Raw genomic sequence first — 115,343 nt, 5'->3', positions numbered from 1 at the left:
GGTCGGTCTGCAAATCGGCATCTATTAGGGCAACAAGCTCCCCAGTAGAGCCTTTCAAGCCTGCATAAATGGCAGCGGTTTGACCGCAGTTTTTCTCGAAATGAATCACTCTCAAGTTAGGATCCTGCTCTGCCAATTCGTCCAGCAGAAGCGCGCTGCGATCCTTGCTGCCATCGTTAATCAGCACAATTTCATAGCTTTCAACTTTATCCTTCACTGCATTCGTAATGGCCTCATGCAGCAGCTTAATATTCTCTTCTTCGTTATAAATTGGCGCAACGACCGATAATTTAACCATTTGAATTCCCCCTATACCATCTAACAAACTTGTGTAATCCTTCGGCAAAATCGGTCTGTGGTTGATAGTTGAACAACTGATTCGCCTTGGATACGTCTGCGTAGGTTTGCTCCACATCTCCCGGCTGGTTAGGCAATGTACGAATAAGAGCTTTTTTGCCAAACTCCTGTTCCAAGCTTGTAATTAAATCTCGGAGCGTAATGGTTCGGTTCGTGCCCAAATTCACAACTTCATAGACGCTGGTGTTCTGTTCAACATACGATAATGCGCCAAGAATACCGGCAATAATATCACCGACATACGTGTAGTCCCGTCTCGAGGAACCATCCCCGTACATCGTAAGTTCTTCACCACGATCAAGCAATTTGGCGAATTTGTGGATCGCTAGATCCGGCCGCTGCCGCTCTCCATAGACAGTGAAGAAACGAAGCATAATCGTATCGACTTGATGCAGATGGTGGTAAGTATGTCCCAGCACCTCACAAGACTTCTTCGTTGCTGCATAAGGTGAAATACTGTAATCTACCACGTCTTCCTCGGAAAAAGGCACCTTCTTGTTATTCCCATACACCGAAGAAGAAGAAGCGCACAGCCATTTGCGAACGCCATGCTTACGCATCGCCTCCATCACATGCAGAGTGCCCTTCACATTCACTTCCTCATATAACAGTGGATCCTCAATAGAAGGCCGAACCCCAGCCATTGCTGCAAGATGAATGACCGCATCAATCTTCTCGCTTGCAAATACCGCATCCAGCTCGTCCATATGACGTATATCCGTGATCACCAGACTGTAATGATCCGATTCCACCATGGCTTGAAGCTTGGCCAAATCCTCCGCTTTATCTCCCGAATATGAATATGGAAAACTTGATCCTGTACTACTCAGGATATTCCTGATTTTCGTTTTATAGTCGTATACGTCATGGAAATTATCGATATTAATGATACGATGGCCTTGGCTGAGCAATTGCTCGCAAAGATGAGAGCCGATAAAACCCGCTCCCCCGGTTACGCAGTAGGTTTTCATTGTGCCTCCTGCAATGGATACCCGTATTCGCTTGAACCAACTGGGTAGTATTGAAACCATTGACGCACAACTGAATCCTCAGTGAACATATTCCGCATATCAAAAAAGACATTGCCGCGCATCGTTCTTACAATCTTCTCCCAGCTGCTCGTACGGAACTGCTCCCATTCCGTCATGAGCACAATAGCATCTGCTTTCTGTGCGCATTCCGCTTCACTATCGCAATATTGAATGCGGCTGCTGAGCTCCGTCCATTGCTGCTTCGCTAATCTCATCCCCTGCGGGCAATAGACCTTAACGGAAGCTCCTCTGCTGAGCAGTTCTTGGATAATCTCATAGCTTGGCGCATAACGGATATCATCCGTATCCGGCTTAAAGGCAAGCCCCCATATCGCAATGGTTCTTCCTTTCAAGGTTCCATCAAATGAGAGTACCTCTTCGATCTTTGAGACCATCTTCGCCTTCTGCTTGTCATTTGCGGCAATCGCCGCACGCACTACGTAAAGCTCCTCGCCGTTCTTCCTGCCGACATCCACGATCGCTTGTGTATCTTTCGGGAAGCAGCTGCCTCCATAACCGGGGCCTGCCTGCAGGAAATGCGGCGAGATGCGGTCATCCATACCCATGCCTGTCGCAATATCTTGTATTCTTGCGCCAACCTTCTCGGACAAAAGAGCTAATTCATTGATGAACGAAATTTTCACCGCTAAGAAGGAATTGGACGCGTATTTAATCATCTCGGAGCTTTCCCAGTTCGTGAATAGAAACGGGACATCCTGCTCAAGATGAGTAGCGTAGACTGTCTTCAACAGCTCCTTCGCTTCTTCACTTTCCGTTCCAATAACAACACGGGATGGCGCTAACGAATCGCTGACTGCCTTGCCCTGTCTTAAAAATTCCGGATTGGAAGCCACATCAACCCGGTAGGAAGTACCTCTAAGACTACCGTCGAGATATAAAGCAATACTTCTGCTAGTTCCAACCGGCATCGTCGATTTGCTGACGATTACTTTATAGCCGTTTATATATTTACCGATCTGCTGCACAACTTCCCAGACATAAGAAAGATCCGCACTGCCGTCTTCTTTTGCAGGCGTTCCAACAGCTATAAATAGGACATCACTGGATTGAACGACTTGCTGCGCGCTTGTGGTGAAGGATAAAGTCCCCTTTTCCAAGCCCTCATGCAGAAGCTCTTCAAGCCCTGGCTCGTAGATCGGTGAAATGCCTTGGTTTAGACGCTCGATCTTGTGCTCATCTACGTCCATGCAGGTAACTCGGAACCCATAACTGGAAAGTACAGCGCCATGAACAAGTCCAACGTACCCTGTACCCATTACTCCTACGTTAACCATCGTTTCACCCCATTATTTTGGTGATAAATATTTAGTTTACCAACTTAACTATAATAATAATGAGAATTATGATATATTTCAAGTATTAACAATTAACAAGTGAGGAATAGGAGCAGGTATGGACAAAGACAACCAACAAGAGATCATACAACAACTGAAAAGTTCTTTTACCCGCTTCGCCAAAGCGGAGTGGAGACAAAAATCGGTAAGAGGACTAAACCGGAGTGAGCTGCGTCTATTGTTTTGTATCATGGCGAATACCGATGAGGGCAATCCCAAAATCAAAGTGTCCGAAATTAGCAAAAGACTGCTTGTCACAACACCAACCGTCACCCAGCTTATTAAGAAGCTGATCGCAGATGGGCTTGTCGAACGAACGGTAGATCCTGATGACCGGCGAGCCGTAGGAATCGAATTAACTCCTAAAGGTGAGGAAATTGCTAAAGAAGCAGACGAGTTGTTTAACCAGCATCTTGGTGGACTCATTGAGCATTTGGGCGAGGAGCAAAGCCGAATTCTTGCTGAGTTATTGTCGAAAGCTTATAACTACTATAATGAACGAGATTAGAATGAAAAGAGAGGGACATCCCTCTCTTAGTTACATATTATTAAGATTTTTGATAGAGTATGACTTCGATTTACAAACCAATCATACTCTTCAACCCTTTGTAGCTTCCGGCTTCAGGAAACCTGTCTTGGACAAGCTGCTTAAAGGTTTCGGAGAAGCCGTATTCAGTGAGTTCAGAGATCGGAACAAATGCTACATCGTTAATCGGATTCTGGTCAAATTCATTCGACGGAAGACGCAGCTCCCCACCCACTCTATCGAGTAAAAAAGTTATGTGCAGTAATGATGGCGAAGCATCGGGTTTATCACAAAGATAAAGCAGCTTAATGATTCGAGTCGTTAATCCCGTCTCTTCTTCAAGCTCCCGGACAATGGCTTCTTCCAGTGTCTCTCCTTGCTCTACGCGCCCACCAGGCAAAGACCATGAACGGTTGTCAGATACTTTTTGCTTCACTAATAATATGCGTTCCTCTTCTATTAAGATTCCCGTCACTCTGACTTGCAGCAGATTACTCACCTATCGTCACTCTCCTCTATCAGATGACTTCCAAATCCGTTCTACATGATGAAGTGCGAACCCATTAAAGCTGAGCTTATAAATATCCGGCATGTTCAGCTGTTTCCAAAATTCGAAACCATATTTACTATTAAGAGCGTTCATGATTAACACCATGATGTTGCCATGTGTACCGATAGCAATCTTATGACCTTGATGTTCCTGTAAAATCTTCTCGAGAGCTTGTACACCTCTTTGCTGCGCAGCAAGGTTCGATTCACCGCCCGGCCAAGAGAAGGATTCTTCTTCCCATACTTTTGTAATGGCATGATTGAAGTCCTCTAGGTGCTCATCGGATAATAACCGTTCTCTAAATCCTTCTTCAATATGTATCGCTAGACCGTTACGAACCGCTAAAGGTTCTACCGTCTGGACCGCTCGTTTATACGGACTGGAGATAATCGTTGTGATCTGTTTATCCTTCAAAAGATCCGCAGCTTGTAGCGCTGCCTCTTCACCTGATGAAGATAAAGGACGGTTAAGTTCATCAGCTGAATAAATGGAATGTGCATGCCTTACGAGGTAAATCTGCGTCTCCAGGTTATCGAATGATTTCAACCTTCCACCACCTGCTCTTCCAGTTTTTCTTCACAAGACGGTCCTCGTAGCGTTTCATCAATTCCGGTGATTCTGCAAAATGAGGTGTTGGACGGACAGCATAATGCAGCAAATCTTCGATCCCCCAAGGTGCAGATAAAACAACCTTGTTCTGTTCATCCAAGGTTAGACCTAGTGCGGTAACAATCTCCGGGAACTTGGACATCGCATCTACAGATGAAGAGTAAGGTGGAATATCGTTGATAAGATGCATTCGCGCCTCATTTTTCACCGACCAAGGGACAGCCGGCATCATGTTTCTTAATTGCTGTTCGTACTGCTTCTCCACGGCTTCATCCTGAACGGAAAGATCGTAGTAAATCAAATCAACATCCGCTAAAGAAGACCATTCCGTATAACCGTGCAGATAATCCCATACCTTCGACCTTACAAAGCCTGCACAAACCCACCAATCGGGCAGGTTAAGTGACTTTGCTGTATGTAAAACAGACATCATCCACTCATCCTCCATCACGAGCTGAATAATGTCCTGTTCCGTTTCCAGCTTTCGCATTATGCTCCTCCTTATCGAACATAGGTTCCTTATTAGGATACAATAACTGGAAGGCATTGCAACATCAAATTGCAAACTATCGTATAATGAAGACAAAAAAACGAAGCCTCGGTCATTCGGGCTTCGCTTGTATTTATGGAGGTTCAATGATTTTACATAAAGGCGAGACATTATTCCTGCAAGGGGAGTCAGGACCGCTGTTCCATCTGCGAAGCGGACTGCTCAAAATTGTACGTATGCACCCGGACGGCTCACAAATTCTCGTGAACATCATCGTTCCGGATGAAATCATTCCGCATCATTCCCTTATTAGTCCCAACCCTTATTTCGGTACCGCGACTGCCCTTGTGACCTGCGAAGTCGATATGATCCCTGCCGCTGCATGGTATCAAGAGCTGGAGCAGCATCCAGACAGATATCGCTCCATTGCCTTACAGCTGCAGGATAAGCTACGCATGATGCAGCAGCGGATCGACCAGTTGACCTCGATTGCACCCGCTGACAAGCTTCGAAAGCTGCAAGCCTGGTTTGATCATTACATCTCACCAGCCGTGCTGACCGATGTTCTGACTCAAGATGAGATCGGTCAGTTTATTGGCATGCGTCGAGAGACGATAAACCGGCTGCTGCGTGCCCAGAAAGAAGGCTGATTTGGTGAGTACTATTGCTGAGGCACAGCCGCTTGCTCTGAAGGTTGATCAAGGCTGCCGGACGGGCCAAAGAACTCATAATGAATCTGTTCTGCAGGAACATTCCACTCAAGAAGCAGTCGGTTAATATGAGCCATAAAAGGAACCGGTCCGCAGAAGTAGAAGACAGCGTCTTTATTCGGAATCACTTTTTGCAGCCAAGGCAAGTCAATGTACCCTTCCTTGTGGAATGCTCCAGTGTCCAGTACGGTTGGATTCGAATAGCACCAATGTGCTGCTGCTCCAGACGTCTGGCTTACCTTTTCCTCAACCTGTTGCTTCAGAGCATGGTACTCTCCGTTCTGAGCAGCATGGATAAAGGTAACCTGGCGATCCGTTTTGGTATCTACTAGCGTATTAAGCATACTGACCATTGGCGTTAAGCCTACTCCCCCGCTGATCAAGACGACTGGACGTATATCTTCTAGATCAAGTGTGAAATCTCCAGCAGGTGCTGACAACCAGAGCACCTCGCCTTCCTTCATCTGTTCATGCAGATACACCGAGACCACTCCGGCAGGCTTGCTTGGCAATGTATCTTCCCGTTTTACAGATATCCGGTAATAAGGTTTACCCGGCGCATCCGACAGACTGTATTGACGGATGTGGGTGTTTTTTTCGCCCGGAATATCCATCTTCACGCTGACATATTGCCCTGGCTTAAACGAGGCAATTGAACCTCCATCTTGCGGTACAAAATAGAAGGAAGTAATAACACTACTCTCCTGTACTTTGCGTTCCACCCGGAATGCCCGATAACCTGCCCAGCCTCCTTGCTGCTGCTCGGCTTCTTGGTACATCTCCGCTTCCACACTAATGAATACACTAGCGATTACGCCATACGCTTCTGCCCATGCATCAAGGATTTCGTCCGTTGCGGCATCACCAAGCACCTCTTTAATGGCTTGAAGCAGATTTTGCCCGACAATCGGGTATTGGTCTGCCGTAATGCCAAGACTGCGGTGTTTATGTGCGATCTGCTTTACAGCTGGAAGGATTGTCTCAAGCTTGTCTATATATTGGGCTGCAGCATAAACCGCATTCGCAAGTGCCGCCTGCTGTTTGCCTTGTCTTTGATTCGCATGATTAAATACATTCATAAGCTCGGGATGATTCGTAAACAATAATTGATAGAACCGTTTCGTAATCGCCACTCCGTGAACCTCGAGCACTGGTACTGTCGATTTTATAATGGAGATCGTTTTTTCACTTAGCATGAAGCTCTCCTCGCTTTCTTCAACCTGTTATGTTACAAGTATAGCGAATTGCGGTGCCTCCCTGGTGTGATTGTAATCACATCAAATAGCAACGATCTGTGAAGTTCGGCTGTTATTGGACTATAATATTGCTGTCCTTATCCAGTCCAATGACGTCCATTGGCGCGCTGGTTGGCTCATCATATAACGTGAACCAGAATGTTAATCCGCTGTCAGTTGTAATGATTTTTGCTGATTGTTCACTCGATCCATCCGGTTTTTTGGTGATAACCCGGGTAATATTAGGGTTTGTGATTACTCCGTAGAAGAAATATAAGGGGATGTCTTCTTTATTATTAGCACTCCAGGAAAGACCCTTCTCAGGATTGAGATTATTGTAATCCAGTGAAAGCACCATCCACTTATGAGTTTTGGGCTCATTCTTGATAAACCCCACATTCAGTCCCTCGCCATCACGATAAAAAACAAGAAATCCAGCTTGCACGACCTCAATATGTACTACTTCCTCATAATGAACATTTGCCTCAGCCATGCTATGCTTGATGTCGTCGATCAATAGAGTAGCTGCCGCTTCATTATTAGAGCAGCTATTCAGCAGAATGAAAGAGAAAACAAGGATTGTTACAATAATGACTCTCAATCTATAAACCTCCAGATACTATTGAGGATTAAAACTCATACTTTTCTCACCTTTTTAGGCTTTTCATGATCTGAAATGTTCCCAGTTAAGAAGGCTTCGCTACAAACCCGGTCTTAATCCCTTTCACAAAACCAGCCTTCTCATAAAAGGTAAGCGTTCCTTCCTGCTTCGAGCTCGTTAGGAGCATAACCTTGTAGCAATCATGCCCCCATGCAATGGCTAAAGCTTCATTTAGTACATCAGTTCCAAACCCCCTCCTGCGGAAGTCAGGGTGTGTAACTACATTTTCAATTAAACCGTAGGGTCTAGCTCCTCTTGTTAGGTTCGGAATAAGGATCAGGACACAAGCTGCCGCTATTCTTCCCTCTTCTTCCACAACCAGATAGTGCATGTTTCGATCCTGCTGAATTTGTTCCCATAGCTCCTGCACATCCGCTGCTTGAAGCGCTGGGTCATCTTGATTCAGATGCTGATATAAGTCCAGCAGCTCCTGCAGTTCACCTTTTTGCATGGCTCTAACATGGCTCATCTTTTATCCCCTCTTTTGTAATCTTATTTTATAGGAAAAGTTTGTAAACTCAAGATTTATTCCAACTATTAGCAAGTGCTATAATGTTATAGAAAAAGGCATAAAGGGGATGACCACACTGAGCAAAATAGAACTGCCTGTTCTCTTCTTCCCGGATCAATCGGCTTTCGAAGAGTGGCTTGCAAGCCATCATGATCAATCGCCCGGCATCTGGCTGCAGATTTCTAAAAAGAATGCGGCCCGTCCATCCGTTACTTACCATGAGGCTCTCGATGTTTCTTTATGCTACGGGTGGATCGACAGCCATAAAAAAACGTTCGACGAAGAAAGCTGGATTCAACGATTTTCTCCTAGAGGGCCGAAGAGTATATGGTCCAAGGTCAATAAAGATAAAGCCGAAGGCCTAATTGCTGCTGGCAAAATGCAGCCAAGCGGCTTCAAATCCATTGAAACAGCCAAACAAAATGGACTATGGGATAAAGCGTATGAATCGCAGTCTAATGCGACCATTCCAGAGGATTTCGCAATTGAGTTAGCACGAAATGAGAAAGCACAGCAGTTTTTTGATACATTGGACAAGCAGAATAGGTATGCCATTCTATTCCGAATTCATAACGTTAAGAAGCAAGAGACTCGGGTGAAAAAAATTCATCAATTCATTGAAATGCTCGAGAAGGGTGAAAAAATCTACCCAAGCAGCAAATAGACGCCCTTCGTCTGAAGGCGCCTTTTTATACCCCACAACCAGTTCTCAGAAGGAAAGGATCTCGTTTATGCCACTAACGATTCAGAACGTTATTGATGAATTGCGCTCATCGGTTCCTACGATTAACAACACTGTTGATATTCTAATGGCCGGGCAGCCAGATACAGAAGTGCGCGGCATTGCTGTTTCTTTTATGCCAACTCAGCAAGTCATAGAGGAAGCCATTACAAAGGGAGCTAATCTCCTCATTACTCATGAGCCTCTTTCCTATAGCCATCGTCATGATGACAAGCTTGTAGAGAATGACCAGGTTTTCTTGAAAAAGCAGCAGTTGCTTGAGGACAGTGGAATTGCGGTCTTCCGTTATCATGATTATTGCCATCAGAAGCAGCCCGATATCATCATGACTGGATTGCTTGAAGCACTAGAATGGGAGGCGAATCTAGTTGAAATGCTGTCAATTGCAGCTGTTCTCGAGTTTTCGTCTATGACGGTAAGTGATGTAGCTGCACATGTTAAACAAAAGCTGGGGATGCCTTTCCTGCGTATTACCGGCGACCTCTCCACTCCATGCAGCCGTGCAGGCATCTTGGTTGGTTATCGAGGAGGCGCCTCCACTGCAATTCCATTGATGCGCGAGCATAATCTTGATCTGCTTATCGTTGGCGAAGGGCCTGAATGGGAGACGCCGGAATATATCCGGGATGCAGCCCATCAAGGCGCTAACAAAGCTCTGCTCACCCTCGGTCACGCCGAGAGCGAAGAACCTGGTATGCGTGCTTTAAGCGAGGAACTGCGGCAAAAATATCCGGATGTACCTGTTTCGTTTATTCCCATCAAACCTATCTTCCAAATTGTTTAATGGGAATCCCTTAACGATACCGGACATCGTTAAGGGATTTATCCAATCAAAAAAAGCTGCCCTTGGGCAACTTTTTCTATAATCGATTATTTATTTTACAAGCAAGACTGGGCAATGGGAATGCTGAGATACGGCGTGACTGACACTGCCGAGCAGAATTTCGGACATGAGTCCGACACCACGACTGCCCATGACGATCAGGTCACATCCTCTTTCCTGCGCTGTCCGACAGATCAATATTGCTGGATCTCCATCCGCTCTTAGCAAATTATAGGTAACGCCTGAATCCTTCAGCTTATTAGCCGCCTCAGCGAGAACTGCATTCTCTTCATCATCCAGTGTTTGGCCTAAATCAAAATAGATAAAAGGCTCGCTTATCGCAACACGTCCCGTTACATGGAGAACGGACAACGAAATCTGAGAGCCAATCGCCTTTACTAATCGAATAGCTTGATCCAGTGCTTTATACGCCTGCTCCGATCCATCAACGGGAACTAGTAAATGATTATACATAACAAATGCCTCCTTCAAAATGCACTCTCTACCCTTTTGATACCCACTTCTGTACTGCTTCAAACCTAAGTGACATCTTTAGCATACTCCTCTCATAAGTTAACGTCAACGTTAACGTAAATATAACAACACAAAAACTTCTTTACAAGCGAACATATATTCGTTATTCTAATTATGGGTATTTTTTCCATAGACTAAGGAGGAACTATAGTGAAAACCTATGAAGTCGATAAGATCGAACAAGACGAGATCAAGTTGGTTGGTTTTTCGATCACCGAAAGTCTAAATCATGTTCTGGAATCGCGGATTGTTGGTGTGTTACGTGAAGACCTCGCCAAACGGACAGATGAAATAGAAAATGCGAATGAATCCGGCATTTATCTCCTTCAAATTTATAATCAAGATGGTCAATGGACTCATGATACGCCTTATCAGCATGTAATTGCTCTGAAAGTAAGCTCCCATGGAGAAATCCCTGCCGATATGATTACTTATACATTGCCAGCTGGACAATTTATGAAAATCGTACATGCAGGCGCTGAATCCGAAATTGGTTCAACTTATGAATACATTAACAACACGTTTGGCGTCAGACCCATTGATATTGAGTATTGGAAGGATATTCACTCACTAGAAAATGCAGATAGCCAAATTGATATTTATATCCCGTCTAAGTAGCAGCTCACTATTTAAATAGTAAAAAGCCAGGATCAGACGTTAGACGTCTAATCCTGGCTCTCTTCCTTACTTATTAGCCTTGGCTTTCGATAAGTTGTTTGTAAGCGTCCATTTGTTTTTGCAGTTCTGCAAGAACTTTGTCATAGCCAGCTGTTTTCAGCTTGCTGCGGAATTGCTCAACCGCTTTAACTGGATCGCCTGCTTTACCATAAGCAATAGCTGGGCCCATTTCACCTGTTACTTGAGTAATCGCTGTCAACTCAGCTTCAACCGGTGTTTTGTCGAATACGAATTGGCCATACGGGTAAGGTTTTTTGATTTGGTCATACTCAGCATACAGTGTTTCTTCCAATTGATCCCATGTTGTTACACTTGGAATTTCGAACTTGTCAACACGGCCGCCCCAGAAGTCTGCATAGAAGCCGTCTTTAGTCTCGTCATAGCCTGCTGGCTGTTGACGCTTACCATCTACAACTTCATATTGAACGCCTTCGATACCGTAGTTGAGCAGGTGGTAAATTTGTTCATCGTTACGGATCAGGTCATAAGCCATCAGAGCACGCTCTGGGTTTTTGGATTTTGCACCAACAGAAGTACCACCGTGAGTGATAGACAGCTCAGTCAGGTTGTTGCCGCCTTGACGAGCAAATGGGAACATCTGCAGCTCAGAACCTGGTTGGTCTTTATCCATTTGGACACGAAGGCCGCCAAACGTTTGTGTGTGATGCTGGTCCATACCGGTTAGGCCTGCACGAAGTGAAGCTCGGGTATCATTTTTGTTATTCAGTACGTCTTCACGCCAGAAGCCTTTGTCGGCCCATTCTTTCATCATTGTTGCATATTTCACCATTGTATCTTCAAAGACAGGGCTGTTAATTGTAAATTTCTCGTCAAAAGATTTTGCCGTGAATACCGGCAGGTAACCTGTCGAGATTGGCAGCTCAAGGTTATTTGTGTAAGAAGTATCAAATCCACCAAATGTACTTGTTCCGGAAACAGCGTCCCAAGGGATTACATCAGGCATAGTGTCTTTGATGTATTGCAGGTACTTGCCAATGCCATCCCAATCTTTGATTGGCTCTGTGATGCCTGCTGCTTTCGCCCAGTCACCGCGGTAGAAGAAGCCATGGTTAACCCATTGTGTGTAATCATTTTCAGGGATGAGGACGATTTTGCCGTTGTATTTACTTTCTGCCCAATCTTCTGCAGGGATTGAGTTAAAGGTTTGAGGTGCATATTTAGGAAGCAAATCATCCAGGTTCATGAAGGCGCCACGTTGCGCGTTACCCCACGTATCAAGCCAGTCTGTACCGATTGTGATCAGGTCAATAGCTTCACCGGAAGCAAGCGCAAGGTTGTATTTCGTTTGCCAGTCCGTCCATTCAATCCATTTCCATTCCAGTTCTGCATTAATTTTTTCTTTCATGATTTTGTTAACTTCAGCAAGTACCTTTTCGAACTGTCCGTTTGTCGGCTTGTTACCAAGCACCATATAGGTGATTTTAACGAACTTGGAAGTATCAACGGCAGCATCGCCGCCAGTGTTTGTAGATGCTTCTGAGTTTGCGTTGTTACTTGGTTTAGCTGAGTCTGCTGGTTTATTTTCTTTGTTGTTATTACCAGAGCAGGCTGCCAAGCTGGAAGCCATCAAGATAGACAGCAAAATTGCAGAACTTTTCTTAAACATGCACGTCTCCCCTTTGTTTTTCAATATCGGGCTTTGCCCGTTATGTGAAGAGGCCTCTTGGGCCTTCGGCACATTAGCCTTTAACAGCGCCAACCGTAATACCTTTAATGAAGTAACGCTGTACGAACGGATAGAACAGGATAACTGGACCTGTTGCAACAACAGCCGTTGCCATTTTCATAGACTCAAGCGGCACATCCCGAAGCGAGACATTGGAGGCTGCAGCAGAGTTACGAACAAAATCGGCACTGGTAACCACGTTATATAAGAACAGCTGAAGTGGGCGGTAATCCATATTAGGTGATAAGAACAGCATCGAGTTATACCATTCATTCCAGTAACCTAGCGCGATAAACAAACCAATGGTTGCGAGCGCTGGTGTTGTCATCGGAAGAATAAGGCGGATGAAGATTGTAAAATCTCCTGCTCCGTCAATCTTCGCTGATTCCGTAATCGCATGCGGGATCGAGCGGACGAAGCTCTTCATCATAATGATTAGGAATGGGCTGAGAAGTCCTGGCAGCAGAACTGCCATGTAATTATCCTTCAGGCTTAGATATTGCGTAACAAGCAGATAGAAAGGAACAAGTCCGCCAGAGAACAAGGTTGTGAAGTAGATAAAGAACGAGATGCCATTCCGGTAACCAAAGTCCGGGCGTTGCAGCGCATAGCCAGTCATTGCTACGAGGAACAAGCCAACTGCCGTACCTACTACGGTAATAAGGATGGTTACGACATAAGAACCTACGATGATATCGGGATTCTCAAATACGATTTTGTAAGCAAAGGTACTAAATTCCTTCGGCCAGAAGTTAAAGCCAAATTTCTTGATAGCCGACTCAGTGGTAAACGATGTTCCCAGTATGAGAAGGAACGGCAGCAAACAGCAAAGCGCAAAGATGGAAATCACGATATAGCCAAACGCTCTAACAATGACTTCGCTCGCATCTGTCCGAATGCTTCTGGATTCTGCAATATTTTCTTCCATTAAAGCACCCCCCTAGAATAACGAGTTTTCTGGTGACGTCTTCTTAACGAGCCAGTTGGCCGTTATAACAATAACGAAGCCAAACACCGATTGATATAAGCTTACTGCACTACCGATAGAGAAGTTGAAGTTCGTCATAAGTGAACGGAATACATAAGTTTCAATAATATCAGTCGATGCGTATAGTGCCGTATTGTTTGCTCCAACCAAGTTGTAGAACAAACCGAAGTTCCCTTTCATAATGCCGCCAAGCGAGAAGAGCAGCAAGATGATGAAAGTTGGCTTAAGCCATGGAATAACGATGTAAACAATCCGTTGGAAAGCGTTTGCACCATCGATTTCAGAAGCCTCAATAATCTCACTATCAAGACCCATAATGGCAGCGAAGTATACGATAGAGCCATAACCTGTTGTCTGCCAAAGGTAGGTGATTACGATAATGAACGGCCATACGTGAGTATTGGAGTAGACCTTCACTGGATCCATGCCAATAGATGCAAGGATATGGTTCAGCAGACCGTAATCATAACTGAGAATGTTGTAAGCAATCAGACCGATCAGTACCGCTGAGATAAAATGCGGCAGGAACAATAAGGTTTGAGCTACTTTCTTAAACCATTTACGGCGCAGCTCGTTAAGCAGGATAGCTACGAATATTTGCAGCACATTCCCCAGCAGGATAAAGGCAAGGTTATAAGCTACGGTATTAAAGGTCAACCGCCACAAATCGCCGTTCATGACAAGGAAGCGGAAGTTATCAAAGGCAACAAACGGGCTTTTGAAAATACCATCGGCATAATTGTACTGAATGAAGGCGAGGTACACGCCTGGCATCGGCAGATAGGCAAAGACGATGAAAAATGCAATTGCCGGCAAACACATTAGGAGCAGTGTTTTATTGTTCCAAAATCGTTTCATCCTGCCGGAGCTTTCCTTAATCGGCTTAGCCTGGACAGCTGGTTGTAAAACCTTTTCCATTTGAGTCCCTCCTCAAAAGAATTTCCGAACTTGGAAATTCTTACTTCGTAAGCATCATCCAAAAGAATTGCTACACAAATGGCCAATCTTTGGCCATTTGTAGCGATTCTTACTTCGTAAGCATTGACTAAAGAATTTCCGAACTTGGAAATTCTTACTTCGTAAGCATCATCCAAAAGAATTGCTACACAAATGGCCAATCTTGGCCATTTGTAGCGATTCTTACTTCGTAAGCATTAATTCTGACTACACCGGTTGAAGTGTTATCGCTTCCAGCTTGCAAGGTCCAGCTTGATCGACTGCTTCCAATAAGATTGCAATCTCGCCTTCCTTCTTATCGAACCATACACCTGGCAGATATACGGAATGCGGATCGCCTCCGGTTAAGACTGGCCGTCCTTCCTGGGAAGGTGTCCAAGTCCGTCCAACAAGATGTCCTTCGAAAAACACGGTCAGCTTAAGGCCTGAGCCTGAAACATTTGCACGCCAGCCGGCACCGCTCTCTGAATTCGATACCGCTCCATGCAGCCAAGCTGTTTGACCCGGCTCTAGTTGCAGCGGCAGCTCGACCTCAAGTCCCTGTGTCCGTGTTGCTTCGGCATGTGCCAGAAGCTCTGGCTCTTCTGCTCCACTGATGGTCCAATTCGATGCTTGAATACCTTCGTACATGATCGCTCTTCTTCCTGGAGGAAGACCGATAACTCTCTCAAGGAAAATCGCAAGTTCCGCCGTCTGTCCAGCCGTTAGGTACGGTGACAGATCAAGATAAGGATCAAACGGATTAACATCTCCTGCGAATTTACCGTCTACATAAACTTGAGCCGTCGATTGCATTCCTTCAAAATAAAGCGTCCAGCTGTTTGCTTTGTCTCCCGGAATAAAGCTCTTCCGGTAATATTCAAATGCCGGATGATCTGGTGATAACCAACCGCCTAAGTTCACAACCGGCCATAACTTCCGGTCGACTTCGGCCGTGAGCTCCTCTCGCAGGATGCGATCCGTTGCCCGGTACACACTCCAATTGCGGCTGAGATCATGCTGCTTCGTTACAAGCGACATTCCTGTAAGCCCTTTCATTGCATGGAGCCGTAAGCCTGGCAATCTGGAATCATCAAAGTTCGAGTGGCCCCATATCTCAGTCCGTGCAAGCAGCTTTCCTTGCTCCAGCCCTCCCGTTAATGGAAGGTAGCTGCTGCTGCCGCCCGGTACGATTGTCCCTAGGTAGGTACCATCCGCATAAAGCGATAGGACATCACTGCCGTTTTTAATGAGTATCCCTTGCACTTCGTTCTCACTATGCGGTGGAACCGACGCCTCATACCATGCGTAACCTCTATAAATCCCGTTTTGCTCCAAGTATGAAGCATGCTCGATAGACTGCCGGGCCTCTGTAGATGTCATGGGCTCTGCTGCATCAATGCTGCTAAGCAGCCAGTTTGTAACTGCTTGCTCTTCCTTCACCAGATTGTTCTCCAGTGAATCAATGACCATTAATCCTTCTTCATCCATTTCAACCATATAAAGCGCTTTAGATCTATCTTGTATGACTACCGTCAGAAGACTTCCTGTATGATCTTTCACGCGGCATACCGCATCTGTTTCACCATTGAAGCTGATAATCAGTCTGCCGTCCTGCTGCTCAACAAAACAACCCTCTGACTCAAACTCATCTGCCTCAATACTTAGCTGAATTTGTCCTGCACCCTCTGTATGGAATGCTAGACTCAGCTTGCCTCCAGCAGATTTTGCGAAGTACAGTTCGGCCGTCGATTGCTCAAGCTTTCCTTCCATTCCCCAACTTGTGAGCGGAAGCTGCATTGGTAATGCAAGTGATCGTCCACCACGTAGGGTAAAGGTGCCAACATCATCAAGAGTGATCTCTTTATCCTGGTCATCCAGATTGGTGAAGAACAACAACTTTCCGCCGTCCTTCAGTTCCAATGCATAAGGGCCAGCGATGTTCTCGCGAAGCTCTCCAACTGCTCCAACTGCTTTTGCCTCAGCAAGCTTTATTCCATAAGTCTCAATCAGTTGGCCAAGCAGCCTTCCCTCATAAGCTTCGGCCCGAATATGTCCTTCCGGCGAAATCATTCCTCCGAAGTCATAATCGGATGTCATGAAAGCAAGCGGCTTACCCCAGTTATTCGTCGCATTCGTGAATCCGAAGTCCGTGCCTGATACCTGAAGGTAAGGACCAAGAAGCTTGGCACCACATCCCATCAAGCGGCGAAGCAGGTAATGCGCTCGGTTCGTCTCCGTAACGAGCAGCGGATACCCCAGCTCCTCCATGATTCCTCCATAATGAAGAACTTTCTGCTCGAATTCAGGATCACGGTTATCCGGGTAAAAGTTACAGGTTGGAGCAACACCTTCGGCGATTCCAGCTGCCTGCAACAAACCTCCTTGACCAGCACATGCGAACAGCGGAACTGTAATGCCATGGCTTAGGGTCAAATCACGTAAGGCGCCAATATAACCTTTTGGATCCTTGCAATCGTAGAAGTCCAGTTCATTATCGAGTTGAACCGCTATTACGGTTCCGCCTTCGCCGGCTTGATAAGCTTTTAGAAGAGGCATAATGCGGTCGAACCAAGCGGCTACTCGACTGAGAAACACTGGATCATTCTGGCGAATCTCAATTCCTTGAGCTTGCAGGTACGCTGGCAGTGCGCCGCCATCCCACTCCGAGCAAATGTATGGTCCCGGTCTAGCGATTACCCAAAGTCCTGCGTCGCTTGCAGCGGACAAGAAAGCTTCAACATCCCGCTCTTCTGCGAAATCCCATTCGCCTTCTTTCAGCTCGTGGTAGTTCCAAGGGAAATATACATCGATACTGTTGTAGCCATAAGCCTTCAACTGTTCCATTCTTTCCTTCCAAAGCAACCTTGGAATTCGGAAATAAAAGAGCGATGCGCTAAGTAAGAACTTTGGCTCTCCATGTATGCGTACTGCACTAGCTTCGAATTGAACAGCCGATATTGCCTGTGTATCTAAGCTCATGAGATAACCCCCGATCTATTGCTATGTATCCCGTTTCATGAAACCCGTTTCATTTTTAGTTAAAATAAAATACACATTAGATCCGACAAAACAATAATTGTTTTTGATTACGGTATTCTCACGTGCATTCTTTGGGAAAATATGATGATAGCCGGTTACATTGAAACGGGTTTCATTTTTTGTTCGGACAGTGGATTACTTGACACCTTGATAATAAATCACAATTGAAAGCGTTGTCAATTAGTTTTTTGAAATATTTTTCTAGAACTTCAATTTAGTCCTTTTGGAGGGGCTGTCGACTCTCTTATGACAAGTTCCGGCCTGATCTTGGTCTTCCTGCTTACCTTATTTTTCGTAATCATCTGATGCAAATGTTCGGCTGCAGATTTGCCTACGTCATAGCATTTAAGAGAGACCGTTGTTAACTCGGGTATGCTGTTCGACGCATATGGAACATCATCAAACCCAACTAAAGATAAGTCTTCCGGCACACGAAGACCAGCATTATAAGCTGACTTAAGCGCACCAATGGCTACGAGATCATTCGCGCAAAATAACGCAGTAGGCCGCTCGGGCAGACTAAGCAGATGATTCATAAACAACTTCCCCTTCTCAACGGAAAAACCTCCGTCAAGAATCCATTCCTTGCGCACCTTAAGCCCATTCTTCTCCATCGTCTTCACAAAACCTTGTACACGGTGGATTGAGTTCGCCATGCTCTGGTAGCCGCCGATGAATCCAATATCTCTATGACCAAGGTCAATCAGATGCTGCGTAGCAAGTTCCCCTCCCTCGCGTTCATCCACACAGATCGAATGGATATTCTGACCTGGCAAATGACCGTTAATAAGCAGGGTTGGTACACGTTTGCTTATATCAACCACTTCGGTTACCATGCTTTCGCTAGGCCTCGCTAGATTAATCCGTCCGCCAATCATAACAATACCGTCTACCTGCTTCTCAATCAGCAGGCTGAGATATTGTGATTCACGTTCATATTGCTCCTTCGAATCCCCGTTCGTCGACACCGTATCGCATAGAAAGAACGTGTAACCTTTGCTCCTTGCCTCCTGCTCAAGCCCGGCAAGTACAGCCGGAAAGAAAGGATTCGTAATGTCCGGCAAAATAATGCCGATCATCCCTGTTTCCTTCTTCGACAAACTTCGAGCTAATGCATTAGGTTGAAACTGGTACTTGTTCATCAATTCTACAATGCGATCTCTCGTAGACTTTTTCACAGGGGCGGTGTTGTTCAAAACGCGAGACACCGTTGCAACCGATACATTAGCTTCCTTGGCAATATCATACACTGTAACCGGTTTCAAAATGATTCACTCCCCAATCCATTAGCTGATCAAGATCAACAGTAGAATAGCAGATATTTCAGAAAATAAAAACAATCTCTTACAATTATTTTCATTTAGTATTAATGGACTATATATTAAATTCCCTTTTTCCTAACAAAAAAGCCTGCCCCATTTACTGGGACAGACTTCGTGTTTCACCCTCTTATTTATCAGCAATAACCTTCCACCAATCATCAAATACCGTTACTGGCTGCTCCCGTTTATGAATTGTACGAGTGTACCAATTTTCGATCTTTTGACGATCCTCCTCTGCGATTTCCTTGCCCTCCAAGTAGTTATCGATATCGTCATAGGTCACACCAAGTGCCACTTCATCAGCGAGCTGCGGCTTATTTTCTTCCAGGTCGGCAGTAGGTGTCTTCAGGTAGAGATGCTCCGGGCAGCCAAGCTCCTTGAGGAGTTGTTTTCCTTGCCGTTTGTTCAATCGGTAGAGTGGAGTCAGATCCGCCGCACCGTCGCCAAATTTCGTGTAAAAGCCGGTAATCGCCTCGGCCGCATGATCTGTACCAATGACCAGTCCATTCTCTTCCGCAGCGATCTCAAACTGCGCAATCATCCGCTCTCTGGCCTTCCGATTACCCTTCGTAAAGTCGCTTAATTTCTTCCCTGTCCGTGCTTCATATTCCGCCATTCCCGCATCTACTGCTGCTTTAATATTGATCGTAATAAAGCCATCCGCACCAATAAAAGCAATCGCATCCTGCGCATCCTGTTCATCCTTTTGATTGCCATAAGGCAAGCGGACAGGGATAAATCGGTAGGTCTTTTCTCCCGATTCATCGTTCAATTCATCGACGGCCATTTGGCAAAGCTTGCCGGCAAGTGTCGAATCCTGTCCTCCCGAAATACCCAGAACAAGCGCTGCTTTTCTCGCGAATACCATGTAGTCTTTAATGAAATTAATTGTTTTCCGAATCTCTTCCTGCGCATCAATTTGCGCCTTTACACCCAATTTATCAATAATCTGCTGCTGCAAGGTCATCACCATGCGCCTCCTTCATTTTTGGTTAATTGCGGTACAAGCCATTCTTCTTAATATAGTCATAACAAGCATCCGGCAGCAAATATCTTGGCTCCCCGCCTCGTCCGAACTCATCCCGGATATAGGTCGAGCTGATCTCCATCGCTAGCCCTTTGCTCATTAGTTGGAAACGGCCATCATCATGATTACGGAGCAATGGCGAACGGGATATCGCTTCCGTCATATCAATGCCATTACGTGCCATTATGATAAACTTATTTTCCTCTATCAATTCTTTCTCATGCGACCATTTGCCCTCCGAAATATCGACCAGAAGGTCGGCTCCCATAATAAAATAGAGCTCATCCTCCGGGTATTTCTCACGAAAATGCCGCATCGTATGGAACGTATACTGCATGCCAGCTAGTACGTGCAGCTCATACGGATCCATAACGAACTTCAGATTGTCACCAATCGCGAGGTTAATCATGTTTACCCGATGCTCATCGGATGTACTTGTCTTCTTGTCATGCCTCATGCTTGAGGAAGGAAGAAAAATAACGAGATCCAAGCTTTTACGATGTGCCACTGTCGATGCTGTCCATAAATGTACATTCGTAATGGGGTCAAACGATGAGCCGTAAATGCCGATTTTACGCGGGTCTTTGCTCACTGTCATTGGGCTTTTGCCACTCCTTCCGCCTTCTCCTTCATCGCATGAATGAGGTTCATCTTGTTATCCCAGCAGCGCTGGCTTAGATCAACCGGATAAGCCTCCGGATTCTGATTACGCTTGTATTCGTCCCACAGAAGTCCCAGATTCCCCTTCGCATAAGCCTGCACCTCGTACAGCTGCGGCAGCTCGTAGACCAGCTTGCCATCTACGAAAATATCCGCATGAAGCTCCCTCGCCTCATAATTCGTCACGAATTTGCTGATATAAGTGTAGACAGGATGGAACATCTTCAGACGTCCTTCCTCCTGCGGCTTCTCGTCCTCCAGTGCGATATAATCGCCCTCCGAACGTTGATTCACCAGATTAATAATCCGGTACAGCTTCTTAACGCCTGGTGTTGTCACTTTCTCTGGATTACCCGAAATTTTGATCGTATCGACCATATTTCCAGTTTCATCTTCAATCGCCACAATTTTATAGACTGCACCTAACGCCGGCTGATCATACGCGGTAATAAGCTTTGTACCAATTCCCCATGCATCAATAACAGCCCCTTGCGACTGAAGATTCATAATCGTATATTCATCTAGATCATTCGACGCGTAGATTCTCGTCTGCTTGAAGCCCGCTTTATCAAGCAGCTTGCGGACTTCCTTCGACAGATAAGCGAGATCGCCTGAATCAAGCCGAACACCTTCGAACAAGTCTTTAATATCAAGCTCCTGCACAACTCGAATGGCGTTATGAATTCCCGATTTAAGCGTATCGTACGTATCAATTAAGAACACACATTTGCGGTTCATCTGCTTCTGGCGTCTCGCATACCGGAGAAAAGCTTCATATTCATCCAGCATCGCCTGCACCATGGCATGTGCATGGGTACCCGACACTTTCGCGCCAAACAGCTTGCCGCAGCGTACATTGGATGTCGCATCGCAGCCGCCAATAATCGCAGCCCGCGATCCCCACAGTGCAGCGTCCATCTCATGGGCACGACGTGTTCCGAACTCGAGAAGCGGCGCATCTTCTCCTATCACATTGCGGATTCTCGATGCTTTTGTTGCAATTAAGGTCTGGTAATTAACGATGTTGAGCAGCGCAGTCTCAATAAACTGAGCTTCCGCCAGCGTTCCTTCCACACGAAGAATCGCTTCATTACCAAATACGAGCTCCCCTTCACGCATTGCGGTTATTTTACCGTTGAAGCGAAGCTTCCCAAGGTACTCTAGGAAATCCTCCTCATAACCAAGCTCATCCTTCAAATAAGCGATATCGGACGCCGAGAATTCAAAGCTCTGCACATATTCAATAATTTTCTGCAGTCCAGCGAATATGGCATAACCATTTCCGAAAGGCAGCTTGCGGAAAAAGAGTTCAAACACCGCTTTCCGCTCACTCATCCCCTCTGCCCAGTATGTCTCCACCATATTAACCTGGTATAGATCGGTATGCAGCGCGAGGCTGTCGTCCGTATACTGCTTTGTAGTAACCTTCATGTTCTCCATCTCCCATTACCTCCGCTTTGTTATATGTTCAGGCCTTCTGCTTCCACAAGCTGAATGCCATATTGATTAACTAACTCTTTAATTGCAGCTTCCGTCAGCTGTTCAGTGCCCGGAATCGGGCTCGAGCAATCTATAAGCAGATGAATGCTGCTCGTAAAAGTCCGGTTCGCCGCATGATGCTCCAGGATATGCTTCAAAGTATCGAGTACGCAGTGCGATAACGCTTGACCTGCAATATATATGTTGCTGTATGCCAGCATTCCATCGAGGAAAGCTCGATTGGCTTCACTTGCTACGCCATCCTCCCGATAGAATGCTCCGTACATCTCGCTTAAAGGATCCTGCCCTTTCGCCAAAATAACCGGTGTGCTTCTTCTAACTCCAGTATGGAAGTAGACAAGATTCATGAATTGGCTCTCGAATTCCACGCCGTTTGTTCCTTCAAGGCAATGATAAGGCCAAATTCGGAGCTCCCGCTTCCCACCACGCTTCAGCTCATGAAGATAAGCTAGGCTCTCTTCCGGCGAGAAGACGGGCGTCCACTCTCCACTTATAACTGACTCGACTGTTATGACCGTCTCAACAGGCCTCGGATGCTGCCCATCTCGGTCCTTCCACCAGCAAGGATGGAAAATTTGCAGCGGTGTATGAACATCCTTCGTCAACGCTATTTGTGTGATTTTATGCAAATTTTGATACATAAATTTTCCAATTCGAGCAGTGTCTTGTACTGAGCCAGGTACGCCTAAATCCCCGCCTTCGATGAAGCTGTTCTGCTGATCGATGACCAGCAGCAGGTTCCGATCGATATCTTCGCTTGCTGGTGTAAACTGCTCTTCAGCCGCTTGAGCCAGTACTTCATTAATGGTAATGGAGCTTTTACCGCCAATCTCCTGCACTTGGAACAGCCGCTCAAACGGAGTAATGATCAGATTATTTGTCGTCATCTCAAATTCTCTCCCCATATTCCTTATTTCATGATTTATGAAATATTATTTCTAAAAAGAACAGGTAATGTGACAATACCCTTAGAAGTAGATGGACTCCAGTGGTTCACCCTCTTTGAACCGATACAAATTTGATGGCCGCTTGGAGTTTCTTGATGTAGTTTTTGTCTCGCCATCTGTCTTCACAACTTCGATGAACGGGAGTCTCTCTGCACGATTGCGGAACGTCGAATATTTCGCAACCTTCGGGCTGTCCGTGACAGTCAGGAGCACACTTTGCAATTCACTTAACGTAAATTCTTGCGGCAGGAAGTTGCGTGCAACCGTAGAGAGCAGCATATGCTGCCGAATAATTTGGTACGCATCCTGGATAACTTCACGGTGGTCAAAGGCCAGATTCAGCTCCTTGAGCTCCTCGATCGTGAACAAGGCAACATCCTCAGCATCATCTGCTGCTTTGCGTTTCTCCAGATAATCTTCCGGGACAATGGCGTAATGGGCGTTGGATATAATCCAGCCTCGCTTATCCCGGCCAAGCTTATCGTAGACACCGTAGTGTTGAATGTGAATGCCCTCAACACCTGTCTCCTCCGATAACTCACGCTTTGCTGCTTCGTAGGCAATTTCTTCAGGATCGATAAACCCTCCTGGCAGCGCCCATTTCCCACCTTCAATATTCGGGTTTCCTTCACCATCAAGCTGGGCCCGGCGAATCAGCATCAGCTTAAGTATCCTCTTCGGCGGTTTATTTGGAGCGATCGGCTCGCTAATGATTGTGAATACGGCAATATCACTTGTATAGCCATCTGGTGTCCGATATTTCTTCGGATCGTAATTGGCGAGAACTTCTTCTTCGGAATTGTAGCGTGCCATTAGGGTCACCTCTATAATATTTCATATTTCATGTTTTATTATTTATAGACCCATATTAACATGCTCACGCGCCAAGAACAAGAGTTTTTTGGAAAAAATTTCGCCTAATTTTGTTGTTGCTGCTGTTGCTGCTCCCGCTGTTGCTGCTGCTTCTTCTGCTGTTTCGGCTTGAATGCCAGCAAGAGACACAGAATAATGAGCGGCAGCACAAGGAAAAAGGTTAGATCAAACCACGGATAATACTCAATCAGGATCTTGTTGTAAATGACGATATTGGGTGTACCTACAACCGTTCCAACCAGCAAAATCATGCCAAGAGGAATGGTCAGCATCTTGCTCTCCTGCAGTTGAAATACTTGCGCAAGGCCCGTCGTAATGGTGAAAAAATGAAGCACGGTTTTGTAAAATACCGTAATAATCCATAAAAAGGCCATGACCGCCTCTATTCGTTCAAGAAAATGACCGATCATAATTTTCTGGGCGAGAACAAAGGTTGGATAATATTTGGTCTCCATCAGGCTTGGCCCGAGTACAAAGACACAGAGGAGTACAATCAGGAATAGGACCATGCCCCCTACTGCAAAGCCCGTCAGAATCGGTTTCGTCAGCTTGCTGTTGCCTGCAACATACGGAACAAGCATAAGCAGCACAACCATTTCAACGAACCCCGTACAATAAGCAGGCAGTGCCCCGGACATAATCGGAAGGATACCCTTCGTCATAATTGGTTTAACATTCGTCCACTCCACTTGGGGCAACAGGAAGACAACAAGCATCACAAACAGTCCCATAAAGACCGGAAACAGCAGCTCGCCCATTCTTGCATAAGCTTCGATCCCATACCGGTAAGCAATGATAACGACCGTTAAAAAAAACAAAATGATTGCCGTAACAGGAGTCTCCGGCATCAATTGCATCGTCATAAATTGGCTCATCTCGCTGAGCAAGGTCAAACAACACATAAACGAGGCAAATAGAAAGAGAAGAAAAAAGAAGCCCCCGAACCATACGCCCAGCCTTTGCCGGATCGCTTCATATAAGCTTACCCGCTGAAGCTTATTGGCAATAGCCGCGAACAATCCGCCTGTGGCAAGCCCGCCAATAAAGGCAAGCAGCATGGACAGCCAGGCATCCTGCTTGGAGGAGACCGCCGTAATAGTAGGCATAATAAGGATTGAATCGCCAACCGTTCCGATCATGATAAGGATGCAAAACTGCCTGATCGATATTTTACTATTCTTATAAATCTGCATACCTGACTTCCCCCTTTCCCTTTACATTGTTGCCCCCCCAGTCCATTCGTACATCCATTTGACAAGCATAAAAGGATTGGGGAGCTTCACTTGAAGCATCAGAGCACTATACAATGTACTTCCCGCCAAAAGAAGCACAAGGAATATAACTAGCTCGCGGAATTGCTTCCGGCGGATAAGACCAGGCGCTTCCAGCCAGAAGATGCCCGCCGCTAGAGCCAGAACCGCTAATACGGATGCCATCTCTTGCTGCTCCCCTTTCCTTATCTGATCGTGCTATTCATTACCGTGCCGGTATTCCGGATAAACATCTGGATCTTGTAATCAACCTTAATCACCGGAAAATATTCATCGCTCCATTGATCCTTGACCTGGCTCCAGAAAGCAGGATGCTCTTTCTCCATCTGGGTGCCAAAGCCAAAAATATCCGACTTCATCCCCTTGGCCCGTGCAACGGCAGATTCAATATTAGATTGAATAATTTGTTTCGTTTTAACCTCTAATTCCTCGATCGTTTCAGGCTTGGATAAGTCAACATCCTCACATGTTCTCTCGACGACATTTCCTTCTGTCCGGATGTCAACTTGCACCTCCGGTTTTCCGTCTACAACCTTTGTTTTGATTTTTGAATCCGAAGAAGTCACCTCTACTCCTAAATATCGCTGTTCCCCGCATGGTACAGCGATCGTAGTACTATCCAGATTATTCGTAATATCGGTATAGCCCCTGCTCTCCCTTTCGTTTAGCCAGCCAATGAGCCTATCATTCTTGAATGCTGCAATACCCGAATAGCGGAATCGGCTCGGCGGCATAAATTTCTCTATGTTTTGCTTTGTTTGTCCTTCTTCAGGGCTGCCAATGATCCGTATACCGGTCAAAGCAAGCTCGCTTCCTTGCGAAGAGAGCTTATTTATGACCTCATCCAACGTCACGGCAATCGTTGGCGCCCAATTCTTCTCGGAGTTCTGCAGCGACTGCTGCATGCTGTAGCTCGGCAGCTTCTCCAGCGGCGTATACAGCTTCAGAACATCCTCCGCTTTGCTTCCTTTTGCGATGATAATATTGAAATCCAGCCGTGTTTCATTATCGCGGGCGGAGACGTCTATTAACTCGTTAATGCCTCTTCTTGCTGCTTCCTCACCGATCACATACATTTGCAAATGCCCTAAATACACCTTGCGCGGTGCTTCGGTGGTAACCGATCTGGCGGCCTCAAACAACGTTCTTCCTCTTCCCTGAAAAAGAGTGCTCGGCGGACGATCCCCTCTTTTTTGCTGATTGGAGATCTCGCTTGGGTTTACAACCTGGTACGAAACAAGATAATGTCCATCCTTCCAATCTACCCCAATCCCCAGCACTATCAGAAGCTCGTTCAGCTCCCTTCTGCTCCAGCAGCCTGTCAGCATCAGGAGGCACAGCATTGATATGGCAAATTTATAGAACATGATGGTGCCTCCTTAACTCTTGCGGATTCTGCTCGTTTCGGCTTCGAGAGAGGTATCCGGCCTTTTGAACACGAGCCATCTTGGCAAACGGAACAAGGTGTCCTGCATATCCGTTTTTTTGTATGGCGACAGCGGAGCCATAAACGGCTCTCCGAAGGAACGCAAAGCACATAGATGGAGCAAGAGGACAAAGAAGCCCATAATGATCCCAAACAGGCCAAAGCTTGCCGCCACCACCATGAAAACAAAACGCAGTATACGTATCGGTATCGACATGCTATATGCCGGAACCGTAAAAGTCGAAATCGCGGTAATGGATACGACAATAACCATCGCTGCAGATACGATGCCTGCTTCCACCGCCGCTTGACCGATTACAAGCGTACCAACAACGGATACCGCCTGCCCGATCGCACGTGGCATACGCAGGCCTGCCTCCCTTAATATCTCGAACGTAATCTCCATAATGAGCGCTTCAATAAATGCCGGGAACGGTACGCCTTCCCGTTGGGCAGCCAGTGAAATAAGCAGTGAGGCCGGAAGCATATCACGGTGAAAGGTTGTAATCGCGATATATAGAGATGGGAACAGCAATGAAATAAAGACGCTCCCAAACCGGAGAATCCGAAGTAAGCTCGCATAGAACGTTCTCTGGTAATAATCTTCAGTTGATTGGAAAAAGGCTACAAGCTGTGTGGGCACAATTAAGACGTTAGGCGTCCCCTCCACCAGAATAGCTACTCTCCCTTCGAGCAGTTGACCTGCAACATTGTCCGGGAGTTCTGTATTAAAGACCGTAGGAAACAGAGACCATCTGCCATCCTCAATCAGCTCTTCGATATATCCGCTGTCTAGAATACCATCGATCTCGATCTTGCTAAGCCTCGAGCGGACTGCTTGAAGAACTGAAGGCTTGACTACTCCGTTCAGATACATCAAGGTCACATCTGTTTTTGTGACTTGGCCTATCGTAACCGTCTCAAGCCAAAGTCTTGGATCTTTTATTTTACGTCTGATCAGCGAAGTATTGGTACGGAGCGTCTCGGTGAAGCTTTCCCGGGGTCCACGAATAGAAGTCTGGTTCGTCGACTCCGTGACGTCACGGCCCTTCCATTCGCGGATATCCGCACAATATGCGATCTTTTGTCCCGCAAGCAATATAATGGCTTGGCCTGACAACAGGTTCTTATAAAGAGTGGCCATCTCCGATACGTTGCTGATTGCCCCCATCCCGCTTATCAGCTTTTTCGCAAGACCAGCGGCATCAACAGAAGAGGGGTTTTCCGCATGATGATGAGATAAAGAATAGTCCAATACATCATAAATATATTGATTAATAGCCATCGCATTAGACAGCCCGTCTATATACACAACCGCTGCAGATGCAAACCTCATGCCATCATAACGAATTTCCCGCATTATCAGATCGTCGCTGCCGCCAAGATCATGCTTCAGTCGATGTAAATTAAGTTCAACCGTAGGATCTATGGGGATATCAGCGTACTCGGGCATCTTATTGTTGTCATTGGAGCTTGAACGATTTTTCCGAGACATAAGTAAGCAACCCCCTGGATGAATGTCTATCCTTCCCATTATGACCATACTTCAAGGGGGGTTAAACTTGATGAGTGGAGGAGATTGATGAGATTGCTGACATGAGGTAAGTGATGTGATATTTGGTGGGAGTTGTTTAGCAGGTATATGGAAATAAGCCCCTGACAGGGTCTTATCGGAGGGAAATGGCGGAATATCGTGCGGAATCTGACTAGTTGCAAGGCAATAAGACCTTACGAGGGTCTTATCGCTTACGAAAGAAGGTTGGATAAACGAAATAAGACCCTGGCAGGGTCTTATCAGAGAGAAATGGCGGAATATCGTGCGGAATCTGTCTAGTTACAAGTAGATAAGACCCTACGAGGGTCTTATTCATTACAAAAGTAGCCTAGATAAATGGAATAAGACCCTGCCAGGGTCTTATTCCATTTGGTTCAGATAATTCATTCTCTCTTAGCCCTTCTCTAGAAGCTGCGAATCAACTTATACTTCACACCGGTTACCTGCTCCGAATCGATGTTGTAATGAATTATAATCTGCATGATCATATTCTTATCTTCATTGGTCAGCCATAGCCTAAATTTCTGCTCTGCAACATTCTCCTTCATAAACGTACAGCCAAATGGACTATAGCTTTTTACATTCCACTCTGGAAACTGCTTATGAGTTGCTTGTGAGGCAAATTTCCCCCATTTACCATAAGACGAGATGAAGACATCGGTTTCCTCCACCTTAACTACTCGAGCCTTTTTATTCCGATGATCAACATCCAGGGTGACGTATACTCCAAATTCGCGTTCACTGCTGTGCATCCAGAACTTATACACATAATATTTGCCCGTATAGGGCTTCGCCTTACAACCCACATAGAGAAAATTAACAGCAGAGGCCTCCGGGTATCTGCTCTCCGCTTCTTTCCTCGCGTAATTGGACCAATTTATGTATTGGTGAAATCCGTCTTCTGGATCATACTTGGCTGGATCTCCATGAACGGAGTGGGGAGTAACTGCTAGAAATAGCAAAGTCAGCAGTATAACAAACCGAATCTTAATTCTACTCATTCCTTTCGATGGGGATGTTTCGTTTATTATTCCAAAAACGAAAAAAGACAGCCATTGGCTGTCCCTCTCTTATTTTTCTTATTCTCCTCCTCCAAGCATGTCCTGGACAGGTACTGCTCTCACATATTGACCTGGCGCCGCCTCGACCGCAATGGCGGATTCGACAGGAGCGCCTGTTATTTGATAGAGCCCCGTCCCCTCTTTATAGTAGTTGGACGTTTCATCATCCTCGTGATAGACCTCTTCCGTTAGAAGCTGCTTGATCGAACCGATCTTGCCGTCTACCGACTCTACTTTTTCATCCGATCCAACATAAATTCTGTCTTGAAATTTGATCATTTTATTAAAAGGCCAGCTTGCATCTCTGCTTGTGACCGTGTCGTTTGATTGCTTTAGCTTATCTTCAGTGCCTTGAGCAATGCTTACACCATTAGTATCGTTGGCGCCTTTCGTATCATTGCCGTTACCGCAGGCAGATAGCAATATAACAATGAACAGTATAGTAATCATGCCTATTTTCATCAGTCATTCCTCCCCTATTCACCTACACCTAAAACGTGATATAGGGATCAGAAGTTGCTTGCTTATTCCAAAATAAAAAAGCCCTGATGATCTACATGATCATCAGGACCTGTCATTGATTTATTTTCTCTCCATCACGGCGAAGTAGTTGTCTTCCTCATCAGCAAAGTTAAATACTCGTCCGAAAGGCAGTTCTACCAGCTCTCCGACTTTAACGTTCTTATTCTTAAATTCGCTATACAGTTCATCCAGCTTGTCAGAGAAGAACATGAGCGAAGGCGTGCCGAGGTTTACTCCCATCGACATTTTGGCAACTACTTCTTTATCATGGAGAATGATCGATGTTTGTGCGCCTTCGGGAGCAAGCTCAATCCATTTCTGGCCCATCGCTTCTTCCTCAGCGACAACTTTAAAGCCAACTTTCTCCGTCCAGAATTCCTTTGCCTTCTCCTGGTCATTCACGTACAACATCACTTGCCCGAGTTGATTAATCATTACCTGTAACACTCCCTAAATTAGAGTAATTGCCAAGCTCTATGCTATCATAATTGCCCGTCAACTGTAAGCTCATAAGCCTTGAAACTACAATCGAAGATAATCTTTTAATTCAGCCTCCAGCGTGAACAGCTTTGGATCACGCGAATTCTCCTTCTTATCCTCCAGCCTTCGTAGTTCAATCGCATAGGAAGCACCACGTTCTGCTGGAATCGGCATACGCATCGCCCAGTCGAGTGCCTCTTCTTCCGTGTCGACATTAATCAACGTAAACTCCGCAACAAGCGCCGGATCGATTGGAAAAGGTCCCGCCAAAACCTCCGGCTTTTCGCTGCCCTTTGCATACGTAATTCGTATCCCTGCTGAGCTTGGCCGAAGCTCCTCGGCGGCAAGCAATACACCTGCCTCAGCCAGAGAGTGCTGATACGCAAGCATGGCGGCGTTATGTTCCTCGCTTGGTTTCACTCTTGCCTCGGTATATCCATTTGCCTTCACCATGAGCATATATCGCATAATGGCTATCCTCCTTCCTGCAAGCATGCTGCTGCGCGCTTCTGCAATAACGTTCGCTCCTGCTCATTACGAGTCATGGCAGCAGCACGTTCAAACTCGGTACGGGCTTCTTCCAAACGTCCCAGCTTCTCCAATAGATCACCACGAACGCTTGGAAGCAGATGATAGCCTTGCAGCGAAGGCTCCCCGTACAACTCATCGACAAGCTGCAGTCCATAGGCAGGACCAAATGCCATGGCGATGGCTACAGCACGGTTTAACTCCACAATAGGTGAAGGCGTTATTCTGAGCAGCGCTTCATATAGGGCAGCAATTCGAATCCATTCCGTATCCGACGGGGTACGAGCCACCGCATGGCAAGCCGTGATGGAAGCCTGAATCGCATACGGACCAAGCGTTCGTCCCAGCTTCCGCGCATGTTCCAAGGCAGTAAGCCCACGGCGGATAAGTAATTGATCCCACTGCGCCCGGTTCTGATCCATGAGAAGTACAGGTTCCCCTTTTGCATTAATCCGTGTTCGGAGTCGTGAAGATTGGATTTCCATTAAGGCAACTAGTCCATGAACCTCCGGTTCGCTTGGTGCAATGGCGGCAAGGATACGCCCTAGTCTAAGCGCTTCCTGGCAGAGTAGCGGGCGTGTCCAATTCTGTCCGGAGGTTGCGGAATACCCTTCGTTAAACATGAGATAGATGACCTCAAGCACAGCGGATAACCGTTCCGCAAGCTCTTTGCCCACCGGTACCTCAAAGGGGACTTTCTCTGCATTTAACGTCCTTTTCGCCCGGACAATCCGCTGGGCAACTGTTGATTCCGCCGTTAGAAAAGAGCGAGCAATCTCATCGGTCGTCAGCCCGCATAACAAGCGAAGGGTTAGAGCAACTCTGGCATCCTGTGATAACACGGGGTGGCAGGTCATAAAAATCAAGCGGAGGAGATCATCCTCGATCTCTCCATCCAAGGCACGATCGATATCGTCTTCTGTATATAAATCTATTTCCCGGGCTATTTCGACATATTTCTGATCACGAAGCTTGTTACGCCGCAGCAAATCAATAGCCCGGCGCTTCGCCGTGGTCATGAGCCAAGCCCCCGGATTATCAGGGATGCCAGACTCCGGCCAACGATCAAGTGCAATAACCAAGGCATCCTGAGCAAAATCCTCTGCAAGCCCCACATCTCTCACCATCCGCACTAATCCGGCAATCAGCTTCGCCGACTCCATACGCCAGATCGTATCAATGGTGCGATGGGTTTGGGAGGCGCTCACGCCTTTTTAAGCTCATCTACCTGCTTGCGAAGAGCTTCTTCCTTAGCTCGTGATACGGGGTCTTCCATAAGTTCCTCAAACTCGAATACTTGGCGAAGTTCAATCTCACCTTGTCCGAAGCCATGTGGGTCCGGCATACGAAGCGCCCACTCAATCGCTTCTTCTCTTGATTTCACTTCAATGAGCGTATACCCCGCTATCATTTCTTTCGCTTCGGTGAATGGACCATCCACCACCTTCGGCTTCCCTCCAGGCTCCGGATACGATATCCGAATACCACTTGCGCTCGACATCAATCCATCGGCGGCCAGCAGGACACCTGCTTTCACCAGCTCTTCGTTATATTTTTGCATCGCATCGATTAGCTCCTGACTTGGCAGAACGCCCGCTTCCGAATCCGTTGTTGCTTTTACAATCATCATAAATCTCATATCCATAACCTCCTGTTTTATATGATTTAGACTGCGAAAAATGACATGAGCTCCTGCGACACCATCGTGGTGTGCAGCTTCTTCGTATGGCCAAGACCCTTCTTGCTGATAAGCTGTGCATTCGGCAATACTTCAGCCGTTTCCTGCGCAGCATGGCGCAGCGTTGCTGGACTCTCTGTGCCTTCCAGCACAAGCGTTGGCATCGTCACGGCCTTCCATTTTTCCCGAGGCAGCGATTGACCTCCTACATAACCTTTGAGCAGGGCCGCATCATAAGGCAACGTATGTGCAACAGCCATCAGCCTCGACCACACTCCCGGCATAATTCTCATTAACGGAATAACGAAGGAAGGTGCCCCCATACCCTTGGTCATAAAATATTTGATGGCTTCGGCGCGCCGATCAGCAGCAATTAACTTCGCGACATATTCGGTAAAATCACTCGGCGGTTTGGGATCCGATGCTTGAACAATAAACGGCGGCTCATGCAGCGCGAGCTTCGTAATGCTGGATCCACTCGCTGCCGCCTGCAGTGCAAGCACCGCACCGGAGGATAATCCCCAGACATAGGCGGAACCACCTGCTTCCTGAATGATGGCATTCAGGTCCTCGATCTCACGTTCAATCGCATAAGACGAGGCATCGCCGCTGTCGCCGCGGCCACGGCGGTCATAGTTGTAGACGGTGTATTGCTTAGACAAAGCTTGAGCAAGCTCAACCTGACCCGGAAACTTCCTATAGCTGAATGCCCCCGCTACCAGTATGAGCGCTGGACCATGCCCGGTTTTATCATAAGCAATCTTAGTGCCGTCCTTTGAAATTACAGTTTTCATTTTGTATCTCCCCTAACGATTGTTTTTGCGCTTCTTACTATAACAACGAACGAACAAAGAGAAGATCGACATCGTTATGAAAAGAATTTCAAAAAAGTTTTTGCAGGGTTATCACTCTGTTTCACGAATGGTTCATTGAGGTGATTCTTATGTTAACGTTGCGAGTATGTACAGAAGAAGATTTGGAGCTTCTGGCTGAGCTGAATAAGCAGCTTATTGAGGATGAGCGTCACGATAATACAATGAATATCGAACAACTGAAAGTGAGAATGCGGCAGTTTATTCGTACAGATTATAACGCCTACCTGTTTAAGAGGGAAGACGAAATGATCGGCTATGCGTTAGTAGATCATACTAGGAAGCCTTTGTATGTAAGACAGTTCTTCATCTGTCGTGAACAAAGAAGGAATAGATATGGCAAGTTGGCTTTCGAGATGCTGCTTGAGCGGCTAGATACAGAGGATATCGATATCGATGTGATGCATGGGAATGAGACGGGCTATGCATTCTGGAAGTCGCTTGGATTCAGAGAAAGAAGCATCTATATGCGGCGGAATAAGGGAGAATTCTAAAAAGAATCGCTCCCGCAAACCACAATATTCCATTGTGCTAACTGTGGCATGGATGCTCGCTGTTCCTTAGTCATTAGGGCACAGATTTGGCCCGGTTTATTGCCTTCTCTTAACGTAAATAGAGCAGGCACTGTAATCGGCGCACCCTTTGCTTGAAACGTGAGTTCAGCGTGACCGCTGCATACACAGCCATCATCAAAATCAGCATTAATACGGCCATACTTCACTAGTCGGAACGGCTGAAGCTGCTTTAGACTTTCTTTATTAAGCGGCTCACCGAACCGACTGACCGCCTCATCGTAATGCTGCTGCTGAACAGCTTTCAAAAAATGGCTGACATTCCGTTCCCCCTTAAATTGTTTCCATAGAACATTACCGAAGTAGCTGAGAAAAAGCACAGCCCATGCCAGCAATAAGGACAACAGAATGGATACACCTATTCTTCCAATAATCTTCAATCGGGTCACCGATCCTTCAACTGACAAGTTAATATCATCAGGCTTGCCGTTTCGAGGATCGTTCAATCTTTTTAATCTACAATATCAACTAATCTTCCTTCTGAAGCCTTTGCCAGATCGTTTCCACTGAGGAAGATTTGCAGTCCGCGCCTACCTGCGCTGATACTGACCAATTCCATCGAAAGCACGGATTCGTGCAAGTAGAACGGGTACTTCTTCTTCATTCCAAGAGGTGATACTCCACCACGGATGTATCCGGTAAGAGCCTCGATCTCTTTAACCGCGACCATCTCTACCTTCTTATTGCCGCTTACTTTCGCGAGACTTTTCAGGTTCAGTTCCTTATCCCCCGGGATGCAGGCAGCAATTACTCCCGTCTTATCTCCTCTTAGAACTAAAGTTTTATATAAATGATTTGGCGGTAAGCCCACCTTGGCAGCAACGGTATCGACGTCGAGCTGATCCTCATCCCACTCGTACTCATGTAAGGTATAGGAAATACGCATGGAGTCCAGTTTCCGGCAGGCGTTTGTTTTGATAGACATGATTGAATTAACCTCATTTCGTGCGCTATATATCTATTAACTATACCAAGGAATCCGGGCTGGAACCATTTCTCACGAGTAAAAAAAGAACTTAAGGTCCCTAAAGGACCTTAAGCTCTATGATGCTGGCCTATATGGAGAGGTTAAGGTCCTTTAGGCACCTTAAATACAAAATGAGCGCTAAAATCTCGCCGTTTGTTGTGTATTTTGCAGAGCTTAAGGTCCCCAAAGGGCCTTAAGTTGCATGATGCTGGCTTATTTGATGAGGTTAAGATCCTTTAGGGGCCTTAACTCTTGGCTGTACGGCGTAAGACAGAGGCTATTTCTGCTATAAGCCAACTAGTGTCCAGCTGAGTTAAACCTCTCATCCAATCTCTTAGCGAGCTCATCATCTTGCAGCGGATTGCGATGTGTATTTTCCAAGTAGATATGCTTCTCAGTCTCTGGCATCAGATATTCCTTGTACCAGAGGAACATATCTGGGCTGTCTCCTTGCAGACGCAGGAATTTACGAGCTGTCTCACAATGGTTAACGGTATTAGCTATGTTGGTCAACCAATCTGCACGGTAAAAGTTGTCCCATTGTCCAGTTGCTGCGCGGTCTAATGCCTCTTGTCCAGCCGTGTAATTCCATATGGCATGAGAAGCATGTATGAATGCCTGAGGATATTGCTCTACATGGCAGCTCTCATAAGCCGCACAGATAGAAGCAAGTCCTTTGCATCCACTCAGATGCAGTTCAATTTGCACGAGCAGTTGAACAGCAAGCCTATTCCGCTCAACTTCCGTTAATCGGTCCGCCACCGCTATGCCTTGCTTCAACAGTTGCTCCCATCCAGGGATCGCCTGCTCCGCTTTCTGTCTGAACCACTTTACTTGTTCAATAAAGGAAACATCACCTGACGCCCAGATAAGACGGGTATTCGTATCCGTTCTTCCCTGCAGCCAATGTCCCACAATCATACGAGCAGGATGATGATAGAACTCATCTCCCGCACGGTCATCGTCATTTGGTCCGTAGTGGATCGTATTCTCCGCATAATCCTGATACAGCCGAATGATACTCTCTTGCTCTGAAGAGTAGAACCGCTCCACAAACGAACGTAGTTGCGTATCAGCATCAGCTTTTCCATCTCGCCATAACTGCGCACATAAATCAAGTGTATACAGATGCGGCAAAATGTTCCCTGCATTAACAAGCAAATACCCGCTCGCCCCTACGGCAAATGCGTTACTAAGCTCATCAACGATAAGCTGAGCAGATGCTGGAAACTGCGTCAAATGATTGGATGCCTGCAGATCATGGAACGTCACATGATAATACACACCGTTCTTCCCTTCATCTCCAATCTCCGGCAGCGCGGGTACACGCAGATTCAGATTGCCATGTCTTCTTGATACCATTTTGCCGTAGCCATTATCTGCCCACATTTTAATAACACCATCTGGCACTTGAATATGACCCTGCTTGTACAGCTCAGCGATCTCCCCGTACATTGCCATAGAGCAGACAGGCTGATCCACTTGTTCAGCGATCATGTCATACTGCTTCTGTACAACGGAGGAGATCAGCCTCCCACGTTTCTCAGGTGTATCGAATGCCGGGTCGTTTTCCCAAAATGGCTTATCACCTTGTCCCCGGAACGACAGCACCCAAACAATCTTATCTTTCTTCTGATGTTCGATCGCTTCACGCCATAACTGCTCGAATAATTCCGGATGCTCCTTGTAGCTGGCCTGCTTACCTGGGAAAGCCCTCAGGAACATCTCCGCACCAAGCGGCTCCGCATGATGATGTGTAATCCAAAGCCCCATCTCTGCAGCAAGCTTCGCATGAATGCCAGTCTTAGGAAGGTCAGTGCCCGGAATGACCATATTGCCTCCGCAGCGAAGTAAAGCTTCGAATACCGGCATCCATACTTCCTCTGATGGAGGGTATTGCTCCTTCCAGCCAATTAGGCATACCTCGTCGTTCACGAACCAGCCTCGATAGCGAACCTTCGATTCCACGCTTACATATGGGATAGCGGGCACTAAAATTGAATCACGCTTTGCAGGAGCAAGCTCCGCCCAGAACCAGAACGGATCGACACCCAGCACCGTATGGCTATAATGAAGAAGGCCATAAATAACGCCTAATTCATCCCTGCCGATAATGTGCAGCATAGGCCCTGCTTCCCCATCTACAAATTGAAAACAAAAGCCTTCCGCCCAATCCGGACATAAATCTCCCTCTTTAGCATAACGAATTACGATACCTGCGTTGCCACCAAGCCTTGGAATCTCTCCGAAGACAGCCTCATGATCACGCACAACCATGCTCCAGACATGCTTAATAGGCGTACTCCACTCTGTACGAATGTCATATCCCGTTGCCGCATTAATGATTAACCCGCTTAATCCCTCTCTCATCTTTCCACTCCCCGTCTAAAAGGTTCCTACAAAAGCAAGAGGACCGGCCCAGAAAACCGGCCAATCCTCACTACACTCCATACTTATTTTTTCGCTTCTTCTGCGTATTTCGCAGCGACTTTCATGAGTTCTTCATATGCTTCTTCTGGAGTCGATTGGTCGAATTGCAGCTTTTCTACAACCGTTTTGTAGTCGTTCTTGAACGTGCCCCAGCCTTTAGGGTCATTAATAAACGGTTGTGCATCAGGAGTCACTTTGCTCAGGAAATCAAGGGATACTTTATCGGCATCGCTGAAGCTCGGCTCAATAGCAGCAACAACTTTAGAGCTGACCGGCGTACCACGCTGCAGACCAAGCGTCTTGCCTGCTTCTTCATTGTTAATGAACCAATCCACGAACTCAATCGCTTCTGCCTGATGCTTGGATTGTGCGTTTACGCTCCAGAACATGCTAGGCTTCAGCCAGCCGCCAGCTTCCGTTCCCTTTGGCATCGAGGCAAAACCAAAAGCACCAGGCTTCAAAGCCTCCATAGCACTTACTTGGTTCGAGAAAGTATGACGCAGCACAGCAGTGCCGTTAATTACGCTGTCTAGCTGCGGATCAAGCTCTTTATCCGTTGTTGTAATGTCGGCAGGTGTCAGAATCCCTTTCTGACGAAGTTCACCCATTTTGGTCATATAATTGATCCATGTTGCTTTATCAATCGCGAAGTTGCCTTCCGCATCAAAGATATAGCCTTTGCCTTGGCTGTATTGGTACGAAGTGTAATCAACCAAGTCAGCGCTTTGATCAACCATCACATATTTGTCTTTGCCAAGCTTCGCTTTAGCTGCCTCACCAAATGCGAAGAGATCATCCCAACTCCAGCCGAATGTCGGTGCTGTAAGGTCAAGCTTTTCTACAACCGTTTTGTCGTATACCATACCAAGCGCCGCAACGCCAAGCGGCATGGCATATAACGTGCCGTTTACTTTACCGCCGTCAACGGTTGCCGAATCCATATTTGCGACATCCAAATCCTTCAGGTCGGCGAGCAGCCCCCTGCCAGCATAATCGTTGACATAAGCAGCATCCATCTGGATGATGTCTGGTGCGTTTTTAGCCGAGTATTGCACAGCAAGCTTATCGAAATAGCCATCCCAGCCGGAGAATTGGGTTTGGAACGTTACGTTTGGATGAAGCGCTTGATCAAGTGCTTTGAGTGTTGCATCATGACGCGGCTGTGAGCCCCACCATGCAATCGTCAAAGTTACCTTTTCATCATTGCTTGCTGCTCCACCGTTATTGCTGGCAGCGGTATCGCTTGGTGCCGTACTATCAGCTGGCGTGTTAGTCGAGTTGTTTCCCCCATTGTTGCCACAAGCTGCAGACGTCACCATCATCAGAGTTAAAGCGGTTGCAAGAATCCCTTTTTTAGTAGACTTCTTCACTATATATACCCCCCTGCGCTAGACGGGCTAGCGGTTATAAATGAATCTTACCACCCGTCAAATTGACCGTATAGAAGAGTAATGAACACAAAACTTTCAGTATTCATTACAAAATTACTGCTTCATAAGTTCACTTGGCGTTATACCACAATACTTTTTGAATAGGGTCGTGAAATAAGGAACATTCTGGTATCCCACCATCTCCGACACCTCATAGATCAGATGTTTCCCTTCGAGCAAAAGCACCTTGGCTTTCTCAATTCTCACCCGTATAACGTAGTTGGTGAAAGTCTCGCCTGTTACTTTTTTGAACAATTGATTCAGGTAGTTCTTCGAGATATAGAGCTGGGATGCCAATTGCTCAAGTGTAATATCCTCAGCATAATGGACATGGACATATTCAATCATGAATTGAACGGCCTTCCGATGCTTCTCATGGATGGTGTTATAAGATAGCTCAGTTCGTGAACTCTCCTCTTCCTGCTCTTTACTCGGATCCTCAAGCAGCCCTTGCAGAGCTTCATCACAGGAGGCTTTAACCTCATTCCAGGATTTCTTCGTCCTGCCAAGGCCAAACCGTGCATCTAGACCAATATAACCCTTCAAATTATCAACGATCAGCCCACCCAGCCGTTCTGCCAAAGCTGCTGTCTGCTGCGCTTCCGCGCCTTGCTCCGAACGTAGAAGAACAGCCGCATAGTTACCAAAGAGCCATACGAAGCTTGCCGTCTGTCCTTCTCCTCCAAGTACCTCTTCACTAATATTAGCAACAGCGAACCGGAACAGATTCCAGTCCGCAATCGATATGTTACGGGTTCGTTCCGTCCACAAGACTTCGATAACCATTACGGTAAACTGCTTATTCCGCCACTCGGATAATGCTGCGGGCAATTCCTCTGGCTGGCTCAAGCCGTTCAGAATTGAGGCCGTCCATTCCTCCTGCCGCCAATTCACCGCCGGATCGCTTGGCACAACGGTCTGCTCCAGTCGCTGTAGATACATTTCCTCCAGCTTCTGAATGGTCTCGGCCAGCACCTGACGGATTTGATCCACCGTGACCGGTTTCGTTAAATAATCATCCACGCCAAGTCGGAGAGCCGTACGTGCATATTCAAAATCATTATAGCCGCTCAGAATAACGAACCTGCCCGTGAACGCTTTATTTTTCAACGCCTCAATCATCTGAATTCCGTTCATCTCTGGCATATAAATATCCGTGAGCACGATATCCGGATTCACTTCTTCAATCAGCTTAAGCCCTGCTTCCCCGTCAATCGCTTCACCCGCAAACTCTGCATCAAGCTCTTCCCAAGGGATCGCCTTCCGCAGACCTCTCACAACCTGAAAGTCATCATCAATAATGACTATTTTCCACATCCTGTTGTTCCCCTTTCTGCTTTAAACTCTCCAGCTTTGGAAGACGAATGGTCGCCTCGGTTCCGCCTTCTGGAGAGTTACCAAGCGTAAAACCATATTTATTACCAAACAGAGCTTCTATCCTCTCCCGTACATTACGAAGCCCGTAGCCGCCTTTTGCACTCCGCTTCTCCTGCCAGTCTTCACGCAGTTTCCGTCCGTCATCCCGTAACACAATAAGGAGTTCGTCAAAGCTGACGCTGACAGAGATAATAAGGGATGCCTGCTGTTTGCCATGGAAACCGTGAACGAAAGCATTCTCGACAAAAGGCTGCAAGATCACCTTAGGTACAAACAGCTTGCCCGCCTCCTCCGGAACATCCAGCGTGTACGAGAGCCGATCTTCCCAGCGAATCTTCTGGAATTGCAGATAGCTTTCAATATGAGTCAGTTCCTCTGTTAAAGGAACCAGACTATTCGTATTTGTTAATGATAATCGGAAAAATTGGCCCAAATGCGATAGCATACTGCTGATCTGCGGCTGGTCCGCTTCAATCGCCATCCAGTTCACCTGATCAAGCGAATTATATAGAAAATGAGGGTTAATCATCATTTGCAGTGCTTTGATCTCCGCCGCACGCTGCTGCTCATGCTTCTCTTCCAGCGTTTCATACAGCTGTTCGATACGTTGCATTAATTTCTCATACCCCTGGAATAACGTGCCGAATTCATTCTTATAATCGGTGGGCAACGGACTTTTCTTATTCAATGAGAAGCTACTCATCGTCTTCAGCAGCAAGCCGATTGGCTTGATAAATTGGCGAGACAGAAATACGGCAAGGATTAGAATCACAATAATGGTCGCAATACCCAGTGCCAGTATCGTTCTGGTCTGTTTCAGACTGCCCGCTGTAATCTGCCTCCATGATGTGACCTCAAGCAGAGACCAATTGGAATCCTTCGACGAGGTCCACACCAGAAATTCATCGCCTGTACGCTTCGCACCGGAGTTATGTTCCTCGAGAAGGCCCTCGATCTCGGCTTGATGAGTGTTAAAAAAGTCTGCTTTGCCAATATGCGTGATCAGCTTGCCCGTTGCATCAAGCAGAGCAAGATTTGACCTGCTGTCCTCCGTTGTAATGAGAGATTGAAAATCGGGCACTTTCACATTAAATACCATAACGGCAAATGCCCGGTTAAACCGGTTGTACACCTTGCGGGCAAAGCTGATAACCGGCATATCACCGCTATTCGTTTTAATAATCCGCTCACCTAACCAGGCTTCATCGGAAAGCTTAAGATCCTTATACCAGGCTTCCTTCTCCATACCATCCATCGAAAGAAACTGAACATACTCCTGAACATTATAGGAAGGGGTAAGATTCGAGTACACATGGATGGAATGAAGAATAGGCATGCCATACACATAGTTGTTTAGTTGTGCTCTAATATTCGCTTGCCCCCGTACCTGATCATATTTATTGCCGTCAGCCATCTCCTCGTACAAATCACTGAAATTAAGAGCTGCTGTATTAGAGCTTTGTTCAATATCCTTGAGATTGGTAGTCAGCTTCTTATGAATCTCAACGAGCACCTTCTGCTGATAATAAGAGGTATTATCTGCTATTTCTTTCGAGCCGTTATAGTAACTGAAAGAGACCACGATAGCGACCAGAACGGTAACGATAAGTGCAAAACCAAAGAAAAAGACAAACTCAATTCGCATCGTCTTAAACGGATTACCTCGCAAGCCTATTCCTCCCGGCCTTGGAATGCAAAGAGAGCTGCGTCTGATCGCAGCCCAATTCCCATATGTTGGTTAATCTATTATCCTTTGAGTGCCCCCGCCGACATCCCTTCTACGAAATGACGCTGCGCCAAGAAGAAAATGACGACAGACGGCACAATCGAGCAAAGAGACATAGCAAGCAATTGTCCCCAAGGCACGGAGCCTTGCGAGTCAATAAACAACTTCAAAGCAAGGTTAATGGTGTAATGATTAATGCTATTAATATAAAGCATTTGTCCAAAGAAATCATCCCAGTTCCACAGGAAGCAGTAGATAGCAACCGTTACGAGAGCCGGCTTCACAAGCGGCAGCATAATGCGCCAGTAGATGCCGAACCACGAGCATCCGTCGATTTTGGCCGCTTCATCCAGCTCCTTCGGTACCGAACGCATGAACTGGACAAGAAGGTAGATAAAGAACGGACCACCGATCCCACCAGCGAGCAAATGAGGAATGTAGAACGGCAGGTAAGTGTTGATCCACCCCCATTTACTGAACATCACGTACTGCGGAACAACCGTAACCTGAGTTGGAAGCATCAGCGTAACGAGCATGATAGCAAACCAGAAATTTCTAAGCGGAAAGTCCAAACGGGCGAAGGCAAAAGCAACCAGACTGCAGGCTACAATACTCGTGAACAGAACGCCAAGGATCAGTTCAAACGTATTGAGGTAGAAATGGGTAAACGTAAAGTTTGGTGTAGATACCCAGCCTTCCGAGAAGTTAGCCCAATGTGGTACTTTCGGGAAAAGATTCGCTGAGCTCATCTCCTCGTTGGTTTTCAGAGAAGCACCTACCCACCAGAAGATCGGATACATCATAATCAGGCTGACAATCAGGAGGGAAATATGATTAAAGGAACTTTTGTATAACTTCATTATTTCTTCCCTCCTTGGTTCTCATAGAACACCCAATATTTCGAAGTGCCGAAGAGTACTGCGGCGAACAAGCCGATCAGGATCAGCAGGATCCAGGCAAGTGCGGATGCATAACCCATATGGAACTTCGTAAAGGCCTCTTCATATAGATACATCACGTAGACGAAGGTCGATTTAACCGGACCACCATTTGTAATGACAAATGACTGTGTGAACATCTGGAACGTATTAATCATCGTTTGTACGGCGTTAAACAGGATGATTGGTGAAAGCATCGGCAGTGTTACCGAGACGAACTGGCGGAACTTGCCCGCTCCGTCAACCGACGAAGCTTCATACAGGTCAGTCGGTATTTGCTTCAGACCAGCGAGGAAAATAATCATCGACGAGCCGAATTGCCATACCATCAATATAATAAGCGTGCCAAGCGCATACTTCGGATCAGCGATCCATGCCGGGCCTTTAATGCCGAAGATCCCCAGGAAATCATTAATAAATCCGTTGCGGCTGAAAATGTTTTTCCACAGAATCGATACTGCGATACTTGTACCAATCAGCGATGGGAAGTACACCATCGTGCGGTAGAACGACATCCCCTTCATCTTGCGGTTCAGCAGCATCGCAATACATAAAGCAAACATCAAGCGAAGCGGAACCGTCAGCAGTACGAAGGTAATCGTGATTTTAAGTGATTTCGGGAATACATCATCATCGGTGAAAATCTGCTTGTAGTTGTCGAAGCCAACCCAGTTCGGGGCAGCGAGCAATGAATAGTCGGTAAAGGAATAGTACAAGGACATAATCATAGGGCCAAGTGTCAGCAGCAGGAAGCCGATCAGCCATGGCGATAGAAACAGATAACCGGTGACAGGGGTCTCCCAACGCTTCGAGCGAATTTTCTTAACCTGACCCAGCTTCACAGAACCGGCAGTTTCTTTTATAGCAGCATTATTCATGTGGGTTACTCCAATCTTTCATTCTTGTGGACCTGTAATTTCATTATAGAATTGGGTCCCGAATGCTTGAAGGAGAGCAATGAATCGGTTTCTTTCACTATTTAACGATAAATAGCCGGGGCAAAACTGCGCATGTGAGTTTTTAATCGCGATGGCAAACTGCGCAAGTGAATGAGCTTCGATCATTTGACTTTAGCCAAAGTGATAACTACTATGGCTAAAGTCAGCTTGTATTTCGATGACTTGAATTTATTCACTAAGGTTGACATCGAAATACAAAGGCGAGCATTTAAAGCTTTCTGCAAGAAAGCTACTTCGTAAGCATAATCTTGTTTCTCAGCTTCATTCACTTGCTCCGTTTTGCCCGGCTATTTTTCTGGGGACACCAAAATGGTTGAGCATTAATCTGCTCAACCATTTTACATCTTAAGGCTCTGTTTTTGATTTTGAGCAAAAGAAAACCGCCTCATATAAAGGCGGTGATTGAACTAATGATTCCCCACAATCCTCAAGACCGGACAAGTCAAATCTGACATCCAATGCTTGTGTAAAGAATTCCTTCTAACCTCCAAACCAGTTTCATCATATAGCGATGCCCATTCTAAAAAAGCTTTTGATTGCTCGTAATTATTTCCTCCAGGTAAATAAAGAAATATAACTAAATCAATCTCTGGCGGGAATTCACATGGTGCTGTCGTATTACATAGCAAACTTAAAAAACCACGGTGCATTGGCTTGTCCGCCAAATGTTCCATCAGCGTTGTTAGTCAGCATCTTCAACTCTTGTGCCAGTGCAACATAACCAACTTTTCCATCTGATCCAACCAGACACCGTTCTCTTTTTAGCCCCTTATCTCATTAGTGAACGAACTCTATGAAACTATTAAAAAGGCGATATCCCTCCTTCATGCGCACAGGTGAATCTATGAAATCGCAAATACAATATATTAATTACAGCTAGAAGGAGTGGTAAGCTTGAAAACGAAAAGATTTAAAAAAACAACGGCAAAGAGAGTGGCCATAAGCAGTAAAATGAAATCGCAATTGGTTACGTTGTTGCAGAAACAAGCTAGTATAAAAAACAGTTCCAACAGCTCCACCGCATTGAGTACGGGCGTCATTAACAAAAGTACAGCTGTCACTATTGCCCACACCGAAATATTGAATCGCCGAAATTCGGCCATTACCGTAAGGGTCATCGTCATTAACTGGGATTCCGGCTCACCTGTCATACTGAGTACCACGAACCGTACAATTCCGGCCAACACGTTTAGCAGCTTTTCGACCAATGTCGGCGGTATCCAATTTCATTACGAGGTTGTCGTTATAACTTCAAGAACTACAAATGTCATTATCAACAACTTCGGCACGAACGCCGCCTTTGTACCGCAAGAGGGCAGTACGGTATTGAATAATGACTTAGTTAGAATCAGCTTATAACAGCAAAGTCCAAAAGTAATAAAAACCCTCGCATCAAACATGATGGCTGATGCGAGCTACATAAGCAGGCCAATCTGTCGAAGAGACATCTTCTTCTCCGAGTAGGAGCACGAAAAAAAAGCGACCTGCTACGGTCGCTTTTCTGTTGGAACTGTTCTCTTACCAGGTACTCCATGAACATAACTACGAAATCCGAACGCTTTTTTACAGCCCCAAAGCATTGCCCTTCTCAAGCCTCAAAATATGATTCTCGCCATCGTCAGCTAGCGTCCTGAACTGGTTGATGGTTTCCCTCATTTTCGGAAGTGCTTGCTGTTTGTACGAGCTGATTGAATCGAACGCGGACAGCACGTCTGCAAACGCTTGTTTCAAGGTATCGACCGAGACCGTAGCTTCTATGGCTTGCTGTTGAATGGCGACTCCTTGGTCCTTGAGCATCCGGGATGTGCCGGCGATAAGGTTCGTAGTCGTCTGATTCAAAAGTTCGATTTTCCTGAGAACGATGCCTTGATTATACAAGGCGCTCGCCACCGTAACGGCAATTTTCAAAGCAGAGATCGTGACCGTCTTCGCTCGGTCCACGCCGCGAATGAGCTCCTTATTATTGCGGATGACGACCTCATATGCCAAGATCCCCTGCTGATTGACGACCAGCATTTGCTGTAAATCCATGACACGCTGGCGCATCGGGAACAGGATTTCCTCGGTTATGAACCGAATCTTCTCGGGGTCTTCACCGTTCCTTTTGGCTGCTTCGATCTGGGCTTCGATGGATTCGTCCATGAGCATCCCGAGCTGAATTTCCTTCTTGAGCGTTTTGGTTAGCTTTCGGATATCATGCTGTTCGAGCTCCAGCGTCGTATTGTCGTTTCTGAGCACGGCACCGCCTTTATCGAGCGACACCACAATATCGGCAATCACATCGTCTGCCTTCTCGAACTTGAGGAAGTACGACCGCAGCGGATTAAATAGTTTTCCGAGAAATCCCTTCTTGGCAAAGTCGATCATGCTCGGATCCAGATCTTTCAGCTGTGTGTGCAATTCGGCCAGTCCCTTCGCAACCGGACCGCCCTCATCACCCGATTTCGCAAGATTGCCGACCGATACCTGCAGCAGCGTGTTTTTGTCGGAGGATCGTTTCATGGTGTTCAGACCGTAGGCATCGATCGATTGAAGAATCTCTTTGCGCTGGTCCAGGGACTCGACATCCAACGCCATTATCAACTCGACGTTCGAATCTGCTTCTTTTTTCAGCTTAGCCTCTTCCTCCGGTAATGGCCTTATCGTAGGCTCGATCTCGGCCGTCAGCTCCTCTGGACTAGATACGTTCATCGAAAATGCCATTGAAATTCCCCCTCGGAATGTTTACATTTGCACATTGAATAGATTACCGATCTTGTACACGACATCGTCCGTATCCGCGTTAATACTGGCCGCTTCGTTGATGCTGGAGATATTCTGCAGAGCTTGAATATTAGCGTTGTAGCCGATCGTATAGATCGGAATCTTATACGTCTCGATTAATCCCTTGATATCCTGCAGCGTATAGCCCTGGTTCGTCTCGCCATCGCTTAGGACGAAGATGAGGGGCTTGATGTTCGGGTCGATGGCCAATTGATCTTCAAGCATCTTCAGCGCTACGACAATCCCATCGAAAGTGGCCGTCCCACCACCGGACTGCAGACTATTCACCGCTCCGACGAACAAGGACTGCTGATTCGTGTCGAACTTCGCAATCGGCAGCTTGATTGTAACGCCGTCCGAATATGAGACGAGACCGATGCTATTGTCCTTGCCTAAGTACTTCTGCCCTTTCAAGAGCGACTCTTTCAAACGATTGATTGGCTCGCCGTCCATGCTGCCGGAAACGTCGGTAACGAAAACCGCCGTGATCGGCTTATTGCTATTCTTCTTCTCTTTCCATACCTTCTGTGCGGATATAAGCAGGTCGCCATCCACGGAGGCGAGTTCCGACTTGTAGGTATCAAGGCCATTAAATCCTTTTTCCTGCGCGGTTTTCATATATTTGTCCTGCGTCACGAACTCGGCAAATTTCTTGAGAATATCCAGCTTCTCCTGCGGCAGATCGCCTAATGCGTAGAGTGGACTATCGTGTCTGAACCCAAATGGCGTAAATACGTATCCACTTTTCAAATCGGCGGCGTTGACGTACGTCTGGTATTCAAGGACGAATCCGTCCAGGGCGCCGGTCTTTGCCGCATCGCGCATCTGAATGGTCGTGGAGGCGATGAACGGAACATTGGACTGGAACTTTTCGAACTCTTGAACCGCCTTATCGCTCAAAATATTGGTATTATCAAAAGTATGAAGTGCCGTTATGAGGAAATTTAATCCAGTGGAGCTTGCAAAGGGATCGGTATACCCCATGGAGAGCTCGTTATTTGCGATGGCTTCCGTGACGGATTGGATATTGACGGAGCCGTACTTCTCGATCATGGCGTCGTACTTTGCTTTTGCGATGACGATACCGGGAACATTGCCGACTAAACGTTTGGACACGAGCTGTGCTTTAACTCCACTCGCCTGAACCATTTCGCCCCATAGCTCATTCGAAGGGGTGAACGCATCGGGGATGTACTTGCCGGATTTGATATAGTCAGCGGCCGTACCCGAGGCGATATTACGAATCTTGACCGACACGGATTTTCCGTTCACGGTTATATTCGCGTTGTTAAACTCGGTCGCCACGTCCGTCAGCCATCCGTCGACGCCCGTTCCCGACTTTTCCGTGGACGAGAAAATCTCGACGAAATTGTCGTTCGTATTGTTCACCGTGACAGGAAACTTGCTGATGTCGGGCAAGGACGCGGCGACATCGACGGGATCCAAGTCGATTTGGCCTTTCACAGGTGTTTCGGTAGTCGGGGAGATTTTTTTGAACAGCTTGCTCAAACGATCCCCCGCATTCTCTTCCGTCACCTCTGCTTTCGATTTACCCAGATTGGAGGTCAAGGTTATCCCCGCATAAACAAGCCCGAAGACGACCACCAGAAGAACAGTAGAAATCAACAAAAACTTACTCTTTTTTTGCATCCAGGCCACCTCTTAATTCTTGTAGTATTGGGTTTGTTTGATCAACGTGTCGATTTCCTGCATGCAAGGCATGCTGTCGATGTCGCCTGGCTCCAAGCTATCCAAGCGGGAGATCTCCAGCATGAGCTGATCCAGTTTTAACAAGATTTCTTCGTTCGTGCCCAGCGATTGCTTGGTGAAGGAAAGGTATTCGCCGTACACGTTTTTTCTGACTTGCAGCAGCTCCTGCGGCAATGCCGACGGCTTCCGGCCCGCAACGCTTTCGAACTCCGACGCATCGAACGTATGCAGCCGATTGAGGATGCTTCTGACGTTCAGGTAGAAGAGCTTCTCCACCTCGTAGATGACGGAAGAAAACTTCTTATAGCTCAATTCCGCGGGATCGAATCGCTGTTTCAAGACCTCGAGCAGTGTGTTCTTTTTCTTCCGCATTCGCTCCAGTTGACGCAAAGCTAAATCGATATCTTCTTCTAAAACCTTAGTACGCTTGAAGCGAGATAATGCCTCAATATAATCGTCATGCGTCTTAATCTCCTTCACCGGCAGAGATACCGGGGCTTTAAATATGAGGGAGTAACACCCATAGGTCAGCGTAATGACGCTGGCGACGAGAAAAGTTACGCCGATTGCTGAAGAAAGCGCATCGGCACCAATCTCGATCCCGATAAGTCCGCTGGAGAAAACGACAATATTCAACGCTGCGACACCAAGTGTCAAACCAAGCAGCTTTATGTATCTGGTCAAGCTCAATCGCCTCCCCTCTGCCGAAAGAATTCTCTCATCTCATTATCATTGTACAATAATGTTAAATCTTGGGGCGAGTAATTTATGGATATAAGTTTAATTCCTAGCAAATTCGTCCAACGCTTTAAAACCATGCAGCATTAGCCAATATTGGGCATATACGCGTGTGATGCAGCTCAAGTTTCCGATTTCAGGAAAATCCAGTAGTAGAGCTATAAAAGCAAATAAGACCCTCCGAGGGTCTTATTTGTCGAGAACTATATTTGAAGTTACTTATCTATTAAGGATGCGGTAGATCATGATCGCTGCTTCTACGCGGGTCAGATTCGATTTAGGATGGATGCCCGCGGCATCTCCTTGAATAATTCCCTCTGCTGCAAGCTGAGCGATACTGTCTTGTGCGTAGCCTGCGATATCGCCGGCGTCCTTGTACTGTGATACGTCACCGTCGGTGGACGTTGATAGCAGCTGCAAGGTTTGCAATGCTCGTGCTGTCATTACAAACGTATCTTCTCGGGTGATCTGCTTATTTGGTTCAAAAAAGTTATCTCCCGTTCCGGTTACGATACCATATGCTTTGGCGCTTGCAAGTGCATTGTAGTAGTACGCTGACTCGCTTACATCGCTAAAGCCGGCCGAGGCTGCGGAATGTGGAAGCTCCAACGCGCGCATGAGAAGCGTAATAAACTCCGCGCGTGTAATGCTGCTTTGCGGATCGAAGATCCCCTCGGATTTGCCTTGGATAACCCCTTTGGCTGCAAGGACATCAATCGCCTCGCTTGCCCAGGCCACGCCGGACAAATCGTTGAAGCTAACCACATTAAACTGAACCTCATATTGGCTGAAATGCTTGGTCGTAAAGATCACTTGACCCGCTTGGTCATCATAATGTCCGTTTGGAACCGGAATGCGATTGCCTTGCGGATCGATATAGAAGACAACGATATGATCCGGTGCTTTAAGCTCCTCCGCTGTTGGCGCGTACGGAATGCTAACCGTCACTGGCGCATCCAGATTGCTCCAAGGAATGACGCTGCCGTCCCTTACAAGCGAGAGATCAATAACCGGATGGCCATTCTGATCATTTTGCTTAGTCAAACGAAGCTCAACTGTACCGTTTGTAAGATCTGCTGTGCTTAGCATCGTTGACTGTAAACGTACTGTTCCCAAGCTTGTTTGAAGCAAAATATCATACGTATAGTCAGCTGTCTTCAGCAAGGAAACCGGGATAATCAGACCTTCCGGCTGATTCGTTCCGCCCGCAAGCTTAATCGTAATAACCTTATGGCCTGAAGGATCGGCTGTTGCTGAATTCATGGCTGCTGTGAAATCGGAATCCGACAGTGTTGCAGTGCCCTGATCATTAGCTATAAGAGAAACCGTTCCCTGGTTCACATTACTGCTTCCTCCAGCACTGCCGCTATTGCTGCCTGTATTACCGCCGTTATTTCCACCGCCGCCGCTGTTATCGGCTGCCATAACGATGAACGACACCGGACTGCTGGTCACTCCATTTACTGTTGCTGAGACGGTGCCGCCTCCCGCACTGACCGGAGTAAGCGTGCTTCCAAACACAGTCGCATAGGCGTCTCCTGAAGCTACTGCCCAAGCGATAGACTGGCCATTCAAGCTAAACGGATTATTGTATTGGTCCATCCCGTTAATGGTTAACTGGCTTAAATCATATCCGGTACCACCAGCGGTTAACGAAGGGATTGTCCCCGTAACCGTAACAGCCTTCAGCTCTGGTGCTGTTCCAGCTTCTCTGGTGACGACTACCGTATAATCCTGGTAGTTTGTTCCGTCAGCAGACGCAACATTTATTGTAATCGTATTTGCACCTACTTGAAGCGGTACATTCACTGAAGGCGCACCATTTGGCGTACTCACATCATTCAGCTTCAGAGTAGCATTTGACGCACTTGCTGTAGGTGTAAGAGAAATTTGATTTAGACTGTTCGGTACGCTGACCGTATACTCAGTGACATTCTCCGAGAAAGCCGGAGCAAGCGTACCTTCACTTACCGTCAAGCTTTGCAGGGTGCTGTCAATATCACCTGATGTTCGGTTGATTGTCACATAGTAGGACGCCGTTGTTACGCCGTCTTCTGCGGTAACTACTACTGGGATTACATTTTCCCCGTCAACTAGAGATAGATTTGGTGAAGCTGTACCGCTTGCTACTGTATTGCCGTTAACCGTAATCCCTTTTATAAATTCACTGTCTGCCGTCGGAGTCAGTGTAATCTGACTTACACTATTAGGTACATCCATGACATAATTCGTTGGATCGACCTTCGTCAAAGCTCCAGTGCTGACCTGAAGATCGGACAGAGCCGTGTCATTCTTCGGATAAGCGATCCCCGTGCTGATTCTCACATTATCCACATTCACAGAACCCGTCACATTATAATTGGAGTTAAAATCGATGCCCGTCAAATCATTCGTTGTTGAATCGGCGAAACGGAAATTGCCTTGATCGACTTTTTTAACCCCGTCAATGTACATATCAAATTTCTTGCTGATTGTATTCAGTACCAGCTTGAAATCATACCAGGTGTTGGCTGTATATGACTGTACAACGTGGGCTGTACCGGAAGATCCGTTATCCTTGTACAGAATGCCCGTACTGTCCATCCCTACAGCTGCCGCCATGTGTGAAGAGTTATCGCCATAAACCATTGGTACAGTGAAATATTGATTCGTATTGCTCTTACTAAGCGAATATTCGACGGTAACGATACCGCTCAGATTGTCCAAAGCTTTATAAAGCGATGTTTTATTACCGTTCTTACCAGCTGTCGGCTGGGAAATCAGCACACTCTTGTTCGTCGCGCTTGGACTTTCAGCCACGGCCACGCTGCCGCCGGCAACCGTTGCTGTCACCGTCCAGTCTGCCGGAACGGAGCCCGTTGCGCTGGTGTCAAAGTTATCATCAATGACAACAGCTGGTTTGCCCGGCGATAGATAGACATCCGCGAGTGTTAAGGTAATGCCCGGCTTCACTTCCAGAGGAGATCCAGCTTTCGCCGTAACCGTCCATGACTGATAACCTGGCTTTGATACCGTCACCGTATAACCGGATTTCACAGGCAGATTGCCAAGCGAGAAATAGCCTGAAGCATCTGTTGTTACCGTCTCAAACACCGAAGCGCCATTGCTGATGCGTACTTCCGCTCCCGCTACGGCCGAAGGATTCGCCACATTCGATGTATCTTTAACCATACCTTCAATCGTTCCGGTCGGATTCATCGAAACAACGGTCAAATCTACACCCGACGTAGTGTCGCCAGCGGCAACGTTAACATGCTCATCTGTGCCCGTTGCATAAAACTCCTTGCTTGCAGTAACCATATAATCCGTTCCAACAGGTACATCAGCAATACTGTAGAAGCCATACGTATTCGTAAGTGCAGAATACTTTGTATCGTTAACCATCAAGCTTACTTCCGCTCCGTCAATCAGCGTACCCGCAGCGTCTTTGACTTGTCCTGTGATAGACTCTGTCCCACTGTTCACGTCACCGTAATATTCGAAAGCCCCAATATCCGGTTTACTGCTATACAATTCCTGGCCTGCAAAATCCATGCCGCCGTTATCCGTAATATTCATTGTCGAATTAGCCAAGTTCATTCCAATCTCATCCAGACCATTGCCAATAGCCAAGGAACCTGGCAGCAGCTTAAAACCTGAGAAATCAAGAATTGGACCTGTCTCAGCATCTCCGCTCGTCGTTGGAACCGGACCAGTAAACTTCGGATCGCCAACAATCGCATGTGCTTCGTTTGCCGCAGGGATTACATTTTGCCCAAAGTACAGGTTGTGATCGTAAGTCACGCCGGTACCTGATGCGATTGTTACTGGTTTAACAGGACCGCCTGCCGCATTATAGAAAATATTATTGAACATCTTCACGGCGTAATCCGAGTCATTCAAGTACGCGCTGCCACCAGAGGAATTGACGAACGTCACATTTGATCCAGCTTGTGTGTTGTAGAAAATGTTGTTATAGACCAGCTGCGTTCCCTTGTCTCCATGCGGATTCAAGAAACGTTTAGCTGGAGCCGCGTCTTGAATAATGTTATAACGGACTGTTGCTGTACCAAACACGAAGCCGCACAGCAGAATGCCGTCGCCCGTATTGTGAATGTAGTTGTATTGAATCAGAATATTCGTGGATTCTTTATCAGGGTCAATGGCGTTAGAATCTGCGCCGCCTGCTTTAGCCAGCGTATCGTAGACTTCATTGTATTGAACCGTAATATTGTCGGTGTAATACATCTCAATGGCGCTAGTACCCGCACCTGCTGATACGTTATGTTCAACCAAAGCATTTTTCACACTTGTTAAGTAGATGGTGTCACATGCAAAATCTGAGTTGTATTGGCTGAAATAGTTGTTACGGATCGTAATGTTTGTATGGGGATACCACTCTGGGTCATACCATTGACCAAGCGGGTCGGTTGGTGACGAATGGTTTTTCCCATCATCACGCGATGCCCAGTGAACATCGCCTTCATATTGCTTGAAAATAACCCCACCAAAAGAATTATCCTGGAATATGCTGTCCTCAATGACAACATCATCAAACTTCGTTGGAATAGGTGTGTCGCCTGGCTTCAGCGTCTCGAACAGGATGCCGCCGGTCCGTTTGGAGCCATCCCAGCCTGAGCCATGGTAAATCCCGCTTCCCGGCTCATCATCCGCCGTACTTCCGCTGATCCACATATTCCACCCGGTCACATCATGCACATTCACACCACGGATATAGAAATGCTTCAGTACTCCAGCATCTCTGCCTGTTACATGCATCCCTCTGAGATCCGCTAATTTAGACGGATCATTAGGTGCTCCCGCTGCTGTATTCGTAATTTCGAGATTATTAATGTCCCAGTACTGCTGATTATAAAATTCAACGACAGAGTCGATAGCACCAGCACCGTTAAGCTTCGGTTTTGGACTTGCAGCCCCATACATATCAATCGTAATCGGACTGCCATCTTCACCCGATCCTTGCGGATGCAGCTGCTCTCCTGTCCATTCACTTCCTGCTTTCAATAAGATTCTGTCCCCAGGCTGAAACGTAGCAGCACTTACTTTCGTCAGCGACTTCCATGCTGTATCCACACTTAGACCATCGCTCGCGTCGTCTCCTCCCTCTGAATCAACATAATACGTTGTCCCTGCACCAGTAGATGCAAAGGTTGATTGCGGTACGATTGTACTGATTATACTGATCAGAATGATCAACACCATAGTGATTGAAATACCTTTGATGCTCTGTCTAGTCAACATAGATGCACGCAATTGGATTCCTCCCTCAAGCTATCCTCGCAATGAGAATGCGCTTTCATTTTTTCAGGCAACTCCTATTATAGAACTCCCAAAGAAGGTTACTAGGGGAGGAATGAACACAATTCTTTCACTATTTCTGCTTTTCCCCACTTTCAATAGACGGATAAAGAACGATTTCCTTTCACTATCCATCAACTCGGCATAAAAAATAGAGCGGACACTTCAACAAGTGTCCGCTCTATCATCTTTCCTAGCTTACCGGCGTTGCAGCCGTTCCGCCCAAACCAGTTGGAGCCGTGCCCGACTTCGACAGGTAGATTTTATCTACCTTCGCGCCGTCTTCTCTTACTTTGATGTAAAGGGTATGCGTACCAGTCGCGATCGAGATTGAACTGCTAGGCTTTTTCCAAGCCCATGTGCTGTTCGAGGTCGTAGTCAGCTGCGATCCGGACGTGCTGTCAAGCGCAACCGTAAAGCTGTCCGAGCTTGTGTCGACACCGCTGCTCAGCATATGAACATAGAAGGAACCACCGTTAGTTACATTAATTGTATAGGCGATATAGTTTGTGCTGCTGTCGCCCGAGCCATTTGCCGTCTCCATGTCATGCCCGTTCGAACATACAGAGCATGCCGCATCAACAAAAGTCCCGTTCTTGGACGTATAGTTCTCCGCTTCGATATAAGCACCCTTGCTTCCATCCACGTTATACGTTCCGCCAGTTGTACCGCCGCTGCCTGCAGCCAAAGTCGTTGCGCTGACCGATGTACTTGCAGCCGATTCATTACCAGCCGCATCCTTCGCTTTTACCGTATAAGAGTAGCTTGTTAATGCTGTCAGGCCAGTATCACTGAAGGAAGCCGATGTTGAAGTGCCAACCAGCGAGCCATTGCGGTACACTTTATAGCCCGTTACACCCACATTGTCAGTTGAAGCAGTCCAGTTCAGCTTGACCTGGCTGCTTGATGCCGCTGTTGCAGTTACATTCGTTGGCACCGTTGGAGCTGTTGTATCCGGTGTTACAGGAGCCGGTGCATAACGCTCAATAATTTGGCTTGTCCGCAGCAGGTCCTGCGGGATGAGCCAGCCTTTGCTGTTAAGCTCGTTAATCAATGCTGTACGTGTCGAGTTTGCTTCGCTGTAAGTATCTGCCTTAAAGGAAGCTTCTACCCAGTACTCATAGCCCGTCTTAGCTTCATTAAGAACTATCCATACTTCAATATCCAGATCAAAGTCATTGAAGGTGCCTTCATAACGTTTGAAGTCTACCGGACCGTATACAACCGAATTATTCAGCTGCGTTGTTCCCCAGCCCGTGCTTGTCCAATTGGCGAATTTACTCGGCTCATTAGCCACCGATACGGTGCGGGAAGTCGCCTCATTCGGCATCTTAAGTCCGCTGCCGCTGGAGCCAGATACCGTAACATCCTTCTCATAAGCAATGCTGAGCGTTTGTTTGGAATATCCCCAATCGATTTGGAAGTCGAAGCCAGAGGACGAATCGAGTCCTTCACCGGCAGCTTGCGTCAAAGCAGCGTTAATGTCGCCATTGGCCACATCGTACCGTTTCTTGAATTGAATTTCATGCGTGCTTTGATCATCGCGCTTACGGATCCGCTCGCCCCATCCTTGCCCTTGCATGCTTTGAGCTGCCGTATCCATATACTGTACTTTGTAAGATTTGTAGGAGCTCCCCGTATCGAATTCACTTCTGACTGAGCTCACCAGATTGTGACTCGAATCCAGCACAAGAGCTGGATCCAGATTCAGCTTAACCTCGTAGTTTGGCTTGCCAACAGCTGCGAAAGCCGAGTGCGAATGCAGGAATGGAGCAGTCAGTAAAGCGGCCGCTACCGTCCCAACTAAAGCTGTTTTCACCAAGCGCTGCAGTGGTGATGTGTACATCAATTCACTCTCCCAATAGGTAAAATATGGTACACATCCATCATATTAAAGAAAGATTACGTGAATGTTTGGTGAGCTTGAAGGTTTGATGTGATCGTCATCATACTATCTTCAGCCCTCAAGAGAATATCAATGGAATAAATTTGGATGCTATTGGAAAAATAAGTCTAAACCTTGCTTTAGGAGTTGATCTTATTCCTTCTTTTGTCCCTTATCTGCTGCTTATAATAGCCAGTATTGTATTCTTTCTTTTCTCCTGGGTTAAAGCTCGAAGCTCCATGATAATCCCCTACTATATTTGTATTGCCGGGACTATTTATATTTTCGAGCTGATCATATTCATTATTTTTAACAGCTATACCTATCACCCAGGGCTGCTAAAGGACCCTTTTTATGACAGTGCCTTAGGGGCTATCGTATCTAACGGCTTTATTGTTCCGTCTACGTGCACGTTAGTAGCGGTCTACGGCATAAGCTTCGGCTGGATTCTGATCCTGGCAGCGGGCTTTATGGGGATTGAGCTGACCTTTATTCATTTAGGCATATTCGAGCATCATTGGTGGAAAGTCATCTATACAGGCATCGGTATAATTCTGCTGTTCTCGATAGGCAAATGGCTCTGGCATAAACTATCCCCATCGAAACTCCCTTACCTATTTCGCTTGATCTTGCTGTATACCATCAATGTTTCCTTGCAGGGATCAGTCATAGCTATCTATTTGATCTTTTTTCATCAGATTGTATTTCAGCCCGGCTGGTTCGAGGACCCCTCCAGAGACAATATTGCATTCGCTACGCTGATCGTCCATATAGACTCCGTGTTTTTTGCTTTGTTAGTTTCTTTGCGGGGCAACTGGATCTGGAAAATGATATTAATTGGCTTGTTGGGCTGTGGTTACCTGTGGCTGATTCGGCAAGACATTTTATATGCTTCGAGTATGTGGTCCGTGATTCTGCTCATTTTGCTGCAAATCATTGTAATTCAGCTATTGAGTAGACTTTATCGCGTTATAGCTGGAAAGGAGTGTTAATGAACAACATGAGCCCCTCTCGCCGGCCTAGGGCCAAATTAAGCCTATTTGGCATTACTTCTCTGTATAAACGTAGTCCCTACATGGTCCTTTGGTGGTCGGCTGCTTTCCCCGGCTTTGGTCATATGCTGCTGAATCAGTATTTGAGAGGAACCTTTCTGACTTTATCAGAGGTTATATTTAATACGCTTGGCCATATCAACGAGGCAATCGTCTATAGTTTTTGTGGGAAGTTCGAACAGGCCAAAGCCATCTTGGCTCCTCAGTGGGTTCTTGGGTATATCATTATTTTTTTCGTCGTTATGTGGGATAGCTACCGCTCTGCGATCTATCAGAATAAGCTTTACCAAATCGCGAAGCTTGAGGACGAACCGCTGCCTAGTCTAAAGATTTATGCATCAGAAGTGCAGTATATCCAGCCCAAGAGCCCTTTCGTTGCAGCCGTGTTCTCCTTGTTTTTCCCCGGTATGGGTCAAATGTATAACCATCGGATCGGACTTGCCTTCTATGCGATGTTCTGGTGGTGGATGTATATCTCGCTGTCTCATGTTCATGTATCACTAATCGATCTCCTTACCGGCAGATTAACCGAATCTATCGCTGTTTTGCGTGTGCACTGGCTGTTATTTATGCCTTCTGTTATGGGAGGATCTATTTATCATGCCTACATCAAAGCGAAAGAGCATAATTTGCTCTTCAGCCTGGAGCAGCGCCAGTATCTGCGTGATCGTTACCATTCCTCCGCTGTACAAATCTTTAGCCATTCAGGTGAAAACATATGATTATCATTGGCACCTTCCAATATTCCATTGAGCTTGAATATGCGCTGTGTCAGATAGAGAGTATAGGGATCGCGAGAGAGCAGCTGCTAGTCGTTTGCATGGATAAGGAGTCACAAGCTTTTCAATCCGATCAGCCTATACAAGAGAGCTCTCTTTCCAAGGGAGTCGAGATTGGTATTGCATGCGCTACGGCATTGTCTGTCATTGGAACCTGCTTTGGGTTTATATGGACATGGGGACCGGTGATCTGGGGGATTATCGCCGCCTTTATCGGCTTTAGTCTGGGGTTCGGAATACATGCGATTTTCTCCAAGAAAAGCAGACGGAAGCAAGACAAACAAAAGTCAGACGTTACCGTCATTGTGCAATGCCAGGACTTACAAGCTGATGCTGTGCAAAAAGTCATGTGGGGAAACCGTGCCTTATCGGTCGGTCTTGCTCCGGCATCAGCCGAATAGCTGCTCATTGCATACAAAAAAAGCCTGCTGTATGCAGGCTTTTAATCATGCTAATTGTTAGGCACGCCAAATGTGTTTGAAATCAATCCATCCGAGTGAATTAATTCGGACACCCTTGAGCGTTGGGTGATAGTCAGTATAAAACCGGTTATGAAGCAGGAATAAGACCTGGTACTCCCCGTGAAGTCTACTTTCAATATCCGCATAGATAGCCATTCGGTCTTGCGAATTTTTGCAAGCAAGCGCCTCATCAAATCTCTCGATTGTCCAGGCAGACAGCGCTGGCGTCATCAGTCTTTTCAGGAAACTATTATCCTGTTCACAGCTCTCGATTAAGCTGACTTCATCCTCCGGAAATACAAGCGAATGAAACGTGAGATCGACCTCGTCAAGGACACTATGAATTGTCTCCGGTCCTTCAATACGAACCTTTACCTCAATACCATATTCCATACACTGCTTCTGAATCCAAAAGGCATCATCCGAATGAGCTGTATGTGCACATAACGTAATCGGCGATTGATCAAATCCGTTATCACTAATCTGCTTTCGCAGCTCTTCCGGAGAAAATGGAAGCCTGCTTGGCGTTGTTAATGATGCTGAAGGTTCTGACTCAGGAAAAAAGCCATTCGCTGGAAAATGTCGATATCCTCCAAGCTCTTGAATCATAAGCTTCCGGTCAAGCAGCTGATCTACAAGGCTTCGGAATAACTCGGACTGCTGCGGCCCATTCCTTTGCATGTTCCAACTGAGCATACTTGTACAGACATTCTTGGATTCAAGCTTGATCCAGCCGTTCTCCACCGTAACCGCCTGCTGCTTTGGATCACAGATCAGCTGCTGCCAGGTTACCATTCGTTCCATAAGCGCCTCATGCTGCGGCACAAGTATAATCTCGACTTGATCGAGGTGGGGACGTCCTTGAAAATAATGCAGGTTCGCTCCAAGCAGCAGCCTTCCGCTGGTCCACTCTTCAATCTGGAAAGGACCTGTTCCAATGGGCTTCTTCCAGAACACTTCCTCATTTTGTCCCCGCAGCCCGGAGGGCAGGATCGCCATTACGTTCGAGCAGGCGTATTTGAGAAATAACCAGTTCGGTTTATCCAGTTGAAAACGAACAATCCGATTGGATACTGCTTCAACCTTGCCAAGCGATCGCATAATCCAGCTGTTGAACTTCCCGCTTCTTAGACGTTCTATCGTATAGACGACATCTGAAGCGGTTAACTCCGTTCCATCATGGAATAATACCCCTTTCCTTAAGTGAAAGGTCCACGTCGTGGCGTCTTCATTACACTCCCAATCATGGGCAATTCCCGGCAAGATTCGTCCCGTATTCTCCTCCAGCACAACAAGCTTATCAAAGATCTGTTGAATCAAATGGGAATCAAACGAGAAGACACATTCTGCCGGATCCAGGGTCGTAATAACCCTCGTAATCGGAAGACGAAGCACATCGGCCTCTTTCCCCAGCTGCTTGTGGAAGCCAAAGCTATCGCTCATCCACTCCATAAATTTTTCATTCGCCGCCGTCCCTTCCCCAAAGGTCTGGAGAAGATGAAAGGCCTTATTGTATTCGCCGTCTTCCGCATATTGCCGTGATAGGTCGTGAAGCAGCTTCTCCCGGTCTTCCCGGAAGGTAATCTGCGAGCGGTTGCCCCTGCCTCTACCGGCCTTCCACTCAATGAAGCCTTCCTCGGACAGTTTGCGGAGAACAAGCTTGGCATTTCGTTCCGTACAATACAGCGCCTCCGCTACTTGCACAATGGACGCCTCAGCCGCTGCCCCAGCTCCAAGCTCACTCGCAAACCGCTCATACAGCGTCAAATAACGTTCGATCGTTAACATCGTTTTTCCTCACCTCGCTTAAAAGGGGAAATCTATTGAGCATATTCTACACTTTTTACACCTTTCTTTCACCTGCATAATGAAATTAACAAGCGAGATCCACCAAACAAATAAAGGAGATGTTCCTATGCCATACCATAATTACCATACGACTGAGCTGCTGTACAAAATGCGCCAAGAAGAGATCAACCGGGCAATTCGCTCTGGCCGATATGTGAAGCACGATGACGATTTGAAAAAGTCGCGCCGTAAATTCGCAGCCCCTCTGCTGCACATGATGAAGCCGCTTATGTGGAGGAAAAGATGACCCGCTGCACATGAAAAAGGACCATCCTATATTGGGGACGGTCCTTCATTTCTCTCTTCCTGAAGCCGGAACTTCCGTGAAAGCCACCTTTGCTCCAGGAAACGCTCATATAATCCAATACTCATGATCAGCCATGCCGCACTTATCAAATACCCGCCAATTACATCACTCGGATAATGAACTCCAAGATAAATTCTGCTGATCCCAATCATCACGATGAGCACAGTTCCGATCAGAATAACAGCCGTTCGCATCCATCTATGCTTCAAGTGCTTCCACAAGAAATAGATCGTGATTCCGTATAACGTAAAGGCTGACATCGAATGCCCGCTGGGAAAACTGAACCCGGAAGCCTCAACAATCCGGTTAATATCCGGTCTCGCCCGTTGGAAGATTGCCTTCAGCAGCAGGTTGAGCAGCGCCGAAGCTCCTATTACGCCGAGATAGAAGATAAGCTCTCTCCGATAACCGATAAACGCCAATACCGCTGCAAAGATGACGATCATAAGAATAACTAAAAATTCCGATCCAAGCTCAGTGAAGATCTTCATCCAGATTGTCATCGTATCGGAATGTACACTACGAACGGCATCCGTTATTTTGTGATCAAATGCTGCAATCTCTTGCCTGCTGACGAGCTGCGCAATCCATCCGAATACAACTAGAATTATAATTGTGAAGGCAAATGCTCGTAATAACACTCTATTTTGCTTATTCATTGATTTCATTGTCTCGTGCTATGCTCCCTTTATCCTTTGTTCTTATTATACCCTCATACGTTCAGATAAAGAGGTTGGTAGCGAAAAAGGAAAAAGGAAAAAGGACAGACAGCTGTAACCAGCTGCCCGCCCTATTTCAGTCAAAGCTATTTTACCGTTACCTTCATAACTGTACTTTCCGTTACACCTGCATCATTGATTAGTTCCACGCGGTATTCGTAAGCGCCCTTCGCACGGCCCGTGATATTGGTCACCGCTGTTTGTGCATTTGGCGTCTTCGCTGTCAGCGATTGACTGTCGATAAGCGTGCCATTCTCGTAAAGCTTGTATGTCGTGGCATTAGTGCCCCACCACATGTTCATCGTTACCTTATAGTCACCGTTGTTATCCCAGTTGTCGTTCGACAGCACCGGCTTGCCAGGCGATGCGTCCTTAACCGTAATAGTCAACGGCGAGCAGGCTGTTGTGCCAAATGAATTGATCAACTCGCACGTATACGTGTACGTGCCGTTCGCTTTACCGCTTACCGCAGTAGCAGCGGTTTGGGCCGAAGGCGAGTTATCGGTCAGCTTTTTCGTATCAATTAGAACGCCGTTCTCATAAAGCTTATAAGTTGTACCGTTGTAGCCGTACCACATGTTCATTGTAACCTTGTAGCTGCCGTCCAGTAATCCCGTATCATAACCGTTGTCGCTTGCGAGGACTGGCTTGCCCGGTACACCCATCGCATTCTCTTCCGGTTGTGGTGCTGTGTATTGAATTCGTGGCGCAGCTGGCATTTCCATGCCCGCACCAAGGAAGAAGCTTGTATGCGGAGGCTGGTTGTAGCCGCTGTTCTGCCAGGCAACACCAAGACGGTAGACGGGATCCTGCATCAGTGTCCGAATGCGCAAATCGGTCAGGTCCGTTGTCGTATAGATGCGCAGCTCGGAACTGTCCGCCGAACGCCATACAACCTCTTCACGCCAGTCGCCAAACAAGTCAGCTTGCAGTGCAGGATTGCCTTTTGTTCCGTTATTCGATAATGTACCTTCTGCTGTCAGCAGATTTTCCGTTGTTTGCGTCTCGTAATTCCATTTGTCGATCTTGCCTGTGCCTGCTTTCACAACCGAATCCCACTGATGATCAAGCAGCTCTCTGAGCGGATCCGCATCCCACCAAATCGCATTGTTTGTTGAAGACGGGATCTTCGTGCTAATCATCTCGCCTTTCGTACTGAACAAGCCTGTAATCTGTATCTGCTGTTCATTGGTAATGGTAGAGGACCACATTTCTTCACCTGCATAATTGGGATCCAGATCCGCAGAAAGTCCACGTCCCGTATCAATGCCGGTATATACACCCCAGATGATGTCGCCTGTTGCTGCATCATGCATCTCAATGCCATAGTCGGCATCTGTATGCTCATGTACACCAAACACTTCAAGTCCCGGACGGGTTGGATCAAGATCGCCGAAATGCATGGCGTCGCCATGTCCTAAGCCCGTACTGTATAAAGCTTCACCATTATCGTCGATAGCAAGTGCACCAAACAGTATTTCATCCTTGCCATCCTGGTCCACATCACCAATCGACATATTATGGTTACCTTGCGCCACATAGCTGCCATTGCCTTCATCGGTCGTATCAAACTTCCAACGCTTCGTCAGCTTACCATCTTTGAAATCGTAAGCAACGATCACAGTACGTGTATAATAGCCTCGGCTGAAAATCACACTCGGGTGCTCACCATCAAGGTAAGCGACCGATGCGAGGAAACGATCAACTCGGTTGCCATACGTATCGCCCCATGCGCCAACATCACCGCGAGGAGGATCATAGCTGACAGTCGATACGGCTCCACCCGTCTTGCCATTAAACACCGTCAGGAATTCGTCGCCTAGAAGCACATAGCCGCTGCTGTTGCGGTTATCCTTGGAGGCATCGCCAATGACTTTGCCCTGTCCGTCGATTGTGCCATCGGCCGTCTTCAGCACAACTTCTGCTTTACCATCACCGTCCAGATCATAAACCATAAACGGCGAATAGTGTGCCCCGGCACGAATGTTTGGACCGAGGTTAATACGCCATAAACGTGTGCCATCCATTTTGTAAGCGTCCATATAGACGATACCTGTATATCCGGCTTGCGAATTGTCCTTGGCATTCGAAGGCGACCACAGCATGACATACTCATATTGACCATCGCCGTCCAGATCACCTACACTTCCATCACCTGCGCTGTAGGTATATGGCTGGCCATCTTTCGTATAGGCATCGGCCGGCTTTTGCAAAGGAATAGACAAGTATTGCTGCTGCCATACGCCAAACGCTTTTGTTGCTGGTCTTTCAATGCCGTTAATTATTAACGTAATGCGGTATTGGGCCTGGTCAGTTCCCCCGGCATCAAGGTAGTTCGTGCTCCCCGTAATAGGCGAAGCATTCAGCTTTACCCCATCCCGGTAGACGTTAAAAGCGATTGTATCCGGATCTAGGCCAAGCATACGCCAGCCGATATAAACGCCATTATCCTGCTTCACTGCTACCGGTGCACGGTCCAAATATTCCATATTGCGGTACAGCGTAGTTACCGCTTCTGTTACCAGTACCTCAGACTGAGCGGATATACCACCTGCGTTAACCGAAGCTGCTTTGTAATAGTAAGGAACCGTTGTTAATACGTTCGAGTCCGTGTAAGACGGTTCTTTTGTTTTGCCAATCAGCTTGAACTCGCCATTTGCTTTCGAAGCACGATAGACATTATAAGCACGTGCCTTTGATGAGCCGGTCCACGCAATTGTTACACTATTCTTGCTGATCGTAGCCACGCTCAGATCCTGCGGAACTGGAGCAAGCGGTACACTTGGATCGATTGTTGAGATCGTAAGTTCATTCGAAGCAACCGATTCAAAGCCAGCGCTGTCTACAGCCGTAACCGTATAAACATATTGCTGCCCAACATCTCCTGTTGTATCACGGAAGGTCGTGCCCGCTGCTTCCCCAAGAAGCTCAGCATTACTTGCATCCGCGGATTTGCGGTAAATACGGTAAGTTGCTGCACTATCTGCCGCAGTCCACGACAGCTGTGCTTCGACCGGATCCGTTGCAAGCTGGAGCTCATCAAGCTTAAGTCCAGTTGGAGCAAGTAAAATCGGCGTAATCTCAAGACCATTCAAATGTGCCGTTTGGCCGCTGAATACGAGGTTCATCTGGCCGTCTTTCACCGCGATGTTGTTGTATACTTTCTCTGCGATATTTTCCTTACCGGAAGATACCGTGCCGTAGTCCTTGCCTTCAATGGCCACATTCGTTTTAATAGAACCAATCCAGTCGCCTGTGTAGGTCTTCACCGAATAATAGCCGTTTGGAAGATCGACCTTGAATTCATACGAATTCGCGAAGTAAGCAACAAAATCACGGCGCAAAGCATCGGTAGCTGAACCCCGGTCGCGATCGATCATCCCGGTGCTGTCCGTTAACCCGTACCCTCTCTCTGGTGTATACAGGACACTGCGCGTCACCTCTGTATAACCATCTGCAACCGGCGCACCAACCGGACCAAAATCATACCTGTATTTCGCCGACTTGGTCGAAATGGTCACCTCATCAGACGGTGTGGATTCACCCCGGCCATTAACCGCCGTTACACGGACGGTATACGTCTGTCCTTCTGCCATACCGCCCATTGTGAACGTAGGAACCGTCGCTGAACCTACCATTTTATAAGCCGATTCGGGGTCCGTTGCCAGCTTGCGGTACACCTTGTAAATATCCGCTGTCTCATCAGCATTCCATTTGAGAACCGCACCCGCATTGCTGATGCTGCCTGCGATCAGGCCAGTCAGCTTCGCCGGCACATCCGCTGGAAGCTCAATTTCCTTCACGGCTTGTGCAAGTGGCAGATCCAGCTGCTGAATACCTCCTGCTAGCAGGCGGGCAAGCTGAATCGCACCGTATTCTTGGAAGTGTGTATTATCTGCAGAACCAGTTGGGAAAGCCTGATAGATGCCCGGATCGGCATACAGGAACACCGACGCTGTAGCTTCAAATCCTATCGAATTGTAGTAGGCAACACTTAGCGCACTAAGATCGACCAAAGCTACATCTTTATCCACTGCGGCTTCCTTCATCGCTTGAACATATTCCGGGAAGCTGACGTTGAACTTGCCCGTATCCGCATTAAAGTCACGGCGTCCCATCGGGGTTACAAGAATTGGTGTCGCCCCGCGTTGAATAGCGCCTTCAATATAATAGTTCTCCAGATAGCTCTTATAATCTGCCGGAGACGCGTACCGGTCAGGGATGCTGATCGTTGCATCGTTGTGCCCAAATTGAACGAGGAAATAATCACCTGGCTTAATCGCACGTAAAATCTCGTCGAGGCGGCCTTCAGTAATGAAGTTCTTCGTGCTGCGTCCGCCAATTGCTTTGTTTACGATCGCTACATCACTATTGAAGAAGCGCGGCAGCATTTGGCCCCAGCCGGCTTGCGGCTCCCAATAAGGATCATACGTCTGTACCGTCGAATCCCCAGCAATGTAAACGGTAGGAATCTCGCCTGGCTGACGATCAGATTGCTTCGTAATTACGATAGCGTTGATTTTAGCAGCGGTACCTGTAAAATCGAAATTCAATTGACCGTCAACCAGCGCAATCGGGAATTCCATCTCCAGGTATTGGCCTGCTGTCTTAGCTGTCTGCTGCACTTTCTGGATATTCTCTACTTTAATCGCGATGTCGGTGGCCGCTTCTGCATCCCCGGCAACAAGCGACACGGTGTAGTCACCGTTTGGCAGATCTATGTTAAACGATGTATCCTGCACCTGCGCGAAATCCGATTTAATCGGATCCGTTGTGCTGCGGTCTACCGCTGTTACTTTCGTTGGATCGGTAAAACCATATTTCAGCGATGACGAATACTTGGTAGAGGCTGCTACACGAATGTAGCCGTCAGCCAATTCGCCTGGGCCAAAGTCAAACCGCTGAACCCCGCCCTCCGGCAGCTCAACTGGCGGAACATATTCCGTACTCGATACCGTACTGGAAGTCGTTGATTCGCCTGCATCATTCACCGCAATGATCTGATAATAATAGCGCTTCGAAGTATCGGCTGTCGTGTCCGTATATGAAGGACTAGTCGATTGTCCGATCTCAGCAAATGGTCCCGCTGCATCCTCAGAACGAAGCACCTTGTAGCTGACTGCGCCTTCGGCAACATTCCAGCTCAGCTTTACGGAATCGGCTTTCACTTCATCCACCGCCACACCCGCCGGTGCTGCCGGAGGCTGCGGAGCCGGAATTTCACTGACTGAAGCCGGTGTGCTAAGCTCGGATTCCAGACCACTTGCGCCAGTAGCAGATACGTAATACGTATAGCCGCTGCCAACCGCAACTGTTGTATCCGAGTAGGTTGTTTCTGCTGTTTGACCAAGAAGTGTTGGCTCACTATCCGCACCGCTTGCACGATATATCGAATATTGCGCCGCTCCATCAACACTGTTCCAAGCCAGTGTCACGCTGGAGGACGTTAAACTAGTCACTGCAAGCGAAGCCGGAGCAGCAGGTGCTGCATCAACAACCTCTTCAATGACGAGACCATTCAAATAGCCGCCCGCGCCGGTTCCAGAAACATCTACCGTCAATTGTCCATCATTAACCGTCACCTGGTATGTAACAGTAGTAACCGCCTGTCTGCTGGAAATCGTTCCTGCTGTTACCCCTTCGAGTGCAATTGTTGTTTTCGTCGTACTAGTGCCTGTGAGCAAATCTCCGGAATAGACGGTAACGTCATATTCACCATTAGGAATATCTGCAAGGAAGGTATAAGCTGTACCCAGTATAAAATCATTCGTCAGCTCATCACCGCCCGAACGGTTACGCGATGCCACCGCCTGATTCAAGCCATAGCCAGTCTCTGCTGTATAAAGCAGCGATTCATGCACTTTCGTATAGCCGTCCTTGACCGGACTTGAAGCTGTGCCAAAATCAAATTTTTTCACAACTGGCTCTGTAGCACTTGCATTAGCTTGCTGAGCCCCAAGCTGCATGCCTGGCAGTAATGTCGTACAGATCAGCACGAAGGCCAGTAATGACATATACAAAGGTCTTCTATTTATTCGCATATAATGGATATCCCCGCTTCCATATTCTCAATTTCGTCAGTAGTATCTTGAGATGCTTTACAAGGCTTGCTGTATTGCAACCGCTTTCAAAACTACCGTTCCAGCTGATGCCAGCAATCGGTTTGCTGACCTCTGGTCCTTATTTATCTTTGATCCCCTTCCTCCTTTCGTACACTAACAAGCTTGGTAGTCATTACCATGTAATATGACTCACCAAGATGATATCGCTTTCAGAAAATAGTTCCTATTTAAAAATCAGCTATTTTTCATCAAAAAACAGATATTCTGCTTGGTGTAAAGTTGTCGACGCCGCGCTAACGAATCGTGAGATGCTTATTGGGATTGGGACAGCCCCTCCAGTTGCCTTGCTGTTTATTGTATGAAATAAGGGGTATGTAAAGAAAAGGGGTCTATGTCCTTTAACAAAAAAACGCCCGTTTAGGGCGTCTCCAGAATCGAAAGCAGCTTCTTCGTATCTTTCTTTGAAACTTTTCCATACTTGGACTGCTTATCAATGACCACTTCTACTTGATCTTTTTGTGGTGAAAGCCAAATGTCATACCTTACAGGCTCGAAACTGACGGTCGTGTCCGTGTTAACGGTTTGAATTTTGTAGTCCTGCTGCCGGGACATCGATACCGAGACATCTCCCTTTTCCCAAGATGCATTTGATAAAATATCTAATACCGTTGTAACCGTATCGTTATCTTCAATCTTCTTGTAAACGGTATAACTCCGTCCATCAGGTTCAGATTTACTGCTTTCTCATCCTTCGCCCTCCTCTTAATCTTGTTAACGGTACCTGTTAGATTCTATTGCATACAAGCCATTCAAAGTTAATTTTAAATATTCCTTTACAGGAATATTCCTTATAGTGTATATTTAAATCAACAACAGGCGACACTAACACTTAAAGAGGTGAATGGCATGTCAGGTAATCATCCAGGCATGGAAATGACGACGCTGAGCGCTTTAGCCGAACCAAATCGTATGCATATTGTCGAGCTATTGCGTGAAGGTCCCTTGACGGTAGGAGAAATAGCCGATCGCCTAGGGATGAGGCAGCCCCAAGCTTCCAAGCATCTGAAGGTACTCAGCGAAAACGGTATTGTAGAAGTGAAGGCTGAGGCCAATCGCCGGATCTACAAGCTGCGGCCCGAACCCTTCCATGCTATGGATTCGTGGGTCAACTCCTTCCGCCGCATCATGGAAGAACGTTACGACAACCTGGAGAATTACTTGCGGGAGCTGCAAAGTAAGGAACAACTACAACAACCGAAAAATAATGAGGAGGAATTATAATGACAAACGCTATGGTTTCAAGAGTGGAGAATGAAAATGTACTGGTGCTTGAGCGTGTATTCGGGGCACCTCGTGAGCTTGTGTTCAAGATGTTCAAAGAGCCTGAGCATCTGAAGCAATGGTGGGGACCAAGAGGCTGGGAAGTACCGGTTTGTACAATCGACTTCCGTCCAGGCGGCATATGGCACTACTGCATGAAATGTATGGATGAGAGCCAAGGCGATTTCTACGGTATGGAGTCTTGGGGCAAAGGTGTTTATAAAGAAATCGACGAGCCAAACAGCTTCAGTTACACCGATTACTTCTCTGATGCAGAGGGCAATATCAATCAAGAGCTGCCTTCGACCGAGATTGTCCTAGAGTTCGTTGATCTGGGTGACGGTACAACAAAGCTGATCAACCGTGCCGAATATTCTTCGGGTGATGCGCTCAAGACAGTTATCGAGATGGGTATGCTGCAAGGCATTACCGAAACATGGGATCGTTTAGAAGAGCGTTTGAGCGAAGTGAAATAGAGTATTAAACAAACAAAGGGATGCCTAGGGCCAATGTCATTAAGTTAAGGCTTAACTTAATGACTTGGCCTAGGGCATCCCTTTTTCCATGCAAATTAACAGCTTCACAAATCTAACGAACCCTCATATGCTTATTAAGCTAATTAGGCCTGTTTCAAAAAGCTAACGAATCACAGTATCGCTATTTAGCCCATTCAAGCTATTTCCGAGAGGTTATTCACGTAATAGCGTGTCTACGATTCGTTAGAAAAACAAAATACCTCATATGATCCAAATAAGCATTCTAGGATTCGTTAAAACATACACGCCCATACCCTGACAGCTTATGATGCATAGGCTGTTATCAGAGAAGCGATGAAGCTCTAGTGCGGAGTGATCATGATTCATGAACAATAAGAACAATAAGAACAATAAGAACAATAAGAACAACAATAACAATAATAACGACGATAGCAGCAATCAGAATAGTGAATCCATGGAGCTTATAGCAGCTCGGCTTGGCTATATTGGTGCCATTATCGCTACCTTAGGGGACGGCATTACCGCAATTGCTGCTGGCATTGCCCTTCGAGCACTGGAAGAGGAGACCTTCTCAGAATCACGAAGTGTGCTGGATCAATTCAGACAAACCGATTCCATGCAGCAGCAGCTTGATTTTTATATTAATGAATTAGTTCAAATCAGGAAAATGATTAAATGAATATTGCATAGAATCTTTAGATGAACTGCAATATTCTACATACCTATATGCAAAACGCTGAATTTTGCTAGGTTTTTGCTTGTTTCTCGACCACTTAAGTCCCTCTAGGGACCTTAAGTGCATCGTTATCGCCACTTCCGGACAGTTAAGGTCCTTTAGGGACCTTATCCCTGCGGCAAGGCGTTGTTTCCTGACCGTTTTGCTCGTTCCTCAACTACTTAAGGTCCTCAAGGGACCTTAAGTGCATCATTATCACAACCTCGAGACAGTTTAAGGTCCTCCGAGGACCTTAACTCTATGGCAAGGCGTTGTTTTATCTCAATCTCAGTACATAGATTTCGAGCAGCCTGTGAAAAACTCAAAAACCGCCTCGCGGGGCGGTCTTAGGATATTAAAGCCCATCCGGTCGGATGGGCTTTAATATACAAAATTTGGTTACACCACGTTTAATTGAACATCGATATTGCCGCAAGTCGCCCTCGAGTACGGGCACACCTCATGTGCTGCTTCAGCGAGCTCCTGTGCCTGACCTTGTTCCACACCGGCCAAGGAAATGTCGAGTGTAACAGCAAGTTTGAAATGATCTTCATCATCTTTACCAAGTGTCACATGCGCGGTCACTGATGTGCTGTCCGGTTTGACTTTCTTTTCCCTGCACACAAGATTTAACGCGCTCTCGAAGCATGCCGCATATCCTCCTGCGAACAGCTGCTCCGGATTGGTTGCCCCTCCCGGTCCTCCTAGCTCCTTCGGGTGCAGCACATTAATAGCAAGCTGGCCATCATCCGATTCCAGCCTGCCGTTACGGCCTCCAACCGCCTTAACACTTGTCTTATAAAGCTCTTTCATTTTCATCATCCCTCTCTTTCCTTGCGCTAGTGTTTCCGTTCTAGAATATAATTACCCATTTTTCTATAAAACGAAAAAGCAGCCGATCATAATGATCAGCTGCCTTCTTCACTCACGCCACCATGCAATAGAGGGATACGGCTCAGCTCCAATTGTGACGGGATCTCCGATTCGCGGAGTGGCAATCTTGGAGCCCCGCTCTCTAGCAGCCTCCACGGCACGCTCCACCGGATCACGCCAATCATGGAGCGCCAGCTTGAAAGCTCCCCAATGGATGGGGATCATAACGTTGCCTTTCACATCAAGATGCGCCTGCACCGTCTCTTCAGGCAGCATGTGGATGGCCTGCCAACGCTCGTCGTACTGCCCACATTCCATCAGTGTGAGATCAAATGGCCCATATTTGTCCCCGATCTGTTGAAAATGCGGCCCATAACCACTGTCTCCGCTGAAAAATACCCTCGCTTCTCTGCCAAGAATGACCCATGAGCACCATAGTGTGCTATTGCGGTCCGTCAGGCCCCGCCCGGAAAAGTGACGTGCCGGTGTAGAAGCCAATACAATTCCTTCCCAGACGATTTCTTCCCACCAATTGAACTCTTCAATCCGGTCAGCGGCTACACCCCAACGCTCGAGATGAGCAGCTACGCCAAGCGGAACGAAAAACCGGCCAACCTTGTCCTTCAATCGTTTCACCGAGCCGTAATCCAAATGATCGTAGTGATCATGAGAAAATATAACGGCATCAATAGCAGACAGACTCTCAATGTCGATCGGCAGCTTGTCGCTGAATCGCTTCCCTCCGATCCACGGAAAGGGAGATGGTGCGCGCCCGAACATTGGATCCAGCAGCATCCGCTTCCCATCCAGCTCCAACAGCAGCGCTGAGTGCCCAAACCAAGTGACCTTAGCACCGAGATCTCCTTGCTGCAGTGATCCAGGATTAATTGACTTAATCGCTGCTGTCTTTTCCGGCTTACTGCCTGGCTTCCCGAAAACGAACTCCCTTAGAACCAAAAGACTGTCACGCATCGACATTTGCATCGATGTCGGTATCATATTTACAAACTTCCCTCTCTCATATTGGGAGGAGCGGTGCATACGTGCTTGCGTGTCCTCATTAGGTCTGCCACCAAACACGGGATTAAAGCGCAGGACGAGCATCGCCGCAATAACGATCACTGCAATTGCACCAATCAGAATTAAAATGGCCAGCATAGACAATCACCTTCTTATCTTCGAATGCTTATAACAACAGGACTTAATCATACCTCATTCAGTTAACTCTTCACACTCGACACGATTGAACCATCTTTAGAATCGATGTAATAAATGATTGCCGGCGTATTCAGATTGTCTGGATGCCCGGCAGCATCTAGATACACCTTCCACACCTTAATATCTTTGTTTTTTGCCGTGGAAAAAGTATATCCTGTCCTTGTCTCCGTATCAAACAGATTCCATATCGTCACATCGTTATAACCATCCACACTTGCTTGATTAAGCGCTATACTTTCAGCTTCTTCTGCTGATATGTAAGTGTCTTTATGATTGGTTATTAATGGGCTTAATAAACTTATTAGAAGTACTGTTATAATGGCTCCCAAATAATAGCCTTGTGGTATGGAATGGACTTTTCTTGTGATGACAAAACCGAGAATACCAACAAGGATAAAGCATCCCCCGGTTATGGTCATGACAAGAAAATTCGTCCAGATCAAATCATCATTTGGACCATTTCCAACTGGACCTGTCCTTGGTCTATAAGAATTCCAATAATAAATAATAGCCATAAAGATTGACATAGGACCTGCAACTAAATTAAATCCAATTAGCTTTGATCGATATTCTGGTTTCATCATTAGAATATAAACATTTTGAATCATTAAGAAAGCAATAATTGATCCAGTGTGCAACATGTCCCCTCACCTCTACTTACACCGAATGATTTCTGCAAATTCCATTTTAAGAACGAAATCCATTGAACCGCCTCAGCGTTTGGATAAAATCATGTAGTTCAATATCTTTCCAGTCTAATAACCGTTCATAGTACACAGACTCTTTTTCCTTTAGCGCATCTATCATTTTTTGTTGTCCATCATCGGTAAGAGATAATACAACTCCCCTTCCATCATTCGGTGACGCCTCTCGTTTTACATATCCCAGAGCCTGGAGCTGTTTGATGAGACGACTAACCGAACTTCGATCCATTGCCGTTGATTCGGCTAAAGCGGCGGCATTTGTGGGGCCATAGGAATATAGCCAGCGAACAAGATGGAAGGCGGCAGGCTGTATGGAAGAATCGAATTTAGCAGCGGCTTTTACATTCAATGCATGTGCAGAACTAATGAGCGCATTAAGCTGTTCCCCTAATTCAATCTCAAGTTTTTCTCTAATTTCGTTTATTGATCTATGTTCGTTCATTCTCGTTCACCTTTCTTTTGGTCCACATCAACACCTTGAAATAATTGACATATATCAATCAAATCAATATAGTGGATATATATCAACTACATCGAACAAAGGGTTGAAATGATTAACCATATTTTAGAGTGTATCATAGGAAGGTGAAATGACGATGGTGAAGAAAGAAAATGTTGTCATTACGGGTGCCACCAGCGGACTTGGGCAGCTTGTCGCGCTCGAATTAGGAAGACGCGGATTTGACCTTATTCTAACTGCTCGAAGTAAAGAACGTGCTGAAATTACAAGAAAACAAATTGAGGAGCATGCACCTTCAGCGAATATTGATTTTTTTTATGGAGATTTCTCTTCAATAAAGGATGTTTCACGAGTTGGAAATGAAATAACAGCCAAATATCCTAAAATTGATGTACTGTTGAACAATGCGGGGCTTCATGCTTTTAAACCTCGAATAACCCCTGAGGGTCTTCCAGAGATGATTACCGTCAATTATTTGGCTCCATGGGTTTTAACACAAATTCTAAAACCTTCCCTGCAGAACTCGAAACAGGCCAGAGTTGTTAATGTTGCTTCTGAGGCTTCACGCCGTCATGGTATCTTGAAGTTACCCGAGGATTTATCAGATACAACTTCTTTTACCGCTCGCGGTTCATCCCCCATATACGGAAAAACCAAATTATTAAATATTATGTTTTCGGCTGAGCTTGCACGGCGATGGTCAGGTCTCGGTATCAGCGTAAATGCTCTGAATCCTGGATTTAATGTGACTGGTCTCGGACGAGAACTTTGGTTCGCCCCCGTCCTGGAGCGTTTGTTGAAAGTCCTGCGCCTTGGAGATCCGAGAAGAGGAACTAATATTATAACCCGATTAATTGTCGATCCAGAATATCAAAAAAAGACGGGTGGATACTTTAATGTCGGAACCGGGCAATTAATCGAACCCGTGTCTCCCGGGGGAGATGAAGCAATGCAGCACAAGCTGTGGGATAACACAGAAATATTACTAAGAGGAAAGGGTTTTCTGTAGGCTTAGTCCATTACAAAAGTTTGAAATTCAGAGAAAGACTGCCGTCACATACTCCGAAAAACGTTTCGCTGCTGGCGTCAGAAATTTATCCTGTCTCTTCACGAGGCCGATTTCACAGATGCTCCCTTCGTCTTTAATGGGCAGCCACACCAAACCTTCTAGCATTAATCCGCTTGTTTTGGGAAGAATCGATAACCCTAGTCCGGCAGCTACAAACCCCGCCACTGTCATCAGGTCCTCCGCTTCGTATGCAACGTTCGGTGCGAAGCCGACCCGGCTGTAGCAGCTTTCCAGTGTCGACTTAAGCCCGCAGTAATGTTTCACTTCGATAAACGGTTCGCCGGTCAATTCCATGAATTCGACTGCTTCCTGCTGCGCAAGTCGATGAGTTGGAGAAACCACAACATACAAGGGTGCCTTCACCATCGGTATCCATTCATAATCGTCTGATTCCAGCCTGGCGGATGAAATCATAAGATCACTTTCACCGCTTTCCATATTCCCGCTGATGAAGGTATGATTCCCCTGCACCAATTCGAAACGGATCTTCGGGTGCCGCTCACGAAACCCGCGAATAAGCTTGGGTATGAGCTCTGCGCCAAGTATATTCAGATAGGCGACACGGATAACCCCGGAATCGGGATTAGCTTGTTCTTCAAGCGCTTGCTTCCCCCTATCCAACTCGGACAACGCGCGTTCCACCGATTCAGCAAACATTCGCCCATAACGGGTTACCTGAATATTTCTCCCTCTTCGTTCGAATAACGGCACCCCCAACTCTTCCTCCAATTTGGATATAGAATGGCTTAAAGCCGGCTGTGTAATCGCCAACACTTCGGAAGCCTTCGTCACATGTTGAAACCGAACGACCGTAAGAAAATAATCGAGCTGAGTAAGCTCCAATGTAATTCCCCCATTCATTACTTAAATTCATGATAATTATTATTATAATAAATTAGACGTTATGAATGATCAAGCGTAAGCTAGAGCAAAGGAGATGATGAAGATGAAAACGACAGTAAACTTAAAGACGATTGACATCGAAACGAATTTTCGAGGCATACAGGAAGTGCTGCATCCCGTGCTGATTTGGGATAATCAGGAGGCCGTCTTGATCGACGTCGGAATTCCATTCCGGCTGCCCTTATTTCAAGAAGCTATGGCCCAAGCAGGAGTCCCCTTTTATAAGCTCAAAAAAATCATTTTAACTCACCATGATTTGGACCATATCGGAGGACTGACGGAGCTTCTGAACGCTTTCCCGCATAAGATCGACGTACTCTCCACCGAAGAGGAAAAACCTTATGTTCAGGGGGAGAAGCCTCATCTGAAGATTACCACCGCATTCATCGACCAGTTTCGCGCTGCACTCCCCGCCGAACTGCCTTCGGATAGACGAGAGGCAATCCTTCATGTATTGAAACATCCGCCGACGGCAAAAGTGGATCAAATAGTAACTGACAAAGAGGAGCTCCCTCTCTTCGGCGGGATCGAAGTCATTCATACGCCTGGTCATACCCCCGGACATATCAGCCTCTACTTGAAGCAGCACAAGCTTCTTATTGCTGGAGACGCCATGATGATTGATAACGGATGTTTTGTGGAACCCGACAATAACATAGATCCGGTTTTGGCAAAATCATCGATTAAAAAATTCCTTCCTTATGATATTCAAAGCGTGATCTGTTATCACGGGGGGCTTTGCGAGGAAAACGTTAAATATCGTATAGAGCAACTGGCGTACAGCTGAATGGTTATGAGTAAAATACAGGTTTAGACTAGGTCGGATATCAAAAAATAAGTAAAAATAGAAACAGCGGCAGCTACGGACAAGAAAACAAAGTCCTAGACAACCGCTGTTTTATTGAGCTCTATTTGTATTGCGAATTCTAACGGTGAGGCTGTTTTTAGAATGGCTTAAGGACCATAAGCACGACTACGGCAATCATCAGCAGTTGGGACGCCGTCTCGATCGGTATGATCTTTTTCATCAATCGGCCGAGCTCGGCGGGTAATTCATCCCCTTTGCTTTGACTTATAGACACAATCTCCATGATCTTTTTCATGCGCGGCCCGATCAATCCTTCGATCATAGCGACCATGAGCAGCGATAAAAGGATCGATATATTTAACCACATTTGGGACAACCCCATCTTGGTTATAATCATAAGCCAAACCCCCGTAATAATAAGTACGGTTCCGCCAATTTTAGGCAGGATGGCAAGCTTGTTTGTTACATCAAAAGCAAAGCGCAACTGGCCGGCGGTTCTAGCGGTCCTTCGAATGAAGGGTACCACGACAGCGGGACCGATTAACGCGATAGAGGCAAATACATGAAACACGAGAAGCCATCCAAACAAACTAATCATCTCCCTTCTTGCTCGTTAGCTCATCGGAATATCGCTTTGATAGGCAAGACCAACTCTTTTTCTCTTAAAAGGTCCTTCGAGCTCGATATGGTCCAGCATGCATTTCACGACATCATTATAAGCAACATCCAGCTCCTGAAGCCGGCTGAACAAGTAACCCGCTATTTCGGCCTCGGAAAACTCCTTAATCGTATTTGGAATGGATAGGGGCAAGGTTTCTGTTGTCACATGCAGATGAACCGATGCCAGAGGCTCTATCGAATCGATCATCGTTCCTGGGCACATAATGGACCAATCGAGCTTAGACCGCAGGAGTCGATCAAAATTACGGTTGTGATCTTTAAATGCGGGCGGGAAGCCGGGCAGATTGTTGCCAATGAGGTCCGTATATGGAATATCCAGCAGACCGGCACCTCCCATTACCCATACTCTCCCGGAAAAATTAGGGTTGATTTCACATTGGCTTATAATGTTATCGACGAGACGAACGAACTCATCTCCTTGACCTGCATGGCCGGCAGTAATAATAACGGCATCTTGATCCGAAATTGCCTCGCCGACGCTTACTGGGTTTAGGATATCGTCCACGACTACCTTCACATGATGCGCGGACCTCTCGCCTTGCTGTTCATAAAACTTCTCAGCGTTTCGCACGAAAGCTGTCATTTCATGCCCCATTTTACCCCCTTGCTCCAGCGCTCTTCTCCCTGTATTTCCCGTTGCTCCGAAAACAATAATTTTCATCATTCTTCCTCCTCTTATAAATGCTCCCGATAATTCATCTTTGGATTGACTTAAGCGTAGCATCGTTTCCAAATCTTGATAAGAACCCACTTTAAAGTAGGGTACTTACTTAAAGGTAAGCTTTAAGCAGGAAGGGATAGGAATGCTGAATGTAAATAAAAAAAGCTGCCAGGTCAAATCCCATGGCAGCTTTTGTTAGGAGTGCTTGAATAAGTTTATAAATGAATGGAACCCATTTTAAGAAGCAGATTCTTCATATTTCCGTTTATTATGGTTTTCTCCCCAAGCACACATGACTTCTGCTACAGGAATCAATGTTTTGCCATATTCACTAAGCGAGTATTCTACTTTTGGAGGGACGGTGGGGTAGACCGTTCTATCGATTATGCCCTCTCGTTCCAGGTCCCGCAGATGCTGTGAAAGCATTTTTTGCGATACATCAGGTATAAGCTTTTCCAGATCGTTAAATCGCTTATTGGATTGTATCAATTGCCATAATATCATTGGTTTCCATTTGCCGCCAAGAACATGAATGATTGTCTCCACCGGACATTCAAGCTGATGAATCATTACTAAATCATCCCCTTACCTTTGAGTAAGTTCATTGCCTCAAAGTGCACCTAACAAAAATTTACAGGTTTTTCGCAATCGGGTCAACAACAACATTTCTAAAGAAGGCTATGAACGTACCTATGCGTTAGTAAATTCAATTAACTAAAGGATCAATATTTACGGAACCTGGGAACAGGAAAGATACATTAGCGTCCGCAGGAATGGTGGCAGTAAGAATGCCGTAATTTTTGACTAATGCTGGAACTGTAGAGGATATGGAGGGAAAAAAATTGCTAATAAGCGTGGTATTGATTAAGCGTAGTACGGCAGGTGGTTCCGGGCTGTCGATTATGATGGTTGGGAAAACGGTCCGGTATAAACCTTTGAACGTGTAATCCGCATTGTTACCAATAGGTAGATTGTTTATATTAATCGTTTCTATATCCGATTCCACCTCATCGGAATATAATTGAACTCTACCTGTGCTGGAGGTACGTAGTCCATTGTTCGTAGAGCGAATGAAATCGATATCCGCAATAAAGTTGGCTTCAATTGTAAGGAGAATACCAATTCCAGTGTTAAGACCGGTTTCATTTTCAATTCGGCTTCCTTTTACTCTCAAAGTACCTGTAGTTGCGAATATAGCTGCTGTGTCCGGTATCGTTACACCGCCAAGAACGGAAATCCGATCGAAGAAAAGGTTGGAAACTGCTGTTGAATGATATTGAAAGCATGTCCCCCCAACGCTCAATTCATTGATATGCGCCTCGATGGAAGCTGCATCTGAAACCAAAATACCGGTATAGTCTGTACCACCTTGAATAACAGCACCATTAATTTGGGCTATAACATTACCTCTGAGATTTACAATTATACGTTCAGCGCCAGGCTGAAACACCGTTATTTCACCAAAGGTGAGTGTTACGAGGCCAGCGCTCGCCTCCAATGCACGAGTGCCCATCAGGATTCTATTAATGTTGCCGTTAAAGGTTCCTCCCGAAACCACAATTCCCGTAGAGGGGATAAACGTATTGAAAATCAGCTCTCCTTCGATGTCCATACTTCCGTTTGTTACTTGTATCATCTGTGATGAAAATGAAGCATCCATTCGATTAAATCGAATGTTGGCATTTCCTGCTTCTTGAAGAATAACACTTGCGCCTATAAAAACTGGGTCTATATTGCTAACCAATGCATTCACGTAGCACCGCAGGTTAGGATTGAGGCCGCCTGAAAGATGAATGCAGGTTCCAAATGCAGAGATCACATTTACGTTCGCATCGACTTGACCATCAATGATCAACAAAGCTGTGAGTAATCCGCCACCGTTAGGATTTGTGGTGATTCGATCTCCGATCATGTTCAAATTACCGCCGCTGTCGACCGTAATAAGACCGTTGACAGAGCCGAAAATTTCCTGGAAATTCATAAATAATAAGCTATTGTTGGCCACGCGAACAGCTGGGACTGTTGATCCATTTGTAGTCATCTGCATGACCGTTAGCTTATGGTTGCCTCCGGTTACTTGTATGCAGCCTGCTTGGCTGGAAATAAGATCCGCCTGCAACCGCATTTGCCCATTTTGGAGATCGATAGCTGAGCCTGCCGTCATAAAGGTGTTCAAAGATTTGGCATGAATAATAGCCACTCCATTTTGCATTAAAATACAACTATCTTGACTAAAGATATGATCAAAATCACCTGTAAAGACAGTGGTCCCACCCAGAAAAAGTGCTGGAGCTGGCGAATTAACCACTACCAATAGATTAGTATTCAAGCTAACCAAACCGCCTTGGATAGAAACCCCTTGAGAACCGCCAACCAAACCTATGGAGTAGCTGATGAAGTTACCGGCGAAAATAGGAGTAACATCTATAACTAAACCGGAATTTGCCTGAATAATTCGAGTTCGCATAGTGATGACCGTCGCTTGAGCAGAAGCGCTGTTGTCCACCAAAACAGCTCTGCCCCCACTAGTAAGCATCTGGACCTCAAGATTTACGCTAATCGTTTCTGTTCCCGTAAATAGAATGAGATCATCAGTCCCGCCGGTATTATTCGTCATTTCAAAAGCAGTCATAAACAAGGTTCCGCTTGAAATCATAAGCGCAGAACCTCCGATGAAGCCGTTCGTGATACTCTCCTGGACGTCGACGGTGTAATTGCCGCCTCCCGAGAGATTGATTGTATTGCCCACCGTATCACTCATAGATTCACAAGCAAAATGGATTGTGCTCGCACCTGTGCTTCTAAGAATGGAACTGCCGGCAGCTGTTGCTCCATTGGTTAGAAACTGCCCCGATCCAATCACATCAAAATTAATCGCAGCCCCCAGATCATCAAATAAATTTCCGACAGCTGTTACGACAGCGCCCTTCTCAAATTCCCACATGATTCCGTCTTTAGCCAAATTCGTCTCCGTATATAATCCAGGACGTACAACGATCCTCGTGCCTGCAGGAGCAACTGCCACTGCCGCGGCCGCTGTCTGCCATGGCTTCGTTTCATCGTCGAGTACGGCGGTTGCATTATTTCCATATGTGGGATCGACAAATGCCGTCTGATTGATTAACAATTGTGAGGGACCCGGAGGACTAGTCAGCCCAGTCAAACCAGTAGGGCCGGTTAACCCCGTTGCTCCCGTCAGACCAGTAAGTCCAGTAAGTCCAGTAAGTCCTTGTACGCCTTGTGGTCCAGGGGGGCCTTGAGGACCTGTCAGTCCCGTTAATCCCGTTAATCCCGTTTGCCCTTGTTCACCCATAATTCCACCCCCCTATTAATTCAACATATGATTATGGCACACAACTTGTCTGGACTATTTTTTCCAATCCTCTAGCTGTCCTAGAATTGAACAAAGTCCAACTCCCTCATCAAGTCCCAACATGATGTTCATACATTGAATGGCTGCTCCTGACGATCCTTTTCCAAGATTGTCTAGTCTGCATGCCAGGAGCACTTGCTCCTCATTCCCCAGGACAAAAATTTCAGCAGCATTGGTCCCGTTGCAGAGTGTCGGGTCAAGAGCATGTTGGGAAAATCCTTTTGTATCCTCAAGCGGGACAACCCTTACGAATGTTTCTCCTTGATAATAGTCAGTGAGAACCGTATGTATTTCTTTAAGGCTAGGGTGATTATTAAGCTGACGGGTAACCAGAGGAACCGTTACAACCATTCCATTATAGAAATCGCAAACCGTCGGAAGAAATGCGGGCTCGAACGCTAGATCCGTAAACTTTTTCATCTCGGGTAGATGCTTATGATTAAGGTTTAGACTATAGTGTTGTGGATGCTTCAGACTGCTATTGTTCCCATCTCCAAAGCTAGCTGTCTCATGTTGTTCAATTAATGCCTTGCCCCCACCGCTATAACCCGTTAAAGAGTGGGAGCTGACTGGATAATCTCGCGGCAGGATTCCCTTCTCGACAAGGGGCTGAACCGCCAGCACAAATGCTGTAGCATGACAACCTGGCACAGACACACGGCTAGCATTGGCGATTTTCTCTCTTTGGAACGCATATAATTCCGGCAAGCCATAAGTCCATTCGTCATCGGTACGGAAAGCAGTACTGCTATCAAGAACCCGTGTATTCGAATTAGTAATGAGTGCAACAGCCTCACGAGCAGCCTGGTCCGGCAGACATAAGAAAACAATATCCGCTTCATTCATTAGCTTTACTCTTATATCGGGATTCTTCTTATGCTCCTCCGAAATCGATAGCAGCTCGACATCGTTACGCGCCATAAGTCTTTCATGTATCTTTAATCCCGTTGTTCCATATTGGCCATCTACAAATACTTTCATGGAAAATACCTCCGCACATATAATGAATAATTATACGTTACGTAGTATTTATATACAATTATTCATTCCAATTCTAATGCCGATTCTCCACTAATGATCGTACCGTTATTTATCCCTTCACAAATCTCTTTCATAGACCCCGGCTTATCAAAATTAAACACATGCATCGGAAGGTTGTAGTCTCTGGCCAGTATAAAAGCGGACTGATCCATGACTTTCAAGTTATGGTTCAAAACATCATTATAGTGAAGCGATTTGAACTTCCTCGCCTCTTTGTTGATCCTAGGGTCTGCATTAAGAACACCGTCAACACCTTGCTTAGCGACTAACAGTGCTTCACAATTGACCTCAATTGCCCTTTGAACGGAAGGGTAATCTGTTGTCACATAAGGCTGCCCGTTGCCTCCTGCAAAAATAACAATGTAGCCCTTTTCCAAATGATGAATCGCCCTTAGTCGGATATAAGGCTCTGCAACTGATGTAGTCGGTATTGCTGTCATGACACGAACTTCTTTATTGGTCTTGGCTTTTAGAACGCCACGAAGCATCAAGCTGTTAATTACCGTAGCGAGCGTCCCGATGTTGTCAGCCTCGGCTCTATCTATCCCCCAGCTTTCCGCCATATTGCCACGGAAGATGTTGCCTCCGCCAATAACCAGCGTTACCTCAACTCCTAAATTCACCACGGACATAATCTCATTTGCAATATGATCCAACCGTTCCGGCTCGAAACCAAACTCCGAATTCCCCGCAACAGCACCGCCACTAAGCTTAATAAGCACTCTTCTATACCTGACCAAGCTCCACACCTCCGTCAAATAAAAAACACTAAAGCAATAAATGCTTTAGTGTTTAAATGAAATGAAAATATGAGTTGTTACAGCTGACTGAGCATCTTTCCACCGTTTTCTCCTCATATTCTCACCCCTTTGTATTTTTTTCCATCGGCTTATTGTATACCCGACCAAGGGATTCTGCAACTGCTGTATTTAAATTAAATTGTTAGATTTATGGAGTTAATGTAGTTAATTCATGAATCGTCTCTAAGCATCCCCGCCAAATACTGCTCCGGCGACCTGCCTATTACTGCTTTGAAATCTTTGCTGAAATGCGACTGATCATGATACCCCAGCTCTGCAGACAACCAGACTAGATCCTGCATCTGTCCAAGATCCATCGCCTCTGCTGCATTCTGCAGCCGGAACAATCGGATGACCGATTTGGGGTTAACGCCAATATATTTGGAGAACAGACGCTGAAGCCGCCGAATGTTCATATCGAACTTCAAGGCGACCTGTTCCACCTTGGATATTTCCCCGTTATCAGCTATAAAATCGATAACTTGGTTCACCAGCGTAATATTGTCGTCATAGACCGGCAGCTTGGCTGAAAATAATCGTTCCATCACCTGAATCTTATGCAAATCATCTGGCTGTGCTAGCACTAGCTCTTCTAGAACCGAGCCTTTAATTCCAAGTATAACCTCAACCTCAAGCGGCTTGCCGGTCAATTCGGACAGCTCTCTGTTTACAAAGGGATACAGCCCTCCCGGCTGAAATTTAACGCCAAAGACAATCCCGCTTCCCTCAAGCAGATAGGAAAACCGCTCTTTGCCAGGTCCGTAGAACAAGGTCTTGTTCTTTTCCACCACCAGATTGGCGCAAGGATTAGGCACAACATGCTGATGATAGGGAGCATCTCCATCCAGATTCCACTGAACGATCCAGTAATGCTTAATAAAAGGGGACAATGCCTCCGATGCCGAGTAACGTTCCAGTCGGAATCGGTCTCCAGCTCCATGCAGTCCCAAAACGCCCATACTGGGACGAGCTTGTGCATGATTCATATTTTCACTCCAGTCCTGCAGAATCCATATTCAAGGCACTGCCCTGTCGCGTTTTTACAATACGGTTCAAAAAGCTAGATTTATAATGAGTTTACCATACAACCTAGAGCAGGCCTGACAGATATGTAAAAAAAAGAACAAACGAATTTAAGGAGGACAAGCAAGCATGGAACTAAAGTATGAATTTTATATCAACGCCACTCCCGAGCAGGTCTGGCAGACAATTGTCAGTCCGGAAGGCACTCGGAGCACCTTTTTCGGCACTATATTGAACTCGACATTAGAACCAGGTGCTGCCTTCGAATATGTCGGCCCCGGTAATGACGGTGCTGATACCGTGCATGTATACGGCACCATTCTTCAAGCCGATCCGGGTAAGGTGCTGAGCTATCTGGAACATCCAGGACCATCTTATAGGGAGAACCATGCTGAGCTTGAATCACGAGTAACCTTCACTATGGAGACGGTGGGCACATGTACCAAGCTGACACTTCTCAATGATCAATGGACGTTGGACCACCCTTCTCTTGCTAATGCCAAGGAACACTGGTGGATGATGCTCAGCAACATCAAGACGTACACGGAGACGGGGAAAACGCTCGATTTCGGCTGGTAGTGATGAACGAATAAATGGCTGCTCCCAGGTTTGGGGGCAGCCATTTTACTACTTATTCAAATCCATATCTAACCGTTATATAATCGAGTGGACTACTACATTCGAGGTGAATCGTAATCATGCCTTTGACCAATAAACAGACGATACAGGAACTCGCACTTCATTATGCCCCTACGCTGCATATGGACCGATTGGAACCTTTTCAACTCGTTCGAGCCGGTATTACGGTATTCGAGACCTCCGCTCCTTCTCCCTCCTTCAACCGAAATATTGTGGTGGATAAAGAAAAAATTCAAATGGTCATCGAATATGCGCTGTATTGGGATTATGACATCCAGCATGTATACGATTTAGAGCATGTTTGGATCTATATCGATCATGAGGGTAACATCGCTTCTTGTGAAGCCAGCTTCCATGGTCGTTATCTGCTTGGCCTCCTGCGCGATCGCAGCAATTTGTCAGAGGACCAACGCGTTAATCTGTTTGTCCAACCTGGCAAGCATGCCCTGTCGCCTTTGTCTGAGTTATTTCGCATACTCCCTAATGTAGAATCTTGCTGTCAAGAGGACGCTGGCGTTGACGGTGTGCTGGAGAATGTCTTGTTCAGCGGGCAATTCAAGTCAGGAGAAAATATCGACCAACTGGCAGAGAAGTATCTTCGTACGTTCAGCTTCAAGCCTTCATTCGACTACATCCCTCACGAATGGAATCCGGAGGCCTTCGTTACCTGGGGCGAGCTGCGAGTTGAAATACCGGTCCGCATGAGGGCAATCCTGTCAGAGCTCTCGTAAATAAAAGCAGCCGATCACATGAGATCAGCTGCATGAATAACTCTATTATTCTCATCATAAAAAGTTAACTCAGCAGGGAATATCTCTTTCAAATTACTCGGCAGCTTCTCGTCCTTCACGAATATTCGATCACTAGAAACATCTGCGTTAAACTCGAATTCTTCATTAATTAGCTTTGCTGAAATATGATTGATTTTTTGACCGGGATTGTGACCAACCAATATCCCATAGTTACCTTTATTGGTATGTATGTCTTCATAGGATACTATATTAGTGCCATGTCCTGCTCGTTCAAACTTAAACTTTCCGTTTAACCCTTTAATCATTTGCGAATAGCCTATTTCATTATTTTCGAGCTGAAATAAAGCAATGTAGGAACTAGACTCTCCTAATCGTACAGTCTCTATTAGTTTAGGGTTCAGTTTATCCACTGAACCTCTATTTAGCTCATCTTTCAAACTTGATTGAATGGTTGCATAGTCATTATCAATATGATACTTATTCATATACTTCATTGAAAATCCAAGACATAGCAGAATTAGAAAGGCAACATAATATCTTTTCTTGATCATGTTATTCAAGATAACCTACCTTTCACTTCAAAATCAGCTTCATTAACCGATCCACATCTCTCTGCCAATCGCCATAGATACCGGGGACATCCTGTAACATCAGGCCGGTTATAACAGAAAAGTAAAAGAACAGCAGCTTATCCGGCTGACCGTCGCTGAACTCGCCGGCCTGCTGTCCTTGCTGGAACAACGGAACCAGCTGCCCGATTGTCCGATCAGGTGAATGGCTCGCCAAGATTTGCTTCGTCTGCTCCGGCACATCTTCCTCGATTTGTGCGTATCGCAGAAGCATGAAGTAGCTCTTATGGCTTTCATCCAGCATAGTCAGCGTGAATGCTCTTAATCGCTCCTTTGGCGAACCCGGCATCAGCGAGACATCCGCCAAGGATGTCTCCGCTTCGTCGAGTGCTTCTTGCACAAGGATCGAGAAGAGCTCTTCTTTAGAGCTGAAATACCGGTAAGACAATCCTTGACTGACGCCGGCTTCTTCCGCGATCATACTCATCTTTGTGGCCTGCAGCCCCCGCTTAGCGAATACTTTCAAAGCTGCTTTCTTAATACGTTCTCTTCGGTCATCAGCTGCAGCTTCTGCCTTCTGATCTTGTACTTGCTTCATTAACGTTTCTTCCTTTCCGATCGGCTTCTTTATACCAATATTATAATTGATTCTCACTCATTTCCCATAACCGTTTCGCAGCGACCGGAGCCTGTGCCTGATTGGAAGGAACGATGCGCTGCATATCTTTGTAATAAGACCCGCTTGATAAAGACATTTCATCAGAGTCTGCGAGCCATACCAATGTCTCGGCCCCTTTCTCCGGTGTGCGCGAAAACCGCTTCATGACCGACATCGTCATGCGGGCCAAAGCACCGTTGTCCTGATTGAAATTCGTCGCCACGAGTCCTGGGTCGAAGCAGGCTGCAGAAACACCGGTACCCTCCAAACGCCTTCCTAATTCTGCCGTGAACATGATATTAGCAAGCTTGGTTTCGCCATAACGGTAATTAGGACCACCCATCAGTAGATGTGGAAAACGATAGTTTTTACGGCCGTTCAGGTCATCGAATCCGATACCGTTTCTAGCCATCTTGTGCCCATGGGAGGCGGTTGTGATAATGCGCCCATTGCCACTTTCCTCTAACTTGTTCATCAGCAGCTTAGTCAGCAGGAAAGGAGCCAGATGGTTGACCGCCCACGTCATCTCGATCCCATCTTCGGTAGTCAGATATTTAACGAACATTGCGCCTGCATTATTAATCAGAACATCCAGCCTCGGCCAGCTGTTCTCAATGACCTTCGCCACATCGTGAATGGACTGCTGCGAAGTCATGTCGGCATGAAAAACATCCACCTTGGCATCATCCCCAGCCACCGCCTTCAATGCCGCTACTGTCGCCTCCGCTTTCGCCGGGTTGCGAGCGATAATGCCCAAAATAGCTCCTCGCTTCGCAAGCTCTTTTGCCGCAGCTAGACCAATTCCACTAGTTGCCCCCGTAATGATGACGTATTTACCTTTTACTGACCAGCTCTTCGTTTCCATTGTCAGCTCTCCTTTTAATGAATGAACCGTTCATTCATTTATTAACTCGATCATATACCAAGTCATGGAAAAAGTAAACAGCTTAATTGGAAAGCTTGTACACCTATACAACCGAGAACAAAGGGAGCCAATCCATTAACGGATTGGCTCCCTGCATAAGTACTGCTGATTTATTTTTTACTTTTCTTTGAAGCCATCCAAAAGACAAGAATCACAATTAGGATAAATATGAACCAAGGAATATGAATAGAACTCTGGGTAATAAAGGCGAGCACCAGCAAGCCTACAGCGCCAAGAATGAGCCAGAGACACCCTCTTCCGAACGTTTCCATGTGACGGCCCTCCTCTCTTCCTTGCTCGTATTTAACCTTTATTTATATTCTCAAGGATATAATCTTCATTCGAATTTTTTATCACAATATCGAAATTCTGATGATAAGGATGCATAAATAAATCATATTGAGCTCTACGCTGTGCATGAGATTTCCTTAGATAGCTCATATCTGTTCCTCTTTCAGAAACATCGCGTATGCCCCTTCGTGCCAGCTCCGTTTCACCATCCGTATATAAGTAAATTTTTAGATCGTACAGATTAGGATCGGTAAAAGCAACGCTCATACCCTCCACAATGTTTATCTTGTTTTGTGAGGATATTAACGTGCTCTTGGTAAAATTCGTTCCAATTGTATAGAGATCCAGTCCGTCTCTTATCAAATGAATGTCTCTCTCTAAAGCGAAATGCTGATGAGCATCAGGATGGCAAGCCGTCATTTTATCATGATAATGTTCATTGTTATATTCGTAGTCGATAAAAGCGTACTTCCTTAGATGAGAGCCGATAATATAGGGATCGGTATTGATATAATTCACGGCAGTTTGCCCCAGAAGCTTCATAAGATTGTGAGCAAATGTCGTTTTCCCAGAGGCACCGTGACCTGAAATCCCAATAATGATTCTTCGATCTTCACCGCTTATCCAGTCTGCAATATCTTGTAGTACCTTATCCATGTTGTCCTCCATTGCCCGCTAACCTCTCAACCGAAAAAGAAATCAAGAATGTTCGAGCCCGCCGACGCTTCTTTATTGTAGAATTCAGAATACCCGCAGTTTGCGCAGTATACAACAAGAAATTGATTGTGCTGAATATCAAACATTTTGGATAGACCTGTACCGGTCATTGCTACTTCTTTTGTCCTTGCATCCTGGCTGCCGCATTTGATACAACCTTTTTCACTCATAAATATTTCACTCCTTAAGTAATGATATATCCTCCATACGATCCCAATACTTGGAAGGTTGCAAAAATTTATTCCTGTCTACATGACAAATGGCTGCCCCAACATCGGGAACAGCCATTTCTAATTTTTAAAATAATACAATTCCAGCAACTCCGGAAGCGAGAATCACCATTATAGGGTGCAATTTATATTTGATGACTGCAAGTAATGCTCCTGCACTAATAATTAAGGTCGCCACCGTCTGCCAAGTCAAAAGAGATGATTGATGGGATAAGAACCCAAAATGTATGGCCGAATATGCAATTACTCCTGTAATTACAGGGCGAAGTCCGTAGAGAGATGACTTTACAATTTTATTATCAAATAATCTGAAGCTTATCGCAGCAACAAGGATGATAATGAGCAGCGATGGCAATACAATGCCGAGGGTTGCCGCTATCGCGCCACTAAGGCCATTCGCTTCGTATCCGATGAGTGTAGCTGCATTGGTTGCAATCGGCCCTGGCGCCGTCCCTGCAACAGAGACAAGTTCCTGAAACTTTCCGTCCGCAAGCCAACTATGAGCGCTCGTCTCTTTCTCCATTAAGGAGAGGACAGAATAACCACCGCCAAAAGAAACAACCCCGATTTTGATAAAAACAATAAACATTTCAAACAGGGATGCCATTACGAATCCCTCCATTACTTAAATATAGTATTCAGGGTAGCTAAGCCCAAGAGCATCCTTTGTCTCTTCACTCTTTTCGGTCTTTGCTTTATGACCTCGTCTTTCTTTGGCTACTACAGCTACAATTCCAATCCCGATTCCACCTAACATAACAATTATCTGGTCCACAGAGGTAAACAGCAAGAGCAAAAGCGCGGCAGCAAAAACAGCTTTCGTGGTCCAATCAAACAAAGCGGTTTTTGCCATCCTATAAGCAGCAAGAATAATTAAGGCGATAACAGCGCCATGTATTCCTTTTAGAGCTGCAGCCACCTTCACTTGATGCTCAAATACCGAATAGAACAGACTCAGCACACAGACAATGATGAACGTTGGCATCGTTATTCCCACTACAGCCGCAACGGCGCCAGGAATACCTCCTACCCGATATCCAATAAAAGCAGCAGCATTAATACCGACTCCGCCTGGAGCCGATCCCGCGATCGTAACCAAGTTCCCCATTTCGGACTGCGGTAACCAGCCCCGCTTCGTAACAATTTCTTTTTCAATAACCGGAATCATTGCGTAACCGCCGCCAAACGTAGATGGACCAATTCGTAGGAATACCAAAAACATCCGGACTAACATCAACATTTTTTCGTTTACCATTGTATTTCCCCCTAGCCGTACCACCATCACTAACCTCATTATACATGCTTTTTTCCAATTTGGAAGAAAGTTCGCCTAATTTTCATTATCAAACGTTTTTATGATCATCATTGGTTGTTCTTATCTTGCAAAATGCCTACATTATCAGTTGTAACTCGTTATGGCTTAAGCTAAGATGGCTATATAGAATCTATCAAATTCAATAGGTTAAGTTGGGATAATGAAATGGAAACTCCTCACGCTAAAGCAACGTCCAAAAAAATGCTTTATCAATATATCGCCAATCAAGGCATTGTTTCGAAAGCCAATCTTTTATCGTTCTTCTCGATCAAGACTAGTTCCATGAATCGTTTGCTGGAAGAGTTAGCAACTGATGGGATCATTAGAGAATCTGGCCGGGGCTCTTCCACTGGCGGCAGAAAACCGATATTATTCGAGATTAATCCGGATTATGGCTATATCATTGGCATTGAGATATCACGGTTTTACTCTTCACTTGGCTTATTCGATATGCAGATGAATGCAAAGTCATTTGTCAGATGGCGGATGGACGAGGACATGACACCCGAAAGGTTCGTCACACATACGGCTCAGCAGATCAACGCGTTGCTCAAGGATCATGATTTATCACACAAGCAAATTATCGGAATTGGCATCGGCGCAGTTGGCCCACTCGACCGAACCGGAGGTGTGATCTTAAAGCCAATGCACTTCCGTGCTCAAGGCTGGATTAATGTTCCTATTTGCCAAATGATTGAGGATGCATGCGGCATTCCAGCTTCTTTGGATAACGGGGCTAATACGGCGCTTATTGGGGAGCACTGGGCTTTACGCCAGGAAAAGCTGCAGCATATGCTCTATGTACACGTTGGCGTCAGTCTGCGCTCTGCCATGATGTCTCACGGACGTATCATTCATGGTTCTGTTGATATGGAAGGGTCCATTGGTCAAATGATTATACAAGCGGATGGACCAAGACTGCAGGAAAATGGCAATAGCGGCGCTCTTGAAGCTTTTGCCTCTCTCCTAGCGCTTGAGAAGCAAGCCCTGACCGATGAGAGATTAAAAGAAGAAGGAATGAAATCCACGTACCGCGGCGGATCAGAAGTTATTCCGTACGACGAATTATTAAGAGAGTTATCTTATGGCAATTCGCATGTGCTTGAGCTGTTTTTAACAGCAGCAAAGCATCTTGGTATTGGATTAGCCAATCTGATTAACACCTTTCATCCCGAAACCATCATTTTAGGCGGGACCTTGATCAGTTCTCATGAACAGTTCTATCAAACAGCTATTGAAACTGCTCTTCAGAATACCTATTACTACCCGGAGTACACACCTCTCTTCTCCAAGGGAGCTCTCAGAGAGGATGCCGTCGCAACTGGGGCAGCCCTTCTCATCAGGGAGAAATTGAATTTTGAAGGTTGAGTAAAATGAAAAAACCCGGAGCCTCGCAGCATGCGAGTTTCCGGGTTTTTGAATTATGGAGCCCAATATCTATGGCCAATTGCACAAAACAAACGATATTAATAGTAAAGCGCGTTAACTCTAGTAATTTATGGTAAACTATTTTCATATTTTAGCGCTGGGGGGATATTCGTGTTTAAAGGCAGGCAGCTTGGATTTATCGCTATAATTATTCTATTAATAGGGAATGTGCTGGGAGGAGCAACTTTTGCTCAAGCGGCTTCTGCTGCTGATCGGGTAAATAAGAACGGACTGCCGCTTGGCGAAACATTGACGATTGCTGGAGGGCCCGATCGGATAACGCTTGCGGAGCTCCAGGAGTCTTATCGTCAGCCAAGCGGGATTGTACAGCTTAAAGACGGCTCCATTCTTGCAGCGGATACGGCTAATCATGTCATTAGACGGATCGCAGATGGCCATAGTGAAATTTATGCCGGTGCATCTCTGTCTTATAAGCGTGCAGATAACGGGCTTCCTACTGGAGGTTTATTGGATGGACAAGCGAAGCTTGCGTTCTTCAACCAGCCCACTGGACTTGCGGTTAATGCAGCGGGAGATGTTTTTGTAGCCGATGCAGGCAATAGTGCTATTCGCAAAATAGATACTGCAGGAAATGTGACGACGATAGCGGGTTCAGGAGTACAGGGATTCAAGGACGGCACGGGCGAAGCAGCCTCCTTCAATCACCCGCAGGATGTCGCAACTGCAGCAGATGGAACGCTTTATGTAGCTGACACCCTAAACCATGTCATTCGCCGCATTACTCCACAAGGACAAGTGACTACAATCGGCACTGTCTCTACGCGTACGGTTGAGCTGCGTTCTGGTGTAGCTGCTTTCGCAGGAAGTTATAAGAACGGCTCTCTGGCAGATGCGCAGTTTAATGAACCAGCGGGACTGGCACTTGATTCAAAAGGCAATTTATATGTAAGCGATTCCGGTAATCAGGTGATTCGTTATATTAATTTTGCCAAAGGAACAGTAACAACTGCAGCAGGAGCGGAGCCTTCCGTTTCAGCCTATCAGGCAGGAGCTCTTTATGCAGACTATGGATTTGCAGATGGTGACGCTGCAGAGGCACGCTTCCACTCGCCGCGGGGACTTTCGTGGTCTGAGGAGACAGGATTGGTTATTGCCGATTCGCTCAATCATGTAGTTCGCAAGCTGAAGGATGGACAAGTAACAACAATTACGGGTTCCTTGAACGGTGAAGGGAGTTTCACGGACGGAATAGAGAGTGAGTCCCGATATAATACACCAACGGATGTAACCCTTGTACAAGATGGGAAGCTGCTGATTGCAGATACCAACAACTCTGCTATACGAGAATGGACAAGCTATACCCCTCCTGTTGAGTGGAAGAAAGGTTCAATTGCTGTAGTATACGGCGATCAACTGCTTACAACGGACGTTGCTCCACAGGTAAAGCAAGGAAGAGTCATGCTGCCAATACGTGCAATGGGCAAGCTCATTGGCTTCACCCTAGCTCCAAGCGATAATGGAAGAATACAACTGAAAAAGGGCAACCAGACCATATGGCTGACCCCAGGTAAGCGTAACGTAATAATCGAGACGGCGGGAAGCCCAACACTCACTTTGACTACAGATGTTGCTCCTTATGTCTTAAAAGGCCGTGTCATTGCATCGCTTCGCCTTTTGGCAGAAATCATGAATAAGGATGTGCAATGGATAAGCAGCGATAAGCTGGTCATTATCCGAGATCTTAAGCATCCTTCCTCTCCTAGTTCGGCCGCAGTAATCGGCCCTACCGCACGGTTTATGGAGATTACAGCTCTTCGTGGCGAATCGAAGGTGAGCTTTGGCGGCACTTTGAGCGTAGATGCCTATATTGGCATGAAGCTTGGGGAAGGCGCGGTTCTGTCAACTGGAGCAAACGCGACAGCCCAGCTTCGTACATTAGATAAAGGCGATGAGCTTACAGTAGGCTCAAACACCATTCTCGCTGCGACTGAATTACGCGGTATAGGTGAAGGTATTCTGACCACACGTCTTGCTTTAGTAGCCGGGCATGTGTACTCTCATGTTGCGGACTTAACTCATTCCGAAGATCGGTTTGAAATCCAGACTGGTCAGATGACCAACACCGTACGCGGTACTCAATTCATTACTTCTTATGTTCCTTCGACAGGACAGATGAAATTAGTACTTGCCAGCGGTAAGGTAGACGTATCTACAACTATGACAAAAGAGCCTTCAACGAATGGAAGCTCAAGCGGCGGCCAAACGACGATCTACCCTTCGCAGCAGATTACACTTGGGGAGAACTCCGAGGCTCCACTTAATGAAACGGTTGATTATATTGATCTGGATGATTTGATACAAAGCGCATCACCAGATGTTATTTCAGAGATCATTAAGAACAAGGCAGATATTGATAAAGAAAACAATGAATTCTTAGAAAAAGCAAAGAAGAACTTATCTTCCGGGGGCACCACCCCTGCTGACCCCAATCTCCCGAACTTGAAGACTCAGGATGATCTGGATAAGGTACAGAAAAACTTAGATCAACTGATTGGTAATATTGCAAAAGAGGCGTTAGATAACAAGAAGCTGGAACAAGAAGTATTAGACAAAATCATTGAGGAGTTAAATAAGAAGCTGGAAGATCAAAACAAGAAGCTGGACCTGGATAACGTAAAACCACTGGATAAGACTGCCGGCGGATTATTCACTGCATCGCAGGAACAGAAACAGCAAGAGCTCAAGCGTCTAGAAGACGAAAGAAAAGCGATGCAAGAACAGCAACAGAAGCTGCTTGAGCAGCTGCAGGCTCAGCTTGGTTCTAAGCTGAATTCCTTCGAAGAAAAAAGAAAAGAGTTGGAAGCAGCAAGCAAGAAGGCTATGGAGGATGCACAAAAACAAGCAGAAGAAGCTTTGCTCAAGATGTTGTCTGAGATGCAGCAATCTGCGTTCCTGATAGCTCAGCAGCAAGCTGCGCTGGAGAAAAGCTTGCAGAAGGATGGCAAATTGGTCACTAGCGAATCACCGCCTGTACCAACACCACCTTCTCCATCGAAGCCAGTCGTGAAACCGGATCCTCCAGTGAAGACGCCAAAGGCTGAAATTGTTTATAGTGAAGATGCTTCTACTGAAATTCGAGCAGGCAGCTATAATTACTTCCAATCACTCTATTTTGAAACAGAGAATATTGATCTAGATACGGAAGTACAGGTTAAGGTTACAATTGAGAAGGATGGCCAACCAGTTACCGGGATCCCTGTAAAGTTTAATGAATCGATGGTCGAATCCAACTTCGCAGGAATCTTTATTTTACGTAAATCATCTGATGAGAACTACACGCTGGCCGAACTGCAAGATCAGGACAACAGCGTGATCAGCTACTCCGCGAAATTAATGGATCCTGGCCAATATACGGAGAAAACAGAGCTGCTTAAAGTAACAGAACAAGATCCTGTTGTACTGGGCAGCTTCACCCGGACACTCACTGTTACTCCAGATGCAGTATTCGATTACGATTATGAGAACGTTAATTTCGATCAGAATGTAGAAGGATTATGGAAGTTCCAATCTCATGTTTATGGTCTTGCCGATGATACTGAAGTTGGCTATCGGATCACGTTCACTGGCCCTGATAATCAGCCCGTAGCAGGACAGGTCCTCCGAATCATTGCTAGTCCGCATGGTTCTGAAGAAGAGCCTCAGGAGGGTGATATCGTCATCATTGAAACCAATTCTGATGGCTCCACACTTCTAAGGCTGTCGCAAACTGGTGCTGGTACGGTTGTTGAACGAGATTTGGCAGGCGAAGGCATCGATCTTTCATTAAACAGCACATTCGCTGCCGAAGGCAGCTACCTGATGACCGTTCAGCTTGTTCACTTGGATGGAGAAGCTAACACAGACATAGGTGAACCTATGCAGTGGAACTTCAACGTTAATCCTACCTTGTAATGAAATAATAAATAGGAAAAAGGGGTCGTCCCATTGTCATTTTAATGACTTTGGGACGGCCCCTTTTCCGCTGTTACCAGTACAACTCTTTATGCCCTTTTAGCTTGAGCAAAGCTTCGACATAGAAATAATCGCCGTAAATAATCGGCACCTCAATCTCTGCGTTATGCGGCACACTGCCCGTTGCTTTCAATAGCAACCCTTCTTCGTCAGGATTGTCCGGCGTATAGTTCTCATAAAGTGAGCGCAGAATTCTTTCCGCATCTCCTAAATACTCCGTCCCTTCCGATGATTCGCCGAGACTATTAGCAATCTCCAGCATGCCACTTGCCGCAATAGCCGCTGCACTGGAATCCTTAATGCCAATCGTCTCCTTCGGCGCACGAAAATCCCATGGCGGTACCAAATCTTCCGGCAGATGCTTCATAAAGAAGTCTGCTACTGCCATTGCGGCAAACAGGAACCTTGCCTGCTTCGTATATCGGTAAGTAAGCGCAAAGCCGTATATCGCCCAAGCCGTACCGCGGGACCAAGCGGAATCCGGGCTATAGCCCTGCCCGCCCAGTGCTTCAACACGTTCGCCTGTGCTTGGATCAAAACGTACAATATGATGGACAGAGCCGTCCGGCCGCACAAAATGCTGCAGCGCCATATCCGCATGCGCCAGCGCAAGATGTGTATAGCGAGGATCCTTGGTTTCCCCGCTTGCCCAATAGAGCAGCCCTAGATTCATCATGCAGTCGATAATCGCTTTGCCTTCGCTGTCTTGGTCCACCCAAGCCCGAATGAACGGTCCCTTCACGTTAAACCGGCTTGCCAAATGACTCGCCGCAATAAGCCCGCGCCGTCTGGACATCGGATTCCCCGTTGTCTTGTAGCTCGCCACTGCCGATAAGCTCCACAAAAATCCGTTATCATGATGAAGCTTCTCGTATTCATGAAGTGGTTTATCCAGCATCTTTTCCACCTGCTCGGCGGTTGCCCGGTACTTCTCCTCACCAGTCTCCCGGTAGAGATGCCACAGAATCCCTGGCCAAAAGCCGTTCGTCCAGCATTCCGGATCACGGTCATCGTATAGCCCATCAAAGGTCGAATGCGGGTAAGAGGCCCCGATTCGCTCATGGGTTCTATCCAGTCTGGAAGCTGCCTTCTGCCAGGCTTGCTCCAACCATAATGCACTCATCTGCTCAGCTCCCCTTCTCTTCTAGCCTTTTACGGCGCCAATCATGACACCTTTAACGAAATACCTTTGTATGAACGGAAATACACATAGGATTGGAATGGTCGCCACAACAATCGTTGCATATTTGATAGATTCGCTAAGCTCAACTGCGCTGACCAGATCCACCGAACCCAGTAAACTGTCGGTGGAGTTGCTGATTAGAATCTCCCGGAGCACCAGCTGCAGCGGGAACAAATCGCGGTCTTTGAGGAACAAGGACGCATAGAACCATGCATTCCATTTCTCCACCATGTAATAGAACGCCATGACGGCAAGCGTTGGCCTAGAAAGGGGCAGCACGATACGCCAGAAAATCGTTAGGTGATTTGCACCATCTATTGTCGCCGATTCCTCAAGACTGTCCGGAACAGCCATAAATGCCGTACGCATAATAATGAGATTAAACGTATTAATAGAGAACGGAATAATGAGGGACCATAACGAATTCATTAAGCCGGTTCCTTTGACAACAAGATAGAACGGAATCAATCCACCGTTAAAAAACATCGTAAACAAAATGATCCCGATAAACGTCTTGTTCCAGAACACGCCTTTGCGCGATAACACATACGCCGTTAATGATGTAACGCTCATGTTCACGAGCAGCGATGCCGCAACGATCGTAAAGGTATTGAAATAACCGCGCCAGATGCCTGGATTATTCAGTACCTTCACATACGCATCCAGATGAAAGCCGTAAGGCGCGAGCAATATCCCTGAATGTGCCATCATTTTGGCTCCATCCGATATGGACGCCAGAATGACATACAGGAGCGGATACGCTGTAACAATAATAAGCACAAGCATAATGACAATGATGACCCGGTCAGTTATCCGGTCCGCAAACGCTGGCTTTATTCCCATAATTATGCCCCTTCCCTACCACAAACTGTTTTCGCTGATCTTGCGGCTGATCTGGTTCGCAAGGAGCAGCAAAACGAGGTTGATGACCGAGTTGAACAGTCCAACAGCCGTAGAGAAGCTCCAATCGAACTCCAGGAGGCCTTTCCGGTATACGTAGGAGGAAATCACATCCGCTGTATCGTAGATCGCCGAGTTGTACAGCAAAATAATTTTTTCAAATCCGATGTTAAACAAATTCCCCATCCGCAAAATAAACAAGACCATAATCGTTGGCATAAGCCCGGGGATCGTTACGGCAAGCATTTGCCGCCACCGCCCTGCCCCGTCTATCTTGGCCGCCTCGTATTGCTCCTGCCCAATTCCGCTCAGCGCCGCCAAATAGATGATCGACTCCCAGCCAAAGCGCTGCCAGATTTCCGAGGAGATATAGATAGGCCGGAAATATGCCGGATTTTGCAGCATCGCATTGCCGTCGCCGCCTATATATGTGAAGAGCTGATTAATGACCCCGCCGCTGTTCGTAAAGTCTTTAACAATACCGCAGATGACAATTAAGGATATAAAATACGGCATATACGTGACCGACTGCACGAAGCTCTTAAACTTCTTGCTGCGCAGTTCATTAATTAGGAGTGCCAATATAATTGGTGCCGGGAATTCAAACAGGATCGTGTATAAGCTGATCAGAAGTGTGTTCTTAAATATCCGCCAGAAATAGAACCCGCTGAAGAAGTCCTGAAAATTAGCCAGTCCCACCCATTCGCTCTTCCATATGCCAACAGCTGGAGAGTACTCTTTGAACGCAATAATGGCACCGTACATGGGACCGTATTGAAAAAGGATATAGTACGCGAGCGCCGGCAGCATCATGATATACAGCAGCTTATTTCGCAGCAAATCCTTAAGAAGAAATTGTCTAACACTCATCTTGTTCCGCATTTGCATGATGCAACTCCTTCCACCATTGCCTTTAGGCAGTCAGGAGGAGGGAGCCTTTCCTTGGACTCCCCCGCTTCCGCAGACCCTCCTGCTTAACGGCTGTTATACCGGTCTAATGCCGCCTGCTCAATTTCTACCGCACGGTCGATCTTCAGCTGCTTCAGCTTCTCAACAAACTTGTCATATGATTCAATTGGCTCTGTACCCAAAATGATCTTGATCGTTGTCTCATCCACAAGCGTGTTCACTTCATTCATGATTTTCGCAAACTCGGTGCTTTCCTCCGGAGTTGTGGAGATTGGAGGCAGCTGATACTTGTCGACATCCGTGTTACCCCAGGTTTGAACAGCAGCCTGCTGCTGAGGAAGAGCGGCGAACTGTTCATAATAACGGCGGTCCTGGATGGTTGGCCCACCTGTCGCCCGTGTATAGAGGCCAAGATTAAGAGAGTAATTGCTCTTGATTGTATCTGTATAGGTCGGATAATCATTCACCATCGTATGGCCGGTGCCTTCTGCACCAAAGTTAAAGAACTTCGCTCCCTCTTCGCTGTAGCCGTAGTCTAGCAGCTGTACAGCCAGCTCAGGACTTTTGCTTTTGGATGAGATCGCAAAGTTACCGCCGGATGGTGCAGAGAAGTCTTTTTGACCAAATTTCGGCTTATCACCTTTATTCAGCACCGGATACGGCACACCGATCAGATCATAGGCTGGCTCCTTATCCTTCATCGCCTGCAGCCATTTGCCGATACCACCGCCTGCGAGACCATAGGAAGCACCTGATTTACCTGATGTCATATTGGCATCGCGGATTTTGCCGTCAACCGTCGCAATGTCTTTATCCAACAGCCCTTCTGCATACCACTTACGCATTGTAGTGAGGAATTCCTTAAAGCCCGGCTGCATCGGACCAAACATCACTTTACCGTCCTCCTGATAGAAATCGCGCTTAACGCCAAATGCCCCATAGAACGCGCCAGTCTGCAGATCGTCAAAGAGGCGTGGCGTAGAGATGAACGTAAGTGGTGCGGCTGCCCCCTTCTTATCCTTAAACGCTTTCAGCATGACATACCAATCATCAATCGTTTCCGGTATCGGGAGACCAAGCTCGTCGAGCCAGTCTTTGCGTACGATCAGACCGCCGTAAGTCTTGAGGAAGTCGTCGCCGCGGATAAATGGAAATCCGTAATAAGTGCCGCTGTCCGTCTTAATCTGCTTGTCGACATCCGGATGTTCGGCCAGGTACTTTTTCAGGTTAGGAGCATATTGATCAATCAGATCATTCAGCTTTAAAATATTGCCGTCCTTAATAGCCTTCTCAGGTCCACCAGGATACTGTGTAAGGAAGTTCCATTCCATAATGTCGGTGAACTCGCCTGAAGCGAACATGACGTTGAGCTGCTCCTTGGCTTGATTGACGGCCGGCAGAACATACTTCACCTTCACTCCTGTCCGTTTGGCCAGCTCCTGCTCGAACGGGAAGTTCTCCATCTCCGGTACAGAAGCGAGCTGTGCGGCCACATAGGAAGAATCCAGCCAACGTGTCAGCGTAACATCCGTTTTGATCGGATAAGTACCTGTACTTGTTCCAGGTGTTGCCTCAGCAGTCGCTTCGGTTGATGGCGCTGCCGTTTCCGGAGAAGCGTTTGGCGAATGGTTATTCCCCCCTGAATTGGAGCAGGCGGCTAACATAGCGCTGCTTGCTAAGAGCGCGGTCAGCATCATCTTCATGGATCTGTTTGTTTTTCGTTTCATTTTTCAACCTCCCTTTGAAGTGAACCCGGGTTTGGGCTTACCCTTATCATGCGTCTGGACAGGCAGAATGGGACAGCGGCAATACCTCCAAAACGACCATCAAAAGTGATGTAGAAACAATCAAAATATCCAATTCAACCGTCAATCAGGACAATTTCTTGTATTGACCAGGGGTAATTCCCTCCATTTTCTTGAATGTCCGCATGAACGTATTCATATCATTAAAGCCGCAGCGTCCGGCAACCTCCTGCAGCGTTGCTTTTTCTTCACGGAGGAGACGCTTCACATGCTCAATTCGGACCCGGCTCATATAATCGGAGAGGCTTTCGCCGCTTTGATCCTTAAACAGCTTCGACAGATAAGTGGACTTCATGGAAAAGGTCTCACCAATCAAGGAGATATTCAAATTCACGTTATCGTAATGGTCAAGCACGAATTGCTTAATGGAAACGGTAAGCTCCTCGAGCTCTTCCTGCCGTATACGGCTTTTGTTCGTTTCAAACTTAGCTGCATAATAAGTGCACACATCCTGCAGCATGCTTTCCAGCTGAACATGTATATCTTTGACCGTCTTGAGACCGGCCAGCCGATCAAACGCCCATGGATGATTAAGCTGCAGCGTCTCCTCCGAATGGCGCCCGTCCTCCATCGTCTTGATGAAGGTACCTACCAGATCAAACATTAGACATCTCGCCAGCTCTACGGAAAGCGAGTCCTGCCTGAAATTGCGGTTCATAATCTCCTCTAACAGACGGCGGGCTTTGTCCTCATCTCCCACCTTCACATAATTAATTAACTGCTGCTCCATCTGGAGTGGATAATAATAACCGCTCTTGCTTTGTGCTTCATGTCCCCTCTGCCAGCTCTCGTAGTCGATTGTCTCTCTGTTACCCATCACCAGCTTGTATTCCATCACATCCAGCGCTTCTTTGTAAGCTTCCGAAATCCCTGAAACGGAGGTATGAATGCCGGAAACGGCAATGGATAGTTCAATCTCAAATTTGGTCTTAATGAATTGCCGAGTCTCTTCCGCAAGCTGCTGCAGCTGATCCGCGTTATCCTTCTCTTCCCTGAGGCCTATCAGGCAAGCCAGCATATCATCGATCTCCGCCATGTAGCCATTATGATGCTGACCGATTATCTCCTCCGTCACATTCGTCACGATAAAAGGCATCAGCTTCAGCGGGTCGCTAATCTGAAGCTCCGCCATCCGCTCAAGAAACGGCTTATATTCCTCCAGATAAAAGAGCAGAACTGCAAATTGGTCGGTCGGAAAAGAGATCCCAAACGTCGTCAACGCATCCTCATGCGGAATTTGCTGCTCGATTCGGCCTTTGCAGAGCCGGGCTATGAAATTCGCACGCAGCTGGTTGTTCTGCTGCTTCATACGCAGATGAATCCGGTCTTTCTCATCCATCGTTTCGGATAACGCCCGTTCAATGAACTGGAATTCGTTCGTTTGCGACTTCGACCCCTCATCCGCCTGCCGGGATAATACCCTCATCAGCTTGCCAATTGGCTTGTAATTGCGGCGCAGGAAAATAAACGTCAGCACAATGCCGCCGAATAGACTAAAGGCAATGGAGGAGTAGGTTAGATTGCGCACATAAGCAGCTTCCTTCCATACCACGCGGTCAGGCACAACCGTGGCATAGGTAAGATCGGAATTGGCTGAACGGCTGTAATAAAATTGCGAAGGCTCCCCTTGATAAGTGCCGCTGAGGCTGCCGGAATCCCCATTGAAACGTGAGAACTCCGATAATATCTCGGGTCCGGACACGTCACTTCCCATTAATACCCCACCCGTCTCATTCAGCAGCAGCACATGACCACCGCTGAACTCCCGAGCACCAGTAATGACCGAGAGCAGCCGCTCCGTATTGATCATGACAACAACCGAGCCAGCAGATTGATTATCCGTATCGGCGGGAAACGACGATATGAAATTCAGAAAGGTCTGCTTCTCGCCCGTCTCACTTGTACGGCTGGATGTTAGAAACCCCCGCTGATTAATGCTGCGCACCTGCTGCTTCCACTCGGCAAGCGACAGATTCCCCTCATGATAGAAATCATCAAGGGCCGCATCTGCCTCTTTGTACACATAAGGCATAACAACGCTGTCCCCTTGTGTCCAATAAATATAAAAGTCGTCAAACGTTGTATAGGCGGCACGCAAATCTTTTAAATCCTGCGTAATCTCGTACAAATCGTACCTGTAATCACCCCGGCTGAACTTATTGGAATAGAATAAATTTTGTACCGTAACGTTGGCGTACACCTGCGCTACGAGACGCTTCATCGACTCCACCTGGTTGTCGACCGAACCCTGCATTTGATCAAGCAGCGAATCGCTGCCCCGTCTGATCTGAGCCTCCAGCGTTTTCTCCGTCTGCCCATATACGGCGGCGCTCAGTACGATCGGAATAAACAACACAACCATATAGGAAATGAGCCAAGTCATAACGACACTCCGGCGATACTGCCATAACCGTCTCATCCGCCAAGCCCCCTTATCTCCATACAGAAAGTACAAAAAGAAGCCCCTTGGGCTCCTCAATAAAAAAAGCAGCGTCCCTCTCGTAAAGGAATCTCGCTGCTCTAGTCCTGCTGCTATTAGTTGAGTATGGCGCCTTGCTCTCTAAGCCTTGCCTGAAGTGCTGGGATGCTGACATCCCGCGGGGTAATGTCTTGCTGGAAAGCCATTGCCGCTGCTGTTCCTGCCGCTTGCCCCGTTGCCATACAGCTTGGGGACAAGCGGGTTGTACCCAGTGCTTCATGAGAGGTGGAGATGCATCTTCCCCCTACCAATAAGTTCTCGATCTGCTTCGGAAGAAGGCTCCGGTAAGGGATATCATAAGCTCCATCTCCCTCAATCCAAGAAACCAATACGCTGTTATCCGACGGCGCATGAACATCAATCGGATAGCCGCTGCGTGCAATAACATCATCAAATCGTCTGCCCTGCACAACATCATCCATGTCGAGAATATACTGGCCGTCTATACGGCGGCTTTCCCGAATACCGATCTGAGCGCCAACCTGGGAGATCGAAGCTTTCTCAAAGCCAGGCAGCGAATTCTTCATGAACTTCGCAACCATCAATACTTGCTTGCGGCCAAGCTCTTCAGCCAGCGTCAAATCTTCTACGTTTGTCCCGTCGAGACCTTGAATACGGGTCATATTGACGAGTACTTCATCCTCTTCCGGACCGCTGAAGAACAAGACCTGGTCCCGCTTGATCGGCAGCTCCGCTTCCTTCCAGTGCTTGTAGAAGCCTTGGACCGCGGACAAATATAGATCAGGCAGCTCATCAATCGGCGTCTTATAATAGAACTCATCTGGATGCTCGATAATATATTGTTTGACCTTCCCGAGATCTACGCCTCTCATCCGGAACTTCATCGTCATCGGCTGTGTTAGATAATCGCCGTCTCTGCCTTTCAGGCACGGTGCTCCTGCCGAGTAGGCGAGGTCAGCATCGCCTGAAGTATCGACGAACATTTTTCCGCGCACCTCGATCCGACCTGATTTGCTTGTCAGCGTAACGGATTCAATCCGGTCACCGTCCATCTTCACGCTATCAACGAAGCTGTGGAACAGCATCCGTACGCCCGCTTCCCTCAGCATATCAACGGCCAGCACCTTATACACTTCCGGATGATAGGGCGTAATCGTATGGACAAAACCGCAGGTATCCCGAACATGACCCGGTGAAGCTTCAAGCTCCATCAGCCGATCTACCATTTCCTGCCCTGTACCTGCAATGACCTGTTTGCCTGCTGTTGTATGGAACGTCATCCATGGGAATACAAGCGCAGCTGTCGACATGCCTCCAATAAACCCATAACGCTCAATCAGAACCGTTCTTGCTCCAAGTCGTCCCGCCGCCAGAGCTGCATGAATACCGGCCGGCCCTCCACCAACAACGACGACATCCGCTTCAATGACATCCATTGCTCTCTTGTCCATCCTTCTCCCTGCTTTCTTGTTGTAGATGATTAATCCCATTATTATTTCAATCCGGTTAAAGCTACCCCTTCGATAAAGCGCTTCTGCGCGAAGAAAAAGACGATCAGGAGCGGCAGCGTAGCGATGACGGATGCTGCCATCAGAAGCTGCCATTCCGTACCCGCTGTATCGGTAAACAGCTTAAGACCAACCGGCAAGGTGAACAAACGATCCGAGCTGATATAGATTAACGGGTCAAAATAGTTATCCCAGCTATGCAGGAACGTAAAGATCGCAAGTGTCGCGAGACTTGGTCCAGCAAGCGGAAACATAATACGCCAGAACGTTGTCCATGGCGAGCAGCCGTCGATTTTGGCCGCTTCATCCAATTCACTAGGCACGGCGATAAAAAACTGACGCAGCAGAAACACACCAAACATCCCACCCGCTCCAAGCATAGGCGGTACAATTAACGGGAAGTGAGTATCCGTAAGCTGCAGCTTCGTGAACCAGTTAAACATCGGGATCGCCGTTACTTCCGTAGGAATCATCATCCCAGTCAACAGAACAAGGAAGATCAGATTCCGCATCGGGAACTGCAGCTTCGCAAAGGCAAACCCCGCCAGCGCAGCGAACAAACAAGTTCCTACCGTAACTAGCACGGACGTATAGAGACTGTTCCAGAAGTAGAGCGGGAATTGGGGCTGCACCTTAAACACATCCGCGAAGTTGCCCCATTGCACCGGGCTTGGAAGCCATTGCGGCGGGAAAAGAAAAATCTTGGTCTGCTCCTTTAGTGCCGTCGTAACCATCCAGAAGAAGGGGAACAGCACCAGCACCGAGACGGCAATAAGCGCCATATATACCGGGAGGTTCCGCAGCACTGCTCTCTGCTTATTGCTCATGATGGACCCACCTCTTTCTGAGATTCCACTGGACGATGGTCAGCACCAGCACCAGGAAGAACAGGATGAAGGCAATTGCTGAGGCATAGCCGAATTCAAAGATTTTGAAAGCCTGCTGATAGATGTAGTACACGAGCACATAAGTGCTGGTTCCCGGTCCCCCGTCTGTCATCACTTGAATTTGCGAGAACACTTTGAGGGAACCAATTAATGTAAGAATGAGAGCCAGGAAGAGGGATGGTGAGATCATCGGCAGCGTAATGCTGAAAAACGTACGGCGCTTCGACGCGCCATCTATAGTAGCCGCTTCATAGTACATCTTCGGCACATCCTGAAGTGCCGCCAGGAAGATCACCATGTTCAGTCCAACATTCTTGAGCACACTGACTAAGATGACAACCGGCATAGCAAGCTCCATATTATATAGCCAAGCAGGTCCGGTAATGCCAATCAGCTTCAGCAGCTGATTCATGAGTCCGTTATCCGTCGCGAAAATATATTTCCATACAATGGACCAGACAACTATAGAGGTCACAACAGGTGTAAAGATCGCTGTTCGGAAGAAGCCGATGAACGGCAGCTTTCGGTTAAGCAGCACAGCAAGCCCGAGAGCAAGAATAAGATTTAACGGGATTAATCCTAAAGAGAAATAAAGGGTATGACCTACGGTCTGCCAGAACAGCGGATCTTCAGTGAAAGCTTTCTTGTAGTTCCCAAGCCCAATAAATTCGGATTCATGAAGCAGGGAAGCATTCGTGAAGCTCATCGAGAAAGCAGCAATAATAGGGATGAGCAGGAATACTACGTACCCGATCACCATCGGAGAAATAAACAGATAGCCATACCATTTCTCGTGTTTGTTCAAGCGATTGGTCTTACCTTTGCGCACAACAGCTTTAGCTGGTTCGGGTTTTACATCAGCGAATTCCAAGGTGACTGTCTCCTTTCTAAGGCTGATCGCCAAGCTGTCTCTGCTTGGCGATCAAGTCCGTCATCCTTATTTGAGCAGCGGTGTAATCTCGGTATCTGCTTTCTTCAGCACATCCTGAACCGATGCGGATTGCGTGTACAGATAATCGAGTACGGACTGCATCTTCGTATCAATCTGCTGCCAGTTCGGATGCGCCGGAAGCGACTTCGCCGTTGGCATTTGATCAATAACCGCCATCTTGACGCTTTCTGGAGACGGCCCCTGCTTTAGGAAATCATCCGATTCGAGAACGGCTTTACGACTAGGCACGAAAAATTGCGAAGTAATGACCATATTGTCCGGATTCGTAATATAGGTGATGAATTCGAGTGTTTCCTTCGGATGCTTTGTATCCTTCATGCCTACAACCCCGGCATATCCCATTGTAGTACCTGTTCCTGCAGGACCTGCCGGCAGCGGTGCGATATCCCATTTGAAATCCGTAACGGCCTTCGCTTTACCCATGTAGCTGAACAGTTCCTTTTGCATCGCGATTTTGCCTGTATCAAATGTCGTCTGATCGCCTGGCTTCGGATGTACCTTCTCCTTAAAGATCATGTCGGAGAACATCGTAAGCGCCTGCTCGCCTTCCTTCGAGTTCAACGTCAGCTTCGTGCCATCTGCGCTCAGGAAGTCTGTACCATAGGCATTGAAGATCGACTGCAGTGCATCCGGCCAGTTGTTCCAGCCGTTACGAACCATGTTCGCGCCGTAGATGCCTTTTGCTGGGTCGGTCAACGCTTTAGCTGCTTTCAGGAACTCGTCATAATTCCATTTACCCTGCTCATAAAGCTCAGTTGGTGTGGCGAGACCTTTTTCCTCGAACAGAGTCTTGTTGTAATAAATCATCGCAGGCGGCGTAGAGAACGGAATGCCGTACACATGATCATCCTTGCTGAGCAGGTTAAGCGTGGATGGATAGATATCTGCAAAGTTATAGGCGGTATCGTTCTTAATCTCGGAAATATCCATCAGCTGATCAGCCGTCAGGAACTGCGGGATCATCCGCTCTGCAAGCCAAGCAACGTCCGGTGCTGTTTTGGAGGCTTGCATGATGGACAGCTTTTGCTGGTAATCCGCGAATGGAATCGTCATAATCTCCACGTTAATGTTGGGGTGTGACTCATGGAATTTGGCGATCATGTCCTCATACATTTTTTTATGCGTATCGTTGCCCCAGATGCTGAACTTCAGGTTAACGCTCTTGCCCGAATCCTCCGATTTAGTTGCCTCCCCAGCAGCCGCTGTATTGCCCTCGTTACTGCTGTTATTGCTGTTATTACCGCAGGCGGTTAGTGTTGCAGCGGAGAGAAGAATTGCCAGTGATAACGCATATCTCTTTTTCATCTCTAATACCCCTTTTTCGTTCAATTTGATGAACCATTGCTTTCTTCCATATGAAGCGCTTTCATATTCTTATTATAAAAAAAACTGAATACCAGGTAAGTCACCTAATATCCAGAAAAGGTTCGAATTGTATTGATCTTGTGTTTTTTTATACCTGACCGGTGCTGTCTCTATACTCGCTTGGCGTGCTGCCAACGACCTGCTTGAAGACGGACATAAAGTATTTGCTGTTCGGATAACCGCATGACCTCGCGATATCCTGGATTTTCAATTGTGTCGTACGAAGCAGATGCTTCGCTTTGTCCATTCGGCATGTTGTCACATAATCGGATAAGTTCTGGCCGCTTTCCGTCTTGAACAAGGCGGATAAATAGCGATGATTCAGATGGACCTGATCCGCCAAATATTGCAGCGAGATATCCTGGTCTAAGCGGCTGGAAATAATGTCCTTCACCTTGCGGATGATCTGGCGCTCTTCGCCATCAGCCGGCTCTGCGGCATCCGCCAAGGATGAACCCTTAGTAGATACAGAAGACTGTAATCTTTTTCTCAGTTTCTCAATGACCTGATTGAGCTCAACCCGGTCTACAGGTTTAAGTAAATAATCGGTCACCTCATATTTGATCGCATCCTTGGCATATTCAAAGTCACCGTAGCCGCTGACGATCACAACCGGCATCGACGGATACTGCTCTCTTAGTCTCTTGAGCAGCTCGATTCCGTTCATATCCTTCATCCGAATATCGGTGATAACAACGTCCACGATTTGTGTCTTCAGCCAGTTCAGCGCTTCAAGCCCATTCGCTGCTTCCCCAACAATACGACAGCCGCCAATCACTTCCTCCAGCAGCTTACGAAACCGTGTGCGAAGATTGACCTCATCTTCAACGAGCAATATGGTGATCATACCTGTTCCTCCTCTTCGTATAGAAGCGGAAGGCGCAGATAAAATACGGTCCCCTCCCGGTTATTCTTATCGATAAATAGACCGCAGCCTTCTCCATAAAGAAGGAATAGCCTCCAATGGACGTTCCGCAGGGCGAAGCCCTTCTTCTTCTCACCAAATCCACGCCGGTCCACATGTTCGACAGGAGTCGCATAAATATGCTGCTCTACCTGTTGCATCTTCTCCGGACTTATCCCCATGCCGTTGTCTTCTACAAAAATGATAAGATGATCGTCTTCGATCTTCGTATGAAGCCTTACAGTAAGCTTATCTGTTCCCATCGCATGCTCGATCGCATTTTCGATAAAGGGCTGCAGGATCAGCTTGGGAACCATCAAGTAGTCATGCCCAAGCTCAACATGAATCTCAACCTCAATCTGCTCACCAAGCCTGGATCCTTGAATTTGCGAATAAGCTTCTACAAACGATAGCTCATCACGCAAGTACACAAATCTCTCTTTGCGTTCCACCGTATACCGGAGCAGCTTCCCAAGATTAACCGCGATATCGGATATTTCCTCCTGGTGCTTGTCCATCGCAAGGGAGTTAATCGCCTCCAGCGTGTTATAGATAAAATGCGGATTAATCTGGCTTTGCAGCGCATCGAGCTCTGCATCTCTCTGCCGGATCTTACTTTCGTACACTTCCTTAACGAGACGTTCGAGCTCTGAGACCATCACGTTAAAGCCCTCTGTCATCTGTCCCATCTCATCGGAGGTCGTAATCTTCGCCCGCGCCGCAAAGTCTCCCCGCTGTACCCGCCTCATCTTCATCTGAAGCTCCCGGATCGGTCGAACCATTCTGCCGGAGGCAATACCTGCCGCGATATAGGCGATTAAAATGGAAATCACCGTAATCCACAAGGTGTATTGCGCCAAGCTCCGTGCGCCTTCCTTGATTTCATTTTTCCGGACGAGTCCTGTCACTTGAATCCCTGTATAGTCGGAGCGCTTGGTCGCTTTAATAAAATCCGGTGTACTGCTTGTAAGCTCGGTAGCTGCTGATGTGCTGCTGAAGGGGTACAGCACCCGGTCCTGCCGATCCGTTAAATAGACTAAACTGGTAGAACCCGTGCTTGTACCAGCTAGTATCTTCGCGAAGCCTTGGTCGGTCAAATCGACTTTAATAATACCTAGATGCTTATTCGTAAACGTCTCTCGAATCACTCTAACAATCGAGACCACTTGTCTCTGTTCATCCAGATAATAGGTTCCGGTATGCGGAGGAAGTACGATCAGTTCACCGTCGGCCTCCTCCGCCTCCTTCATCCAGTCATTCTGAGCGGCATCCCAGCTCTTGCTGACCGTATTTTGCAGATTACTGAACAAGGTGCCATCGTACGCGAACAACAAAATACCTTGAATCTCGCTGCGGTCAACCGCCAAGGAGGAGATCATCAGATTCATTTTCGCCATTTGGTCGGAAGAGACGTAGCTGCCTGAGGTCGAAGGCGTCCCGTGCTTTTTCAATATATCAAGTACCGCGTTGTCATAATAAGGCGCCATCGTCAGCCGATCAACGTCGTTAATATACCGATCCACGTTAATACTAACCTGATTAATAATTTGGTTGGTGTAAGAGATCGAGTCTTCTTCCACATTTTTCGAATATTGATAATAGGTCATAATGCCGCTGATCAGGAAAGGCGCTGTAATGAACCCGCATAATAGAACAACGAACTTCAGCCTCATCGGAAAAAATAGCCTTTTTGCCTTCATAGCGGTCCTCCCGTTGTCCCGTTAGTGGTCGCTCCAATTAGCTGCAACTAATTGTACACGCTTTCTTTTGGAGGCGGAAGTGATATTTAATGGGCTGAAAAAAAGCATGGTATTCAACATATTGTTCCGCTTGTTTTTCACCTATTGTGGATAATGAAGCCTGTGGATATGTGGATAATAATTGTGAATAGCACATTACATCCCATATAGGTAATGGTTGATATGTGTGTAACTTTGTGAATAACTTCTATTTCCAATGAACAACTGTCCGATAAAAAAACAATATATTGAATTGGAATGCCATTCCAAGTGTTAGGGGCCCAGAATCATCCGGTTCATCTCTAGAAGAGACCATAACCGTTCTGTCAATTCTTCCGCAGAACAAGGCATGGATTGGGTGAACCACCATTCAATTACTCCGACGATCGCCGAACTCATAAATTGCGCGTATATCGATTTACCCAGTTCATCTAAGCTTAATTCGTTATCCTTCATATGCTCCATGATCTGCTTATTTATCATGCTGCTTAGATGAACTCGGAAGGACGGAACATCTTTAATGCTTAACAAAGTTTTATATATTAGAGCATTCTTTTCAATTTCTTTAATCGTAAGGAGTAACGGTGCTTTCGTTGGATAAGGACCTGTCGCATCTATGGAATAGCAGCTCTCCATCAAATGAATCAGTTGATTCTCTATGCACTTATCTAATAAATCGTATTTATCCGAGTAATGCGAATAAACGGTGCCTCGATTAACATCGGCCCGCTCCGCAATTTCATTAATCGTTATTTTCTCGAAATCTTTCTCCGCGATCAGCTGCATTAATGCATTCATGATGGCGGTTTGGTTTTTTCTAATTCTTCTATCCACAGAGAGCTCTCCTTTATTGAACAAATCTGTATAGTCTGTTGAAAAACCAACAAAACCAATGCATCTAGCGATTGCTGGCTGCTCAAGCGACTGCTATTCTGATTTTATTCAATACATGATCGAAAAACAACGAATGTTGAATAAAGGAGATAAGGCGATGAGAATATTGGTTTACGGCGCTGGCGTTCTAGGCAGCTATCTTGCTCATGTATTGGTGCGTGGGGGGAATGAGGTTACTGTTCTGGCAAGAGGCAAAAGAGCTGAGCAGTTGGAGACGAAAGGGCTTGTCATTCGCCATTACTTCCAGCGACGCAACACGGTTGATGAAGTAAACGTCATTCGTGAGCTTGCAGCCGATGATCTGTATGATCTTATTTTTGTCGTTATGAAATATAATGATTTCCCAACCGTTCTGCCTATTCTAGCTGACAATCAGTCTTCTAATATCGTTATGGTTGGTAATAATGCAGATCCTTTGGGGATGCAGGATATACTTCAGGCAAAAATGAAGAAAAACGTCATCTTTGGCTTTCAGCTTAGCGGTGGACTTCGAGAGGAGAGCGGACGCATCATCTGCATCCGAGGGGGCGGGCAAATGGTATTAGGCAGCTTACACGGTGAGATCTCCATAAAACCTACCCTAGAGAACGCATTTAAGAATGTTAAATATAAACTAGCCTATCATGAGGAAATGGATGCTTGGCTTAAAAGCCATATCGTCACGATCGTTGCCTTAAACTCGGTTAGTTTTCTTAACGACGGCGATTTAAATCAAGTATCGAAGGACAAAAAACGATTGAAGCTTGCAGTAGACATGATGGACGAAGGATTCAAGCTTTTAGAAAAGCTGAACTACACGATTACACCTGCCAGCCAGGTCAACCTTGTACGAAAGCATAAACAGGTCGTTTATTATGGTCTAAAAATGATTCACAAATTACCGTTTATGAAATTGATAGATGGCTCTTTTCATGAAATTGCCGCTTTGTTCGAGTCTTTCAATAAGCTGAAAAGCCAAACCAATGTCGCTACTCCCCATTGGGACGAAATGGAGAAGCAAGCGATGTCCAAGTTTGTTGGGCAGAAATAATTAGTAGTCCCGAACACAAATAACCGCTCTCCTCAATAGGAAAGCGGTTATTTCTAATACATTAGTTGCGGCTCCCCAGCATCAGCATGCCAAAGCTGGAGCTGCGATGAAAATCTGGTGTGGCGGACTTTACAGGCGACCAGCTCACATAATGAGGCTCAGGCGTCAGGTCGCCGCACTTGTAGAAATTCCCCTTCATCACCACACCAGGGATAGCGCGGAAGCTGGGGAACCAGTCCTGCAGAAAGGCAAAGGGAACACTTAGATGAAGCTCCCAATACATCCTGCTGCTTGCCCGATCCCATAGGCCGACCTCGGAACGAATACCGAATTGTCCGTTATCTTCGGCTGTAATCCGCTTTCGAGCCTTCCCCCGTTCGCCGATTTCGAGCAGCAGCATCCCTGCGGCATTCAGCTCAAAATTAAAATAACGCTCGTCTTGCAGAGGAAGCGGTTGAAGAAAAAACTCTACGCAGCTGTCCTCATAGACTGGTGCACCGTTATGTCTGTGCCGAATAAGCGGTGCTATCTCGAATACTCGGAACTGCAGGTGCAGTGCATTGGCATCATATACCGTACGAACCTCCGTCTCCGGCGGATGATCTAGGATCAACCATTGCTGATGAGCCACAGACACAGGAGTCAACTGCTGCCAATGTGCGTTATCAAAGTCTGCCGCCGCTTCATCATAAGGGATCTCATAGGATTTATTCATCACCTTAAGGAACAGCAATCCATGCGCCGCGTTGATCTGCCGATTCCCGCTCCGCTGTTACGATCTCGATGCTAGCCTTGGTGCTGGCTGGTGTCGCAGTATCTAGAGGCAAGCCTTGAACTAGCGACTCTACGAAATATTTCTGCTGATAATAATAGCCTTGATCCACAGGCAGCTCAGCTGTGAAGCCTGTGCCATCATTCGGATTCACTTTCACGGAAGCACCGTCAAACTGTACGTTGCCATGCTCGAAGTTAACTTTATAACCCATCTCAAAGCCAAAATCGCCATTCAGCGTCCAATCCACCTGAGCGGATACGATTTTGTCGTCCTCGTAACGGTAATGGGTCGAGACTATATCGTAGCCGCTGCCTGGAATCACATTCCGACCATAGCAAGATACGGCTTCGGGCTTACCAAACAGCCAATTAACGACATCAGTGTCATGCACATGCATATCAAGCAGTGCACCGCCGCCTTTCTCATTTTGCAGTACCCAAGGTCCCCATGAAGGTGTACCGCCGCCGCGATAGAAATAAGCACTTGTCACGTTGCCGAATTTCCCACTGCTAACAAGCTCTTGCAAATAGACATAAGCTGGCCAGAAGCGAAGACATTGCCCAATCATCAGCTGCTTGCCGCTTGCTTCTGCTGCTTCGATCATGATGTCGCACTCGTCCGCGTTCATCGCCATAGGCTTTTCGCAAAGTACATGAACACCGCTGTTCAGACATTGGATAGTGACATCACGATGAAGGAATGTTGGCAGCGTAATATCAACCGCATCCAGCTGCTCGCTCTCCAGCATCGCCTGCACCGACGTATATTTGTTAAAACGGCTGTAATCAATCTCGTTATCCGATGACGTATCGATATTACCGCCGCCGCCGCCGCCGTTTAGCTTCGCCTCATCCACATCACATAGGGCAACGACACGAATCGGCGCGCCTTCTCTCTCCAAACGAAGATAGTTCTCGAGATGTGTTTTCCCCATAAACCCAAGTCCAATTAGTCCAATATTCAGCATTAGCGCTCCGTCCTCCCTAAGATGGCATCCATTGCAGCAGAAGTGTTATACACGATTTGTTTCGTATGATGCGTGTATGGCGGAATCATCTCAGCCGTTACATAGTCGTTATAACCGATCGCATTCAGCGCCTCGATCACTACCGGATAATCAACATCACCCGCAAGCAGATCCACAAAACCATGTAGTCCACCCGCTTGACGACGATAATCCTTGAAGTGAATCTTCTTAATGCGCTTGTTCAGAATCGAGATCCAATGCTCGGGATAGCCGGAATAAACGACATTGCCAACATCGAAGTAAGAACCAACATAATCAGAACCTACTGCGTCAATAAAGCCTCTCATCTCAAGCGGCGATAGCAGAAACTTATTCCATACGTTCTCGATACCAACCGATACTTTTAGTGCCTCTGCTTCCTTCGCGAGCTTCGAGAAGAACGCTAATGCATTATCATAAGCCCGGTCGTAAGGCACCACCGGAGCATTCGGAATAAAATCAACGCCAACAGCGCCAGGTACGATCAGAATCGTATCTACGCCAAGAGCCGCAGCCGATTCCAATTGTTTTTTCGCGATATCAAAAGCCTTGCTTGCCACCTGCTCATTCTGGCTGGTCGGCGGATAATCCCAATACAATCCGCTGGCTAAGCTCGACAGCTCAATACCAGTATCATCTGCAAAACGGCGAACGGAGCGGACTTCCGTCTCCGTGCTCTCCAAGCTTAGCTGACCAGTCTCGTTCAGTGACAACTCGATGCCATCAAAGCCGGCGTCCTTGGCCAAAACAATACTTTCCTCTATACTCATGCCTGACGGAAAAGACCAGATATTAATCCCTTTTTTCATGTTAGGCAGCCTCCTAAAAAAATTTTGAAGCAATTCTGCTTCGTAAGCATTAGCAAAATGCTCTTTATAAAACTAATTATATAGGCCGTCCTTGGGAGCGCCTTTAGCAAATCAGCCGTATCTTTTGCACAGCTCAAAAAGGCTTTATAATAAGTGCAAAGAGCAAGAAAAAAGGGAGAGATCGGCAGATGGAATTCACTCGACATACACTTGAGGAAATACTCGCAGTGCGTAAGCTGATTTCGTTCCATTACTTTGAATTCGCCAAAGGCTATATGTTCGAAGGAGAGCAGCATGACTTCTGGGAGCTGTTATACGTGGACAAAGGTTCTGTTGAGGTTAAGGCGGATGATCGGACTCATCAGCTTGAGCAAGGTATGATTATTTTTCATAAACCCGGGGAATTCCACACCATAAACGTCAGTCAGCAGCATAAACCGCCTAATCTGTTTGTTCTATCCTTCGAGTGTACTGCTCCTTGTATGGCGAGGTTCGAGAACCTGACTATGCAGCTTGGTACTAGAGAACGAAACTTGCTGTCACTATTGCTGCAGGAGGGTTTCCACTCCTTCGAACCGCCTTATGACAATTCCCATATCCACGAGCTTATCAGCCGTGAAAATGCCCCATTTGCCAGTGAGCAGGCGATGCGTAATTATCTGGAGACACTGCTGATACAACTGATTCGTTTGCAGGACGATGCCGACCGCGATAGACATACCGTACGCAAACCTGCCTCCTTCCAGACCGAGAAGGCGGAGCAGCAGATGGCTGAGCAGATTATTTCGTTTATGCGCGAGAACCTATCAGAGCAGCTAACATTGGACAGGCTATGCCAGGAGCTGCATCTGGGGAAAAGCCGGCTGAAGGAGATTTTCCATACACAGGCCAGCGTTGGTCCGATGGAATATTTCAAGCAGTTAAAGATCGAAGAAGCAAAGACACTGATCCGCGAGCAGCAATACAACATGACAGAGATTGCGGCGAAACTCGGCTACAGCAGCATTCATTACTTCTCGCGTGACTTTAAGAAAGCAACCGGCATGCCGCCGTCCGACTACGCACGTTCCGCCAAGGCGCGTGTGAAGATATAGGGATGCCGCACCACACTCACTACGCGAGGCGACTACGTTGGATTCTATCCAGTAACTTTCGCCACAATAAGCTACTTTCAGATAAATGAGCTGATCCTGCTGGAGGAATTCCAACGCAGCTTTAGCTACTTGGCCCGGACGCACCATTACGTTGGATAATATACAGTCTGCGGTGGGGTTGGTTGAGGGATACCTACTCTTAATGCTATCACCTGAGCATCAGCTACTCCCCCTACGTTGGAGTTCATCCAACGTAACTCAGCTCCATTGCCGGCTATTGCGCATTACGTTGG

Annotated in this window: 104 protein-coding genes and 2 pseudogenes (1 of these 106 cut by a window edge); 22 read left to right on the top strand and 84 right to left on the bottom strand. The window is 46.7% G+C overall.

The features are described from left to right. The 3 genes in view from FHS17_RS14205 to FHS17_RS14195 are tightly spaced (each overlapping or abutting the next) and all read right to left on the bottom strand, a layout consistent with a single transcriptional unit that may run on beyond the window. Positions 1–298: the 5' portion of a glycosyltransferase family 2 protein gene (locus FHS17_RS14205; protein ID WP_167279076.1), read on the bottom strand. Its footprint begins 410 nt before the window's first position; only the first 298 of its 708 coding nucleotides appear in the window; it begins with the start codon at positions 296–298; the stop codon falls past the left edge of the window. Further along, positions 291–1,328 carry a GDP-mannose 4,6-dehydratase gene (locus tag FHS17_RS14200; protein ID WP_167279075.1) on the bottom strand — a complete coding sequence of 346 codons (1,038 nt, stop codon included), beginning with the start codon at positions 1,326–1,328 and terminating at the stop codon, positions 291–293. Before FHS17_RS14200 ends, FHS17_RS14205 begins: the two co-directional genes overlap by 8 nt. Further along, positions 1,325–2,683, bottom strand: coding sequence for a UDP-glucose dehydrogenase family protein (locus FHS17_RS14195; protein ID WP_167279074.1), 1,359 nt, complete (start codon positions 2,681–2,683; stop codon positions 1,325–1,327). Before FHS17_RS14195 ends, FHS17_RS14200 begins: the two co-directional genes overlap by 4 nt. Positions 2,684–2,801: 118 nt before the next feature. Here FHS17_RS14195 and FHS17_RS14190 point away from each other — a divergent pair, with 118 nt between their 5' ends. After that, on the top strand, positions 2,802–3,251 hold the full coding sequence (locus FHS17_RS14190; RefSeq protein ID WP_167279073.1) for a MarR family winged helix-turn-helix transcriptional regulator: 450 nt from the start codon (positions 2,802–2,804) through the stop codon (positions 3,249–3,251). Between the two features lie 70 nt (positions 3,252–3,321). Here the strand turns inward: FHS17_RS14190 and FHS17_RS14185 are convergent, their stop codons facing one another. The 3 genes from FHS17_RS14185 to FHS17_RS14175 are packed head-to-tail and all read right to left on the bottom strand — an operon-like array spanning position 3,322 to position 4,918. Then, the gene (locus FHS17_RS14185) at positions 3,322–3,768 is read right to left on the bottom strand and encodes an NUDIX domain-containing protein (protein WP_167279072.1); all 447 of its coding nucleotides are present in this window, start codon (positions 3,766–3,768) and stop codon (positions 3,322–3,324) included. Positions 3,769–3,774: 6 nt separating this feature from the next. Continuing rightward, a complete protein-coding gene (locus tag FHS17_RS14180) occupies positions 3,775–4,365 on the bottom strand; it encodes a histidine phosphatase family protein (RefSeq protein WP_243865356.1) in 591 nt (196 codons plus the stop codon). Beyond that, positions 4,349–4,918 (bottom strand): nucleotidyltransferase family protein, encoded by a 570-nt coding sequence (locus tag FHS17_RS14175; RefSeq protein WP_167279071.1) that lies wholly within the window; start codon positions 4,916–4,918, stop codon positions 4,349–4,351. The genes FHS17_RS14180 and FHS17_RS14175 overlap by 17 nt, the downstream gene beginning before the upstream one ends. Before the next feature lie 146 nt (positions 4,919–5,064). Here FHS17_RS14175 and FHS17_RS14170 point away from each other — a divergent pair, with 146 nt between their 5' ends. Beyond that, complete coding sequence (locus FHS17_RS14170; RefSeq protein WP_167279070.1) at positions 5,065–5,568, top strand: Crp/Fnr family transcriptional regulator; 504 nt, start codon at positions 5,065–5,067, stop codon at positions 5,566–5,568. Positions 5,569–5,579: 11 nt separating this feature from the next. Here FHS17_RS14170 and hmpA read toward each other — a convergent pair whose 3' ends face one another. The 3 genes from hmpA to FHS17_RS14155 all read right to left on the bottom strand — a co-directional run bounded on the left by hmpA (position 5,580) and on the right by FHS17_RS14155 (position 7,993). After that, the gene (gene hmpA, locus FHS17_RS14165) at positions 5,580–6,824 is read right to left on the bottom strand and encodes an NO-inducible flavohemoprotein (RefSeq protein WP_167279069.1); all 1,245 of its coding nucleotides are present in this window, start codon (positions 6,822–6,824) and stop codon (positions 5,580–5,582) included. A 112-nt stretch (positions 6,825–6,936) separates the two neighbouring features. Next, positions 6,937–7,464, bottom strand: a complete 528-nt coding sequence (locus FHS17_RS14160) for a hypothetical protein (RefSeq protein ID WP_167279068.1) — start codon at positions 7,462–7,464, stop codon at positions 6,937–6,939. An 85-nt stretch (positions 7,465–7,549) separates the two neighbouring features. Then, positions 7,550–7,993, bottom strand: a complete 444-nt coding sequence (locus FHS17_RS14155) for a GNAT family N-acetyltransferase (RefSeq protein WP_167279067.1) — start codon at positions 7,991–7,993, stop codon at positions 7,550–7,552. A gap of 109 nt (positions 7,994–8,102) precedes the next feature. Here FHS17_RS14155 and FHS17_RS14150 point away from each other — a divergent pair, with 109 nt between their 5' ends. Together FHS17_RS14150 and FHS17_RS14145 are read left to right on the top strand one after the other, a co-directional pair. Then, entirely contained in the window at positions 8,103–8,699 is a 597-nt protein-coding gene (locus FHS17_RS14150; RefSeq protein WP_243865355.1) for a YdeI/OmpD-associated family protein, read from the top strand. Between the two features lie 67 nt (positions 8,700–8,766). After that, positions 8,767–9,561, top strand: a complete 795-nt coding sequence (locus FHS17_RS14145; RefSeq protein ID WP_167279066.1) for a Nif3-like dinuclear metal center hexameric protein — start codon at positions 8,767–8,769, stop codon at positions 9,559–9,561. Between the two features lie 90 nt (positions 9,562–9,651). Here the strand turns inward: FHS17_RS14145 and FHS17_RS14140 are convergent, their stop codons facing one another. Next, on the bottom strand, positions 9,652–10,074 hold the full coding sequence (locus FHS17_RS14140) for a universal stress protein (protein ID WP_167279065.1): 423 nt from the start codon (positions 10,072–10,074) through the stop codon (positions 9,652–9,654). A gap of 210 nt (positions 10,075–10,284) precedes the next feature. Between FHS17_RS14140 and FHS17_RS14135 the strand changes: the two genes are divergently transcribed. Beyond that, positions 10,285–10,752, top strand: coding sequence for an effector binding domain-containing protein (locus FHS17_RS14135; RefSeq protein WP_167279064.1), 468 nt, complete (start codon positions 10,285–10,287; stop codon positions 10,750–10,752). Positions 10,753–10,825: 73 nt separating this feature from the next. On the opposite strand, the gene FHS17_RS14130 is transcribed toward FHS17_RS14135, so the two are convergent. The 21 genes from FHS17_RS14130 to FHS17_RS14030 all read right to left on the bottom strand — a co-directional run bounded on the left by FHS17_RS14130 (position 10,826) and on the right by FHS17_RS14030 (position 33,109). Further along, a complete protein-coding gene (locus FHS17_RS14130; RefSeq protein WP_167279063.1) occupies positions 10,826–12,439 on the bottom strand; it encodes a DUF3502 domain-containing protein in 1,614 nt (537 codons plus the stop codon). 73 nt (positions 12,440–12,512) lie between these two features. After that, positions 12,513–13,427 carry a carbohydrate ABC transporter permease gene (locus tag FHS17_RS14125; protein ID WP_167279062.1) on the bottom strand — a complete coding sequence of 305 codons (915 nt, stop codon included), beginning with the start codon at positions 13,425–13,427 and terminating at the stop codon, positions 12,513–12,515. A 12-nt stretch (positions 13,428–13,439) separates the two neighbouring features. Next, a complete protein-coding gene (locus FHS17_RS14120) occupies positions 13,440–14,345 on the bottom strand; it encodes an ABC transporter permease (protein WP_415639825.1) in 906 nt (301 codons plus the stop codon). A 306-nt stretch (positions 14,346–14,651) separates the two neighbouring features. Beyond that, positions 14,652–17,405 (bottom strand): beta-galactosidase, encoded by a 2,754-nt coding sequence (locus FHS17_RS14115; protein WP_167279060.1) that lies wholly within the window; start codon positions 17,403–17,405, stop codon positions 14,652–14,654. A gap of 269 nt (positions 17,406–17,674) precedes the next feature. Beyond that, positions 17,675–18,730 (bottom strand): LacI family DNA-binding transcriptional regulator, encoded by a 1,056-nt coding sequence (locus tag FHS17_RS14110; protein ID WP_167279059.1) that lies wholly within the window; start codon positions 18,728–18,730, stop codon positions 17,675–17,677. Positions 18,731–18,914: 184 nt separating this feature from the next. Further along, complete coding sequence (nadE, locus tag FHS17_RS14105) at positions 18,915–19,754, bottom strand: ammonia-dependent NAD(+) synthetase (protein WP_167279058.1); 840 nt, start codon at positions 19,752–19,754, stop codon at positions 18,915–18,917. Between the two features lie 25 nt (positions 19,755–19,779). Beyond that, positions 19,780–20,412 carry a nicotinate-nucleotide adenylyltransferase gene (nadD, locus tag FHS17_RS14100; protein WP_167279057.1) on the bottom strand — a complete coding sequence of 211 codons (633 nt, stop codon included), beginning with the start codon at positions 20,410–20,412 and terminating at the stop codon, positions 19,780–19,782. Continuing rightward, entirely contained in the window at positions 20,409–21,905 is a 1,497-nt protein-coding gene (locus tag FHS17_RS14095) for a nicotinate phosphoribosyltransferase (RefSeq protein ID WP_167279056.1), read from the bottom strand. Before FHS17_RS14095 ends, nadD begins: the two co-directional genes overlap by 4 nt. Before the next feature lie 29 nt (positions 21,906–21,934). Beyond that, positions 21,935–22,861, bottom strand: a complete 927-nt coding sequence (locus tag FHS17_RS14090) for a cysteine hydrolase family protein (RefSeq protein ID WP_167279055.1) — start codon at positions 22,859–22,861, stop codon at positions 21,935–21,937. Between the two features lie 81 nt (positions 22,862–22,942). Continuing rightward, positions 22,943–23,734 carry an NUDIX hydrolase gene (locus FHS17_RS14085; RefSeq protein ID WP_167279054.1) on the bottom strand — a complete coding sequence of 264 codons (792 nt, stop codon included), beginning with the start codon at positions 23,732–23,734 and terminating at the stop codon, positions 22,943–22,945. Between the two features lie 104 nt (positions 23,735–23,838). Beyond that, a complete protein-coding gene (locus FHS17_RS14080; RefSeq protein WP_167279053.1) occupies positions 23,839–24,987 on the bottom strand; it encodes a GerAB/ArcD/ProY family transporter in 1,149 nt (382 codons plus the stop codon). Between the two features lie 21 nt (positions 24,988–25,008). Further along, positions 25,009–25,230: a hypothetical protein gene (locus FHS17_RS14075; protein ID WP_167279052.1), complete on the bottom strand. Its 222-nt coding sequence runs from the start codon at positions 25,228–25,230 to the stop codon at positions 25,009–25,011. Between the two features lie 20 nt (positions 25,231–25,250). Continuing rightward, a complete protein-coding gene (locus tag FHS17_RS14070; protein ID WP_167279051.1) occupies positions 25,251–26,432 on the bottom strand; it encodes a Ger(x)C family spore germination protein in 1,182 nt (393 codons plus the stop codon). A 12-nt stretch (positions 26,433–26,444) separates the two neighbouring features. Next, complete coding sequence (locus FHS17_RS14065; protein ID WP_167279050.1) at positions 26,445–27,986, bottom strand: spore germination protein; 1,542 nt, start codon at positions 27,984–27,986, stop codon at positions 26,445–26,447. A gap of 464 nt (positions 27,987–28,450) precedes the next feature. Continuing rightward, entirely contained in the window at positions 28,451–29,047 is a 597-nt protein-coding gene (locus FHS17_RS14060) for a DUF3889 domain-containing protein (RefSeq protein WP_167279049.1), read from the bottom strand. Positions 29,048–29,125: 78 nt separating this feature from the next. Continuing rightward, positions 29,126–29,569 carry a hypothetical protein gene (locus FHS17_RS14055; RefSeq protein ID WP_167279048.1) on the bottom strand — a complete coding sequence of 148 codons (444 nt, stop codon included), beginning with the start codon at positions 29,567–29,569 and terminating at the stop codon, positions 29,126–29,128. A 120-nt stretch (positions 29,570–29,689) separates the two neighbouring features. Next, positions 29,690–30,064, bottom strand: a complete 375-nt coding sequence (locus tag FHS17_RS14050; RefSeq protein ID WP_167279047.1) for a VOC family protein — start codon at positions 30,062–30,064, stop codon at positions 29,690–29,692. A gap of 87 nt (positions 30,065–30,151) precedes the next feature. Beyond that, a complete protein-coding gene (locus FHS17_RS14045; protein ID WP_167279046.1) occupies positions 30,152–30,577 on the bottom strand; it encodes a YciI family protein in 426 nt (141 codons plus the stop codon). 5 nt (positions 30,578–30,582) lie between these two features. Beyond that, positions 30,583–31,845: a sigma-70 family RNA polymerase sigma factor gene (locus FHS17_RS14040; protein ID WP_167279045.1), complete on the bottom strand. Its 1,263-nt coding sequence runs from the start codon at positions 31,843–31,845 to the stop codon at positions 30,583–30,585. After that, complete coding sequence (locus FHS17_RS14035; RefSeq protein ID WP_167279044.1) at positions 31,842–32,276, bottom strand: YciI family protein; 435 nt, start codon at positions 32,274–32,276, stop codon at positions 31,842–31,844. The genes FHS17_RS14040 and FHS17_RS14035 overlap by 4 nt, the downstream gene beginning before the upstream one ends. A 26-nt stretch (positions 32,277–32,302) precedes the next feature. Next, on the bottom strand, positions 32,303–33,109 hold the full coding sequence (locus FHS17_RS14030; RefSeq protein WP_167279043.1) for an alpha/beta fold hydrolase: 807 nt from the start codon (positions 33,107–33,109) through the stop codon (positions 32,303–32,305). A 149-nt stretch (positions 33,110–33,258) separates the two neighbouring features. On the opposite strand from FHS17_RS14030, the gene FHS17_RS14025 reads away from it, so the two are divergent. Continuing rightward, positions 33,259–33,681: a GNAT family N-acetyltransferase gene (locus tag FHS17_RS14025; protein WP_167279042.1), complete on the top strand. Its 423-nt coding sequence runs from the start codon at positions 33,259–33,261 to the stop codon at positions 33,679–33,681. On the opposite strand, the gene FHS17_RS14020 is transcribed toward FHS17_RS14025, so the two are convergent. The 9 genes and pseudogenes from FHS17_RS14020 to FHS17_RS30585 all read right to left on the bottom strand — a co-directional run. Continuing rightward, the gene (locus FHS17_RS14020) at positions 33,678–34,205 is read right to left on the bottom strand and encodes a hypothetical protein (protein WP_167279041.1); all 528 of its coding nucleotides are present in this window, start codon (positions 34,203–34,205) and stop codon (positions 33,678–33,680) included. The two genes, FHS17_RS14025 and FHS17_RS14020, sit on opposite strands and share 4 nt — an antisense overlap. 5 nt (positions 34,206–34,210) lie before the next feature. After that, positions 34,211–34,684, bottom strand: coding sequence for a Cys-tRNA(Pro) deacylase (gene ybaK, locus FHS17_RS14015; RefSeq protein ID WP_167279040.1), 474 nt, complete (start codon positions 34,682–34,684; stop codon positions 34,211–34,213). 339 nt (positions 34,685–35,023) lie between these two features. Then, the gene (locus tag FHS17_RS14010; protein ID WP_167279039.1) at positions 35,024–37,096 is read right to left on the bottom strand and encodes a glycosyl hydrolase 115 family protein; all 2,073 of its coding nucleotides are present in this window, start codon (positions 37,094–37,096) and stop codon (positions 35,024–35,026) included. Between the two features lie 83 nt (positions 37,097–37,179). Next, the gene (locus FHS17_RS14005) at positions 37,180–38,526 is read right to left on the bottom strand and encodes an extracellular solute-binding protein (protein WP_167279038.1); all 1,347 of its coding nucleotides are present in this window, start codon (positions 38,524–38,526) and stop codon (positions 37,180–37,182) included. 114 nt (positions 38,527–38,640) lie between these two features. Then, positions 38,641–39,903 (bottom strand): response regulator transcription factor, encoded by a 1,263-nt coding sequence (locus FHS17_RS14000; protein ID WP_167279037.1) that lies wholly within the window; start codon positions 39,901–39,903, stop codon positions 38,641–38,643. Continuing rightward, complete coding sequence (locus FHS17_RS13995; protein WP_167279036.1) at positions 39,881–41,632, bottom strand: sensor histidine kinase; 1,752 nt, start codon at positions 41,630–41,632, stop codon at positions 39,881–39,883. Before FHS17_RS13995 ends, FHS17_RS14000 begins: the two co-directional genes overlap by 23 nt. Positions 41,633–41,709: 77 nt before the next feature. Next, a complete protein-coding gene (locus FHS17_RS13990; protein ID WP_167279035.1) occupies positions 41,710–42,549 on the bottom strand; it encodes a carbohydrate ABC transporter permease in 840 nt (279 codons plus the stop codon). After that, on the bottom strand, positions 42,549–43,505 hold the full coding sequence (locus FHS17_RS13985) for a carbohydrate ABC transporter permease (RefSeq protein WP_167279034.1): 957 nt from the start codon (positions 43,503–43,505) through the stop codon (positions 42,549–42,551). Before FHS17_RS13985 ends, FHS17_RS13990 begins: the two co-directional genes overlap by 1 nt. 488 nt (positions 43,506–43,993) lie before the next feature. Continuing rightward, positions 43,994–44,170: pseudogene (locus tag FHS17_RS30585) on the bottom strand (hypothetical protein); the annotation flags it as partial. A gap of 310 nt (positions 44,171–44,480) precedes the next feature. On the opposite strand from FHS17_RS30585, the gene FHS17_RS13980 reads away from it, so the two are divergent. Then, the gene (locus FHS17_RS13980) at positions 44,481–44,945 is read left to right on the top strand and encodes a hypothetical protein (RefSeq protein WP_167279033.1); all 465 of its coding nucleotides are present in this window, start codon (positions 44,481–44,483) and stop codon (positions 44,943–44,945) included. A gap of 204 nt (positions 44,946–45,149) precedes the next feature. Here the strand turns inward: FHS17_RS13980 and FHS17_RS13975 are convergent, their stop codons facing one another. The 5 genes from FHS17_RS13975 to FHS17_RS13955 form a co-directional block, all read right to left on the bottom strand. Then, positions 45,150–46,289 carry a toxic anion resistance protein gene (locus FHS17_RS13975; protein ID WP_167279032.1) on the bottom strand — a complete coding sequence of 380 codons (1,140 nt, stop codon included), beginning with the start codon at positions 46,287–46,289 and terminating at the stop codon, positions 45,150–45,152. Between the two features lie 21 nt (positions 46,290–46,310). Further along, a complete protein-coding gene (locus FHS17_RS13970) occupies positions 46,311–47,999 on the bottom strand; it encodes a vWA domain-containing protein (protein WP_167279031.1) in 1,689 nt (562 codons plus the stop codon). 12 nt (positions 48,000–48,011) lie between these two features. Continuing rightward, entirely contained in the window at positions 48,012–48,743 is a 732-nt protein-coding gene (locus tag FHS17_RS13965) for a hypothetical protein (protein WP_341805830.1), read from the bottom strand. A 273-nt stretch (positions 48,744–49,016) separates the two neighbouring features. Continuing rightward, positions 49,017–54,050 (bottom strand): S-layer homology domain-containing protein, encoded by a 5,034-nt coding sequence (locus FHS17_RS13960; RefSeq protein ID WP_167279029.1) that lies wholly within the window; start codon positions 54,048–54,050, stop codon positions 49,017–49,019. Positions 54,051–54,288: 238 nt separating this feature from the next. Further along, on the bottom strand, positions 54,289–55,941 hold the full coding sequence (locus FHS17_RS13955) for a fibronectin type III domain-containing protein (protein ID WP_167279028.1): 1,653 nt from the start codon (positions 55,939–55,941) through the stop codon (positions 54,289–54,291). A 278-nt stretch (positions 55,942–56,219) separates the two neighbouring features. Here FHS17_RS13955 and FHS17_RS13950 point away from each other — a divergent pair, with 278 nt between their 5' ends. From FHS17_RS13950 to FHS17_RS13940, 3 genes are read left to right on the top strand one after another with little or no spacing between them, the layout of a single operon-like run. Further along, a complete protein-coding gene (locus tag FHS17_RS13950; RefSeq protein ID WP_167279027.1) occupies positions 56,220–56,972 on the top strand; it encodes a hypothetical protein in 753 nt (250 codons plus the stop codon). Next, a complete protein-coding gene (locus FHS17_RS13945) occupies positions 56,972–57,754 on the top strand; it encodes a hypothetical protein (protein ID WP_243865354.1) in 783 nt (260 codons plus the stop codon). The genes FHS17_RS13950 and FHS17_RS13945 overlap by 1 nt, the downstream gene beginning before the upstream one ends. After that, complete coding sequence (locus tag FHS17_RS13940) at positions 57,751–58,212, top strand: hypothetical protein (protein WP_167279026.1); 462 nt, start codon at positions 57,751–57,753, stop codon at positions 58,210–58,212. The genes FHS17_RS13945 and FHS17_RS13940 overlap by 4 nt, the downstream gene beginning before the upstream one ends. Before the next feature lie 57 nt (positions 58,213–58,269). Here FHS17_RS13940 and FHS17_RS13935 read toward each other — a convergent pair whose 3' ends face one another. Further along, positions 58,270–60,060, bottom strand: coding sequence for an SgrR family transcriptional regulator (locus FHS17_RS13935; protein WP_167279025.1), 1,791 nt, complete (start codon positions 60,058–60,060; stop codon positions 58,270–58,272). Positions 60,061–60,187: 127 nt separating this feature from the next. Between FHS17_RS13935 and FHS17_RS13930 the strand changes: the two genes are divergently transcribed. Then, positions 60,188–60,367, top strand: coding sequence for a hypothetical protein (locus FHS17_RS13930; protein ID WP_167279024.1), 180 nt, complete (start codon positions 60,188–60,190; stop codon positions 60,365–60,367). 26 nt (positions 60,368–60,393) lie between these two features. Here the strand turns inward: FHS17_RS13930 and FHS17_RS13925 are convergent, their stop codons facing one another. The 3 genes and pseudogenes from FHS17_RS13925 to FHS17_RS13915 form a co-directional block, all read right to left on the bottom strand. Further along, positions 60,394–61,095, bottom strand: a complete 702-nt coding sequence (locus FHS17_RS13925; protein ID WP_167279023.1) for a phosphatase PAP2 family protein — start codon at positions 61,093–61,095, stop codon at positions 60,394–60,396. A 137-nt stretch (positions 61,096–61,232) separates the two neighbouring features. Beyond that, on the bottom strand, positions 61,233–67,160 hold the full coding sequence (locus FHS17_RS30885; RefSeq protein ID WP_279590357.1) for a rhamnogalacturonan lyase family protein: 5,928 nt from the start codon (positions 67,158–67,160) through the stop codon (positions 61,233–61,235). 465 nt (positions 67,161–67,625) lie between these two features. Continuing rightward, positions 67,626–67,904: pseudogene (locus FHS17_RS13915) on the bottom strand (YhfM domain-containing protein); the annotation flags it as partial. Between the two features lie 210 nt (positions 67,905–68,114). On the opposite strand from FHS17_RS13915, the gene FHS17_RS13910 reads away from it, so the two are divergent. From FHS17_RS13910 to FHS17_RS13900, 3 genes are all read left to right on the top strand, one after another. Then, positions 68,115–68,489, top strand: a complete 375-nt coding sequence (locus tag FHS17_RS13910; RefSeq protein ID WP_167279020.1) for an ArsR/SmtB family transcription factor — start codon at positions 68,115–68,117, stop codon at positions 68,487–68,489. Next, entirely contained in the window at positions 68,486–69,004 is a 519-nt protein-coding gene (locus tag FHS17_RS13905; RefSeq protein ID WP_167279495.1) for an SRPBCC domain-containing protein, read from the top strand. Before FHS17_RS13910 ends, FHS17_RS13905 begins: the two co-directional genes overlap by 4 nt. Before the next feature lie 385 nt (positions 69,005–69,389). After that, positions 69,390–69,704, top strand: coding sequence for a translation initiation factor 2 (locus tag FHS17_RS13900; protein WP_243865353.1), 315 nt, complete (start codon positions 69,390–69,392; stop codon positions 69,702–69,704). Positions 69,705–70,139: 435 nt separating this feature from the next. On the opposite strand, the gene FHS17_RS13895 is transcribed toward FHS17_RS13900, so the two are convergent. From FHS17_RS13895 to FHS17_RS13880, 4 genes are all read right to left on the bottom strand, one after another. Continuing rightward, on the bottom strand, positions 70,140–70,553 hold the full coding sequence (locus FHS17_RS13895; RefSeq protein ID WP_167279493.1) for an organic hydroperoxide resistance protein: 414 nt from the start codon (positions 70,551–70,553) through the stop codon (positions 70,140–70,142). Between the two features lie 108 nt (positions 70,554–70,661). Beyond that, positions 70,662–71,771 (bottom strand): MBL fold metallo-hydrolase, encoded by a 1,110-nt coding sequence (locus tag FHS17_RS13890; RefSeq protein WP_167279019.1) that lies wholly within the window; start codon positions 71,769–71,771, stop codon positions 70,662–70,664. A 62-nt stretch (positions 71,772–71,833) separates the two neighbouring features. Then, on the bottom strand, positions 71,834–72,472 hold the full coding sequence (locus FHS17_RS13885) for a hypothetical protein (RefSeq protein WP_167279018.1): 639 nt from the start codon (positions 72,470–72,472) through the stop codon (positions 71,834–71,836). A gap of 46 nt (positions 72,473–72,518) precedes the next feature. Beyond that, positions 72,519–72,977 (bottom strand): MarR family winged helix-turn-helix transcriptional regulator, encoded by a 459-nt coding sequence (locus tag FHS17_RS13880; RefSeq protein ID WP_167279017.1) that lies wholly within the window; start codon positions 72,975–72,977, stop codon positions 72,519–72,521. A gap of 154 nt (positions 72,978–73,131) precedes the next feature. Here FHS17_RS13880 and FHS17_RS13875 point away from each other — a divergent pair, with 154 nt between their 5' ends. Beyond that, positions 73,132–74,004: an SDR family NAD(P)-dependent oxidoreductase gene (locus tag FHS17_RS13875; protein ID WP_167279016.1), complete on the top strand. Its 873-nt coding sequence runs from the start codon at positions 73,132–73,134 to the stop codon at positions 74,002–74,004. Positions 74,005–74,031: 27 nt separating this feature from the next. Here the strand turns inward: FHS17_RS13875 and FHS17_RS13870 are convergent, their stop codons facing one another. Beyond that, positions 74,032–74,907: a LysR family transcriptional regulator gene (locus FHS17_RS13870; protein ID WP_167279015.1), complete on the bottom strand. Its 876-nt coding sequence runs from the start codon at positions 74,905–74,907 to the stop codon at positions 74,032–74,034. Between the two features lie 103 nt (positions 74,908–75,010). Between FHS17_RS13870 and FHS17_RS13865 the strand changes: the two genes are divergently transcribed. Continuing rightward, positions 75,011–75,754: an MBL fold metallo-hydrolase gene (locus FHS17_RS13865; RefSeq protein ID WP_167279014.1), complete on the top strand. Its 744-nt coding sequence runs from the start codon at positions 75,011–75,013 to the stop codon at positions 75,752–75,754. A gap of 157 nt (positions 75,755–75,911) precedes the next feature. Here FHS17_RS13865 and FHS17_RS13860 read toward each other — a convergent pair whose 3' ends face one another. The 7 genes from FHS17_RS13860 to FHS17_RS13830 form a co-directional block, all read right to left on the bottom strand. After that, the gene (locus FHS17_RS13860) at positions 75,912–76,373 is read right to left on the bottom strand and encodes a DUF2269 family protein (protein WP_167279013.1); all 462 of its coding nucleotides are present in this window, start codon (positions 76,371–76,373) and stop codon (positions 75,912–75,914) included. A 15-nt stretch (positions 76,374–76,388) separates the two neighbouring features. Further along, entirely contained in the window at positions 76,389–77,120 is a 732-nt protein-coding gene (locus FHS17_RS13855; RefSeq protein WP_243865352.1) for an NAD(P)-dependent oxidoreductase, read from the bottom strand. A 234-nt stretch (positions 77,121–77,354) separates the two neighbouring features. Beyond that, positions 77,355–77,687, bottom strand: a complete 333-nt coding sequence (locus FHS17_RS13850; RefSeq protein WP_028552076.1) for a winged helix-turn-helix transcriptional regulator — start codon at positions 77,685–77,687, stop codon at positions 77,355–77,357. 136 nt (positions 77,688–77,823) lie between these two features. Continuing rightward, entirely contained in the window at positions 77,824–80,430 is a 2,607-nt protein-coding gene (locus tag FHS17_RS13845; RefSeq protein ID WP_167279012.1) for a hypothetical protein, read from the bottom strand. Between the two features lie 54 nt (positions 80,431–80,484). Further along, positions 80,485–81,471 carry an N-acetyl-gamma-glutamyl-phosphate reductase gene (gene argC, locus FHS17_RS13840; protein ID WP_167279011.1) on the bottom strand — a complete coding sequence of 329 codons (987 nt, stop codon included), beginning with the start codon at positions 81,469–81,471 and terminating at the stop codon, positions 80,485–80,487. A 62-nt stretch (positions 81,472–81,533) separates the two neighbouring features. Continuing rightward, complete coding sequence (gene pyrH, locus FHS17_RS13835) at positions 81,534–82,271, bottom strand: UMP kinase (RefSeq protein ID WP_167279010.1); 738 nt, start codon at positions 82,269–82,271, stop codon at positions 81,534–81,536. Between the two features lie 230 nt (positions 82,272–82,501). Further along, on the bottom strand, positions 82,502–83,317 hold the full coding sequence (locus FHS17_RS13830) for an AraC family transcriptional regulator (RefSeq protein WP_167279009.1): 816 nt from the start codon (positions 83,315–83,317) through the stop codon (positions 82,502–82,504). Positions 83,318–83,483: 166 nt separating this feature from the next. On the opposite strand from FHS17_RS13830, the gene FHS17_RS13825 reads away from it, so the two are divergent. After that, positions 83,484–83,933, top strand: a complete 450-nt coding sequence (locus FHS17_RS13825; protein ID WP_167279008.1) for an SRPBCC family protein — start codon at positions 83,484–83,486, stop codon at positions 83,931–83,933. A gap of 119 nt (positions 83,934–84,052) precedes the next feature. Beyond that, positions 84,053–84,724, top strand: coding sequence for a hypothetical protein (locus FHS17_RS13820; protein ID WP_167279007.1), 672 nt, complete (start codon positions 84,053–84,055; stop codon positions 84,722–84,724). A gap of 14 nt (positions 84,725–84,738) precedes the next feature. Here FHS17_RS13820 and FHS17_RS13815 read toward each other — a convergent pair whose 3' ends face one another. The 8 genes from FHS17_RS13815 to FHS17_RS13780 all read right to left on the bottom strand — a co-directional run bounded on the left by FHS17_RS13815 (position 84,739) and on the right by FHS17_RS13780 (position 89,390). Next, the gene (locus tag FHS17_RS13815; RefSeq protein ID WP_167279006.1) at positions 84,739–85,296 is read right to left on the bottom strand and encodes a hypothetical protein; all 558 of its coding nucleotides are present in this window, start codon (positions 85,294–85,296) and stop codon (positions 84,739–84,741) included. Positions 85,297–85,318: 22 nt separating this feature from the next. Further along, positions 85,319–85,912, bottom strand: coding sequence for a TetR/AcrR family transcriptional regulator (locus FHS17_RS13810; protein WP_167279005.1), 594 nt, complete (start codon positions 85,910–85,912; stop codon positions 85,319–85,321). A gap of 40 nt (positions 85,913–85,952) precedes the next feature. After that, positions 85,953–86,837, bottom strand: coding sequence for an SDR family oxidoreductase (locus FHS17_RS13805; protein ID WP_167279004.1), 885 nt, complete (start codon positions 86,835–86,837; stop codon positions 85,953–85,955). A 170-nt stretch (positions 86,838–87,007) separates the two neighbouring features. Continuing rightward, complete coding sequence (locus FHS17_RS13800) at positions 87,008–87,169, bottom strand: hypothetical protein (protein ID WP_167279003.1); 162 nt, start codon at positions 87,167–87,169, stop codon at positions 87,008–87,010. Between the two features lie 31 nt (positions 87,170–87,200). Next, a complete protein-coding gene (locus tag FHS17_RS13795; protein ID WP_167279002.1) occupies positions 87,201–87,845 on the bottom strand; it encodes a uridine kinase family protein in 645 nt (214 codons plus the stop codon). Positions 87,846–87,871: 26 nt separating this feature from the next. Beyond that, positions 87,872–88,075: a zinc ribbon domain-containing protein gene (locus FHS17_RS13790; RefSeq protein ID WP_167279001.1), complete on the bottom strand. Its 204-nt coding sequence runs from the start codon at positions 88,073–88,075 to the stop codon at positions 87,872–87,874. Positions 88,076–88,202: 127 nt separating this feature from the next. Then, on the bottom strand, positions 88,203–88,742 hold the full coding sequence (locus tag FHS17_RS13785) for a chromate transporter (RefSeq protein ID WP_167279000.1): 540 nt from the start codon (positions 88,740–88,742) through the stop codon (positions 88,203–88,205). A gap of 18 nt (positions 88,743–88,760) precedes the next feature. Further along, positions 88,761–89,390: a chromate transporter gene (locus FHS17_RS13780; RefSeq protein ID WP_167278999.1), complete on the bottom strand. Its 630-nt coding sequence runs from the start codon at positions 89,388–89,390 to the stop codon at positions 88,761–88,763. Between the two features lie 225 nt (positions 89,391–89,615). Here FHS17_RS13780 and FHS17_RS13775 point away from each other — a divergent pair, with 225 nt between their 5' ends. Together FHS17_RS13775 and FHS17_RS13770 are read left to right on the top strand one after the other, a co-directional pair. Further along, positions 89,616–90,818, top strand: a complete 1,203-nt coding sequence (locus tag FHS17_RS13775) for an ROK family protein (protein WP_167278998.1) — start codon at positions 89,616–89,618, stop codon at positions 90,816–90,818. A gap of 171 nt (positions 90,819–90,989) precedes the next feature. Continuing rightward, a complete protein-coding gene (locus FHS17_RS13770) occupies positions 90,990–94,790 on the top strand; it encodes a stalk domain-containing protein (protein WP_167278997.1) in 3,801 nt (1,266 codons plus the stop codon). A gap of 73 nt (positions 94,791–94,863) precedes the next feature. Here the strand turns inward: FHS17_RS13770 and FHS17_RS13765 are convergent, their stop codons facing one another. From FHS17_RS13765 to FHS17_RS13710, 12 genes are all read right to left on the bottom strand, one after another. Then, positions 94,864–95,973 carry a glycoside hydrolase family 88 protein gene (locus tag FHS17_RS13765; protein WP_167278996.1) on the bottom strand — a complete coding sequence of 370 codons (1,110 nt, stop codon included), beginning with the start codon at positions 95,971–95,973 and terminating at the stop codon, positions 94,864–94,866. A 21-nt stretch (positions 95,974–95,994) separates the two neighbouring features. Further along, positions 95,995–96,876, bottom strand: a complete 882-nt coding sequence (locus FHS17_RS13760) for a carbohydrate ABC transporter permease (protein WP_167278995.1) — start codon at positions 96,874–96,876, stop codon at positions 95,995–95,997. 15 nt (positions 96,877–96,891) lie between these two features. Next, complete coding sequence (locus tag FHS17_RS13755; RefSeq protein ID WP_415639822.1) at positions 96,892–97,821, bottom strand: ABC transporter permease; 930 nt, start codon at positions 97,819–97,821, stop codon at positions 96,892–96,894. Between the two features lie 86 nt (positions 97,822–97,907). Then, positions 97,908–99,569, bottom strand: a complete 1,662-nt coding sequence (locus FHS17_RS13750) for an extracellular solute-binding protein (protein WP_167278994.1) — start codon at positions 99,567–99,569, stop codon at positions 97,908–97,910. Between the two features lie 145 nt (positions 99,570–99,714). Next, complete coding sequence (locus tag FHS17_RS13745; protein ID WP_167278993.1) at positions 99,715–102,066, bottom strand: helix-turn-helix domain-containing protein; 2,352 nt, start codon at positions 102,064–102,066, stop codon at positions 99,715–99,717. A gap of 116 nt (positions 102,067–102,182) precedes the next feature. Next, positions 102,183–103,538, bottom strand: a complete 1,356-nt coding sequence (locus FHS17_RS13740; protein WP_415639821.1) for an FAD-dependent oxidoreductase — start codon at positions 103,536–103,538, stop codon at positions 102,183–102,185. Positions 103,539–103,579: 41 nt separating this feature from the next. Then, on the bottom strand, positions 103,580–104,422 hold the full coding sequence (locus tag FHS17_RS13735; RefSeq protein WP_167278992.1) for a carbohydrate ABC transporter permease: 843 nt from the start codon (positions 104,420–104,422) through the stop codon (positions 103,580–103,582). Next, positions 104,412–105,353, bottom strand: coding sequence for a carbohydrate ABC transporter permease (locus FHS17_RS13730; RefSeq protein WP_243865351.1), 942 nt, complete (start codon positions 105,351–105,353; stop codon positions 104,412–104,414). The genes FHS17_RS13735 and FHS17_RS13730 overlap by 11 nt, the downstream gene beginning before the upstream one ends. Before the next feature lie 66 nt (positions 105,354–105,419). Continuing rightward, entirely contained in the window at positions 105,420–106,739 is a 1,320-nt protein-coding gene (locus FHS17_RS13725; protein ID WP_167278991.1) for an ABC transporter substrate-binding protein, read from the bottom strand. A gap of 148 nt (positions 106,740–106,887) precedes the next feature. Then, complete coding sequence (locus tag FHS17_RS13720) at positions 106,888–107,646, bottom strand: response regulator transcription factor (RefSeq protein ID WP_167278990.1); 759 nt, start codon at positions 107,644–107,646, stop codon at positions 106,888–106,890. Next, complete coding sequence (locus FHS17_RS13715) at positions 107,643–109,403, bottom strand: sensor histidine kinase (protein WP_167278989.1); 1,761 nt, start codon at positions 109,401–109,403, stop codon at positions 107,643–107,645. Before FHS17_RS13715 ends, FHS17_RS13720 begins: the two co-directional genes overlap by 4 nt. Positions 109,404–109,715: 312 nt before the next feature. Beyond that, positions 109,716–110,276: a TetR/AcrR family transcriptional regulator C-terminal domain-containing protein gene (locus FHS17_RS13710; protein WP_167278988.1), complete on the bottom strand. Its 561-nt coding sequence runs from the start codon at positions 110,274–110,276 to the stop codon at positions 109,716–109,718. Between the two features lie 157 nt (positions 110,277–110,433). Here FHS17_RS13710 and FHS17_RS13705 point away from each other — a divergent pair, with 157 nt between their 5' ends. Beyond that, positions 110,434–111,366, top strand: coding sequence for a ketopantoate reductase family protein (locus FHS17_RS13705; RefSeq protein WP_167278987.1), 933 nt, complete (start codon positions 110,434–110,436; stop codon positions 111,364–111,366). Between the two features lie 61 nt (positions 111,367–111,427). Here FHS17_RS13705 and FHS17_RS13700 read toward each other — a convergent pair whose 3' ends face one another. Genes FHS17_RS13700 through FHS17_RS13690 form a run of 3 tightly spaced genes read right to left on the bottom strand, consistent with a single transcriptional unit; the run spans position 111,428 to position 113,956 of the window. Continuing rightward, positions 111,428–112,081 carry a carbohydrate-binding family 9-like protein gene (locus FHS17_RS13700; RefSeq protein WP_243865381.1) on the bottom strand — a complete coding sequence of 218 codons (654 nt, stop codon included), beginning with the start codon at positions 112,079–112,081 and terminating at the stop codon, positions 111,428–111,430. Between the two features lie 4 nt (positions 112,082–112,085). Further along, complete coding sequence (locus tag FHS17_RS13695; protein WP_167278985.1) at positions 112,086–113,108, bottom strand: Gfo/Idh/MocA family protein; 1,023 nt, start codon at positions 113,106–113,108, stop codon at positions 112,086–112,088. Beyond that, on the bottom strand, positions 113,108–113,956 hold the full coding sequence (locus FHS17_RS13690; protein ID WP_167278984.1) for a sugar phosphate isomerase/epimerase family protein: 849 nt from the start codon (positions 113,954–113,956) through the stop codon (positions 113,108–113,110). Before FHS17_RS13690 ends, FHS17_RS13695 begins: the two co-directional genes overlap by 1 nt. 188 nt (positions 113,957–114,144) lie before the next feature. Between FHS17_RS13690 and FHS17_RS13685 the strand changes: the two genes are divergently transcribed. After that, entirely contained in the window at positions 114,145–115,050 is a 906-nt protein-coding gene (locus tag FHS17_RS13685) for an AraC family transcriptional regulator (protein WP_167278983.1), read from the top strand. Positions 115,051–115,343: the final 293 nt, after the last annotated feature.

It is taken from the genome of Paenibacillus lupini (assembly GCF_011761355.1).
In the GTDB taxonomy this organism is placed as follows: Bacteria; Bacillota; Bacilli; order Paenibacillales; family Paenibacillaceae; genus Pristimantibacillus; species Pristimantibacillus lupini.
The sequence above is the reverse complement of the archived record's forward strand: the minus strand, read 5'-3'. Positions and strand labels throughout refer to the sequence as shown.

Bases quoted from the DNA above. Each gene is read 5' to 3' on its own strand.
- FHS17_RS14200 (WP_167279075.1), bottom strand. From the start codon at position 1,328: ATGAAAACCTACTGCGTAACCGGGGGAGCGGGTTTTATCGGCTCTCAT.
- FHS17_RS14195 (WP_167279074.1), bottom strand. From the start codon at position 2,683: ATGGTTAACGTAGGAGTAATGGGTACAGGGTACGTTGGACTTGTTCAT.
- FHS17_RS14190 (WP_167279073.1), top strand. From the start codon at position 2,802: ATGGACAAAGACAACCAACAAGAGATCATACAACAACTGAAAAGTTCT.
- FHS17_RS14175 (WP_167279071.1), bottom strand. From the start codon at position 4,918: ATGCGAAAGCTGGAAACGGAACAGGACATTATTCAGCTCGTGATGGAG.
- FHS17_RS14170 (WP_167279070.1), top strand. From the start codon at position 5,065: ATGATTTTACATAAAGGCGAGACATTATTCCTGCAAGGGGAGTCAGGA.
- hmpA (WP_167279069.1), bottom strand. From the start codon at position 6,824: ATGCTAAGTGAAAAAACGATCTCCATTATAAAATCGACAGTACCAGTG.
- FHS17_RS14155 (WP_167279067.1), bottom strand. From the start codon at position 7,993: ATGAGCCATGTTAGAGCCATGCAAAAAGGTGAACTGCAGGAGCTGCTG.
- FHS17_RS14150 (WP_243865355.1), top strand. From the start codon at position 8,103: ATGACCACACTGAGCAAAATAGAACTGCCTGTTCTCTTCTTCCCGGAT.
- FHS17_RS14145 (WP_167279066.1), top strand. From the start codon at position 8,767: ATGCCACTAACGATTCAGAACGTTATTGATGAATTGCGCTCATCGGTT.
- FHS17_RS14140 (WP_167279065.1), bottom strand. From the start codon at position 10,074: ATGTATAATCATTTACTAGTTCCCGTTGATGGATCGGAGCAGGCGTAT.
- FHS17_RS14130 (WP_167279063.1), bottom strand. From the start codon at position 12,439: ATGTTTAAGAAAAGTTCTGCAATTTTGCTGTCTATCTTGATGGCTTCC.
- FHS17_RS14125 (WP_167279062.1), bottom strand. From the start codon at position 13,427: ATGGAAGAAAATATTGCAGAATCCAGAAGCATTCGGACAGATGCGAGC.
- FHS17_RS14120 (WP_415639825.1), bottom strand. From the start codon at position 14,345: ATGAAACGATTTTGGAACAATAAAACACTGCTCCTAATGTGTTTGCCG.
- FHS17_RS14115 (WP_167279060.1), bottom strand. From the start codon at position 17,405: ATGAGCTTAGATACACAGGCAATATCGGCTGTTCAATTCGAAGCTAGT.
- nadE (WP_167279058.1), bottom strand. From the start codon at position 19,754: ATGACCTTGCAGCAGCAGATTATTGATAAATTGGGTGTAAAGGCGCAA.
- nadD (WP_167279057.1), bottom strand. From the start codon at position 20,412: ATGACAGTGAGCAAAGACCCGCGTAAAATCGGCATTTACGGCTCATCG.
- FHS17_RS14095 (WP_167279056.1), bottom strand. From the start codon at position 21,905: ATGAAGGTTACTACAAAGCAGTATACGGACGACAGCCTCGCGCTGCAT.
- FHS17_RS14090 (WP_167279055.1), bottom strand. From the start codon at position 22,861: ATGACGACAAATAATCTGATCATTACTCCGTTTGAGCGGCTGTTCCAA.
- FHS17_RS14085 (WP_167279054.1), bottom strand. From the start codon at position 23,734: ATGGCACGCTACAATTCCGAAGAAGAAGTTCTCGCCAATTACGATCCG.
- FHS17_RS14080 (WP_167279053.1), bottom strand. From the start codon at position 24,987: ATGCAGATTTATAAGAATAGTAAAATATCGATCAGGCAGTTTTGCATC.
- FHS17_RS14075 (WP_167279052.1), bottom strand. From the start codon at position 25,230: ATGGCATCCGTATTAGCGGTTCTGGCTCTAGCGGCGGGCATCTTCTGG.
- FHS17_RS14070 (WP_167279051.1), bottom strand. From the start codon at position 26,432: ATGTTCTATAAATTTGCCATATCAATGCTGTGCCTCCTGATGCTGACA.
- FHS17_RS14065 (WP_167279050.1), bottom strand. From the start codon at position 27,986: ATGTCTCGGAAAAATCGTTCAAGCTCCAATGACAACAATAAGATGCCC.
- FHS17_RS14060 (WP_167279049.1), bottom strand. From the start codon at position 29,047: ATGAGTAGAATTAAGATTCGGTTTGTTATACTGCTGACTTTGCTATTT.
- FHS17_RS14055 (WP_167279048.1), bottom strand. From the start codon at position 29,569: ATGAAAATAGGCATGATTACTATACTGTTCATTGTTATATTGCTATCT.
- FHS17_RS14050 (WP_167279047.1), bottom strand. From the start codon at position 30,064: ATGATTAATCAACTCGGGCAAGTGATGTTGTACGTGAATGACCAGGAG.
- FHS17_RS14045 (WP_167279046.1), bottom strand. From the start codon at position 30,577: ATGCGATATATGCTCATGGTGAAGGCAAATGGATATACCGAGGCAAGA.
- FHS17_RS14035 (WP_167279044.1), bottom strand. From the start codon at position 32,276: ATGAGATTTATGATGATTGTAAAAGCAACAACGGATTCGGAAGCGGGC.
- FHS17_RS14030 (WP_167279043.1), bottom strand. From the start codon at position 33,109: ATGAAAACTGTAATTTCAAAGGACGGCACTAAGATTGCTTATGATAAA.
- FHS17_RS14025 (WP_167279042.1), top strand. From the start codon at position 33,259: ATGTTAACGTTGCGAGTATGTACAGAAGAAGATTTGGAGCTTCTGGCT.
- ybaK (WP_167279040.1), bottom strand. From the start codon at position 34,684: ATGTCTATCAAAACAAACGCCTGCCGGAAACTGGACTCCATGCGTATT.
- FHS17_RS14010 (WP_167279039.1), bottom strand. From the start codon at position 37,096: ATGAGAGAGGGATTAAGCGGGTTAATCATTAATGCGGCAACGGGATAT.
- FHS17_RS14000 (WP_167279037.1), bottom strand. From the start codon at position 39,903: ATGTGGAAAATAGTCATTATTGATGATGACTTTCAGGTTGTGAGAGGT.
- FHS17_RS13990 (WP_167279035.1), bottom strand. From the start codon at position 42,549: ATGAAGTTATACAAAAGTTCCTTTAATCATATTTCCCTCCTGATTGTC.
- FHS17_RS13985 (WP_167279034.1), bottom strand. From the start codon at position 43,505: ATGAATAATGCTGCTATAAAAGAAACTGCCGGTTCTGTGAAGCTGGGT.
- FHS17_RS13975 (WP_167279032.1), bottom strand. From the start codon at position 46,289: ATGGCATTTTCGATGAACGTATCTAGTCCAGAGGAGCTGACGGCCGAG.
- FHS17_RS13970 (WP_167279031.1), bottom strand. From the start codon at position 47,999: ATGCAAAAAAAGAGTAAGTTTTTGTTGATTTCTACTGTTCTTCTGGTG.
- FHS17_RS13955 (WP_167279028.1), bottom strand. From the start codon at position 55,941: ATGTACACATCACCACTGCAGCGCTTGGTGAAAACAGCTTTAGTTGGG.
- FHS17_RS13950 (WP_167279027.1), top strand. From the start codon at position 56,220: ATGATAATCCCCTACTATATTTGTATTGCCGGGACTATTTATATTTTC.
- FHS17_RS13945 (WP_243865354.1), top strand. From the start codon at position 56,972: ATGAACAACATGAGCCCCTCTCGCCGGCCTAGGGCCAAATTAAGCCTA.
- FHS17_RS13940 (WP_167279026.1), top strand. From the start codon at position 57,751: ATGATTATCATTGGCACCTTCCAATATTCCATTGAGCTTGAATATGCG.
- FHS17_RS13935 (WP_167279025.1), bottom strand. From the start codon at position 60,060: ATGTTAACGATCGAACGTTATTTGACGCTGTATGAGCGGTTTGCGAGT.
- FHS17_RS13930 (WP_167279024.1), top strand. From the start codon at position 60,188: ATGCCATACCATAATTACCATACGACTGAGCTGCTGTACAAAATGCGC.
- FHS17_RS13925 (WP_167279023.1), bottom strand. From the start codon at position 61,095: ATGAAATCAATGAATAAGCAAAATAGAGTGTTATTACGAGCATTTGCC.
- FHS17_RS30885 (WP_279590357.1), bottom strand. From the start codon at position 67,160: ATGTCATTACTGGCCTTCGTGCTGATCTGTACGACATTACTGCCAGGC.
- FHS17_RS13910 (WP_167279020.1), top strand. From the start codon at position 68,115: ATGTCAGGTAATCATCCAGGCATGGAAATGACGACGCTGAGCGCTTTA.
- FHS17_RS13900 (WP_243865353.1), top strand. From the start codon at position 69,390: ATGAACAATAAGAACAATAAGAACAATAAGAACAATAAGAACAACAAT.
- FHS17_RS13895 (WP_167279493.1), bottom strand. From the start codon at position 70,553: ATGAAAGAGCTTTATAAGACAAGTGTTAAGGCGGTTGGAGGCCGTAAC.
- FHS17_RS13890 (WP_167279019.1), bottom strand. From the start codon at position 71,771: ATGCTGGCCATTTTAATTCTGATTGGTGCAATTGCAGTGATCGTTATT.
- FHS17_RS13885 (WP_167279018.1), bottom strand. From the start codon at position 72,472: ATGTTGCACACTGGATCAATTATTGCTTTCTTAATGATTCAAAATGTT.
- FHS17_RS13880 (WP_167279017.1), bottom strand. From the start codon at position 72,977: ATGAACGAACATAGATCAATAAACGAAATTAGAGAAAAACTTGAGATT.
- FHS17_RS13875 (WP_167279016.1), top strand. From the start codon at position 73,132: ATGGTGAAGAAAGAAAATGTTGTCATTACGGGTGCCACCAGCGGACTT.
- FHS17_RS13865 (WP_167279014.1), top strand. From the start codon at position 75,011: ATGAAAACGACAGTAAACTTAAAGACGATTGACATCGAAACGAATTTT.
- FHS17_RS13860 (WP_167279013.1), bottom strand. From the start codon at position 76,373: ATGATTAGTTTGTTTGGATGGCTTCTCGTGTTTCATGTATTTGCCTCT.
- FHS17_RS13855 (WP_243865352.1), bottom strand. From the start codon at position 77,120: ATGATGAAAATTATTGTTTTCGGAGCAACGGGAAATACAGGGAGAAGA.
- FHS17_RS13850 (WP_028552076.1), bottom strand. From the start codon at position 77,687: ATGATTCATCAGCTTGAATGTCCGGTGGAGACAATCATTCATGTTCTT.
- FHS17_RS13845 (WP_167279012.1), bottom strand. From the start codon at position 80,430: ATGGGTGAACAAGGGCAAACGGGATTAACGGGATTAACGGGACTGACA.
- argC (WP_167279011.1), bottom strand. From the start codon at position 81,471: ATGAAAGTATTTGTAGATGGCCAATATGGAACAACGGGATTAAAGATA.
- FHS17_RS13830 (WP_167279009.1), bottom strand. From the start codon at position 83,317: ATGAATCATGCACAAGCTCGTCCCAGTATGGGCGTTTTGGGACTGCAT.
- FHS17_RS13825 (WP_167279008.1), top strand. From the start codon at position 83,484: ATGGAACTAAAGTATGAATTTTATATCAACGCCACTCCCGAGCAGGTC.
- FHS17_RS13820 (WP_167279007.1), top strand. From the start codon at position 84,053: ATGCCTTTGACCAATAAACAGACGATACAGGAACTCGCACTTCATTAT.
- FHS17_RS13815 (WP_167279006.1), bottom strand. From the start codon at position 85,296: ATGATCAAGAAAAGATATTATGTTGCCTTTCTAATTCTGCTATGTCTT.
- FHS17_RS13810 (WP_167279005.1), bottom strand. From the start codon at position 85,912: ATGAAGCAAGTACAAGATCAGAAGGCAGAAGCTGCAGCTGATGACCGA.
- FHS17_RS13805 (WP_167279004.1), bottom strand. From the start codon at position 86,837: ATGGAAACGAAGAGCTGGTCAGTAAAAGGTAAATACGTCATCATTACG.
- FHS17_RS13800 (WP_167279003.1), bottom strand. From the start codon at position 87,169: ATGGAAACGTTCGGAAGAGGGTGTCTCTGGCTCATTCTTGGCGCTGTA.
- FHS17_RS13795 (WP_167279002.1), bottom strand. From the start codon at position 87,845: ATGGATAAGGTACTACAAGATATTGCAGACTGGATAAGCGGTGAAGAT.
- FHS17_RS13790 (WP_167279001.1), bottom strand. From the start codon at position 88,075: ATGAGTGAAAAAGGTTGTATCAAATGCGGCAGCCAGGATGCAAGGACA.
- FHS17_RS13785 (WP_167279000.1), bottom strand. From the start codon at position 88,742: ATGGCATCCCTGTTTGAAATGTTTATTGTTTTTATCAAAATCGGGGTT.
- FHS17_RS13780 (WP_167278999.1), bottom strand. From the start codon at position 89,390: ATGGTAAACGAAAAAATGTTGATGTTAGTCCGGATGTTTTTGGTATTC.
- FHS17_RS13775 (WP_167278998.1), top strand. From the start codon at position 89,616: ATGGAAACTCCTCACGCTAAAGCAACGTCCAAAAAAATGCTTTATCAA.
- FHS17_RS13765 (WP_167278996.1), bottom strand. From the start codon at position 95,973: ATGAGTGCATTATGGTTGGAGCAAGCCTGGCAGAAGGCAGCTTCCAGA.
- FHS17_RS13760 (WP_167278995.1), bottom strand. From the start codon at position 96,876: ATGGGAATAAAGCCAGCGTTTGCGGACCGGATAACTGACCGGGTCATC.
- FHS17_RS13755 (WP_415639822.1), bottom strand. From the start codon at position 97,821: ATGCAAATGCGGAACAAGATGAGTGTTAGACAATTTCTTCTTAAGGAT.
- FHS17_RS13750 (WP_167278994.1), bottom strand. From the start codon at position 99,569: ATGAAACGAAAAACAAACAGATCCATGAAGATGATGCTGACCGCGCTC.
- FHS17_RS13745 (WP_167278993.1), bottom strand. From the start codon at position 102,066: ATGAGACGGTTATGGCAGTATCGCCGGAGTGTCGTTATGACTTGGCTC.
- FHS17_RS13740 (WP_415639821.1), bottom strand. From the start codon at position 103,538: ATGGACAAGAGAGCAATGGATGTCATTGAAGCGGATGTCGTCGTTGTT.
- FHS17_RS13735 (WP_167278992.1), bottom strand. From the start codon at position 104,422: ATGAGCAATAAGCAGAGAGCAGTGCTGCGGAACCTCCCGGTATATATG.
- FHS17_RS13725 (WP_167278991.1), bottom strand. From the start codon at position 106,739: ATGAAAAAGAGATATGCGTTATCACTGGCAATTCTTCTCTCCGCTGCA.
- FHS17_RS13720 (WP_167278990.1), bottom strand. From the start codon at position 107,646: ATGATCACCATATTGCTCGTTGAAGATGAGGTCAATCTTCGCACACGG.
- FHS17_RS13715 (WP_167278989.1), bottom strand. From the start codon at position 109,403: ATGAAGGCAAAAAGGCTATTTTTTCCGATGAGGCTGAAGTTCGTTGTT.
- FHS17_RS13705 (WP_167278987.1), top strand. From the start codon at position 110,434: ATGAGAATATTGGTTTACGGCGCTGGCGTTCTAGGCAGCTATCTTGCT.
- FHS17_RS13700 (WP_243865381.1), bottom strand. From the start codon at position 112,081: ATGAATAAATCCTATGAGATCCCTTATGATGAAGCGGCGGCAGACTTT.
- FHS17_RS13695 (WP_167278985.1), bottom strand. From the start codon at position 113,108: ATGCTGAATATTGGACTAATTGGACTTGGGTTTATGGGGAAAACACAT.
- FHS17_RS13690 (WP_167278984.1), bottom strand. From the start codon at position 113,956: ATGAAAAAAGGGATTAATATCTGGTCTTTTCCGTCAGGCATGAGTATA.
- FHS17_RS13685 (WP_167278983.1), top strand. From the start codon at position 114,145: ATGGAATTCACTCGACATACACTTGAGGAAATACTCGCAGTGCGTAAG.